This window comes from Ruegeria sp. H8, assembly GCF_056532905.1.
Genome location: NZ_JBQFNY010000003.1, coordinates 1 through 110,475 on the forward strand (window position 1 = coordinate 1; position 110,475 = coordinate 110,475).

120 protein-coding genes and 1 pseudogene (1 of these 121 only partly in view) are annotated in these 110,475 nt (G+C 59.7%); 52 read left to right on the forward strand and 69 right to left on the reverse strand.

All coding sequences use genetic code 11. From position 1 onward, the window contains the following. Positions 1-379 precede the first annotated feature (379 nt). Positions 380-1,567 carry a Zn-dependent hydrolase gene (locus ACR0A2_RS09480; RefSeq protein WP_480834849.1) on the reverse strand — a complete coding sequence of 396 codons (1,188 nt, stop codon included), beginning with the start codon at positions 1,565-1,567 and terminating at the stop codon, positions 380-382. 136 nt (positions 1,568-1,703) lie between these two features. Between ACR0A2_RS09480 and ACR0A2_RS09485 the strand changes: the two genes are divergently transcribed. The 4 genes from ACR0A2_RS09485 to ACR0A2_RS09500 are packed head-to-tail and all read left to right on the forward strand — an operon-like array spanning position 1,704 to position 5,203. After that, complete coding sequence (locus ACR0A2_RS09485) at positions 1,704-2,354, forward strand: histidine phosphatase family protein (RefSeq protein WP_224858379.1); 651 nt, start codon at positions 1,704-1,706, stop codon at positions 2,352-2,354. A gap of 18 nt (positions 2,355-2,372) precedes the next feature. After that, a complete protein-coding gene (locus ACR0A2_RS09490) occupies positions 2,373-2,987 on the forward strand; it encodes a glutathione S-transferase family protein (RefSeq protein ID WP_480834850.1) in 615 nt (204 codons plus the stop codon). Positions 2,988-3,001: 14 nt separating this feature from the next. Continuing rightward, positions 3,002-4,057 carry a saccharopine dehydrogenase gene (locus tag ACR0A2_RS09495; RefSeq protein ID WP_480834851.1) on the forward strand — a complete coding sequence of 352 codons (1,056 nt, stop codon included), beginning with the start codon at positions 3,002-3,004 and terminating at the stop codon, positions 4,055-4,057. Positions 4,058-4,060: 3 nt separating this feature from the next. Continuing rightward, positions 4,061-5,203: a saccharopine dehydrogenase family protein gene (locus ACR0A2_RS09500; protein ID WP_480834852.1), complete on the forward strand. Its 1,143-nt coding sequence runs from the start codon at positions 4,061-4,063 to the stop codon at positions 5,201-5,203. Between the two features lie 90 nt (positions 5,204-5,293). Here ACR0A2_RS09500 and ACR0A2_RS09505 read toward each other — a convergent pair whose 3' ends face one another. The 4 genes from ACR0A2_RS09505 to ACR0A2_RS09520 form a co-directional block, all read right to left on the reverse strand. Next, positions 5,294-5,497 (reverse strand): DUF1127 domain-containing protein, encoded by a 204-nt coding sequence (locus ACR0A2_RS09505; RefSeq protein ID WP_152459347.1) that lies wholly within the window; start codon positions 5,495-5,497, stop codon positions 5,294-5,296. A gap of 59 nt (positions 5,498-5,556) precedes the next feature. Next, positions 5,557-5,784 carry a YjiS-like domain-containing protein gene (locus ACR0A2_RS09510; protein ID WP_480834853.1) on the reverse strand — a complete coding sequence of 76 codons (228 nt, stop codon included), beginning with the start codon at positions 5,782-5,784 and terminating at the stop codon, positions 5,557-5,559. 238 nt (positions 5,785-6,022) lie between these two features. Beyond that, on the reverse strand, positions 6,023-6,340 hold the full coding sequence (locus ACR0A2_RS09515) for a DUF3775 domain-containing protein (RefSeq protein WP_152459349.1): 318 nt from the start codon (positions 6,338-6,340) through the stop codon (positions 6,023-6,025). Between the two features lie 85 nt (positions 6,341-6,425). Continuing rightward, positions 6,426-7,199 (reverse strand): DUF1365 domain-containing protein, encoded by a 774-nt coding sequence (locus ACR0A2_RS09520; RefSeq protein ID WP_480834854.1) that lies wholly within the window; start codon positions 7,197-7,199, stop codon positions 6,426-6,428. A gap of 146 nt (positions 7,200-7,345) precedes the next feature. On the opposite strand from ACR0A2_RS09520, the gene ACR0A2_RS09525 reads away from it, so the two are divergent. From ACR0A2_RS09525 to ACR0A2_RS09535, 3 genes are read left to right on the forward strand one after another with little or no spacing between them, the layout of a single operon-like run. Beyond that, positions 7,346-8,002 (forward strand): sigma-70 family RNA polymerase sigma factor, encoded by a 657-nt coding sequence (locus ACR0A2_RS09525; protein WP_480834855.1) that lies wholly within the window; start codon positions 7,346-7,348, stop codon positions 8,000-8,002. Positions 8,003-8,012: 10 nt separating this feature from the next. Continuing rightward, positions 8,013-8,663, forward strand: a complete 651-nt coding sequence (locus ACR0A2_RS09530) for a ChrR family anti-sigma-E factor (protein ID WP_480834856.1) — start codon at positions 8,013-8,015, stop codon at positions 8,661-8,663. A gap of 46 nt (positions 8,664-8,709) precedes the next feature. After that, positions 8,710-9,114: a hypothetical protein gene (locus ACR0A2_RS09535; protein ID WP_480834857.1), complete on the forward strand. Its 405-nt coding sequence runs from the start codon at positions 8,710-8,712 to the stop codon at positions 9,112-9,114. A gap of 3 nt (positions 9,115-9,117) precedes the next feature. Here the strand turns inward: ACR0A2_RS09535 and ACR0A2_RS09540 are convergent, their stop codons facing one another. From ACR0A2_RS09540 to ACR0A2_RS09565, 6 genes are all read right to left on the reverse strand, one after another. Continuing rightward, positions 9,118-10,347, reverse strand: coding sequence for a DNA recombination protein RmuC (locus tag ACR0A2_RS09540; RefSeq protein ID WP_480834858.1), 1,230 nt, complete (start codon positions 10,345-10,347; stop codon positions 9,118-9,120). 52 nt (positions 10,348-10,399) lie between these two features. Continuing rightward, positions 10,400-12,265, reverse strand: a complete 1,866-nt coding sequence (gene mutL, locus ACR0A2_RS09545; protein WP_480834859.1) for a DNA mismatch repair endonuclease MutL — start codon at positions 12,263-12,265, stop codon at positions 10,400-10,402. 262 nt (positions 12,266-12,527) lie between these two features. Beyond that, positions 12,528-13,457, reverse strand: coding sequence for a metal ABC transporter permease (locus ACR0A2_RS09550; RefSeq protein WP_480834860.1), 930 nt, complete (start codon positions 13,455-13,457; stop codon positions 12,528-12,530). After that, entirely contained in the window at positions 13,454-14,659 is a 1,206-nt protein-coding gene (locus tag ACR0A2_RS09555) for a metal ABC transporter permease (RefSeq protein WP_480834861.1), read from the reverse strand. The genes ACR0A2_RS09550 and ACR0A2_RS09555 overlap by 4 nt, the downstream gene beginning before the upstream one ends. Positions 14,660-14,662: 3 nt before the next feature. Then, positions 14,663-15,466 (reverse strand): metal ABC transporter ATP-binding protein, encoded by an 804-nt coding sequence (locus ACR0A2_RS09560; protein WP_480834862.1) that lies wholly within the window; start codon positions 15,464-15,466, stop codon positions 14,663-14,665. A 3-nt stretch (positions 15,467-15,469) separates the two neighbouring features. Continuing rightward, positions 15,470-16,423 carry a metal ABC transporter solute-binding protein, Zn/Mn family gene (locus ACR0A2_RS09565; protein WP_480834863.1) on the reverse strand — a complete coding sequence of 318 codons (954 nt, stop codon included), beginning with the start codon at positions 16,421-16,423 and terminating at the stop codon, positions 15,470-15,472. Positions 16,424-16,624: 201 nt separating this feature from the next. On the opposite strand from ACR0A2_RS09565, the gene deoC reads away from it, so the two are divergent. The 3 genes from deoC to ACR0A2_RS09580 are packed head-to-tail and all read left to right on the forward strand — an operon-like array spanning position 16,625 to position 20,802. Beyond that, the gene (gene deoC / locus ACR0A2_RS09570; protein ID WP_480834864.1) at positions 16,625-17,623 is read left to right on the forward strand and encodes a deoxyribose-phosphate aldolase; all 999 of its coding nucleotides are present in this window, start codon (positions 16,625-16,627) and stop codon (positions 17,621-17,623) included. An 11-nt stretch (positions 17,624-17,634) separates the two neighbouring features. Further along, positions 17,635-19,968 (forward strand): aldehyde dehydrogenase family protein, encoded by a 2,334-nt coding sequence (locus tag ACR0A2_RS09575; RefSeq protein WP_480834865.1) that lies wholly within the window; start codon positions 17,635-17,637, stop codon positions 19,966-19,968. 24 nt (positions 19,969-19,992) lie between these two features. Further along, positions 19,993-20,802, forward strand: a complete 810-nt coding sequence (locus tag ACR0A2_RS09580) for an SDR family oxidoreductase (protein WP_171637275.1) — start codon at positions 19,993-19,995, stop codon at positions 20,800-20,802. A gap of 22 nt (positions 20,803-20,824) precedes the next feature. Here the strand turns inward: ACR0A2_RS09580 and ACR0A2_RS09585 are convergent, their stop codons facing one another. The 7 genes from ACR0A2_RS09585 to ACR0A2_RS09615 all read right to left on the reverse strand — a co-directional run bounded on the left by ACR0A2_RS09585 (position 20,825) and on the right by ACR0A2_RS09615 (position 29,297). Beyond that, positions 20,825-22,135, reverse strand: a complete 1,311-nt coding sequence (locus ACR0A2_RS09585) for a M16 family metallopeptidase (protein WP_480834866.1) — start codon at positions 22,133-22,135, stop codon at positions 20,825-20,827. Further along, positions 22,132-23,472, reverse strand: a complete 1,341-nt coding sequence (locus tag ACR0A2_RS09590; protein WP_480834867.1) for a M16 family metallopeptidase — start codon at positions 23,470-23,472, stop codon at positions 22,132-22,134. The genes ACR0A2_RS09585 and ACR0A2_RS09590 overlap by 4 nt, the downstream gene beginning before the upstream one ends. Positions 23,473-23,553: 81 nt before the next feature. Then, positions 23,554-24,069 (reverse strand): DUF3035 domain-containing protein, encoded by a 516-nt coding sequence (locus ACR0A2_RS09595; protein ID WP_480834868.1) that lies wholly within the window; start codon positions 24,067-24,069, stop codon positions 23,554-23,556. Positions 24,070-24,119: 50 nt separating this feature from the next. Then, a complete protein-coding gene (lspA, locus tag ACR0A2_RS09600) occupies positions 24,120-24,596 on the reverse strand; it encodes a signal peptidase II (protein WP_480834869.1) in 477 nt (158 codons plus the stop codon). Then, positions 24,596-26,185 (reverse strand): bifunctional phosphoribosylaminoimidazolecarboxamide formyltransferase/IMP cyclohydrolase, encoded by a 1,590-nt coding sequence (purH, locus tag ACR0A2_RS09605; protein WP_480834870.1) that lies wholly within the window; start codon positions 26,183-26,185, stop codon positions 24,596-24,598. The genes lspA and purH overlap by 1 nt, the downstream gene beginning before the upstream one ends. 22 nt (positions 26,186-26,207) lie before the next feature. Next, on the reverse strand, positions 26,208-27,947 hold the full coding sequence (locus ACR0A2_RS09610) for a heparinase II/III family protein (protein ID WP_480834871.1): 1,740 nt from the start codon (positions 27,945-27,947) through the stop codon (positions 26,208-26,210). A 90-nt stretch (positions 27,948-28,037) separates the two neighbouring features. Then, positions 28,038-29,297, reverse strand: coding sequence for an RsmB/NOP family class I SAM-dependent RNA methyltransferase (locus ACR0A2_RS09615; RefSeq protein ID WP_480834872.1), 1,260 nt, complete (start codon positions 29,295-29,297; stop codon positions 28,038-28,040). An 88-nt stretch (positions 29,298-29,385) separates the two neighbouring features. Between ACR0A2_RS09615 and ACR0A2_RS09620 the strand changes: the two genes are divergently transcribed. Then, positions 29,386-29,568: a DUF1674 domain-containing protein gene (locus ACR0A2_RS09620; protein ID WP_152459369.1), complete on the forward strand. Its 183-nt coding sequence runs from the start codon at positions 29,386-29,388 to the stop codon at positions 29,566-29,568. Positions 29,569-29,572: 4 nt separating this feature from the next. On the opposite strand, the gene ACR0A2_RS09625 is transcribed toward ACR0A2_RS09620, so the two are convergent. Next, entirely contained in the window at positions 29,573-30,427 is an 855-nt protein-coding gene (locus ACR0A2_RS09625; protein ID WP_480834873.1) for a LysR family transcriptional regulator, read from the reverse strand. A gap of 99 nt (positions 30,428-30,526) precedes the next feature. Between ACR0A2_RS09625 and tmpA the strand changes: the two genes are divergently transcribed. Genes tmpA through ACR0A2_RS09640 form a run of 3 tightly spaced genes read left to right on the forward strand, consistent with a single transcriptional unit; the run spans position 30,527 to position 32,915 of the window. After that, positions 30,527-31,663 (forward strand): 2-trimethylaminoethylphosphonate dioxygenase, encoded by a 1,137-nt coding sequence (tmpA, locus tag ACR0A2_RS09630; protein WP_480834874.1) that lies wholly within the window; start codon positions 30,527-30,529, stop codon positions 31,661-31,663. Then, the gene (gene tmpB, locus ACR0A2_RS09635) at positions 31,660-32,250 is read left to right on the forward strand and encodes a (R)-1-hydroxy-2-trimethylaminoethylphosphonate oxygenase (RefSeq protein ID WP_171233459.1); all 591 of its coding nucleotides are present in this window, start codon (positions 31,660-31,662) and stop codon (positions 32,248-32,250) included. The genes tmpA and tmpB overlap by 4 nt, the downstream gene beginning before the upstream one ends. Continuing rightward, complete coding sequence (locus ACR0A2_RS09640; protein WP_480834875.1) at positions 32,247-32,915, forward strand: ureidoglycolate lyase; 669 nt, start codon at positions 32,247-32,249, stop codon at positions 32,913-32,915. The genes tmpB and ACR0A2_RS09640 overlap by 4 nt, the downstream gene beginning before the upstream one ends. On the opposite strand, the gene ACR0A2_RS09645 is transcribed toward ACR0A2_RS09640, so the two are convergent. Both ACR0A2_RS09645 and dapB read right to left on the reverse strand, forming a co-directional pair. Then, positions 32,902-33,585, reverse strand: a complete 684-nt coding sequence (locus tag ACR0A2_RS09645) for a DUF2306 domain-containing protein (RefSeq protein WP_480834876.1) — start codon at positions 33,583-33,585, stop codon at positions 32,902-32,904. The two genes, ACR0A2_RS09640 and ACR0A2_RS09645, sit on opposite strands and share 14 nt — an antisense overlap. 39 nt (positions 33,586-33,624) lie before the next feature. Further along, complete coding sequence (gene dapB, locus ACR0A2_RS09650; protein WP_171640079.1) at positions 33,625-34,434, reverse strand: 4-hydroxy-tetrahydrodipicolinate reductase; 810 nt, start codon at positions 34,432-34,434, stop codon at positions 33,625-33,627. 91 nt (positions 34,435-34,525) lie between these two features. Here dapB and rbfA point away from each other — a divergent pair, with 91 nt between their 5' ends. The 6 genes from rbfA to rpsO all read left to right on the forward strand — a co-directional run bounded on the left by rbfA (position 34,526) and on the right by rpsO (position 38,667). Next, entirely contained in the window at positions 34,526-34,921 is a 396-nt protein-coding gene (gene rbfA, locus ACR0A2_RS09655; RefSeq protein ID WP_171640081.1) for a 30S ribosome-binding factor RbfA, read from the forward strand. Beyond that, on the forward strand, positions 34,918-35,655 hold the full coding sequence (locus tag ACR0A2_RS09660; RefSeq protein WP_480834877.1) for a phosphodiester glycosidase family protein: 738 nt from the start codon (positions 34,918-34,920) through the stop codon (positions 35,653-35,655). The genes rbfA and ACR0A2_RS09660 overlap by 4 nt, the downstream gene beginning before the upstream one ends. A 60-nt stretch (positions 35,656-35,715) precedes the next feature. Then, on the forward strand, positions 35,716-36,621 hold the full coding sequence (truB, locus tag ACR0A2_RS09665; RefSeq protein ID WP_480834878.1) for a tRNA pseudouridine(55) synthase TruB: 906 nt from the start codon (positions 35,716-35,718) through the stop codon (positions 36,619-36,621). A gap of 21 nt (positions 36,622-36,642) precedes the next feature. Further along, positions 36,643-37,146, forward strand: coding sequence for a DUF1643 domain-containing protein (locus ACR0A2_RS09670; RefSeq protein ID WP_152459379.1), 504 nt, complete (start codon positions 36,643-36,645; stop codon positions 37,144-37,146). 94 nt (positions 37,147-37,240) lie between these two features. Continuing rightward, positions 37,241-38,254, forward strand: coding sequence for a calcium-binding protein (locus ACR0A2_RS09675; RefSeq protein ID WP_480834879.1), 1,014 nt, complete (start codon positions 37,241-37,243; stop codon positions 38,252-38,254). A gap of 143 nt (positions 38,255-38,397) precedes the next feature. Beyond that, entirely contained in the window at positions 38,398-38,667 is a 270-nt protein-coding gene (gene rpsO / locus ACR0A2_RS09680; RefSeq protein WP_152459381.1) for a 30S ribosomal protein S15, read from the forward strand. Between the two features lie 163 nt (positions 38,668-38,830). Here rpsO and ACR0A2_RS09685 read toward each other — a convergent pair whose 3' ends face one another. Continuing rightward, complete coding sequence (locus tag ACR0A2_RS09685; RefSeq protein WP_480834880.1) at positions 38,831-39,583, reverse strand: class I SAM-dependent methyltransferase; 753 nt, start codon at positions 39,581-39,583, stop codon at positions 38,831-38,833. 343 nt (positions 39,584-39,926) lie between these two features. Then, complete coding sequence (locus ACR0A2_RS09690; protein WP_152459384.1) at positions 39,927-41,528, reverse strand: BCCT family transporter; 1,602 nt, start codon at positions 41,526-41,528, stop codon at positions 39,927-39,929. A 482-nt stretch (positions 41,529-42,010) separates the two neighbouring features. Here ACR0A2_RS09690 and pnp point away from each other — a divergent pair, with 482 nt between their 5' ends. Both pnp and ACR0A2_RS09700 read left to right on the forward strand, forming a co-directional pair. Beyond that, positions 42,011-44,161, forward strand: a complete 2,151-nt coding sequence (gene pnp / locus ACR0A2_RS09695) for a polyribonucleotide nucleotidyltransferase (RefSeq protein ID WP_480834881.1) — start codon at positions 42,011-42,013, stop codon at positions 44,159-44,161. Positions 44,162-44,705: 544 nt separating this feature from the next. Beyond that, positions 44,706-45,137, forward strand: a pseudogene (locus tag ACR0A2_RS09700) (Hint domain-containing protein); the annotation flags it as partial. 214 nt (positions 45,138-45,351) lie between these two features. On the opposite strand, the gene ACR0A2_RS09705 reads toward ACR0A2_RS09700, so the two are convergent. Further along, positions 45,352-45,987, reverse strand: coding sequence for a DUF1326 domain-containing protein (locus ACR0A2_RS09705; RefSeq protein ID WP_171616995.1), 636 nt, complete (start codon positions 45,985-45,987; stop codon positions 45,352-45,354). Positions 45,988-46,222: 235 nt separating this feature from the next. Here ACR0A2_RS09705 and ACR0A2_RS09710 point away from each other — a divergent pair, with 235 nt between their 5' ends. The 3 genes from ACR0A2_RS09710 to ACR0A2_RS09720 all read left to right on the forward strand — a co-directional run bounded on the left by ACR0A2_RS09710 (position 46,223) and on the right by ACR0A2_RS09720 (position 47,848). Next, complete coding sequence (locus ACR0A2_RS09710; RefSeq protein WP_171233448.1) at positions 46,223-46,495, forward strand: PepSY domain-containing protein; 273 nt, start codon at positions 46,223-46,225, stop codon at positions 46,493-46,495. 23 nt (positions 46,496-46,518) lie between these two features. Then, on the forward strand, positions 46,519-47,019 hold the full coding sequence (locus ACR0A2_RS09715; protein ID WP_480834882.1) for a helix-turn-helix transcriptional regulator: 501 nt from the start codon (positions 46,519-46,521) through the stop codon (positions 47,017-47,019). Between the two features lie 139 nt (positions 47,020-47,158). Next, complete coding sequence (locus ACR0A2_RS09720; protein ID WP_171640104.1) at positions 47,159-47,848, forward strand: outer membrane protein; 690 nt, start codon at positions 47,159-47,161, stop codon at positions 47,846-47,848. Between the two features lie 226 nt (positions 47,849-48,074). Here the strand turns inward: ACR0A2_RS09720 and ACR0A2_RS09725 are convergent, their stop codons facing one another. Next, positions 48,075-48,725 (reverse strand): peroxiredoxin, encoded by a 651-nt coding sequence (locus ACR0A2_RS09725; RefSeq protein ID WP_152459391.1) that lies wholly within the window; start codon positions 48,723-48,725, stop codon positions 48,075-48,077. A 213-nt stretch (positions 48,726-48,938) separates the two neighbouring features. Between ACR0A2_RS09725 and ACR0A2_RS09730 the strand changes: the two genes are divergently transcribed. Continuing rightward, entirely contained in the window at positions 48,939-50,378 is a 1,440-nt protein-coding gene (locus ACR0A2_RS09730) for an aldehyde dehydrogenase family protein (protein WP_480834883.1), read from the forward strand. Between the two features lie 60 nt (positions 50,379-50,438). Here ACR0A2_RS09730 and ACR0A2_RS09735 read toward each other — a convergent pair whose 3' ends face one another. Then, positions 50,439-50,873, reverse strand: a complete 435-nt coding sequence (locus ACR0A2_RS09735) for a glyoxalase superfamily protein (RefSeq protein ID WP_480834884.1) — start codon at positions 50,871-50,873, stop codon at positions 50,439-50,441. Between the two features lie 177 nt (positions 50,874-51,050). Then, complete coding sequence (locus tag ACR0A2_RS09740) at positions 51,051-51,902, reverse strand: bifunctional helix-turn-helix domain-containing protein/methylated-DNA--[protein]-cysteine S-methyltransferase (protein WP_480834885.1); 852 nt, start codon at positions 51,900-51,902, stop codon at positions 51,051-51,053. Positions 51,903-52,018: 116 nt separating this feature from the next. Between ACR0A2_RS09740 and nth the strand changes: the two genes are divergently transcribed. From nth to ACR0A2_RS09755, 3 genes are all read left to right on the forward strand, one after another. Continuing rightward, positions 52,019-52,663, forward strand: a complete 645-nt coding sequence (gene nth / locus ACR0A2_RS09745; RefSeq protein ID WP_171117154.1) for an endonuclease III — start codon at positions 52,019-52,021, stop codon at positions 52,661-52,663. After that, positions 52,660-53,649: an adenosine kinase gene (locus ACR0A2_RS09750; protein ID WP_480834886.1), complete on the forward strand. Its 990-nt coding sequence runs from the start codon at positions 52,660-52,662 to the stop codon at positions 53,647-53,649. Before nth ends, ACR0A2_RS09750 begins: the two co-directional genes overlap by 4 nt. A gap of 149 nt (positions 53,650-53,798) precedes the next feature. Beyond that, a complete protein-coding gene (locus ACR0A2_RS09755) occupies positions 53,799-54,509 on the forward strand; it encodes a glutathione S-transferase family protein (RefSeq protein ID WP_480620131.1) in 711 nt (236 codons plus the stop codon). On the opposite strand, the gene ACR0A2_RS09760 is transcribed toward ACR0A2_RS09755, so the two are convergent. Continuing rightward, positions 54,479-55,744 carry a SulP family inorganic anion transporter gene (locus ACR0A2_RS09760; RefSeq protein WP_480834887.1) on the reverse strand — a complete coding sequence of 422 codons (1,266 nt, stop codon included), beginning with the start codon at positions 55,742-55,744 and terminating at the stop codon, positions 54,479-54,481. The two genes, ACR0A2_RS09755 and ACR0A2_RS09760, sit on opposite strands and share 31 nt — an antisense overlap. An 80-nt stretch (positions 55,745-55,824) precedes the next feature. After that, entirely contained in the window at positions 55,825-56,316 is a 492-nt protein-coding gene (locus tag ACR0A2_RS09765) for an RNA pyrophosphohydrolase (protein ID WP_480446677.1), read from the reverse strand. A 137-nt stretch (positions 56,317-56,453) separates the two neighbouring features. On the opposite strand from ACR0A2_RS09765, the gene ACR0A2_RS09770 reads away from it, so the two are divergent. Next, positions 56,454-58,481, forward strand: a complete 2,028-nt coding sequence (locus ACR0A2_RS09770; protein WP_480834888.1) for an FAD-dependent oxidoreductase — start codon at positions 56,454-56,456, stop codon at positions 58,479-58,481. A 21-nt stretch (positions 58,482-58,502) separates the two neighbouring features. Here ACR0A2_RS09770 and ACR0A2_RS09775 read toward each other — a convergent pair whose 3' ends face one another. Together ACR0A2_RS09775 and ACR0A2_RS09780 are read right to left on the reverse strand one after the other, a co-directional pair. Continuing rightward, positions 58,503-59,111, reverse strand: a complete 609-nt coding sequence (locus ACR0A2_RS09775) for a LysE family translocator (protein ID WP_480834889.1) — start codon at positions 59,109-59,111, stop codon at positions 58,503-58,505. A 99-nt stretch (positions 59,112-59,210) separates the two neighbouring features. Next, the gene (locus ACR0A2_RS09780) at positions 59,211-59,651 is read right to left on the reverse strand and encodes a DUF4399 domain-containing protein (protein ID WP_480834890.1); all 441 of its coding nucleotides are present in this window, start codon (positions 59,649-59,651) and stop codon (positions 59,211-59,213) included. A 227-nt stretch (positions 59,652-59,878) separates the two neighbouring features. Here ACR0A2_RS09780 and ACR0A2_RS09785 point away from each other — a divergent pair, with 227 nt between their 5' ends. After that, positions 59,879-60,784, forward strand: coding sequence for a LysR family transcriptional regulator (locus ACR0A2_RS09785; RefSeq protein ID WP_152459401.1), 906 nt, complete (start codon positions 59,879-59,881; stop codon positions 60,782-60,784). A 52-nt stretch (positions 60,785-60,836) separates the two neighbouring features. Here the strand turns inward: ACR0A2_RS09785 and ACR0A2_RS09790 are convergent, their stop codons facing one another. Continuing rightward, positions 60,837-61,754: a hydrogen peroxide-inducible genes activator gene (locus tag ACR0A2_RS09790; RefSeq protein WP_480834891.1), complete on the reverse strand. Its 918-nt coding sequence runs from the start codon at positions 61,752-61,754 to the stop codon at positions 60,837-60,839. Positions 61,755-61,852: 98 nt separating this feature from the next. Here ACR0A2_RS09790 and ACR0A2_RS09795 point away from each other — a divergent pair, with 98 nt between their 5' ends. Then, positions 61,853-62,815 carry a sodium-dependent bicarbonate transport family permease gene (locus ACR0A2_RS09795; protein WP_171117141.1) on the forward strand — a complete coding sequence of 321 codons (963 nt, stop codon included), beginning with the start codon at positions 61,853-61,855 and terminating at the stop codon, positions 62,813-62,815. Here ACR0A2_RS09795 and ACR0A2_RS09800 read toward each other — a convergent pair. Genes ACR0A2_RS09800 through ACR0A2_RS09815 form a run of 4 tightly spaced genes read right to left on the reverse strand, consistent with a single transcriptional unit; the run spans position 62,808 to position 65,724 of the window. Further along, positions 62,808-63,710 (reverse strand): OmpA family protein, encoded by a 903-nt coding sequence (locus ACR0A2_RS09800; RefSeq protein ID WP_480834892.1) that lies wholly within the window; start codon positions 63,708-63,710, stop codon positions 62,808-62,810. The two genes, ACR0A2_RS09795 and ACR0A2_RS09800, sit on opposite strands and share 8 nt — an antisense overlap. Then, positions 63,707-64,264, reverse strand: coding sequence for a peroxidase-related enzyme (locus tag ACR0A2_RS09805; RefSeq protein WP_152459932.1), 558 nt, complete (start codon positions 64,262-64,264; stop codon positions 63,707-63,709). Before ACR0A2_RS09805 ends, ACR0A2_RS09800 begins: the two co-directional genes overlap by 4 nt. 30 nt (positions 64,265-64,294) lie before the next feature. Next, positions 64,295-65,005 carry a GNAT family N-acetyltransferase gene (locus ACR0A2_RS09810; RefSeq protein WP_171726068.1) on the reverse strand — a complete coding sequence of 237 codons (711 nt, stop codon included), beginning with the start codon at positions 65,003-65,005 and terminating at the stop codon, positions 64,295-64,297. Further along, positions 65,002-65,724 (reverse strand): competence/damage-inducible protein A, encoded by a 723-nt coding sequence (locus tag ACR0A2_RS09815; protein WP_171640129.1) that lies wholly within the window; start codon positions 65,722-65,724, stop codon positions 65,002-65,004. Before ACR0A2_RS09815 ends, ACR0A2_RS09810 begins: the two co-directional genes overlap by 4 nt. Before the next feature lie 50 nt (positions 65,725-65,774). Between ACR0A2_RS09815 and sfsA the strand changes: the two genes are divergently transcribed. Next, complete coding sequence (gene sfsA, locus ACR0A2_RS09820) at positions 65,775-66,482, forward strand: DNA/RNA nuclease SfsA (protein ID WP_480834893.1); 708 nt, start codon at positions 65,775-65,777, stop codon at positions 66,480-66,482. Position 66,483: 1 nt separating this feature from the next. Here sfsA and ACR0A2_RS09825 read toward each other — a convergent pair whose 3' ends face one another. After that, on the reverse strand, positions 66,484-66,879 hold the full coding sequence (locus tag ACR0A2_RS09825) for a RidA family protein (protein WP_480834894.1): 396 nt from the start codon (positions 66,877-66,879) through the stop codon (positions 66,484-66,486). A gap of 269 nt (positions 66,880-67,148) precedes the next feature. Here ACR0A2_RS09825 and map point away from each other — a divergent pair, with 269 nt between their 5' ends. Then, positions 67,149-67,961 carry a type I methionyl aminopeptidase gene (gene map, locus ACR0A2_RS09830; protein ID WP_152459408.1) on the forward strand — a complete coding sequence of 271 codons (813 nt, stop codon included), beginning with the start codon at positions 67,149-67,151 and terminating at the stop codon, positions 67,959-67,961. Here map and ACR0A2_RS09835 read toward each other — a convergent pair. The 4 genes from ACR0A2_RS09835 to ACR0A2_RS09850 form a co-directional block, all read right to left on the reverse strand. Beyond that, complete coding sequence (locus ACR0A2_RS09835) at positions 67,949-68,128, reverse strand: hypothetical protein (protein WP_171640133.1); 180 nt, start codon at positions 68,126-68,128, stop codon at positions 67,949-67,951. The genes map and ACR0A2_RS09835 overlap by 13 nt on opposite strands. A 25-nt stretch (positions 68,129-68,153) precedes the next feature. Then, a complete protein-coding gene (locus tag ACR0A2_RS09840; RefSeq protein ID WP_171640135.1) occupies positions 68,154-68,789 on the reverse strand; it encodes an HAD family hydrolase in 636 nt (211 codons plus the stop codon). A gap of 89 nt (positions 68,790-68,878) precedes the next feature. Continuing rightward, the gene (rsmD, locus tag ACR0A2_RS09845) at positions 68,879-69,436 is read right to left on the reverse strand and encodes a 16S rRNA (guanine(966)-N(2))-methyltransferase RsmD (protein WP_480834895.1); all 558 of its coding nucleotides are present in this window, start codon (positions 69,434-69,436) and stop codon (positions 68,879-68,881) included. Beyond that, entirely contained in the window at positions 69,433-70,644 is a 1,212-nt protein-coding gene (locus ACR0A2_RS09850) for an NAD(P)/FAD-dependent oxidoreductase (RefSeq protein ID WP_224858242.1), read from the reverse strand. Before ACR0A2_RS09850 ends, rsmD begins: the two co-directional genes overlap by 4 nt. Positions 70,645-70,743: 99 nt before the next feature. Here ACR0A2_RS09850 and ACR0A2_RS09855 point away from each other — a divergent pair, with 99 nt between their 5' ends. The 4 genes from ACR0A2_RS09855 (at position 70,744) to ACR0A2_RS09870 (ending at position 72,266) form a co-directional block, all read left to right on the forward strand. Next, entirely contained in the window at positions 70,744-71,229 is a 486-nt protein-coding gene (locus ACR0A2_RS09855; RefSeq protein ID WP_152459413.1) for a peroxiredoxin, read from the forward strand. A 102-nt stretch (positions 71,230-71,331) separates the two neighbouring features. Continuing rightward, entirely contained in the window at positions 71,332-71,577 is a 246-nt protein-coding gene (locus ACR0A2_RS09860; RefSeq protein WP_152459414.1) for a glycine zipper 2TM domain-containing protein, read from the forward strand. Positions 71,578-71,588: 11 nt separating this feature from the next. Then, positions 71,589-71,936 carry an EF-hand domain-containing protein gene (locus ACR0A2_RS09865; RefSeq protein WP_170346724.1) on the forward strand — a complete coding sequence of 116 codons (348 nt, stop codon included), beginning with the start codon at positions 71,589-71,591 and terminating at the stop codon, positions 71,934-71,936. Positions 71,937-71,957: 21 nt separating this feature from the next. Beyond that, positions 71,958-72,266: a hypothetical protein gene (locus ACR0A2_RS09870; RefSeq protein ID WP_171117123.1), complete on the forward strand. Its 309-nt coding sequence runs from the start codon at positions 71,958-71,960 to the stop codon at positions 72,264-72,266. Here ACR0A2_RS09870 and ACR0A2_RS09875 read toward each other — a convergent pair. The 4 genes from ACR0A2_RS09875 to ACR0A2_RS09890 are packed head-to-tail and all read right to left on the reverse strand — an operon-like array spanning position 72,263 to position 75,005. After that, positions 72,263-72,556: a 4a-hydroxytetrahydrobiopterin dehydratase gene (locus ACR0A2_RS09875; protein WP_152459417.1), complete on the reverse strand. Its 294-nt coding sequence runs from the start codon at positions 72,554-72,556 to the stop codon at positions 72,263-72,265. The genes ACR0A2_RS09870 and ACR0A2_RS09875 overlap by 4 nt on opposite strands. Further along, positions 72,553-73,740, reverse strand: coding sequence for a GNAT family N-acetyltransferase (locus tag ACR0A2_RS09880; RefSeq protein ID WP_480834896.1), 1,188 nt, complete (start codon positions 73,738-73,740; stop codon positions 72,553-72,555). Before ACR0A2_RS09880 ends, ACR0A2_RS09875 begins: the two co-directional genes overlap by 4 nt. Before the next feature lie 45 nt (positions 73,741-73,785). Continuing rightward, positions 73,786-74,553: a glycerophosphodiester phosphodiesterase family protein gene (locus ACR0A2_RS09885; RefSeq protein ID WP_171117120.1), complete on the reverse strand. Its 768-nt coding sequence runs from the start codon at positions 74,551-74,553 to the stop codon at positions 73,786-73,788. Then, positions 74,550-75,005: a RidA family protein gene (locus tag ACR0A2_RS09890; RefSeq protein ID WP_171117119.1), complete on the reverse strand. Its 456-nt coding sequence runs from the start codon at positions 75,003-75,005 to the stop codon at positions 74,550-74,552. The genes ACR0A2_RS09885 and ACR0A2_RS09890 overlap by 4 nt, the downstream gene beginning before the upstream one ends. Positions 75,006-75,350: 345 nt before the next feature. Here ACR0A2_RS09890 and ACR0A2_RS09895 point away from each other — a divergent pair, with 345 nt between their 5' ends. Together ACR0A2_RS09895 and ACR0A2_RS09900 are read left to right on the forward strand one after the other, a co-directional pair. After that, positions 75,351-76,121, forward strand: a complete 771-nt coding sequence (locus ACR0A2_RS09895) for an MlaA family lipoprotein (protein WP_171637476.1) — start codon at positions 75,351-75,353, stop codon at positions 76,119-76,121. Continuing rightward, the gene (locus ACR0A2_RS09900; RefSeq protein ID WP_480834897.1) at positions 76,111-76,710 is read left to right on the forward strand and encodes an MlaC/ttg2D family ABC transporter substrate-binding protein; all 600 of its coding nucleotides are present in this window, start codon (positions 76,111-76,113) and stop codon (positions 76,708-76,710) included. Before ACR0A2_RS09895 ends, ACR0A2_RS09900 begins: the two co-directional genes overlap by 11 nt. 103 nt (positions 76,711-76,813) lie before the next feature. Here ACR0A2_RS09900 and fliP read toward each other — a convergent pair whose 3' ends face one another. From fliP to fliF, 4 genes are read right to left on the reverse strand one after another with little or no spacing between them, the layout of a single operon-like run. After that, positions 76,814-77,542: a flagellar type III secretion system pore protein FliP gene (gene fliP, locus ACR0A2_RS09905; protein WP_480834898.1), complete on the reverse strand. Its 729-nt coding sequence runs from the start codon at positions 77,540-77,542 to the stop codon at positions 76,814-76,816. Further along, entirely contained in the window at positions 77,542-77,829 is a 288-nt protein-coding gene (locus ACR0A2_RS09910; RefSeq protein ID WP_480834899.1) for a FliM/FliN family flagellar motor switch protein, read from the reverse strand. Before ACR0A2_RS09910 ends, fliP begins: the two co-directional genes overlap by 1 nt. Continuing rightward, entirely contained in the window at positions 77,822-78,418 is a 597-nt protein-coding gene (locus ACR0A2_RS09915; protein WP_480834900.1) for a FliH/SctL family protein, read from the reverse strand. The genes ACR0A2_RS09910 and ACR0A2_RS09915 overlap by 8 nt, the downstream gene beginning before the upstream one ends. Next, positions 78,418-80,001, reverse strand: a complete 1,584-nt coding sequence (gene fliF / locus ACR0A2_RS09920; RefSeq protein WP_480834901.1) for a flagellar basal-body MS-ring/collar protein FliF — start codon at positions 79,999-80,001, stop codon at positions 78,418-78,420. The genes ACR0A2_RS09915 and fliF overlap by 1 nt, the downstream gene beginning before the upstream one ends. Positions 80,002-80,120: 119 nt before the next feature. Here fliF and ACR0A2_RS09925 point away from each other — a divergent pair, with 119 nt between their 5' ends. From ACR0A2_RS09925 to ACR0A2_RS09945, 5 genes are read left to right on the forward strand one after another with little or no spacing between them, the layout of a single operon-like run. Then, a complete protein-coding gene (locus ACR0A2_RS09925) occupies positions 80,121-80,618 on the forward strand; it encodes a flagellar basal body-associated FliL family protein (protein WP_171117108.1) in 498 nt (165 codons plus the stop codon). Positions 80,619-80,627: 9 nt separating this feature from the next. Further along, a complete protein-coding gene (locus tag ACR0A2_RS09930; protein WP_171617047.1) occupies positions 80,628-81,104 on the forward strand; it encodes a hypothetical protein in 477 nt (158 codons plus the stop codon). Continuing rightward, positions 81,101-81,685 carry a MotE family protein gene (locus tag ACR0A2_RS09935; RefSeq protein ID WP_171617049.1) on the forward strand — a complete coding sequence of 195 codons (585 nt, stop codon included), beginning with the start codon at positions 81,101-81,103 and terminating at the stop codon, positions 81,683-81,685. The genes ACR0A2_RS09930 and ACR0A2_RS09935 overlap by 4 nt, the downstream gene beginning before the upstream one ends. Positions 81,686-81,732: 47 nt before the next feature. Continuing rightward, positions 81,733-82,602, forward strand: a complete 870-nt coding sequence (gene motA / locus ACR0A2_RS09940; protein ID WP_152459429.1) for a flagellar motor stator protein MotA — start codon at positions 81,733-81,735, stop codon at positions 82,600-82,602. Next, positions 82,599-84,734, forward strand: a complete 2,136-nt coding sequence (locus ACR0A2_RS09945) for a hypothetical protein (protein ID WP_480834902.1) — start codon at positions 82,599-82,601, stop codon at positions 84,732-84,734. The genes motA and ACR0A2_RS09945 overlap by 4 nt, the downstream gene beginning before the upstream one ends. A gap of 584 nt (positions 84,735-85,318) precedes the next feature. Here ACR0A2_RS09945 and betB read toward each other — a convergent pair. Then, the gene (betB, locus tag ACR0A2_RS09950; RefSeq protein ID WP_480834903.1) at positions 85,319-86,773 is read right to left on the reverse strand and encodes a betaine-aldehyde dehydrogenase; all 1,455 of its coding nucleotides are present in this window, start codon (positions 86,771-86,773) and stop codon (positions 85,319-85,321) included. A gap of 187 nt (positions 86,774-86,960) precedes the next feature. On the opposite strand from betB, the gene ACR0A2_RS09955 reads away from it, so the two are divergent. Beyond that, positions 86,961-87,290 (forward strand): hypothetical protein, encoded by a 330-nt coding sequence (locus ACR0A2_RS09955; RefSeq protein WP_171117096.1) that lies wholly within the window; start codon positions 86,961-86,963, stop codon positions 87,288-87,290. Positions 87,291-87,297: 7 nt separating this feature from the next. Here the strand turns inward: ACR0A2_RS09955 and ACR0A2_RS09960 are convergent, their stop codons facing one another. Then, the gene (locus ACR0A2_RS09960) at positions 87,298-87,807 is read right to left on the reverse strand and encodes a potassium channel family protein (RefSeq protein ID WP_480834904.1); all 510 of its coding nucleotides are present in this window, start codon (positions 87,805-87,807) and stop codon (positions 87,298-87,300) included. Positions 87,808-87,872: 65 nt separating this feature from the next. Beyond that, entirely contained in the window at positions 87,873-88,778 is a 906-nt protein-coding gene (trhO, locus tag ACR0A2_RS09965) for an oxygen-dependent tRNA uridine(34) hydroxylase TrhO (protein WP_480834905.1), read from the reverse strand. A 96-nt stretch (positions 88,779-88,874) separates the two neighbouring features. On the opposite strand from trhO, the gene pncA reads away from it, so the two are divergent. Beyond that, positions 88,875-89,468, forward strand: a complete 594-nt coding sequence (gene pncA / locus ACR0A2_RS09970; RefSeq protein ID WP_480834906.1) for a bifunctional nicotinamidase/pyrazinamidase — start codon at positions 88,875-88,877, stop codon at positions 89,466-89,468. On the opposite strand, the gene ACR0A2_RS09975 is transcribed toward pncA, so the two are convergent. Beyond that, positions 89,465-89,995, reverse strand: a complete 531-nt coding sequence (locus ACR0A2_RS09975; protein ID WP_480834907.1) for a hypothetical protein — start codon at positions 89,993-89,995, stop codon at positions 89,465-89,467. The genes pncA and ACR0A2_RS09975 overlap by 4 nt on opposite strands. 164 nt (positions 89,996-90,159) lie before the next feature. Here ACR0A2_RS09975 and pncB point away from each other — a divergent pair, with 164 nt between their 5' ends. Further along, the gene (pncB, locus tag ACR0A2_RS09980; RefSeq protein WP_480834908.1) at positions 90,160-91,452 is read left to right on the forward strand and encodes a nicotinate phosphoribosyltransferase; all 1,293 of its coding nucleotides are present in this window, start codon (positions 90,160-90,162) and stop codon (positions 91,450-91,452) included. 216 nt (positions 91,453-91,668) lie between these two features. Then, positions 91,669-92,670: a hypothetical protein gene (locus ACR0A2_RS09985; RefSeq protein ID WP_480834909.1), complete on the forward strand. Its 1,002-nt coding sequence runs from the start codon at positions 91,669-91,671 to the stop codon at positions 92,668-92,670. Positions 92,671-92,684: 14 nt separating this feature from the next. On the opposite strand, the gene ACR0A2_RS09990 is transcribed toward ACR0A2_RS09985, so the two are convergent. The 6 genes from ACR0A2_RS09990 to ACR0A2_RS10015 all read right to left on the reverse strand — a co-directional run bounded on the left by ACR0A2_RS09990 (position 92,685) and on the right by ACR0A2_RS10015 (position 100,186). Beyond that, a complete protein-coding gene (locus ACR0A2_RS09990; protein WP_480834910.1) occupies positions 92,685-94,136 on the reverse strand; it encodes an aldehyde dehydrogenase family protein in 1,452 nt (483 codons plus the stop codon). A 34-nt stretch (positions 94,137-94,170) separates the two neighbouring features. Beyond that, positions 94,171-95,769: an ABC transporter ATP-binding protein gene (locus ACR0A2_RS09995; protein ID WP_480834911.1), complete on the reverse strand. Its 1,599-nt coding sequence runs from the start codon at positions 95,767-95,769 to the stop codon at positions 94,171-94,173. After that, complete coding sequence (locus ACR0A2_RS10000; protein ID WP_480834912.1) at positions 95,766-96,581, reverse strand: ABC transporter permease; 816 nt, start codon at positions 96,579-96,581, stop codon at positions 95,766-95,768. Before ACR0A2_RS10000 ends, ACR0A2_RS09995 begins: the two co-directional genes overlap by 4 nt. Next, positions 96,578-97,525, reverse strand: a complete 948-nt coding sequence (locus tag ACR0A2_RS10005; protein ID WP_480620082.1) for an ABC transporter permease — start codon at positions 97,523-97,525, stop codon at positions 96,578-96,580. Before ACR0A2_RS10005 ends, ACR0A2_RS10000 begins: the two co-directional genes overlap by 4 nt. Before the next feature lie 40 nt (positions 97,526-97,565). Beyond that, positions 97,566-98,588: a ligand-gated ion channel gene (locus ACR0A2_RS10010; protein WP_480834913.1), complete on the reverse strand. Its 1,023-nt coding sequence runs from the start codon at positions 98,586-98,588 to the stop codon at positions 97,566-97,568. A 110-nt stretch (positions 98,589-98,698) separates the two neighbouring features. Beyond that, positions 98,699-100,186, reverse strand: a complete 1,488-nt coding sequence (locus ACR0A2_RS10015) for an ABC transporter substrate-binding protein (RefSeq protein WP_480834914.1) — start codon at positions 100,184-100,186, stop codon at positions 98,699-98,701. A gap of 169 nt (positions 100,187-100,355) precedes the next feature. On the opposite strand from ACR0A2_RS10015, the gene panB reads away from it, so the two are divergent. The 3 genes from panB to glpK all read left to right on the forward strand — a co-directional run bounded on the left by panB (position 100,356) and on the right by glpK (position 103,591). After that, positions 100,356-101,195 (forward strand): 3-methyl-2-oxobutanoate hydroxymethyltransferase, encoded by an 840-nt coding sequence (gene panB / locus ACR0A2_RS10020; protein ID WP_480834915.1) that lies wholly within the window; start codon positions 100,356-100,358, stop codon positions 101,193-101,195. Beyond that, the gene (gene panC, locus ACR0A2_RS10025; RefSeq protein WP_480834916.1) at positions 101,192-102,043 is read left to right on the forward strand and encodes a pantoate--beta-alanine ligase; all 852 of its coding nucleotides are present in this window, start codon (positions 101,192-101,194) and stop codon (positions 102,041-102,043) included. Before panB ends, panC begins: the two co-directional genes overlap by 4 nt. 69 nt (positions 102,044-102,112) lie before the next feature. After that, positions 102,113-103,591 carry a glycerol kinase GlpK gene (gene glpK, locus ACR0A2_RS10030; RefSeq protein ID WP_480834917.1) on the forward strand — a complete coding sequence of 493 codons (1,479 nt, stop codon included), beginning with the start codon at positions 102,113-102,115 and terminating at the stop codon, positions 103,589-103,591. On the opposite strand, the gene smpB is transcribed toward glpK, so the two are convergent. The 10 genes from smpB to ACR0A2_RS10080 form a co-directional block, all read right to left on the reverse strand. After that, the gene (gene smpB / locus ACR0A2_RS10035; RefSeq protein WP_152459447.1) at positions 103,588-104,064 is read right to left on the reverse strand and encodes an SsrA-binding protein SmpB; all 477 of its coding nucleotides are present in this window, start codon (positions 104,062-104,064) and stop codon (positions 103,588-103,590) included. The two genes, glpK and smpB, sit on opposite strands and share 4 nt — an antisense overlap. A gap of 58 nt (positions 104,065-104,122) precedes the next feature. Next, complete coding sequence (gene idi / locus ACR0A2_RS10040; protein WP_152459448.1) at positions 104,123-104,665, reverse strand: isopentenyl-diphosphate Delta-isomerase; 543 nt, start codon at positions 104,663-104,665, stop codon at positions 104,123-104,125. Positions 104,666-104,866: 201 nt separating this feature from the next. Further along, positions 104,867-105,280, reverse strand: a complete 414-nt coding sequence (locus ACR0A2_RS10045) for a c-type cytochrome (RefSeq protein ID WP_171172089.1) — start codon at positions 105,278-105,280, stop codon at positions 104,867-104,869. A 113-nt stretch (positions 105,281-105,393) separates the two neighbouring features. After that, positions 105,394-106,410, reverse strand: a complete 1,017-nt coding sequence (locus tag ACR0A2_RS10050) for a P1 family peptidase (RefSeq protein WP_480834918.1) — start codon at positions 106,408-106,410, stop codon at positions 105,394-105,396. An 82-nt stretch (positions 106,411-106,492) separates the two neighbouring features. Next, positions 106,493-107,239: an SDR family oxidoreductase gene (locus tag ACR0A2_RS10055; RefSeq protein WP_480834919.1), complete on the reverse strand. Its 747-nt coding sequence runs from the start codon at positions 107,237-107,239 to the stop codon at positions 106,493-106,495. 60 nt (positions 107,240-107,299) lie between these two features. Continuing rightward, the gene (gene arfB, locus ACR0A2_RS10060; RefSeq protein WP_171229972.1) at positions 107,300-107,719 is read right to left on the reverse strand and encodes an alternative ribosome rescue aminoacyl-tRNA hydrolase ArfB; all 420 of its coding nucleotides are present in this window, start codon (positions 107,717-107,719) and stop codon (positions 107,300-107,302) included. Between the two features lie 263 nt (positions 107,720-107,982). Then, entirely contained in the window at positions 107,983-108,630 is a 648-nt protein-coding gene (locus tag ACR0A2_RS10065; RefSeq protein ID WP_171640194.1) for a queuosine precursor transporter, read from the reverse strand. Between the two features lie 91 nt (positions 108,631-108,721). Continuing rightward, positions 108,722-109,606, reverse strand: a complete 885-nt coding sequence (locus ACR0A2_RS10070; RefSeq protein ID WP_480834920.1) for an esterase-like activity of phytase family protein — start codon at positions 109,604-109,606, stop codon at positions 108,722-108,724. Further along, positions 109,579-110,442, reverse strand: coding sequence for a penicillin-insensitive murein endopeptidase (mepA, locus tag ACR0A2_RS10075; protein WP_171117055.1), 864 nt, complete (start codon positions 110,440-110,442; stop codon positions 109,579-109,581). Before mepA ends, ACR0A2_RS10070 begins: the two co-directional genes overlap by 28 nt. After that, positions 110,439-110,475, reverse strand: the end of a protein-coding gene (locus tag ACR0A2_RS10080; protein ID WP_480834921.1) for an MFS transporter. 1,331 nt of this gene lie beyond the right edge of the window; only the last 37 of its 1,368 coding nucleotides appear in the window; its start codon lies off the right edge, out of view — the gene reads right to left on this strand; its stop codon occupies positions 110,439-110,441. The genes mepA and ACR0A2_RS10080 overlap by 4 nt, the downstream gene beginning before the upstream one ends.

Consider the following 110,475-nt stretch of genomic DNA (forward strand, 5'->3'; position numbering starts at 1 on the left):
GAACAGGCATCTCCCAACCAGCAAAATCAACCATCTTGCCGCCAAGCTCGACGTGAAGGTCATACAACGGCGTGCGCTTCGGTGTGGTCATGATCCGGTCAACTTCCGATTATCCAAAGGTCAAAATGCATAACCGTCAGTCTGCCCCAAGCCGCATAGAATGCAATGATTCCACCCGGTTTCTAGTGAAACACCGATCCGAAGAAGAGGCGGTATACAGACGCATGCATCACGAATGTTCCTATAGGAAACTTTTTTCCGTTAGGCAACAACCCTCATTTCCATCGCGTGAAATCCCCGGCGCCCGGCCGGGTGCCGGGGGGAGGGTTTCACCGTCGATGCAACACCTTCTTCGGGATTTTTCGTTGCAAAATAGCGTTTAGACAGAGAGGGACCGTACGGCACGCACCAGAACTTCGAGCCCCGCAATCAAATCGACCTCTGCCGTATCTTCTGCAAAATCATGGCTGATTCCGTCGATCGAGGGCGTGAACAACATCGCGACCGGCATCAGGCGAGACACGTTGGTGGCATCGTGCAAGGCCCCCGAGGGCATTCTGCGCCACCGACCCGGCGCGACCTGTTCCGCACCGCGTTCAAGAGCGCGGCGCAAGGTCGGATCCATGGCAACGGGATCCAGCCCCAGCATGGGGCCGTAATCCAAGCTCATCCCCAGTTGCTCAGCGGTTTCTTGTGCTGTCGCCCGAATGATCTCCTCCATCCGGGCCAAACGGTCTGCATCAGCATCGCGCCATTGCATCGAGAACCGAACCCGTCCCGGCACGATGGACGAAGCGTTTGGATGCAGGTTGACCCGCCCGACGGTCCAGACCGTCTGCGGCGTGACGACATTGCGAAACCTCTCATTGAGCCGGGTGTTGAACAGGGACAGGGCCTGAAATGCGTCGCGGCGCAGGTGCATGGGGGTGGTGCCGGCGTGGTTCTGCTGACCTTCGAAGGTGATCGACATATCGCGGATGCCAACGATATCCGTGACAACTCCGATCTGATCTCCGGACGCGTCCAGAGAGGGGCCCTGTTCGATATGCATCTCTATGAAGCCATCGAAACGGGACGGGTCCACGAAGCCCTGGGACAAGTCTGCCATGGAGGATCGGGCCTGGCCAAAGCTGACGCCCGCCCCATCGGTCAACACATCGGCTTTTTCCAGAGACAACCCGCCCGACCAGACAGCAGAACCTGTGGTCACGCCAAAACGCCCCTCTTCGTCCTGAAAGCTGACAACTGAAATGGGACGGTCGACGGAACGTGCGACTTCCAGCGCGGCGATGACGCCAAGGGCGCCGTCCAGCCAGCCGCCTTCGGGCTGACTGTCGGAATGTGATCCCATCAGCAGCGAAGGACCGGACGCCAATCCGAACAGGTTTCCCACCGGGTCAAACTGCGGGGTCAGGCCCGCTTCGCACATACGTCCGGCAAGCCACTGGCGCGCAGCGATATCCGCGTCGGAATAGGCAGGGCGGACAACCCCCTTGCCCACTCCCGCGGCACCGAATTCACGCAACTTATGCAGGTCGGTCAGAAAACGCGTGTGATCGACGGTCATAAACCCCTCCGAAGGTTTGTTCGAGGCGAACCATAGCCAGAAACAGTAAAGGAGCGAGGTTTTTTTCGACAGGCGTGAAACCCCTCTGGCACCGGAGGGGAACCTGCCCTAAGACTTCGGCGCAAGAGGGACCGACATGTCACATATCACATTGGTGCGCCACGGGCAGGCAAACACGACGGCGCGGGACGAGGCAAGCTATGACAGGCTCAGCGACTTGGGGCATCAGCAGGCGCGCTGGCTGGGGGCGCATCTGCGTGACACCCGCAGCCACTATGCCCGGGTCTATTGCGGCACCCTGACCCGCCACGCCGAGACAGCGGACAGCATGGGATTGCACGAGCCAATCCGTGACGCGCGACTGAACGAGATCGAGTATTTCACGCTGGCGCAACTGTTCGAGGACCAACACGGCGTCGCGATCCCCACCGACCGCGAAGGTTTCGTCGAACACCTGCCCAGAACATTTGCGGCCTGGGCCAATGGCGAAATCAAGAACGCACCGGAAACCTTCGAAGAATTCGAGACGCGCGTGCGCGACGCGCTGCACGAGATCGGGACCGAGGGCGGACCGGCAATCGTCGTGACCTCGGGCGGGTTGATTTCGATGGTGGTGCGGCAGGCGATGGGGTTGGATATCCCGTCAATGGCACGGGTGGCCCTTGCCATCATGAACACGTCCATGCATCGTCTGCATCCGATTGGCGCTCAGCTGAGCCCGGTTCTTTTCAATGCCGTTCCGCATCTGGAAGCCCCTGATCGGCAGTTCGCGCAGACCCACCTGTAACCAGATCGGAGACGCCTGATGCAGCTCTACTATGCACCCCGTACCATCTCGGTCGCTGTTGCGATCGCACTGGAAGAGGCCGGGCTGGAATACGAAGCGGTCAAACTCGACTTCGCCGGGGGCGAACAGACGAAACCAGCTTACAAGCAGATAAACCCCAAAGGCCGCGTTCCGGCGCTGGTGGTGGATGGCGGCATCCTGACTGAAACCGGAGCCCTGCTGGAATTCATTGCAGCCAAGGCCCCCGAGGCCGGGCTGGTGCCGGCTGATCCGGTGATGGCTGCCCGGATGCGCGAAGTGATGTTCTACCTTGCCTCGACCATGCATGTGAACCACGCGCACAAAATGCGCGGGCACCGCTGGGCCGACAAGAAATCCAGCTGGAAAGACATGAAAGACAAGGTCGCGCAGACGATGACCGCGTCCTGCGATTATATCTCGTCGAACGGCCTGCGTGGTCCATTTGTGCTGGGCGAGGCGTTTTCGCTGGCTGATGCCTATCTGTACGTGGTGTGCAGCTGGCTGGAAGGCGATGGCGTGGACGTTTCGGCCTTTCCCAAAATCGTCGCCTTCCGTGAGGCGATGGAGGCACGCCCTTCGGTTCTGGCAGTGCGTGCTGCCGGAATGCTCTGACAAAAGGAAATAAGATGACACATCTCTGGGTCCGGGCAGAACAGCGCCCGAACGAAGAACGGGTTGGGCTGACACCGGAAGGTACCGCAGCGCTGATCGCGGCCGGCATCCGCGTGACGGTCGAGGAAAGCCATGCCCGTGCCATTCCACTGGACGGCTACAAGGACGCAGGCTGCGAGATCGCGCCCGAGAATTCCTGGCCCGAGGCCCCGCTGGACGCGATCATCTTCGGCCTCAAGGAACTGCCCGAAGACGGTACACCCCTGCCCCACCGCCACATCATGTTCGGCCATGCCTTCAAGGGTCAGCATTCGGGCCGGGCTCTGCTGGAACGGTTCAAGGCGGGCGGCGGCACGCTTTATGATCTGGAATACCTCGTGGATGAGGATGGTCGCCGGGTCGCCGCATTCGGCTATTGGGCAGGCTACGCGGGCGCGGCGGTGACGCTCAAGACCTGGGCAGCGCAGCAACGGGGCGGGATCTGCGGCCCCGTCGGCGTCTATCCCGGCAAGGACGCGCTGAACGCCGAACTTCTGGCAGAATTGGACGCCACCGGCGCGCCCCGCCCCCGCGCCATCGTCATCGGAGCTTTGGGCCGTGTAGGCACCGGCGCCGCAGACCTGTGTGAGGCGATGGGCGTCGCGGTCACCAAGTGGGACATGGCAGAAACCGCCAGCGGTGGGCCTTTCCCGGAAATCCTCGACCATGATCTGTTCCTGAACTGCATCTTTGCGCGCCCCGGAACGCCTGTCTTCGTCCCGCGCGAGGCGCTGACCGCCCCGCGCAAGCTGACCGCCATCGGTGACGTGGCCTGCGACCCTGACAGCGACTACAACCCGGTGCCCGTCTATGACCGCGCCACCACGTGGCAAGAACCCGCACTGCGCGTGGCCACCGACCCGGTGATGGACGTGATGGCGATCGACAACCTGCCGTCGATGCTGCCAGTCGAAAGCTCGGAAGACTATGCCGCGCAACTGCTGCCGTCCTTGCTGACTCTGGCCGATCTGGACAGCGGTGTCTGGGGTCGGGCAGAAGCAACTTACAAAACGCATATTGAAGGACTCTGAACGATGACCATTCATTGGTGTGGCAGCGGCCTCTCGGCCATTCCCGGCCTGCGTCGCCTGATCGAAGGCGGCCACAAAGTCACCGTGTGGAACCGGACCGTCGACAAGGCCAGGGCCGAGGTCGGAGACCTGACCGACGACATCCGCGCCTTCGACATTGACGCGCTTGGCGCCGTACTGGAGAAGGGCGATGTGATCGTCTCGATGCTGCCGGGCGACTGGCATGTGCCGCTTGCGGACCTGGCGATTTCAAAACAGGCCAATTTCGTCTCGTCCTCGTATATCGCGCCCGAGATGCGCGCGCTGGATGACAAGGCGCGCGAGGCCGGTGTCGCACTGGTCAACGAGGTCGGGCTGGACCCGGGCATCGATCACCTGATGGCACATGCCCTGATCGACGACTACCGCGGCTCCGATGCGTTCGACCCGGAAAACCACCTGAGCTTCATTTCCTATTGCGGCGGCATTCCCAAGAACCCCAACCCGTTCCGCTATAAATTCAGCTGGTCGCCGCTGGGCGTGTTGAAAGCGCTGCGGTCGCCGTCGAAATCGATCCGCGATTACGCGCCGCTGGACGTTGCCCGCCCCTGGGATGCGATCAGCAGCTACATCGCCCCGCTGCCGACACCGGAAAGCTTCGAGGTCTACCCGAACCGCGATTCAATCCCCTTCATGGCGCAGTATCATTTCGAGGATCACTGGCCGGTCAAGGAATTCGTCCGCGGCACTTTGCGTCTGAACGGCTGGGCCGATGCGTGGTCGGACGTGTTCACCGAGATCGAAACCCTGTCCGGCCCGGAAGGGGATGCGCGTCTGAAAGAGATGTCGGACCAGTTCTGGGAGGAAAACGCCTATGACGAAGGCGAGCCTGATCGTGTTGTGTTGTGCGTGGGATTGAAGGCCGAGAAAGACGGCGTCGAAGTCTGGCACAAGACCTATGTCATGGATGCCTGGGGCGACGAGCGTGGCACGGCGATGGCGCGTCTGGTGTCGATTCCGGTCTCACTTGCCGTCGAGGCCGTATTGAACCGCGCCATCCCGGCCGGTGTTCACGCGGCCCCCAGTGATCCCAAGCTGGTGCAGGGATGGATGGGTGAAATCGACAAGCTGGCCCAGCATCTGCAAATCGTCGATCACACGGCCTGAATGAAAAAAGCCATTCCAGACTGTCTGGAATGGCTTTCATTTTTGTACTTTACGCATGTTGTCCTCGTTCGGGTTTCCATCACCCGGCCTTCAGATATACCGCTGGATGGTATCTTCGATATCACTGCGGTTGATGCCCAGCTCGGACAACTGATGATCGGTCAAAGCATTCAGATGCTGGGCTGCGCGGACAATATCAGGGCTGATCGAACGGATCCGCATGGCACGATCGAACAGCAAAAGCGCGCTGGCGGCCGGAGCCGGTTGATTGGTGGGCGGTACGACGTCGAACATTCTGGTAACCTCACTGACAGGCTTTTGGGGATGGGTTTCAGTGCACGCTGAATACTTGATCACTGCCGGTATGGCTTGTTGTGATACACACTTTCATATGCGCGCCTTTTGATCTGATCCCGCTGGATGCCGATGTCGGCCAGTTGTACGTCATCAAGCCTTTCCAGATCCCGCACGGTTTTCGAAAAAATCCGGCGGCGGAAATGCTCGACCTTTGCTTCTGCATAGTTTGAAAACAGACCGTCAAGCAGGCCACCCCGGCCTTCGAATGTTTGTGCATGTGACATGTCTTTCTCCTCCTGAACTCAATGTCTTTGTCTTCCTGACATCAGATTTGGGAAGGCTGCCTTAACGTTACCAAACCGGTTCATTAAGGTTTGTTAAGACTCGTATGGAGGGAAAGTTTGGGCTGGACCGAGGCGTTGATTGCAAACTTCGATCCAGGCCCGCGACATGTCTTTTCAGTGGCGGATCAAGATAACGCGAATATCGATCCGTCGCAGAAAACGCCCCTTTGCACGCAGGTCACATCAGATCGTTTTCAACGTCCTCGGCTGATATCCCCAGCGCGTCCAGACCGTTCTCAAGGTGGTCTGACATGTGCGGAGTGCCGATCAGGTAGTCGGCGCAGGGGGTCGAGGCCTCGGCCTTGGCAGTGGCAATCGCTTCGGCCAGATCCTCGGGGAAAAAGCTTTCGCGGCCGATCCACATGATGGCAACCAGTTCGGCTTGCTCGTCTTCGCTCATACGTTCGATGAAGGCGCGCATTTCACCTTCTGCCCGGTTCAGCTCGCGCCCCATCATGGCAATCTGAGCGACCTTTCTTGCCGATATTTCCAACATGCATCAGCTCCTCGTGTTCGCGGTTGTCGTGCCATCACAATCACCGAACAAGGGCCGAGTCTTTGATCTTACGCAAACAACGGCCCTAGTTCCGCGCACGCGAAATCGGCTGGTCCGGTACCGGTTGCCTGCGAAACGGGCGAAAGGTGGCTTTTTTCAGCCACAGCCGGAAAGCCTGCCAGACGATCAGTGCAAAGGTTCGCCGGGCGCCGAATGGCCGCCGCAGCAAGGACCAAAGGATCACCCGGTTGGTCAGGGGTTGCCGCGGACCGGTCAGCGTCGCGATCAGCCCACCATCAGCGCGGCCGTAATCAATCCAGACACCGACCCGATCCGCGCGATAGTCAAAGCGGAACGTATAGCTGCCTTCGATTTTCTGAAACGGTGAAACATGCATCAGCTTGTCCGCCACCACCCTTTCAGTCGGTTCGATGACCGAGAAATCGGGTTTGTGACACAGGTAACTGTGACGGGTGCCATAGGTATTGGTGACCTCGGCCACCACGGCATAAAGGTGATCGCTGTCGTCAAAACAGAACCAAAAACTGACGGGATTGAAAACGTGACCCAAAACGCGCGGTTGCGTCAGCAACTTGAAACGCGCCGGTTGTTGCACCGACATTTCATCAAATCGCGCGCGGAGCCATTGGGCCCCTTCCCCGTGACCCGGCTCTCCCCCATGATCGCTGGTGCGCCAGTTCGTGACATTCGCGCGATCAACCGAAAACAGCAAAGGGGTGTCCAGCTCTGCTTCGGGATCCAGCAGGATGTAATCGACCGAGTATCGGAATGCGTTTTCAATCGCACCCTTGCGCCCGTGATAAGTATGACCCGCGATATGGTCTATTTTCTGCGTCATCCGCTGCTTTCTGGCCTTCCCGTAAATGCCTTGAACTACACTGATTTCCTTCAGATGCTGGTAATTCCGATACGGCAATTTGCACAATTTGGATCATAATGTCCCGATAAAGTGATCCGGCTTGGGGAACGCGCCGTAATGAGGTTATGTTTACCGAGATCGATACCGTGACCTTGGACGAACCTGCGGCTGAACCGGCCGCCCTTCAGCCTCGGCGCGAAAAGAAACGCATCAAGGGTAGACGGGTGAACGGAAGTAACGGCAGGCGCGAAACCAGAACCGAATGGGTGGATCACGTCAGGCGCATCCGCGACGTGCAGGATCAGGCGGCATTTGCCGAACTGTTCCAGCACTTCGCGCCACGGATCAAGGCGTTCCTGATGAAGTCAGGATCAGACGCCACAATGGCCGAGGAGTGTGCGCAGGAGGTGATGGCGACCTTGTGGCACAAAGCCCATCTGTTCGACCCGACGCGGGCAACAGTGGCTACTTGGGTATTCACGATTGCTCGGAACAAGCGCATTGACGTTCTGCGAAAGCAACGCCGCCCCGAACCCGAAGAATTGTGGTGGGGTCCCGAGGCCGAGCCCGAGCAGGACGATGTCATCGCGCTGCAACAAGAAACCGCGCAGCTTCGCACCGCTTTGACAGCGTTGCCAGACGCGCAGAGAGAGCTGATCGAAAAGGCGTATTTCGGTGATCTGAGTCATCGGGAAATCGCGTCTCAGACCGGGTTGCCCCTGGGAACGATCAAATCACGAATCAGGCTGGCGCTGGACCGCTTGCGCCATGCGATGAACTGAGATGAGTACGATGAGTAAATCGATCAAACATCACCTGACAGATGACCTGCTGATGGCATATGCCGCAGGCAGTCTGCCCGAGGCATTCGACCTGATGGTCGCGACGCATCTGTCGCTGTGTGACCATTGCCGTGCGCGGGCGGAAAGTTACGACGCCGTGGGTGGGCATGTTCTGGAGGAACAGACTGAAACCATCGCCATGAGTGACAAATCTCTGGCCGCGACTATGGCATTGATCTCCAAAGGTGCGCCAGCAGCTAAACCGGCGCGTCCGAACTGCTCGGTATTGCCGGCCCCGTTGCAGGATTATGTCGGCGGTACGGTTTCAGATATCCGATGGAAACCGATCGGCATGGGTGTGAAACAGGCCATTCTTCCAACCACAAGCGAGGCCTCGGCCCGGTTGCTGTTAATTCCAGCCGGAACGGCTGTACCAGATCATAGCCACAACGGTATAGAATTGACGATGGTGCTTCAGGGCGCATTCTCGGACGAAGTGGATCGCTTCGCCCGTGGCGACGTCGAGATCGCGGACGAGGATTTGGAACACACGCCTGTGGCGGACATTTCGGAAGATTGCATCTGTCTGGCGGTTACGGATGCACCGTTGAAATTCACCAAGTTGATGCCACGCCTGTTCCAACCCTTCCTGCGCATCTAATGTTGCCCGCGAGGGCCGCGTACGGCGTGTTTTGAAAGGAATGATTATGTTCGCAAGACTTGCTGTGTGCGCCCTTCTCGTTGCAATCGCGCCCGTCGCATCGGCCCAAATGTCGGCCGAGGTTCAGTTTCAGCCCGGCAATTTTGGCACCATGGTCGGCGGGACCATCTCAGGAGATGAGTACTTCGACTATTCGCTGGGCGCCAAAGCCGGACAGGAGATGTTTGCCGATCTTCAGGTCAGCGACACCAATGGTAATGGTGTGATCTATTTCAACATCCTGCCGCCGGGCAGCGACGGTGTGGCGATCTATAACGGATCGATTGACGGCAATACGGCTCGGATCACCCTGCCCGACGATGGAGACTATACGATCCGCGTCTATCTGATGGGCAATGACAGGGATACCGGAAAAACCGTGGGGTACAAACTGGACCTGTCCATCCAGTAGATTTCAACCTTCGTGCCGAGCAAGGGGCACAACGCCGTTTTCGGCCTTGGTCTCGATTTCTTCAAAGTCGAAATTGTCCAAACGCTGTGCACGTCGGCCAGCCTTTTCGGCACTGATCTTGATTTCCGAGATATCCTTGGCCGCCTGCCCGAAATGACGATCCAGGTTCGAGACGCGATCACCCAGGCGGTCCACATCCTTGTGCAGCAACCCCAACTCTTTGCGGATCGCTCCGGCCTGTTCGCGCATACGCGCGTCTTTCAGGATAGCCCGCATGGTATTCAACGTGGCCATGCATGTCGTCGGGGACACGATCCAGACCCGCGCGGCGAACCCTTCACGCACGACGTCGGGCAGACGCGCGTGCAGCTCGGCATAAATCGCCTCAGAAGGTACGAACATCAAGGCGCCGTCCGCAGTTTCCCCGTCCAGGATGTACTTTTCGGAAATCGCCTTGATATGCACTTTCACCGCAGCGCCGAAGGCCCGCAGGCATCTCTCGACATCCGCCTTCGTCTGCGCAGCGGCCAGCGCCTCGAAATCCTCCAACGGGAACTTTGCGTCGATCACGATCGGTCCCGGCGGGTTCGGCAAGTGAATCAGGCAATCCGCCCGCCTGCCGTTCGACAAAGTGGCCTGCAACGAATAACTGTCAGCGGGCAGCGCCTTGGACACGATATCGTTCAGCTGGATTTCTCCGAACATCCCGCGCCTTTGCTTGTTTGACAGGATATCCTGCAAAGACAGCACATCGCCTGACAGTTTGGTGATATTATCCTGTGCTTTGTCGATGGCGGCCAGACGTTCCTGCAATTGGGTCAGCGAGGTCGCCGTCTGTTTCGACGAGCCATGCAACGTCTCTTTCATCCGTTCCTGCATCTCGGCCAGCGCACGCGCCGATTTCATCGCATTATCCGCCAGCCGGTCATTCATCTGTTGCTGGACCGAAGCCAAACGCGCCTCGACCGTCTGAATCACCTGCATCTGCGCGTTGGCCTGAGTGTCCGAGACATGCTGAAGACCGCCGCGCAACTGTTCCTGCCCGTGGCCCAGTTGCTGAACATGCTGACCCAGATGCGCCATCTGCCGCGCCAAAGGTTCCGCCATCCGGGCCGAGCGGTTGGCCGCCCGCAACGACAGAAACAGCAGCAGCAGAATCAACGCCACCACGCCACCCCCGACCAGTAAGACAGGGTCATTCAATGCATATTGGGTGCCTGCAATCTCGATCATCACAACTCGCGTGTTCTTGTTTTATTCTTCATAGCCCCGCCGGGCCGCAGGATCAACTGCGCCCGAACAGGCGTTCGATGTCGCTGAGTTTCAGTTCCACATAGGTGGGCCGCCCATGGTTGCACTGGCCGGAATGCGGCGTCGCCTCCATCTCGCGCAGCAGGGCATTCATCTCTTCGGCGCGCATCCGACGACCGGATCGGATCGACCCATGGCAGGCCACCCGGCTGAGGATCGCCTCGATCCTTGCCTGCACCATCTGGCTTTCACCCTGATCGGCAAGTTCATCCAGGATATCGAGGATCATCGCGCGTGCATCGACTTCACCCAGAATGGCGGGGGTTTCGCGTACGGCAACGGCGCTTCCGCCGAAGGGCTCGATGGTCAGGCCAAGGCGCGTCAAGTCATCTGCGACGGCCATCAGGCGGGCGCAATCCCCGTCGGACAATTCCACGATTTCCGGAATCAGCAGGGCCTGCGCCGCGACGCCATTCTCGGCCATCTGCGTTTTCAGCTTCTCATAAACCAGCCGTTCATGTGCAGCATGTTGATCTACGATCACCATGCCATCGGCGGTCTGGGCAATGATGTAATTCTCGTGCACCTGTCCGCGGGCTGCACCCAGCGGCAGATCCTGCGCCTGAGGCTGCTCCTGCACCTCGGCGACCTGCGCAACCGGAGTCGGCTCGACAATGCTGCCGCTGTAGTCATTGGCCAGCTCGGCAAAACCCGGAGCCTGCGCGCGATACGCCGCCGTGCACGCGGCAGGTGACGGGCGATCCATCTGGTAAACCCGCGCCGGAGCAGGCTGTGCGGGTTCCGGCCGCATCGCGCCCAGCGTCGCATTCGCCACGGTCGAGGATGCCCTGTGCCCGGCTTCCGCCAATGCATGGCGCAGACTGGACACGATCAGCCCCCGCGCGACACCGGGATCCCGGAACCGAACCTCGGATTTCGCGGGGTGGACGTTCACGTCAACCAGCGTGGGGTCGCAGTCGATGAACAACGCCGCAGCCGGGTGGCGGTCGCGGCTCAGGAAATCGAAATAGGCCGCCCGCAGCGCGCCGGTCAGCATCTTGTCGCGCACGGGGCGTCCATTGACGAAAAGATACTGTGTTACGGCAGCCCCCCGCGAGTAGGTCGGCAGGGCGGCATAGCCGTACAGCCGGATGCCATCACGCGAGGCATCAATCTGCAAAGCGTTTTCTGCGAATTCGCGCCCGATCACGCGGGCCAGTCGGGCGTGGAGCGCATCAAACAGATTTCCGTTTTCGCGATCCGCGCGGAAGGTCACGCGCCCCTCTCCGCCGCCGGATACATCCCGCAGGGCGAATGTCACGGAAGGTTCGGCCATGGCCAGCCGTTTCACAATATCGGTGATCGCCTGCCCCTCGGCCCGGTCCGTGCGCATGAATTTCAGGCGGGCCGGTGTGGCGTAGAACAGATCGCGCAGCTCGACCACAGTCCCCGCGCGCAGGGCGGCGGGTTTGACCGCATCCATCTTGCCACCCGCGACGTGCACCTGCGCCGCATCCGCGCCGGGAACGCGGCTGGTTATGGTCAGACGCCCAACAGCACCCAAGGACGGCAGCGCCTCGCCCCGAAAGCCGAAAGTGTGAATGTTCAGCAGGTCCGAACCGTCAATCTTTGACGTGGCATGGCGGGACAGGGCCAGCGGCAGATCTTCCGCCGCGATACCGCAGCCATCATCCGTGACCCGGATCAGGGTCTTGCCGCCATCCGCGATATCGATGGCGATCCGCGTGGCCCCGGCATCGATTGCATTCTCGACCAATTCCTTGACCGCCGAGGCCGGTCGTTCCACCACCTCACCCGCCGCGATACGGTTGATTGCGGCATCGTCGAGCTGCCTAATTACGGGGCGTTTTTCGCCGATATTGGGGTTTGCCTGCGCCATACCCCTACACCTAGCATAGTCGCGCACGATTCTGCCACCGGTTTGAACCGCAGATTTCAAAGAGAGGGGGCGCCCGGGTGTCCGCGAATAAGAACTCATTCCGGATCACCCGGGCGTGCCAAGTGAGTGGTGTGTTTCAGCTAACCAATGGGGCAGGATGTATCATGCACGTGTCGGAAAATCTGCTTAAGATTCTCCCGCTCAGTTTCTTGGCAGAGATTGGCCGATGACGTGCGGGCAAGTGTGGCGGGAAAATGCCTGATCAGCCAGATGTGCGCATGCCGATTCTGGCCCGGCAGGGTCCGAACATCGCTGCCGCCGCAAGAATCAGGCCTGACATCGTGGCGATCATACCCGCCGCGCTGACGGCATCCGCGCCGCCCAGCCACAGCGGGCCATAACCTGCCAGCACATAGCCCGACACTGCCGCGGCTATGGCGAACACAACGCTCCAAGCTATCTGCGCTTCCAGCCGGTTGGTCAACATTCGCGCCGCGGCGGGCGGGCAGATGAACATGGCGATCACGATGATCGAGCCCACCGCGTCAAAAGCCGCCACCGCCGCAATTGCCGCGGTGATGACCAGTGCCATGCCCAGAACGCCGGTGCGAATGCCAACGGTCCGGGCAAAGCCCTCGTCGAAGGTAGAGATCTTCAGCGGCCGCCAGAACAGCCAGGTGAACAAAGACACACCGACCAGTGTCAGCGCAATGCGGGGTAGTTCCGGGGGCAACCCGGACAGCGCCTCTGTGTCCAGCAAGGACGACCATCCGGTGGCGTCCAGCCAGATCAGGCTTTCGAGATTGCCGTAAAGCGCATGTTCCACATCCAGATGCACCGTCGACGTATCCGTCTGCTCAAGCAGCAGGACCCCCGCGGCGAACATGGTGGTAAAGACCACGCCCATGGCGGCCCCGGGTTCGATCTGACCCAATCGGCGAATGGCTTCGATCAGCACCACGGCCACAACGGCAGCGCCCGCCGCGCCCAGCATCATCGGCCAGGTCGATATCGCCCCTGTGATCAGAAACGCCACGACGATTCCCGGCAGCACCACATGGCTGATCGCGTCTCCGATCAATGCCTGTTTGCGCAACACCAGAAAATTGCCGGGCAACGCGCAGGCAATGGCCGCGAACGTACCGATCAACAACGGTGTCAGAGACAGGGGGACAAATTCTTCACCACTCATACCGGCACCCCCATTGGCCCGCCGATGCGGCGGTCTATCTCGGCGATCTGGTCGCGGGTCAGGACGGTTTCGATGTCCCGCAACCCGTCGTAAAGCGCGGCTGTTGCCTCATGCGCCTGATCCGCGCGCACGATTTCCCAGCGCTTTTCGTCCCGCAACGCCTTGGCCGCGCGGGCTTTGCCGATGTCGGTCGCAACGCCGTCCGCGCGCACCAGCCCAGCGCGGCGCAGCAAGCGCAGGGTCAGGGGCTCGTAGATCTTTTGCCCCTGCGCCAAGGCCAAAAGACCCTGACGAATATGCACCCGACGCTGAAAGCGCAAATGGCGCAGCACCGCCGCCAGAACGCCACGTATCGGCGCCAGAAACAAAGACACGACAAAGAAGGCAAAGCTGACCAGAACGATGATCGGCCCCGTCGGAAGGTTTGGCGCCGAGGCCGAAATGGCCGCGCCAATGTACCCCGCCAACCCGCCGGCCAATCCCGCAAGCAGAACCACGTGGTCCGAGCGTTCGGACCAGAACCGCGCGGTCACGGCGGGAATGATCAGCAAAGCCACGATCAGAATCAGACCCACGATTTTCAGGCCGACCACGGTCACGGCCATGACCAAACCCATCATGGCCAGATCGATCCTGTACACCGGCAACCCGCGGGCTGCGGCATATTCAGGATCGAAGGCCACAAGAATCATCGGGCGACGAATGATCATGACCAGCAGCAGCGTCGCAGCGCCGCCGACCGCAATGATCATCGCATCAGCCCAGAGCATCCCGGCAGTGGACCCCAAAAGGAAGCCTTCCAGCCCGGCCTGACGGCCTACGCCCATCGTCTGTATGACCGTTAGCAACACGATGCCAAAGCCGAAGAAGACTGACAGGACCGCTCCGATGGCGGCGTCTTCGGCCAAACGCGTGTGACGCGTCAGCCAGTTCATGCAGAGAAGGCCGATCCAGGCCGAGATGGCCGATCCTGCCAACAGGCCCAGCAGGTTGCGCCCGTCTCCTCCCAGCGCGACCAACACCATGAAAGCCAGACAGACGCCCGGCAGGGTTGCGTGGCTGATTGCGTCACTGACCAAGGCACGCTTGCGCAGAAACAGAAACGTCCCCGTCACACCGGCAGACACACCCAGCAAGGTTGCACCGATGGCGACCAGCTTGGCGTTGTAGCCAAGTTGCAGGGTCAGAGCATCCCAGAGCATGCGTTACCCCAGCGCGCGCGATATCTGGTCGATCTGCGCGGTTGCCAGTCGACCGCCATATGCTGATTGCAACGTTTCCGCCGTGAAGGCCTCGGCCACTGGTCCCTCGGCCACCTTGCGGGTGTTGATCAGGAAGGCATGGTCGAAATAATCGGTCACGGTCGCAAGGTCGTGATGCACTACGACAACCGTCTTGCCCGCCTCTTTCAGGGATTTCAGCACCGAGATGATGGCTTTCTCGGTGGCGGCATCGACGCCTGCAAAAGGTTCGTCCAGAAGATACAGATCCGCGCCCTGCGCCAGCGCGCGCGCCAGAAAGACACGTTGTTGCTGCCCGCCGGACAGCTGCCCGATCTGGCGATCCGCGAAATCCCGCATTCCCACTCGGTGCAAACAATCCATCGCGCACGCCTTGTGGCGGGCACGCACACGGCCCAGCAAGCCAAGTTCGCGCGACAGGCCCATCAGAACCACGTCGATGACACGCGTTGGAAAATCCCAATCCACGCTGGCACGCTGAGGAACATAGGCAATGCGCGCGCGCTGCGTGTCCAATGGCTGGCCAAACACGGTCACTTGACCTGACAAAGGGGAAACGATGCCAAGCGCCGCCTTGAGCAATGTGGATTTCCCGGCCCCGTTCGGCCCGATGATCGCGGTCATCGCTCCGGGCTGTACGGTCATGTCGACTGAAAACACCGCAGGTTTCTGCCCGTATGAAACCGTCAGGCCGCGCAGGGCCAGGGGGCTGTCGGCCAACCCCGTGTCACCGACGGTCACGCCTTCATTGCTGATCAGGCCCAGCATCGATCAAAACCCCGCCGACAGTTTTCCGTCCATGCCACGATCTGGCACATCGCCACCCAAAGCACTGGCAATGACCGTGATGTTATGGTCCAGCATACCAAGATAGGTACCTTCATAGGTTCCTTCTTCACCCATGGCGTCCGAGAACAACTCGCCCCCCACGTGCACCTCATGACCCTTTGCGGCCGCGCCCTCGATCAGCGCGCGGATCGAACGATCCGAGACCGAGCTTTCGACGAAAACAGCCGTGATCTTGCGGTCAACCAGCAGATCGACCAATTCGCCTATCCGGTTCAGTCCCGCCTCGGACTGGGTCGAGATGCCCTGAATTCCCAGAACCTCGAACCCGAAACTTTCACCAAAGTAACCAAAAGCATCATGGGCGGTCACAAGAACCTTGTTGTTGTCTGGAACAGACGCCAGAACTTGATCTGCATAGGCTGTCAGACGATCGATATCTGCCAGGTGGGCCTGCGCATTCGCTGCAAAAACTTCGGCCGCTTCAGGACGTACCTCGGTGAGGGCCGCCTGCACTTCAAGCACCACGTCCCGCCACAATTCGGGCGTCATCCAAACATGCGGGTCATATTTGTCGGCGTAATCGTCATGCGCGCGCAGCTTCGACATGTCGATACCTTCGGCAACTGCAACCACGGTCCGCTTGCGTTCAAGGTCATGGAAGAAATCTTCCATCTGCGCTTCGAGGTACAAACCATGCCACAGGATCAGGTCGGCGCGCGTCATCGCCACGATATCGCTGCGGGTCTGACGATAGGCATGCGGGTCGACGCCCGGCCCCATCAGCCCCTTGACGTCTACCTGATCACCACCAACCTGACGGGCCGCGTCAGCAATCATGCCCGTCGTGGCCACAACCTTGAGGGGTGCATCGGCCCAGGCCGTGACCGGCAGGGAAAAGGCCAGCGCCAATACCGCAAGAAAATTCCGGCGAATCATCTTCTACCTCAGTTTTTGCATCTCATTCGAACTGAATATGAGAACCATTCGCAAGTAAGTCAACGCTAATGCGAATTATTCGCAAGAAAGCGGTTACATTTTGTCCATTTGGTCAAAAATTTTCCAAACATTGCCCGCCTGCATCTTCCATTCCCCGGTCTCCCGTGCGATTTTGTCGCAAACCTCCCAAAGGACGTGACAATGGATACGCAGAGCTCAGAAAGCCCCGTGCGCACCGCGCATCTGCCGCAAGTGACCGAAGCCCGAAACCCCGGCATGGATCTGGACCTGGACTGGGTACGCGCCGTGCAGGCCAACACCTCGGCCATCGAACGCCGGGCCGCGACCCTGCCCGGGCGCCGGTCGGTGAAAAAGGAACATCAGGCCGCCTGGCTGCTGAAGGCGATCACCATGATCGACCTGACCACGCTGTCGGGCGATGACACCGAGGGCCGCGTGCGCCGCCTGTGCTCCAAGGCCCGCCAGCCCGTGTCGCCCGACCTGCTGAAAGCGCTGGACATGCCGCCGATCACCACCGGCGCGGTCTGCGTCTATCACGACATGATCGAAACGGCGGTGGATGCGCTGACAGGAACCGGCATTCCGGTCGCGGCCGTGTCCACCGGCTTTCCGGCGGGCCTGTCGCCCTTTCACCTGCGTGTGGCCGAGATCGAGGAAAGCGTGAAGGCCGGGGCCGAGGAAATCGACATCGTGATCTCGCGCCGCCATGTGCTGAAAGGTGACTGGCAGGCGCTGTATGACGAGATGAAGGCGTTCCGCGCAGCCTGCGGCGAGGCGCATGTGAAGGCCATTCTGGCCACGGGTGAGCTGGGCAGCCTGCGCAACGTGGCGCGTGCCTCGCTGGTCTGCATGATGGCGGGGGCGGATTTCATCAAGACCTCGACCGGCAAGGAAAGCGTCAACGCCACCCTGCCCGTGTCGCTGGTGATGATCCGCGCCATCCGTGACTTTTATGACCGCACCGGCCATCGCGTGGGCTACAAGCCCGCCGGCGGGATTTCCAAGGCCAAGGATGCGCTGGTCTACCTGTCGCTGATCAAGGACGAACTGGGCGACCGCTGGCTGCAACCCGACCTGTTCCGCTTTGGCGCTTCGTCCCTGCTGGGCGATATCGAGCGGCAGTTGGAACATTTCGTCACCGGGGCATACTCGGCCGGCTACCGGCACCCGATGGGCTGAGGACAGGAACAATGACAGTCAAAGAGATTTTCGAGACCATGGAATACGGACCCGCCCCGGAAAGTGCCGCCGAGGCCTTGGCATGGCTGGTCGATCAGGGCGACACGTTCGGCCATTTCATCGACGGCGCCTTCACCAAGCCCGGCAAAGGGTTTGAAAGCCGCAACCCGGCCACGGGCGAGGTTCTGGCCAAGCTGACCCAGGCCACACAGGCCGATGTGGACGCCGCCGTTGCCGCCGCCCGCAAGGCCCAACCCAAATGGGAAAAGCTGGGTGGCCCCGTCCGCGCCCGATACCTCTATGCCATCGCGCGGCTGATCCAGAAACACGCCCGCCTGTTCGCGGTGCTGGAAACGCTGGACAACGGCAAGCCGATCCGGGAATCGCGCGATATCGACATTCCGCTGGTGCAGCGGCATTTCTACTATCACGCGGGCATGGCCCAGCTGATGGAAACCGAGCTGCCCGACGCACAGGCGCTGGGGGTCTGCGGCCAGATCATCCCATGGAACTTCCCGCTGCTGATGCTGGCGTGGAAGGTGGCCCCGGCGCTGGCCATGGGCAACACGGTGGTTCTGAAGCCCGCCGAATACACCTCGCTGACGGCGCTGCTGTTTGCCGATATCTGCATGCAGGCCGGTCTGCCCAAGGGCGTGGTCAACATCGTCACCGGCGACGGTGCAGTGGGTGAGATGATCGTGGCCGCAGACGTAGACAAGATCGCCTTTACCGGCTCGACCGTAGTGGGCCGCCGCATCCGCGAGGCCACCGCCGGGTCTGGCAAGGCCCTGACGCTCGAGCTGGGCGGCAAGTCGCCCTATATCGTCTTTGATGACGCCGACATCGATTCAGCCATTGAAGGTCTGGTCGATGCGATCTGGTTCAACCAGGGCCAGGTCTGCTGCGCGGGCTCGCGCCTGTTGGTGCAGGAAGGCATCGCCGAACGGTTCTATGCCAAGCTGCGCGCCCGCATGGACACGCTGCGCATCGGCAACCCGCTGGACAAATGCATCGACGTGGGTGCCGTGGTGGATCCGGTTCAGTTGCAGACGATCACCTCCATGGTCGACAGCAATACGGTGGGTCATGTGCATCAGGCTGCCTGCGAATTGCCCGCGAATGGCTGCTACTACCCCCCGACGCTGATCACCGGGCTCGAAACCTCGGACCCGTTGATGCAAGAGGAGATATTCGGCCCGGTTCTGGTCTCGTCGACCTTCCGCACCCCGGCCGAGGCGATCGAGCTGGCCAACAACACCCGCTATGGGCTGGCGGCCACGGTCTGGACCGAGAACGTCAACCTTGCGCTGGACATCGCGCCCAAGCTGGTCGCGGGCGTGGTCTGGGTCAACGCCACCAACCTGTTCGACGCGGCCGCGGGCTTTGGCGGCGTGCGCGAAAGCGGTTTTGGCCGCGAAGGCGGCTGGGAAGGGCTGAGCGCCTATACAAAGCCCAAGGGCAAGGCCAAGCCGCTGGCGAAAATCGAACCTGTCGCGGGCGAAGGTGGCCCGGTCGACCCGATCGACCGCACCGCCAAGCTGTACATCGGCGGCAAGCAGGCGCGGCCCGATGGCGGCTATTCCCGCGCGGTCTGGGGCAAGGCGGGGCTGCTGGGCCTTGTAGGTCAGGCCAACCGCAAGGATGTGCGCAACGCGGTCGAGGCTGCGGCGGGGGCCAAGGGCTGGTCCAAGACCACCGGCCATCTGCGGGCGCAGATCCTGTACTATATCGGCGAGAACCTCTCGGCCCGTTCCAACGAGTTCGCGCATCGCATCGACGCGATGACCGGCCGCAAGGACGGCGCGAAAGAGGTCGACGCCGCAATCCAGCGCCTGTTCACCGCCGCCGCCTGGGCCGACAAGTATGACGGCCAGGTGCATGGCGTTCCGATCCGGGGCGTGGCGATTGCGATGAAGGAACCGGTGGGCGTGATCGGCGCGCTCTGTGCGGACGAGGCACCGCTGCTGGGTCTGGTCTCGGCCATGGCGCCGGCGATCGCGATGGGCAACCGGACAGTTCTGGTGGCGTCCGAGCCCTATCCGCTGGCGGCCACCGATTTCTATCAGGTGCTGGACACCTCGGACGTGCCCGCAGGCGTGGTCAACATCCTGACCGGCAGCCACGCGGAACTGGCCAAACCGCTGGCCTCGCACCTGAACGTGGACGCGGTGTGGTCGTTCTCATCGACGGACCTGTCGGCGCAGATCGAGGTCGTCTCGGCCGGGAACCTGAAACGGACCTGGGTGAATAACGCGACGGCATTCGATTGGGGCATGGACCATTCCCGCCGCTTCCTTCAGGCTTCGACCGAAGTGAAAAACACCTGGGTGCCCTACGGCGAGTAGGGCTCCCCTTCAAGGGAGGCCTACATGGATTTTTCGGGAAAAACCGTCATCGTCATCGGTGGCACCAGTGGCATCAACCGGGGCATCGCCGAGGCCTTCGCGGCCTCGGGCGCGAAACTGGCCGTGGCCAGCCGCTCGCAGGACAAGGTGGATGACACCGTCGCCGCGCTGAAGGCGGCAGGCGCGGCCGAGGCGATCGGCGCGGCCTTTGACGTGCGCGACGCCGAGGCGGTCGCCGAGGGGCTGAAACAGTTCCACGCGGCGCTCGGCGATTTCGACGTGCTGGTTTCGGGGGCGGCGGGCAACTTCCCGGCGCTGATGGCGGAGATGTCGGCCAACGCCTTCCGCACCGTGGTCGAGATCGACCTGATGGGCACCGTGCATGTTCTGAAAGGCGCCTATCCCTATCTGAAACGGCCCGGCGGCAACATCATCAACATCTCGGCCCCACAATCCTACCTGCCCTACGAGGGCCAGGCCCATGTCTGCGCCGCCAAGGCGGGCGTCGATCAGATCACCCGTACCCTGTCGATGGAATGGGGTGTGGAAGGCATCCGGGTGAACTCGGTGGTGCCGGGCTTCATCGAGGGCACCGAAGGCGCGAAACGGCTGGCCCCCACCCCCGACGCGGGCGAGCAGCTGCGCCGGGACGTGCCGCTGGGCCGCTGGGGTACGCCGCAAGACGTGGCCAATGCCTGCCTGTTTCTGGCCTCGGACATGGCCAGCTATATCAGCGGTACGGTTCTGGCAGTGGACGGGGCGTTGTATCAGCGCGGCTCGGGCCAGTTCGGCCAGATGATGGGAGACATGCTGCGCAGCATGAAAAAGGGGTAAGCCGCAGCTTACCCCAAAAGGTTCAGTTCGTTGTTTCCAGGCCCACCGGCTTGCCAACGACGACAAAGTGCAGACCGTCCGGGTCAAGCAGTTCGGCAGCAACGCGGTTCACATCTTCCAATGTCACCGCGTTCACCTTGTCATTGCGGGTGGCGATATAGTCAATCGGCAGGCCTTCCATCTGCATTCCGACCATGATCGAGGCAATCTGACCATTGCCATCGAACCGCAGCGGATAGGCGCCGGTCAGATAGGTCTTGGCGTCGTCAAGTTCCTCTTGCGTCACACCCTCGGTGGCCGCGCGCGCCCATTCATCGCGAATTACGTCGATGGCTTCGGCGATACGGTCGTTGGCCGAGGACACGGACCCAAGATAGACCGAAGCCAGATCCTTGGGCACCAAATAGGTCCCGACCCCATAGGTCAGGCCACGCTTTTCGCGCACCTCCTGCATCAGCCGGCTCTCAAACCCGCCGCCGCCAAGAATATGGTTCAGAACAAAGGCCGCAAAGAAATCCGGGTCATCCCGATCAATCCCGGCCTGACCGAACAAGGCCACGGACTGAGGTGTGTCGAATTCGACAACACTGACGCCGCCGGGAATGTTCACCTCGGCCTTGCCCGGGATGGGCTTGCCGGTGTCCGGCAAGTCGCCAAGCAGGGTATCAAGCAGGATACCCAGCTCCTCTGCCGTGATATCGCCGACGGCCCCCACGTACAGACGATCCTTGGCGAACACGCCTTCGTAAGCCGCGACCACGTCATCGCGGGTCAGGGCCGAGACACTTTCGATGGTGCCTTTCCCTTCGGATCCATAGGGGTGATCGCCGTAGGCCATCCGCGCAAAGGTGAGGCCTGCGATTTCGTTCGGGTCAGTCTGGTCCGAGCGCAGGCCCGACAGAACCTGCGCGCGCACCCGGTCAACCGCATCCTGATCAAAACGCGGTTCGTGGATCGTCGTGCGCAGCAAATCGACCACTTCATCCCGGTTTTCAGACAGGAAACGCGCGGAAATCGAGACTGAATCGTCGCCGGCATTGTATCGGAACGAAGCCGCCAGAGCCTCCAACTCGCGGGCATAGGTCCGCGCATCCAGGTCGCCCGCGCCTTCTTCGATCAGCCCGCTCATCAAGTTGACCGCGCCGCGTTTGTCAGGGTCGTCCAGCGACGTACCACCACGGAACCGCAACTCCAGCGCGGTGAATGGGATGGAATGATCCTCGACCAGCCAGGCTTTGATGCCACCGGGCGAGGTCACTTCTTCGATCTGAATCTCGGCCAAAGCCGGCAGGGCGACCAGGCAGGCAATCAGCGTTGCAACAAACCGTTTCATTGCGTCACCTCGTCATCGCGCATCAGCCAGCCGGTGACCGACGCCTCGGGTTGCAGAACTTCGCGGGCCGCGGCGATGATCTCATCCCCGGTCACAGCCTGAAGGATCTCGGGCCAGGCCTGAACATCTTCGACCGTCAGGCCGCTGGTCAGGGCCCGGCCATAGCGGTTGCCGATGCCGTCCACGTTGTCGCGCGCATAGGTTTGGGCGGCGCGCAGCTGCATTTTGATGCGCTCAAGATCCTCTTCGTTCACACCTTCAGCGATGAAGTCGGCCACGGCCTGGTCCATGGCGTCTTCGGCCTCTTGCAGGGAAACCCCCTCGGCCGGAACGACGATCAGATCAAAGGTCGTGTCATCCAGTGAAACACCGCGATAGAACGCACCGGCATAGACGGCCTTTCGCTGATCAAACTGCAACTTTTCGTTCAGGTAAGACGTCGTGCTGCCGCCCAGCAACTCGGCCAGCAGAAACAGAGCCGCCGCTTTTTCCTGTTCGCCCGGATCGCGTTCCGGGGCCAGATAGCTGCGCTGAACGTAAGGCTGGGCGACGCGCGGGTCCTTGAAGGTCAGGCGACGTTCGGCCGTTTGCGGCGGTTCTTGGGACCGAACCCGCTCGGGCAGGTCCGGGTTGGCGGGAATCACACCGTAATACTGATCGGCAAGCGCGCGGACTTCGTCGGGATCGACGTCACCTGTGACCACCAGAATGGCATTGTTGGGCGCATAATGGGTCTGGTAAAACGACAGCGCGTCCTCCATGTCCAGATCCTCCATCTCGTGCATCCAGCCGATGATCGGCACGCCGTAGCGGTGGTTCAAATACTGGGCCGCACTCATCTGTTCGCCGAACAGGGCGCGCGGGTTGTTTTCGGTGCGCTGGTTGCGTTCCTCGAGAATCACGTCCCGTTCGGTCAGAATGTCCTCTTCGCTCAGCCGAAGGTTCCGCATCCGGTCGGATTCCATCCGCATCATCAGCTCTAGCCTGTCGGCGGCGACACGCTGAAAATAGGCGGTGTAGTCATACGAGGTGAAGGCGTTGTCGTTGCCGCCATTGGCAGCGACGATGGCAGAGAACTCTCCCGGGGCCAGCGTGTCGGTGCCTTTGAACAGCAGGTGCTCCAGGAAATGCGCCACGCCGGATGATCCGATCGGCTCATCAGCGGATCCGGCCCGGTACCAGACCATATGCTGCACGACCGGGGCACGGTGGTCTTCGACCACGACGACATCCATGCCGTTGTCCAATGTGAATGTGGTAACCGCTTCTTTCCCATCCTCGGCAAATACCGGGGCGGCAGCGATCAGGGCAGCCGACAAGGCCAGGGCCCGAACCATAGGGCATCCTCCGTTTCGTTTCTGGTATTCAAACTACGGTGACGCGGCCCGGGTTCAAGCCCGATGACGGAAAGTTAAGAATTATTCACCCGGTGGCGAAGAAGGAGTTTCGATGCCGGCCCGGCGGGCGGCTTCTGTTTCCGCGAACGGATCGATCGATTGTTTTTCGTAAACCTGACCATAGCGGTCGACCGGGAACAGACGCAGGCCGGTCCAGCGCCCCCGGCGTTTGCGAAACGCGGCGTCATCAGCCTCGACCACCTGCCGCGCATCGGGAGAAACACCATAGCGACTGGAGGCCGTGACAAGCGCTGCATCCGAGGATGGCACAGCCGCGTTCGGATTCAGCGCAGCAGCATTGCCGCCCAGCGCAGCCACCGCATCGGCATTTGGGTTCGGATCCGTCAGATTCGCGCCACCCGGCGTGGGTGCAGGCAAGAACGCATAGTCCTGAGGTTGGGTCAGCGGCTTGACCGGCAGCACCGAAAACTCATCCGGCCCCGGGCCCGGAGCCTCCAGATCCCGCAGACCGGGATTCGAACACGCCGCAACCGCAGCGGCAACAGTCAAAGCAAATAGGGCGCGCGGCATCCGCATTGGTGTCTCCAGCCTGTTTCAGGCGCTTTTATCGCATATCATTCCGCGCGTCACGAGGCCTTTTTGCCGTCAAACAGCACCAGCCCGATGGCTCCTGCAAATATGAAGACATCTGCGAGGTTGAAAACAAACGGATTGTTGATGCCGCAACAGGACATGTTCAGGAAATCCAGAACAAAGCCGTAAAGAACCCGATCCACCACATTCGCCAGCGCACCGCCGATCAGCAGGCCGCCACAAAACTGCATCAGCCCCGAATGGGCTGCACGGCCCAGCCAAACAAGCACGCCGACACAGATCGCCACGGAAATACCGATCAGAATCCAGCGCGCAGCCTCTGAATTTCCTTGGAACAGGCCGAAATTGATGCCCCGGTTCTCGCCGTATTTGAACACCAGCAGCGGCGGCACAACATCAATGCCGCCGGGCTGATCGGCCACGCGCATGACATGAACGACCAGATATTTGCTGATCTGGTCGATCGCAAAGGCGGCCAGCGCCGCCCAGAGAAGCAGGCGTGACCGCATCAGTGACGGAAATGGCGCATGCCGGTGAAGACCATGGCCAGGCCGGCCTCATCCGCAGCGGCGATGACTTCGTCATCCCGCATGGACCCACCTGGTTGGATCACACAGGTTGCGCCTGCCGCGGCCGCTTCCATCAGGCCGTCAGGGAAGGGGAAAAACGCGTCCGACGCAACGGCCGAACCGATGGTCAGCGGTTGGGCCAAGCCCAGCGCATCGGCCATGCGTTCGGCTTTCTTGGCGGCGATCAGGGCCGAGTCCACACGGCTCATCTGACCCGCGCCGACGCCCACCGTAGCGCCGTCATTGACATAGACGATGGCGTTGGACTTGACGTGCTTTGCCACTTTCCGGGCAAACAAAAGGTCACGCATCTGTTCGTCGGTCGGGGCCTTCTTGGTCACAACTTTCAGATCATCCATGCCGACAAAGCCGTTATCCTTGTCCTGCACCAGCAACCCACCGGCCACCTGACGCACGGTTTTCCCACCGGCGGTCACATCCGGCAGCGCTTCGGTCGTCAGCAGGCGCAGGTTTTTCTTGGCGGCAAAGATTGCCTTGGCCTCATCCGATGCGCCCGGAGCGATCACGACTTCGGTGAAAATCCCGGTGATCTCCTGCGCGGTCTCAGCGTCCAGAGGCTGATTCAACGCCACGATACCGCCGAAGGCAGAGGTGCGGTCGCAGTCGAAGGCAGCCTTGTAGGCCTCAAGCAGGGTTGCACCCCTGGCCACGCCACAGGGGTTGGCGTGCTTGATGATGGCACAGGCGGCGCCCTCAGTGGGGTCAAACTCGGCCACCAGTTCAAAAGCCGCATCCGTGTCATTGATGTTGTTGTAGCTCAGTTCCTTGCCCTGATGCTGGATCGCGGTCGCCACACCGGGCCGATTGGTGCCGTCGGTGTAGAACGCAGCCTGCTGATGGCTGTTCTCGCCATAGCGCAAGGTTTGTTTCAATTCACCGGCAAAGGCGCGGCGCTTGGGGGCTTCCAGCTCCAGCGCATCGGCCAGCCAGTTGGATACTGCCGTGTCATAGGCCGCGGTGCGGGCATAGGCTTTCTGCGCCAGCTTGCGGCGGAATTTCGGACAGGTCGCGCCGTCGTGCTGATCCATATCGCCCAGCAGTTTTTCGTAGTCTTCAACGTCCACGACCACGTTTACGAACGCATGGTTCTTGGCCGCCGCGCGGATCATCGCCGGACCGCCGATGTCGATATTCTCGACGCACTCATCGTAACCTGCGCCTTTGGCCACGGTTGCTTCAAACGGATACAGGTTCACAACCAACAGATCGATTGCACCGATGCCGTGTTCGTTCATGGCTGCAACATGGGTGTCGTTGTCGCGCAGGGCCAGCAGCCCGCCATGCACCATCGGGTGCAGGGTCTTGACCCGGCCATCCATCATCTCGGGGAAACCGGTGATCTCGCTGACATCCTTCACCACAAGCCCTGCATCGCGCAGCGCCTTGGCCGTGCCGCCGGTCGACAGCAGTTCGACCCCGCGCTCGGCCAGCGCCTTGCCCAGCTCGATCAGCCCGGTTTTGTCGGATACGGAAAGCAACGCGCGGCGCACGGGGTGAAGATCGGTCATGGGTCCAAAGGTCCTTTTGGCGTCAGTCTAACTCGGGCTCGTCCCGATGCGTATCGCGCACGGCATAGGCTGTGTCCTGTGCCTTGCTCAGAGTCCACCGGGTGCGCGTCGCATACTCCATTGCGCGCCCGGATAGAACGATCTGTTTTGTCGCGCGTGGCTTCAAACGCCCTTTTTCAAGGTAAACGCTTGGCTCGACGGACAATTTTCCAACGCCGTCATGGCGGAAAACCCAGATTTCACCGCTTTTGAGCGCCATCGACACCGCCGCACCGCCCAAATCCAGCGCCGCATCGACATCCGGATGCAGGTGAAACCGGATGTCATAGCCAATGCCTTTGAGGCCCGAAGCGTCCATCGCCTTGTCAAATTGACGCTTTGCCTTGTCGGTCGCCGTCAGCAGAATATCCTCGACCGTCAGCTCGCGCCCGTCAAATCGCAACTCAAAGGTCCTCGCATGGGTCAGACCAAAGACCTTTGCGTATCCATCGTGCCCCGCCATAAAGCGGATCCCCTCGAACGCATCCTCGAAATCAACGGGCACCTCCTGTGGCGCGTCCACCAGCGCCTGCGCTTCACGCCCCGGCACCGGGTTGGCCAGCCGGGCGCTTGAGAATCCATCCAGGCAAAGCGTCGAGTGCGACGGCGTCGCCCGTCCTGCGCGGCGCCATTCCAGCCCGAAACTGGCCCCCGACCCGCAATTCACGATCAGCGGCCGCCGCCCCGAGGTCAACTCGAACGCCAGAGTAGAGGCATGCGCATTGTAAGAGGCCGCCCCCGACGGCGGTATGCTGGCATCCACGATCACCGTGGTGCGTGCAGCCGACAGACGGGCATAGCCCATCGGCAATTCGGTGGCCGCCTTGTGTTTGACGCCGCTTTGGGCAAGGGCCTGTTCCAGTCGCCCCTCGACACCGCGCCCGCCACCATGGAATCGCGCCAAGGCCCCATCCGCATGTCGCAGGCTGCGCAGGGTCGGCGCGATCCGTTTGATCGCATTGGCCTGGGCGGCAGGCGTCCCGCGACCAAGATCATTCAGCGCCGCCGAAGTCCAGCTGAGCAGCGTGAACACCTCGAGCAATTCTTCCGGATTGCGGGTTGGTATTCCGCCCTGCGCATCCACCTGACGGTCGCATTCCCCGGCCAGGGCGCGCAGGGCCGGGTCGGCCATCCGCTCCAGCCCCTCCAGCACCAGCCCGGCCTGCACCAGTCCGGCCAGCGCCTCGAACCGGGGCCGTCCCGGGGTCGCGGCATGCCAGCGCTTGGACAGGAACCATGTTTGCTGGGCCAACGAGCGGAAAAACAGTTTGCTTTGTTTTTCATCCACCCCTCGCAGCAGAAAAAGCGCATGGTTGATCCAGCGCATCACCCGACGTCCGGTCAGATCAGGCGCCCAGCCGGGCCCTTGCCCGCGGCCATGAGATTCTATCCATCCCCAGACCCAGCGCTGCGCCTTTTCCCGCGCACGCATGTCTCCGACCGCGGCCAGATCATCCAGCCACGCAAAGCCGTGACGTTCTTCGTCAAAGCCGGCACTGGGGGCGGTGACATCCCAAAGCCCGGTATCTTCGGCCTCGACCAGATAGCCGGCGAACAACAGATTTCCGGCAACCAGTTGCCGGCCACGTGCGAACGAACCCACCGAGCGCGGATCCGGTTGCGCAACAAACCCTGTGACCGCCTTTTGCCGCTGGCTCAGGCGCGCGTAGAAACGGTTCTGAAACCGCATCCACCGACTGGCCATGGTGTCTGATTTCGACATGACGCGTGTTACTCTGCCCCTTGCGCTCTGCTGGCGCTTGAGACCCAACGATAGACCGCGCCGATCGTCAAGTCATCGAAAAGCGTGCGTTCAGACGGATTTGGTCAGACACGCGATATAGAACCCGTCCATACCACCCCGATCCGGCCAATAATCCGGTCGCAACCGCAAGCCGCCTTCTTCGGTGATCCAATCCGTTTCGACACCGGGTACGTTCAGCGCGTCGCGATCCACGCTCATGTCCGAATACATGTCCAGCGCCTCTTCCACCTGAACTTCCCCCTCGTCCGGCAGCAGGGAACACGTGCAATAGACCAGACGCCCACCGGGTTTGAGCAAGCCCCACGCATGGGCCAACATGCGCGACTGGAGCTCGATCAGGCCGCCGAATTCCGAACCGTCCTTGGCAAACGGCAAGTCAGGATGCCTGCGAATCGTACCCGTGGCCGAGCACGGCGCGTCCAGCAGGATCGCGTCGTACCGGTCTTCGTGTTCCAGCGCATCGCCCACGATGACCTTCGCCCTAAGGCCGGTCCTTGCAAGGTTCTCGCGCACCCGTTCCATCCGTGATTCCGACACGTCTAGTGCCGTGACATCAGCCCCTGCGGCCGCAAGCTGCATCGTTTTCCCACCCGGCGCCGCACACAGATCCAGAACTTTCTGGCCCGCCTTCGGGGCCAGAATGCGAACCGGCAATGCGGCTGCCGCATCCTGCACCCACCAGTCTCCGGCCTTGTACCCCGGCAGGGTCGAGACCTGACCCACATCGTGCAACCGCACCGACCCGGTCGGAAGGATCTCGCCTGAAGGGCCTTCCGCCCCGGGTTTCAAGGTAAGGTCCAGTGGCGCACCCGCGAAATGTGCCTGCTCGATTCCGGTTACGGCATCCGTGCCCCACGCTGCGATCAGCGGTTCACGCAACCAGTCCGGCAAACGCGGAACGCGCATCTTCGGCCACGCCTCGGGGCCTTCTACCGCAACCTTGCGCAGAACGGCATTCACCAACCCCTTGAGGCGACCATGCTTGCGCGAACGGCTGACGATCTCGACCATGGAATTGACGACGCCATGGGCGGCTTCGCCGTTGCAAAGCTCGACCGCACCCAGTCTCAGCGCGTTGTGGACCGTCAGAGCGGGTGTTCGGTTCAGGTGGTTGGCCAGCAGGCGGTCGGCCCGTTCCAGCCCACGCAGTGTTTCCAACGCCAGTCGCTGGGCACGCGCGCGATCCTCGGGTTCCAACCGATCCACTGCGCCCGCCGCCAGACACTCGGCCAGCAGGCGACCTTCGCCCAGAACCTGATCCAGAAGATAGATTGCGCTGCGCCGTGCTGCTGTCGCGCTGTTAGACATGGTACCGCCTTCATGTGACCTGCGTCCGCATTGCCAATGGCGGACGCGGGCGTATATCAAGACTGCGCAAGGAAAGGAACCCGATGTCATGAGTGACGACCGCAAAGACTTGCCCCCCGCCGCCCAGCGCGCCCTGGCCGAAGCGGAAGAACGCCGCCGCAAAGCCAAAGCCGAGGCCCGGGAATTGCCGAAAGAGCTGGGTGGCCGAGACGGACCGGATCCGGCCCGCTATGGTGACTGGGAAAAGAAGGGCATCGCCATCGATTTCTGAACGGTCAACCACGCAGCGCATTCAGGAAATCCTCGATCAGGGCACGCTGTTTTCTGGACTTCGCCCGGTCTTCAGGCCAGGTCAGCCAGTACCCGTCTTTGGTAAGCAATTCGGGTAAGTCCAGCCGCCGCAACCGCCCCTCTTGCAGGTCGGCAAGGGCCAAGGGAACAGATCCCAAAACCACACCCATGCCGCGCCGCGCAGCCGAAATCGCATGTTCCATCGAATCAAAGCTGATTTTTGATTGCGGCAGGTCCAGCTGGCCGTTTTTCTGGCTCCATTCTCTCCAGCCGGGGCGTTCTCCGCGCAGGTCAATCAATGGAGCGCCCCAGTCGACACCCGGCGGCGCCATGGGGACAAGGACCTCAGGCGCGATCAGGTCGGCATCACGCCCGGCCCAGATGCCCCGACCATATCGGATTTGCAGCCAGGTTCGTTCTTCGTCCAAAGACGACCGGCGCGCGACCGAGTCGGTCATCACCCGAACCTCTGGCTGCATCTCGTGAAACCGGGTCAGCGCAGGCAGAACCAGTGCGTGGATGTTCGACGACAAGCCGGCCACGCGCAGCTCACGCGGGGATTTGCCAAACAGGTCCTCGGTATTGCGCTCCAGCGCGCGAAGGCTGTCCTGCACCAAGGGCAGATAGCTTTCACCTTCGACCGTCAGTGACACGCCCCGCGCCTCGCGCACGAACAAGGATCGGCCCAGCCAGGCTTCGAGGTTGCCGATCCGCTGGCTGACAGCGGCCTGCGTCAGCCCGAACTCCTTGGCTGCTGCCGAGAACCCACCAAGACGCCCGGCGGCCTCGAACACGCGCAGCCAGTCCAGTGGCGGTAGCCCGATCCTTTTCTTAGCCATTAGATTTTCCAAGCCTCAGCCGAAATAAGGATTAATTGTCGTAATGCCATGAAAAGCGTATCTGCTCAACCGAAGCTCGCGCCGAACAGGAGACCCCAAATGCTGCGCACCGCCACCCATGACACTTCGGTCGTCACCGTCGCGTTCGACACAGGAACGCAAGCCCGCTTTCACGCCGTCTGGTTGCGCGACAACGCGCTGGACCCGGAAACCCGGGCCCCGGGCAACGGCCAGCGGCTGATCACCATCGGCGATATCCCTGCTGACATCTCGGTCAGTTCAGCCGAGGTTGTCGCGGGCGGCCTTCAGGTTACGTTCCAGCCCGAAGACAAAACCGTTACTTTCCCGGCCGAATGGCTGGCCGAACACAACTATGATTGCGAACGGGACGACACGCTGGGCCGCACCGGCCCCGGCATCATCACCTGGGAAGGCGGGATCGCCGCACCCTCTGGCGACTGGAACGAGGTTCATGCCAGCCCTGCGGCCAAACGCAGCTGGCTGGCGTCTGTGGCGAGTTACGGCTTTGCCAAGCTGACGGGCGGGCCAACCGAACCAGAGTCGCTTTTGAAAGTGGCCGACCTGTTCGGCTATGTCCGCGAAACCAACTATGGCCCTTATTTCGAGGTTCGGACGGAAGTGAACCCGACCAACCTCGCCTATACCGGGCTTGGCTTGCAGGCCCACACCGACAACCCCTATCGCGACCCTGTGCCGACGCTGCAAATCCTCTATTGTCTGGAAAACAGCGCCGAAGGGGGCGACTCGATCGTGGTCGACGGCTTTCGCGCTGCCGAAAAGCTGCGTGCGCAGAACCCCGAAGGTTTTGCGCTGCTGGCAGGCTACCCGGCACGGTTTGAATACAAAGGGTCTGACGGTGTCTGCCTGCGGTCCCGCCGTCCGATGATCGAATTGTCGCCGGATGGCGAACTGGTTGGCATTCGCTTCAACAACCGTTCCTCAGCGCCTTTCGTGGACGTGCCTTTCGACAGGATGGAAGCCTATTACGCGGCTTATCGCCAACTGGGCGAGATCATCGACGACCCGGCCATGGGCGTGTCGTTCAAACTGGAGCCGGGCGAAAGCTTCATCGTCGACAACACCCGTGTCCTGCATGCACGGCTGGGCTATTCCGGTGCCGGTTCGCGCTGGTTGCAGGGATGCTATGCCGACAAGGACGGGTTGCTGTCCACACTGGCGGCGATGGAGATGATGCAGCCGGAGGCAGCGGAATGAAGCCCGATTTCTCGACCCTGAACCGGGACAATATCGTCGCCTTCATCGGAGATATCTTCGAACGCCGCGGCGGTGAGGAATATCTTGGAGAACCCGTCACCATGGCCCAGCACATGCTGCAAGGCGCCACCATCGCCGAACAGAACGGCCAGCCTGAAGAGATCATCGTCGGCGCCTTGTTGCATGATATCGGCCATTTCACATCCGAGTTCGGGACCTACCACCCCGATGATACCGAAGATCGCCACCACGAAGATGCGGGTGCTGAGGTGCTGGAACAGTTCTTCCCTTCGGTCATCACCGATTGCTGCCGCTATCACGTGGCCGCCAAACGGTATCTCTGCGCCACCAAGCCCGAATATTTCAACCGCCTCTCTGCCGCCTCGGTCCATACCTTGAAACTGCAAGGCGGCCCGATGAGCGCCGAAGAAGTCGCCGCCTTCGAATCCAATCCTAACCTGAAAGAGATCATTCAGGTCCGGTATCTGGATGAGGCCGGCAAACGGGCGGATATGGAGACGCCGGATTTCGCCCATTTCGCACCGATGGTGCAGCGCATGGTCGACAAACACCTGGGGGCATCATGACCGCACCCGAGTACATCTTCGAGGCCAGTTCCAAGCCATCCCTGCCGTGGCACGAGGTTCCCCTGATCCGGGCGACGGACAGCACGGTCAAGGGGTACGGCTGTTTGGTCGACGACCCCGAAACCTTTGAAATCGAGATCGTACGCTGGCCGCAGCAGGGCTGGCGACCGATTGACGACGGCACGGGTGACGAAGGCGGCTGGGTTGAAGGCACGTTCAAATGCGATTGGCAGGGTGACGTGCTTTACGGTGAGAACGAGGCGGTCAAAGGCCACTATGTGCTGGGTTGGTCCGCCGACCCCCAACAGGCGCAAACCGACCGACAAACGGCCCCGCGGGATCAAGTGTTGCTGTGGCATATGAACTATCACCCCGATGGCGGGCAGATGTTCTGGCCGCTGGACAACAAGCCCTTCATCGTGCCCGCGGCCCTGCCCGGCGACAATCTGACCCTCGAAAAGGTGGTGGCATTCTGGTGCGACGGGTCAAAGGGGCTCTATATCCATCCCGGCATCTGGCACGAGGGGATTTTCCCGGTTGAAGACAACCAGCGTTTCCTTGACCGGCAAGGGGCCGTTCACGCGCGCATCAGCGCGGATATCGGCAACGAGTTCGGCGTCTACCTCGCCTGCCCCTTGCGGGCCGACAAGATCAGGAACCTGTGACTAGGGCATTTTGATGAGCGGAACGGCTGCGGGCGATCCAGATCTGCACGGCCAGCAGATAAGGCACAAAGAACGCGAAATTCTGCACCAGATCAAAAGGGCCCGAGAAATCGGGCTCTGACCCCACCCCTCCGGTCAGCAGATACCACAGTGTGTAATGCACGCGGTAAAGCCACGACCCCAACGCCAGCCAGAAGAGCCGCAATCCCCATGCCCAATGGCCTGCGCGATCCCCTTCCAAAGCCCTGCGCGCCACCATCAGCGCAGCCGTGAAAAGACACAGCCCGTACAGAAAAAAGGAGGCAGACATCAGCGGCCCTCCGATGGTTCCGCGCAGGGGAATATAGATCATGCCCGCCAGCCCGGTGATCCATGCCAGCGCCACCAGACAGGCTCCCATCATGCGGTGAAATCGATTGTACCTGAGCCGCAGCCCCTTCAACAGTTGAAGCGGGACGAGTGCGACCAAAAAAGTTCCTGCCAGAATGTGCACCAACATCGCGGCATTGCCGACATTCTCACCATCAGCGAACAAATAGCTGTTCCGGGCGGCGTCCTGCGACAGGCCTTTGCCAATCATTCCAACGCCATGCGCAACGAATGGCAACAGTGTCAGGTAAAACACCGCAAGCAGAATGCCGGTTGCCAGTCCAGAGCGCCGAATCCTCATGAATCAAAGCTTAGCGTCGGCGACCGCTTCGTCTATGGCTCACAGACCCAGCACATCCACCATGTCATATTGGCCGGGTGCCTTCCCCTGCCCCCACAGCGCCGCCTTCAGCGCGCCGCGGGCAAAAATCGCGCGGTCGCTGGCCAGATGGCGCAGAACGATGCGCTCGCCGGGCGCGGCGAACAGGACGTCATGTTCACCAACGATGTCGCCGCCGCGAATGGCGTGGAAGCCAATGTCACCACGCTTGCGCGCACCGGTGATGCCATCCCGCCCCCGGTCGGCCACATCCGACAGTTTGACGCCGCGCCCCTCGGCGGCGGCCTCGCCCAACATCAGCGCGGTGCCGGATGGCGCGTCCACCTTGTGATGGTGATGCCCTTCGATGATTTCGATATCAAAATCCTCATCCAGTGCAGCCGCGACTTTCTTGGTCAGTTGCACCAGCAGATTGACGCCAAGGCTCATGTTCCCTGCCCGCACGATCACCGCGTGGCGCGAGGCCGGTTCCAGCGCGGCGATCTGCTCATCCGTCATGCCGGTCGTACCGATCACATGCACGCAACGCGCCTGTGCGGCCAAAGCGGCAAAGTCCAGCGTCGCCTCGGGCGCGGTAAAGTCGATCACCGCCTGTGCCTGCGCAAAAGCTTCCAGCGGGTCATCGGTAACTTTGACGCCCAGCGCCTGGCCACCCATCGCTTCGCCCACATCCTGACCGACCCAGTCATGCCCTTTGCGCTCGACCACGCCGACCAGACGCGCCTGATCACTGTCGGTTACGGTCTTGATCAGCATCTGCCCCATGCGGCCCGAAGCCCCTGTGATGACGATACCCGGAATATGGGTCATGGCGGTATTCCCTTGCTGCAAACTGCTCAAAGCCTCCTACCCCGTTCGCGCCCGCTTGGCAAAGCCCCGGTTTGCGCTTAGATCGGGGATTATGGCAAAGAACAAATTCCACGATGGCCCCGGCCCGTCCCAACGACAGCTGCGCGTCGGCGAACTGATCCGCCGCACCCTGTCCGAGGTTCTAGCGCGCGGAGATGTCCACGACCCCGACCTGAACCGCATGTCGATCACAGTGGGCGAGGTGCGCACCTCGCCCGATCTGAAAATCGCCACCGCCTATGTGCTGCCGCTGGGCGGCAAAGGGCGGGAGGACGTGATCGATCTGCTCGCCCGCAACAAAAGTGAACTGCGGCGCATGGTTGGCAAAAAGGTCGGCCTGAAATTCTCGCCCGATCTTCGGTTCCGCCTTGATGACACGTTTGACCGCCTGGACGACACCCGCCGCATGTTCGAACAGGACGCGGTGCGCCGCGATCTGGACGAGTGATCCGAGCATTCGTCACATTGGGCGCGGTTGTCTGGGCCGCGCAAGCCTCTGCGGTCACTTGCGAAAAGCTGACCCATGACGACAAGCGCTATACCGTCTGCGAAGTCGACGCGGAAAACGAAGACCTGCGCCTGTTTCTCAACGACGAAAACGGGGATCTGCTGGGGCATTTCTCGTCGGTGAACGAGGCGCTGGCCCCCGGCGGCAAGCGTCTGGCCTTTGCAATGAACGCGGGCATGTACCACGATGACCGTTCGCCCGTCGGCCACTATGTCGAGAACGGCAAAGAGGTCATGCGGGTGATCTCCAACCCCGGCCCCGGCAATTTCGGCCTGCTGCCCAACGGCGTGTTCTGCATCCGCGAGGGCCGCGCTGACGTGTTCGAGACGCTGGATTTCATCGACCGGGCCCCCGACTGCCGGTTCGCCAGCCAATCTGGCCCGATGCTGGTGATCGATGGTGAACTGCACCCCCGGTTCCTGCCCGATTCGACCTCGCTCTATGTGCGCAACGGGGTGGGCACCAGCGCCGATGGCACCCGTGCGGTGTTTGCGATTTCCGAAGATTACGTCACATTCCACGAATTCGGCCGTCTGTTCCGGGACGTGCTGGAAACTCCGAATGCGCTGTTCTTCGATGGCAATATCTCTCGCATGTATGACCGCGCGAACAATCGGTCCGATGTCGGGTTTTCGCTGGGGCCGATCGTGGGTGTGGTAGAAGACGCACCTTGAAATTGACAGGACGATGGCGATCCGCTAGGTCGCGCGCCTCAGCAAGATTGAAGGTGCTATATGGGACGCAAACGCAAGGGTCGCGACATTTCCGGCTGGCTGGTGGTGGACAAACCCGCGGGCATGACGTCGACCGCTGTGGTCAACAAGGTGCGCTGGGCGATGGATGCCAAAAAGGCGGGCCATGCGGGCACGCTTGACCCCGAAGCGACCGGCGTGCTGGCTGTGGCTCTGGGTGAGGCGACCAAAACCGTTCCCTACATCACGGATGCTCTGAAAGCCTACACCTTCACTGTCCGTCTGGGCCAGGCCACCAACACTGACGATGCCGAGGGCGAAGTGATCGCCGAAAGCGATGCCCGCCCGTCAGACGAAGACATCAAGCGGGCGTTGACCCCGTTTCTGGGCGACATCATGCAGGTTCCGCCCAAGTTTTCCGCCGTGAAAATCGACGGCCAGCGCGCCTATAAACTGGCCCGCGACGGCGAAGACGTGGAACTGACAGCCCGGCCTCTTTGGGTCGAAGAACTGATCCTTGTCGACCGCCCCGACCCGGATCACGTGGTGTTGGAGATGACCTGCGGCAAGGGCGGTTATGTCCGCTCGATCGCCCGCGATCTGGGTGAAGCGCTGGGATGCCACGGCCACGTCCGGGAACTGCGCCGGATCTGGTCCGGACCGTTCGACGCCGAAGACGGGTTGAGCATCGAACAGATCGACGAAATGGCAAAGACCACGGCGCTGGACGACTATCTGCACCCGCTGGAAGCCGGCCTGTCCGACCTGCCCGAGCTCAAATGCACCCCCGAAGGCGCAACCCGCCTGCGCAATGGCAACCCGGGCATGGTGTTGGCCTCGGATGTTGAATACGGCGACGAGGCATGGGCCTCGCTGGATGGCAAGGCCGTGGCCGTGGGGGTTTACAAATCGGGCGAATTGCATCCCAGCCGGGTGTTCGCCGCCTGAACCGCGTGTTAGGCGAAAGGCATGATCACCCGAACGCACACCAAGGGCGATGCGCCCTCGACCGCCATCTACTCCGACTGCGAGAAATACCGCTATAGCCTGACCCGCGTGTGGGACCCGGCAGGGCGCAAGGCGCTGTTTGTCATGTTGAACCCGTCTACCGCGACCGAAGTGCAGAACGACCCGACGGTTGAACGCTGCGAACGTCGTGCCCGGGCGCTGGGGTTCGGCGCGTTTCAGGTGACCAACATCTTTGCCTGGCGCGACACCGATCCGCGCAAGATGCGTGCCGCTGCCGATCCGGTAGGCCCGGAAAATGACGCCGCCATTCTTGAAGGTGTTCGGTGGGCCGATCAGGTCATCGCCGCCTGGGGCACCCATGGTGCGCATCTGGACCGGGGCCCGGCGGTGGAGACCCTGTTGCGCAACACCGGCCAGCCGCTGTTCCATCTGGGCTTGACCAAAGACGGCCACCCCAAGCACCCGCTTTATGTCGCCTACAGCCAACAGCCCGAGCAATGGTGATAAAGTATTAACCATTTCAATAACTTGACTTTGACCCGATCGCCAATTGCATGGGATGTTCACCCTCGGAGCATTCTGCGATCGGAGAGGTGTCATGTTTCTGGCCGGATTGATCGGACTCGCCGCCATCGGCGGTGCCGCATACGCGATGAGCGACATGCTGATCGAAGACGAGGACGTTTCAGAGGACGGGCCCAACGAGGACCCGGAAACGGAACCCGACACCGGAGAGTTTCTTGATATTGGCGAAAACGTCGAAGACCCGGTAAACCCCGACATCGAAACCCCATCCACTGGCACCGTAATCTCTGAATTCGAAGGAGATCTCGTGATTGCCGGCAGCGATGGCCCGGACCAGGTCACCGGTCAGGACGGTGTTGACCAGATCAACGGGTTTGGCGGCGATGATACCATCGACGGCGGCAAGGGCGATGACGTTCTGCACGGGGGCGAAGGTACGGACACGATTTCGGGCGGTCAGGGTGATGATGTTCTGCACGGAGAGGCGGATGACGACTTTCTGTTCGGCAATGAGGGGGACGACGCCCTGTTCGGCCATTTCGGGGACGACACCCTGGATGGCGGCGAAGGCGAAGACGAGCTCTATGGCGGTCAGGGCGACGATACTCTGACGGGCGGGGCCGATGATGACGCGTTGCAGGGCGGTTTCGGAGACGATGCCCTGAACGGTGGCGCAGGTGAAGATACGGTCTTTGGCGGCGACGGCGATGACTTTGTCTTTGGCCTCGAAGAAGGCGCAGCCGAAAAAGACTTCCTGAATGGGGGCGCAGGTGACGACACCATTTTGGCAGGCGGCGGGGATGTGGTTAACGGTGGGCAGGGCGCCGATGACATCGTGCTGAGCCCGGGTGACGAAGACGTGACCGTCATGGGATTCCAACCCGGTGAGGACAAGTTGCTTGTCACTTGGGAGGATGAGGCTGACCCGGAGATTGAGGTGGAACCTGACGCTGAAAACGCCAATCTGACCCGGGTCATGATCAACGGTCAGGAAGTGGCGCAGGTATACGGGGCCCAAGGCATGACGGTGGCCGACATTCAATTGATCACCGAAGCGCAACTGGCCCAGTACGGGCAGATGGTCTGAGCCCGCAAATTCCCTTTGCCATTTAGTGAAAATGCGCTTATACGCGCCCATCCGCATCGGAATCGGTGCGGTTTTCTCCATGGGCCTGTGCTGGACGACATCCCGGCCTGCGCCATCAACTCTAACCTTTGAAGGAGACCCCGATGTCGATCACTGCTGAAGAAAAAGCACGCGTCATGAAAGAATTCGCAACCAAAGAGGGCGACACCGGTTCGCCTGAAGTACAGGTTGCCATCCTGACCTCGCGCATCACCACTTTGACCGAGCACTTCAAGACCCACAAGAAAGACAACCACGGTCGTCGCGGTCTGCTGAAGATGGTTGCCCAGCGCCGCAAGCTGCTGGACTACCTGAAAGGCAAAGAAGAAGCACGTTACCAGGACCTGATCAAAAAGCTGGGCATCCGCCGCTAAGCGCTTTTTTGCAAATGACCTGAAACCGGGTTTTCCGGTTCAACGCCCGCCAACCGGCGGGCGTTTTCCGTTGGATCCGCCGCAAGCGATACATCCCTCTTAACTTGCCAGAGCAGCTGAGCATTCCGTGGCCGTCAGGGAATGTCCGTTGCGGCACTTGGTTCTAAGCTTTCTGCGTGTTTTCCCAGCGCGTGGCATAGTCACTTTGCGACACACTTGCACTTGTCTTGGTGCCGGCAACAGGTTTTCGAACCACATAATCCAGAAGAACAGGCAATCCCGGACCAAAAGTTCCCAGCGGTCGCGGACGTTTCTTTGTCTTGTTGGGATCCGTCATCTTCACCACGTCACGGGCGGCGTATGGCCTCAATGGCTGCCACACGCATTTCAGAGCCTCATAGTTCATGGCGTTGACCCAAAAGCCGTACACGATCTCTGGGCAAATCTGATAGAAGCCGTGATTGATCCAGTTGTTCGATGGCGAATGTGCGATGAACACACCCCCGGGCTTCAGCATCTTGTCGATGTTCCTGTAGGCGGTCGGCAAGTCGAACACGTGCTCGCATGTTCCACCGTCATAGACAACGTCAAACCGACCAACCAGGTTTTCAGGCAGGTCCCCCGCGAGATCCTGAACGATGCTCGCACCTTCGAAATCCGAAAAATCCAGCGAATCCACTTCCGAGAACCCAAGCTTTCGAAAGAACGTTTCCGAATATCCATCATCCGGGTTGCAAAGGTCAGCTTCGGCCACTCCGGGCAGGTATTTCTGCAAGGATTCCCTGAACAATGCGGCGGACGCAGACCGGCGCGCACCAATCCAATCCTGCCGCCCAAGCATCAGAAAGCTACCTGACAGGTCATTGGATTTGACATCTTCGATCAGTCGCGCAGCCAGGACATCAACAATTGACACTCATTCCTCCGAAGGGTGGTCCAAAGCGGTTTTCTTCGCGTGAACGTCCTATTCTGCGTATTCAATGTCAACGCAATAGCAACGTCCCGGAACATGCGGCAAAGCGGGCAAGTTTCCCGGCCAGCGTAAAGTTGGCAGCTTCCCTGCCTTGCTGACATCCTGCGCCCGGGTGTTCGGCATCCGGCATCAAGCGCAGCGCCCGGCCCTTGCGGTTTTCTTCGCGCTGACGGGTGTAAAATTCCGGTCAAGACTTCGCGCAGATCTCTTTACTTTATGCAGGCTCCACAAAACCGAAGACGCCCACCAATCGGCGGGCGTCTCGTTCATGGAAAAATCTTCGGCTCTACATTTTCGCCTTTTCTGATTTCAACGCCAGCCACAGGCAGTAGCACATTATCAGAACCACCAGCGTAAAGGGGATGCCGGTTGAAACCGCCGCGCCCTGCAATGCGGAAAGACCGCCTCCCAACAGCAATGCGATGGCAACCAGGCCTTCCAAAGTGCACCAGAACACGCGCTGAACCACGGGTGCGTCCATCTTGCCGCCTGCGGTGATCGTGTCGATCACCAAAGATCCGGAATCAGACGAAGTGACGAAGAAAATCACGATCAGGACAAGGGCGATCGGGGCCACGATGCCGTACAGCGGCAGCTCCTTCAGGAAACCGAACAACGCTCCCTCAGGGGCGTAGCTGTCGATCACGGTCGCGCGCACACCTTCTGCTCCGCCTGCGTTCAGCATGTCGATGGCTGCGCCACCGAAGGTCGACATCCACAGGGCACAGACGGCTGTTGGCGCCAGCAGCGCACAGATTACGAACTCGCGCACCGTACGGCCCTTTGAAATGCGGGCAATGAACATGCCAACAAACGGTGACCATGCAATCCACCACGCCCAGTAGAAGGTTGTCCAACCGTGGAAATAGCTGGTGTCTTCCCGTCCGAACGGGTTCGACAGCGCGGGCAGGTGCAGCACGTAATCAGTCATCACGTTAAAATACCGCGCGATGGCGGTGCCTATTCCTGTCACAGCGATGACGAAAAGGAACAGCCCCACGGCCATGATCATATTGATCTCACTCAGCCGTTTGACGCCCGCATCCATGCCCAGCAAAACCGAGCCCAGCGCGATCAACGTAATGCCAATGATTAGCAGAACTACGACGGTGGGGCTGGGTTCGATGCCAAAAACCTCGTAAAGGCCAGCGGCAACCTGCTGAGCACCCAGACCGAGCGATGTGGTCAATCCGAACAACGTGGCAAAAACCGCCAACGTGTCGATGATATGGCCCCACCAGCCCCAGACCCGTTCACCCAGAATTGGATAGAAGGCCGAACGCAAAGTCAGGGGCAGGTTCAGATTATAGCTGAAGATCGCCAGGCTCAGGCCGACTGCGGCGTAAACCGCCCAGCCTTCCAGCCCCCAATGGTGAATAGTACCAACAACGCCGATATACTCATTGCCCGGAACAGCGATATCGATACCCAGCGGGCGCGCATTCCCGTCTTCGGCAAAGTTGTAGTAGACCGGCTCCATCACACCGAAAAACAAAAGACCGATACCAATACCGGCGGCGAACATCATCGCAATCCATCCGGCGTAGGAATAATCAGGCTTGGCGTCCTTGCCGCCGATCCGCACACTGCCGACGGGCAGGATGATCAGAACGAGGCAAAACAGGGTGATTGCATCTACCGAAAGGACCAGAAACCAATCGAACGTGCTGGTCAGCCAAGGCCGGAGCCAGCCGAAAAACGTAGCTGCGGCCTCTTGGTTGGCCAATGCGATCAGAACGAACGCAAAGATCATGATACTCGAGATCAGAAAGACCGGGTTGTGAATGTCCAAGCCAAACGGCCGGACGTTATCCTGCCCCAGTTCATATTCCGTTTCGAAGTCGTAAATCCGGGGGTCCGGATCCAGCATCTTCTTTGTTTGTGCCATTCGATTGCCCTTCTGTTCGCTGTCTGCAAACGCCAAGGTATTCGGTCGGCGGACGGGAATGAGTTAGTTAACCCCCTTGGCGCGTTTCCGTCATTTCGACCGCAGGCTTAATGATAAGAGCTTATACTGCCTTCATATTTTTACAAAATGCATTCGATTGCGGATATGTTAGCGCTACATGCTGTTCCGGGTTCCCGTAACCCCGGACCTGAAGAACCAACAGCGACTTGATAAGTTGAACGTTGTTCGGGCTTGAAACTTTTGCACCCGGTGGCAGCATTAGCCAGTTCCGGCATGAAACGGCCATCCGATGCAGTTTCGCTTTCCTTCCAACGCATTCTCATGTATGCGCGCGGTATCTGAGACGTTGTGCCCTGACCCCGGCACTCGAATGGAAGATAAATTGGGGTCGGCGGCAATGGGGCCGCCACGCAAAACGGGAGACCCGCAGGGGCGGGAGTGCTCCCATCTAGGATACGCATATGTTTGATGTAACGAAGAAATCGATGCAGTGGGGCGAGGAAACGCTTACACTGGAAACCGGCAAGGTTGCCCGTCAGGCTGACGGCAGCGTGATTGCCACCCTGGGCGAAACCAGCGTCATGGCCAACGTGACCTTCGCCAAGGAACAGAAGCCCGGTCAGGACTTTTTCCCGCTGACCGTGCATTACCAAGAGAAATACTATGCCGCCGGCAAGGTTCCGGGTGGCTTCTTCAAGCGCGAAGCGCGCCCGACCGAGAAAGAGACGCTGACCGCGCGTCTGATCGACCGTCCGATCCGTCCGTTGTTTGTTGACGGCTTCAAAAACGAAGTCCTGGTGATGTGTACCGTGCTGAGCCACGATCTGGTCAACGATCCCGACATCGTTGCGATGATTGCTGCTTCGGCTGCTCTGACCATCTCGGGCGCACCGTTCATGGGCCCGATCGCGGGCTGCCGCGTGGGATACACCGACGGTGAATATGTCCTGAACCCAACCGTGGACGACATGCAGGACCTGCGCCTGAACCCCGAACAGCGTCTGGACCTGGTTGTGGCCGGCACCAAAGACGCCGTGATGATGGTGGAATCGGAAGCGTACGAACTGTCCGAAGCGGAAATGCTGGGTGCGGTGAACTTTGCGCATGAGCAGATCCAACCGGTCATCGACCTGATCATCTCGCTGGCGGAAGAAGCCGCGAAAGAGCCGTTTGACTTCCAGGCGCCGGATTACTCCGAGCTTTATGCCGCCGTTAAGGCCGCCGGTGAAGAACAGATGCGCGCCGCCTTCGCGATCACCGACAAGCAAGAGCGCACCGCCGCCGTTTCCGCCGCCCGCGAAGCGATCAAAGAGGCGCTGACCGAAGAGCAGCTGGAAGACGGCAACCTCGGTTCCGCGATGAAAAAGCTGGAAGCCGGCATTCTGCGCGGCGACGTCGTCAGGGGCGGCAAGCGGATCGACGGTCGTTCGACCACCGATGTCCGCTCGATCGTTGCGGAAACCTCGATTCTGCCCCGGACCCACGGTTCTGCCCTGTTCACCCGTGGTGAAACACAGGCGCTGGCCGTGACCACGCTGGGCACCGGTGACGATGAGCAGTTCATCGACGCGCTGCATGGCAACTTCAAATCGAACTTCCTGCTGCACTACAACTTCCCCCCGTATTCGGTGGGTGAAGTTGGCCGCGTTGGTTCGCCCGGCCGTCGCGAGATCGGCCACGGCAAACTGGCATGGCGCGCGCTTCAGGCGGTTCTGCCTGCGCCGACCGATTTCCCCTACACCATCCGCGTGGTGTCGGAGATCACAGAATCCAACGGCTCGTCCTCGATGGCCTCTGTCTGCGGCGGTTCGCTGTCGATGATGGATGCGGGTGTTCCGCTGAAAGCGCCGGTTGCCGGTGTGGCCATGGGTCTGATCCTGGAAGATGACGGTGAATACGCTGTTCTGACCGACATCCTGGGTGACGAAGACCACCTGGGCGACATGGACTTCAAGGTTGCGGGCACCGAAAACGGCATCACCTCGCTCCAGATGGACATCAAGGTTGCCGGCATCACGCCGCAGATCATGGAAACCGCCCTGGCACAGGCCAAGGAAGGCCGGATGCACATTCTGGGCGAGATGGGCAAAGCCCTGTCCGAGACCAACGATTTCTCGGTCCACGCCCCGCGCATCGAGACCATGAACATCCCGACCGACAAGATCCGCGAAGTGATCGGCTCGGGCGGCAAGGTCATCCGCGAGATCGTCGAGGTTTCGGGCGCCAAGGTCGACATCAACGACGATGGCGTGATCAAGATCGCCTCGCCCGATGGTGAGTCGATCAAGAAGGCCTATGACATGATCCATTCGATCGTGGCAGAACCTGAAGAAGGTCAGATCTATACCGGCAAAGTCGTCAAGATCGTCGATTTCGGCGCCTTCGTGAACTTCTTTGGCAAGCGTGACGGTCTGGTCCACGTGTCGCAGATCGAAAACCGCCGCCTGAACCATCCGTCGGATGTTCTGAAAGAAGGTCAGGAAGTCAAAGTCAAACTGCTGGGCTTTGACGATCGCGGCAAGGTGCGCCTGTCGATGAAAGTCGTCGATCAGGAAACCGGCGAAGAGATCGTTCCGGAAAAGAAAGAAAAGAAAGAGGAAAACGCAGAGTAATCTGCCCCTCTGACCCACAGCGGAAGGCCCCGGTTTCATCCGGGGCCTTTTTGTTTGCGCGGCAGCAGGACGGTTAACTGCGTCGCAACTTTGGTAAATCAATTATTAACACTTATTGCGTGTATTGGCTCAACCTTAAGGGGGATATTGCCGTTTTCAAGGAAGCTGTTCGACCGTGGCATCGATTACTGTTTACGAAATCAGCGCAGACCCGTTCAGCAACCGCAGTGTTGATATTACTGCTGCGTATTCGGTCGACGTCACGGATAATGACGCCCTGCTGCAAGATCCCGACCCGGATGGCAGCTCGCAACTTGACCTTGGGTCTCTTCCCGGCTTTTCCGGCTCGACCCAGAATTTCAGCACGTTCGAAAACTACACAGGCACGGTCGATGGCGCGCCGGTCACGTTCATCCTGATCCAGTTTTCAAACCCGCGTTACATCATAGTCACTTCGGGTCAGGCCGAACTGAATGACACGATTTCAGACACCAGTTTTGCCGGCACCGCGCCGCCATCCGCGTATGACACTTTGCCTTCTTTCGTGTGTTTCACCACAGGATCTCTGATCCAGACACCGACAGGACTGCGCCGGGTCGAGGCGCTGGAGCCCGGCGACCCGGTCATCACCGCCGGAGGCCATGCCCGACCGGTCCGCTGGATCGGCAAGCGCCGGTTGTCCGCGGCTGAGTTGCGGCGAAACACGCACCTGTCCCCTGTACGGATCAAGGCGGGCTGTTTCGGGCCGAACAGCCCAAGCCGCGATCTCGTCATTTCCCCACAGCACCGGATTGCCGTGACCTCGACCATGATGGAGCTTATGCATTGCGAAGCAGCGATGCTGGCCCCTGCAAAGGGGCTGATCAATGGGCATACCATCGTTCAGGAAACGCCCGCACATGGGGTAGAGTACATTCATATCCTCTTTGATCAGCATGAGTTGGTGAATGTCGAAGGACTCTGGTCCGAGTCCTTTTACCCCGGTGACACAAGCCTTGGGGCAATGGCGCCCGCCACCCGAAGCGAGCTGTTCGAACTGTTCCCGGAACTGGCCAATGGTGAAGGCAGCTACGGTTCGACCGCATTGCCGGTCCTCAAACCCTTCGAAGTCCGAGTGCTGTCGGCGGATCTGGCGGTTCCGGGCTGGAAGATCCGCCCCAGTGAATCCGCAAAAGCCGCCTGACCGCAGGTCAGTGCGCGACACCACCGGGGCCATGTTTCAACAGGTGCCACTGGCCGTAGCTGTCTTTCAGATCCAGTTTGATCGCCGCATCGGCTCGGGTCGAGGCGCTGCCGATCTCGGCAATGGTGAATTCGATCCCACCGGGAATATCGATACGTACACGGTGTTCGCCGCCACCATGCGGGGCCTGAATTGGGCGCCCGGTCGACTTTAGAACGTCGCCAACGGCAACGCTGGCCGTTCGTCCTTCGATATCCATCTCAAGCTCGATCGGCAGGTACAGCGTGTCGTGCACCGTCTCACACATGGCCCGGAACACGTACCAATGGGTTGCCATCTCTTCGGTTTCTTCGCCGTGAAAGACTTTTTCCAGCGCATCGCGCTGCGCCGGTGAGGCCGCGGGGTCGACGATCACCTGCATTTCGCCGCCACCCTCGAATATTGGCCCGGGCCATGCATAGATCAACGCAGCCTTGGTTCCACTCAGATCCGTTTCGCCAAAATATCCGGTGGATATTTCAAGCACCTCGAAGCCGCGGCAATCGCCATGCGTCGGCAATTCCTCGAACTGGCAGGGGCAGGCATAGCCGCAGTTGCAGTTTCCGAAGCTTTCTCCCTCGACGTACCAATCTGTAAAAGCCATGGTTTTCTCCTGTTCAGGACAGTCAGAAAGCCCGACATCGTTGGTCACATGCCCGTATGTTTCCGCAAAACAAACTATCACAACTTGATTGCAATCTGAACCTGACGCGCGCAAACGGCCGCAAATGGCATAAACCTTGGTTCCATTCGCCCTGTTTCAACCAAAAACCAATCGCAGGTGTCCGCTGCCATCCCCAGTTCGATCGCATCGCCACAACGCAAAAAGGAGATGCGATATGGAAACCTTGAAACTGCTGACACTGACGGGATTGATCGCAACCGCACCGGTTCTTGCTTTGGCCAATGTCGGACTGGGCGACAAACTGGGCACAAGCGAAGCCGATATCCGCGCGGCCCTTGAAGCCCAGGGGTACCAAATCGAAGAGATCGAATTCGAAGGTGGGAAGATCGAGGTTGAACTCACCAAGGATGGCGTGGAAACTGAACTGGTTCTGTCTGACACGGACGGGGTGGTGACGGCCATCGAGCTCGAAGAAGACGACGACTGAACCTGCAACGTCCAAGGGGCCGCATGAAAGTACCTCAAACGTCTTTGCTCTGGCTTCTTCTGGTGGTGCAGGCCCTCTGCGCCGCCTTTTTCATGACCGATGCGCTGCTGGATTGGACAGGCGGCGACGGCGCAGGGTTTCGTCACCTTCATTCGTTCGAGCTGTTTCTGTCGCTGGCGCTTGTCGGCGGCCTGAGCGCCACGATCGCCCTGATCCGTTCCCAGTCCAGACGGGTGCGCGACGTGCAGCGGCAACTGCAAGTGGCGCAAGGGGCTTTTGCCCAGGTCATCGAAACCCAGTTCAGCGCGTGGCAGCTCAGTGATGCTGAGCGTGACGTCGCCATGCTGACGATCAAGGGTCTTTCCATCGCGGAAATCGCCGGAATGCGACAGACGAAAGAAGGAACGATCAAGGCCCAAAGCGCCGCGGTCTATCGAAAGGCGGGCGTTTCCAGCAGGGTGCAGTTGCTCAGTTTCTTTGTCGACGAACTTCTTTCAGAACCCTTGGTCAGGGATGTGCCCTGAAACAGTGGCTGAACCTCGTGCCTATTCACTCATACATTCCTAAAAACCTGTGAAACGAAGTGAAGGCCCGGCGCCTTTCTTTTTGGGCCAGCCTCGTCCACATCCATGGCATGCGGACTTTGGAACACTGGAGATGGTTATGTTCACGCGCCTCATTCTCGCCTCTTCGGCACTGGCGATCAGCGCAACGGTGCTTGCCGCGCAAAGCCTGGGCGACGGCACCTATATTCACGGCTTCATCGGCTACAGCCAGCTACAGGACAGCGATTTCACCGGGACCATCGGTGGCGCGACGCAATCGGTCGATACCGAATTCGACGCAGGTTTCGGACTGGGCCTCGCGATAGGCAAGGAAATCCCGCAATGGTCCAACGACATCATCGGAACGCGGATCGAGCTGGAACTGTCTTATCGCGACAGTGACGTGGATGGTGTGAACTTTACCGGCAATGGTCCGGGGCCCGAGGGCAATATCTCGGGCGACGTCACGCAAACCTCGTTATTTGCCAATCTGCTGTTCGATTTCAAACAGGCCGGCGCGCTGACACCGTTTGCCGGGTTTGGTCTGGGGGCCACCTATTCGGATCTGGATTTTTCTTACGGGCCGGGTGTGGCGCTGAACGACACCGACACCACCTTGGCCGCCCAGCTGATCGCCGGTGTGGCATATGACATCAACGCGTCGACAGCGTTCACCGTTGATGCCCGTTACGCCCGTGCCTTTGATGTTTCGTCGCAGCGCCTGGCCCCCAACGGAGCTTTGACCGGCAACGTAGAGGACGATCTGGATACTTTCAGCATCAATTTCGGACTTCGCCATAATTTCTGATTGCTTCGGGTGTCAGGTTTCTCTCCGGTTTCCTGCCCCTCTTCGCCCTCGCGCCTCAGGCGCGGGGGCACCCGGAAAACCCCGAATAATGCAGCGCGCGCTGGATATGCCTGTGGTTGCCCGATCTGCAACAACCGCCTGCTTCATCTGGCTAAAATATCCTCGGGGGGGATCGTGCCTGCGGGCACGATGGGGGGCAGACAGCCCCCCTGACCCGGCAACCGGTTTACGACGGCGCTTTGGTCTTGCGCAGATAGGGGAAGATCGTTTCGAACTCGCCAAACTTGGCCTTGGCGTCTTCGTTCGACACGGTTGGCGGGATGATCACGTCTTCACCCGGCACCCAGTTGGCAGGTGTTGCAACGCCCTTGGCCGACATCTGCAAACCGTCAAGCGCGCGCAGAATTTCGGCAAAGTTCCGGCCCACTGTCATCGGGTAGGTCATCGACAGCTTCAGCTGCTTGTCCGGGCCGATGATAAAGACGGAACGCACCGTGGCACTGTCAGCCGGTGTACGGCCATCGGGCAGATAGGCTTCGGCAGGCAGCATGTCGAAAGCCTTGGACACAGCCAGACCGTCATCGGCGATGATCGGAAAGCCGGGGTTGGCCTTGCCGTATTCCTCGATGTCCTTCTTCCACTTCTTGTGGTCTTCGACGCCATCGACCGATACGCCGATCACCTTGGTGTTGCGCGCGGCCCATTCGTCATTCAACTGCGCAACGGCCGAAAACTCGGTGGTGCAAACAGGTGTGAAATCCTTTGGGTGCGAGAACAGAATGGCCCAGCTGTCGCCAATCCAGTCGTGAAACTGAATGGTGCCCTGATCCGTTTCTGCCGTGAAATTCGGAACGGTGTCGTTGATACGCAAACCCATGGGGCATCTCCTTCTCTGTGAAAAACCTGAATCGGTTGTTTGGAACCTAATCACTTTGTGTGCAGGTTAAACCGTCCATCACGCTTGGGGATACGGAATTCGTGGGCATTGTCAGAAAATAATTTGATCAAATTCACTATTGCTCAGCCTGTGCATGGGTGACAGAGTGGCCCCGAACAGCCGGTTTCAGGCAGACCTTCAGGAGGGCTCAGGATGATCGAAAAGCGGGATTTCTATATTAATGGTCAGTGGGTGGCCCCATCGCAGCCCAATGACTTCGAGGTCATCAACCCGTCAACCGAAGACCCCTGCGCCGTGATCTCGCTTGGCGCCGAAGCCGACACGAATGCGGCCGTTGCCGCGGCCAAGGCCGCCCTGCCGGGCTGGATGGCCACGCCAGTGGAAACCCGCGTCGCGCTGGTGGAAAAACTGGTCGAACTCTATGCAACCCGGGCAGAGGATCTGGCGCAGGCGATGTCGCTGGAAATGGGCGCCCCGATCGATCTGGCGCGCTCGGCGCAGGCGGGTGCCGGCACCTATCACCTGAAGAACTTCATCCGCGCCGCCAGGTCGTTCGAATTTGAACGCCCACTGGGGGATCATGCACCGAATGATCGCATCATTTACGAGGCGGTTGGCGTTGCCGCTTTGATCACGCCGTGGAACTGGCCGATGAACCAGATCACGCTCAAGGTTGGGGCTGCTGCGATTGCGGGCTGCACGATGGTGCTGAAACCGTCGGAACAAAGCCCGCTGAACGCGATGATCTTTGCCGAGATGATGGACGAGGCAGGTTTCCCGCCCGGTGTGTTCAATCTGGTCAACGGCGACGGCGCGGGTGTTGGTTCGCAACTTTCGGGCCATCCGGATGTGGACATGGTTAGCTTCACCGGCTCGACCCGCGCAGGCACCGCGATTTCCAAAAATGCGGCTGAAACCCTCAAGAAAGTACATCTTGAACTTGGAGGCAAAGGGGCCAACGTCATCTTTGAGGACGCGGACGAAAAAGCGGTCAAGCGTGGGGTGCTGCACATGATGCAAAACACCGGCCAGAGCTGCAACGCCCCCAGCCGGATGCTGGTGCAACGCCCGATCTATGACAAGGCTGTGGAAACCGCGGCCGAGGTCGCAAACATGGTCAAGGTTGGCCCTGCCTCAGAGGAAGGCCGCCATATCGGCCCGGTGGTGAATGAAGTTCAGTGGACCAAGATTCAGGACCTGATCCAGAAGGGCATCGATGAAGGGGCGCGGCTGGTCGCAGGTGGCACCGGACGGCCAGAGGGGCTGAACAAGGGCTACTATGTCCGCCCCACGGTCTTTGCCGATGCAAACAACCAGATGACCATCGCCCGCGAAGAAATCTTTGGCCCGGTTCTGACCATGATCCCCTTCGACACCGAAGAAGAGGCTGTCGAAATTGCCAATGATACACCCTATGGCCTGACCAACTATGTTCAGACGCAGGACGGCGCGCGTGCCAATCGCATGGCGCGGGCGCTGCGGTCGGGCATGGTCGAAATGAACGGACAATCGCGCAGCGCGGGCTCACCGTTCGGCGGCATGAAGCAATCCGGCAACGGGCGTGAAGGCGGCGTCTTTGGGCTTGAGGACTTCCTCGAGATCAAAGCTGTCGGTGGTTGGGCGGCAGAGTAACTATACCTGCAAAGCAGACAGATCGGGCGGGGCAACGCGGTTGGCCCCGCCCACAACCCCCTATAGGGGCCGTACCACAAGCTGGGGTACGCCATCGGACGTGCGGCGCCGGGATTGACCGTCCCACCCAATCTCTCCGGTGACGCGCTGTCGAAATGCAGAAAAGCTGTCAAAGCGCACCACATCTACCGGCGCATCGAAATGCAGGGTCACTCGGCGACGCGCGCCATCGCCAAGAATGGTCATACCGCGAATTTCGGCCGTGAACGCCTGACCCAGATAGCGCCCTTCGACCCGATCACCCACGCGCAGATGCATCCGGTTTCCGGCCATTGCGTGCAAGGTGTTCCAGTCTCGAACGCCATGCTGATGGGCCAGCAGTTCCAATGCCGCACTGTGCGACAGCGAAACGCCCTTCGTTTTCAAGTCTTCCCGCAGGCGTTTCGCCTGCGCTTTCAGCTCTTCAACCGGAGCAACGGTTCGGGATCGTGTCATCATGTGCCTCGTGTCCTTGAACGGGCGCGAAGTCAGGACGGGGCTCGCATTTCCATCCGCGCGCCGGGAAAGGGCAACAGATGCTTTTCAAACCGGGTTTCACCAAAGCCAATGGCCGCGAACGGCAGGGGACCCGAACCTGAGGTGCCTTTTGGCAGCGGCCGGGCCGTATGTCAATCAGGCGTCTGCCTGCGCCGCCTCATAGGCCAGCATGGCACGCTTTACAGGCAAGCCCCAGTGGTAGCCCCCCAGACCACCTGATTTGCGCAATGCCCGATGGCAGGGGATCAACCAACTGACCGGGTTGCGGCCAACTGCCGTTCCAACGGCGCGAACGGCTTGCGGCGAGCCGATTCGCTGGGCGATCTCGGAATAGGTCGTGACCTGCCCGGACGGGATATGCATCAGCGCTTCCCACACCTTGATTTGCAAAGGTGATCCGATCAGGAAAACCGGTGTCGGCTCCAACCGGTCGCTGGCAGCGCCAAAAGCACTCAGCGCCCAAGGACGCAGGCGCATCGGATCTTCGACAAACGTCGCCTTGGGCCAGCGCGAGATCATGTCGTCCATCGCGGCCTCTTCGCCAGTCTCGGCACCGAAGGCGATGCCGCAGATGCCCTTGTCGGTCCCCATGACCAGCGCAGGGCCAAAGGGGCATTCGAACCACCCCCAATAGATCGTCAGGCCTTCGCCCTTGCGGGCATATTCGCCGGGGCTCATCGATTCCCACTTCAGGAACAGATCATGCAGACGCCCGCTGCCGGACAGGCCCACATTGTGGGCCGTTTCCAATGTCGTAAACCGTTCACGCAACAATGCCTTCGCATGGCCCAGCGTCAGGTATTGTTGATACCGTTTCGGTGACACTCCGGTCCAACGCGAGAACAAACGCTGGAAATGGGCCGGGCTCATATCCATCTGGCGTGCCAGTTCATCAAGGCTCAGGCCTTCACCGTCCTGATCGATCAACTCGATTGCCCGGCGCATGACGTTGTAATGATAACCGCTTTCTGGGGTCTGGACGTTCATGGTTCCACCTCATCATCTGACAAAACCATAGCGCGACGGCCACGCTGCCGCGACCCGGAACTTGCGCATTGGCTTTGTGCTTGTGTCAGGGCGCGGTGGACGGCATTAAGGCCCGGATGGCAAAGCAACTCGACTATCATACGATCCGCGAGATTTTCACGCGCTTTCAAGAGGCCGACCCGGAACCCAAGGGCGAGCTGGAGCATGTGAACGTCTATACTCTGGTCGTCGCCGTGGCCCTTTCGGCGCAGGCCACGGATGCGGGCGTCAACAAGGCGACGCGCGAGTTGTTCAAGATCGCCGACACGCCGCAAAAGATGCTGGATCTGGGCGAGGACGGCCTGATCGAGCACATCAAGACCATTGGCTTGTTCCGCCAGAAGGCCAAGAACGTCATCAAGCTCAGCCGTATCCTGGTTGACGAATATGGTGGCGAGGTTCCCAATTCCCGGGCTGCCCTGCAATCCCTTCCGGGTGTGGGCCGCAAGACGGCCAACGTGGTTCTGAACATGTGGTGGCGGCAACCGGCGCAGGCGGTGGACACCCATATCTTTCGCGTCGGCAACCGCACCGGTATTTGCCCCGGCAAGGATGTGGACACGGTCGAACGCGCCATCGAAGACAATATTCCCGCTGACTTTCAACTTCATGCGCATCACTGGCTGATCCTGCATGGTCGGTACCACTGCAAGGCGCGCAAGCCGCAATGCCCGACCTGCATCATCCGTGATCTCTGCCAATTCGAGGACAAAACCCTATGAAGACTTATCAACTGACCGGCATCGGAAATGCCGTTGTGGACGTGATTTCCCAGGCCGATGACAGCTTTCTGGAGCTGATGGGCATCGAAAAAGGCATCATGCAGTTGATCGAACAGGAACGCGGCGAGGTGCTGTACGCCTCGATGGAAAGCCGCGTTCAAACGCCGGGTGGCTCGGTGGCCAATACCATTGCGGGCGCAGGCGCGCTTGGGCTGGATGCAGCGTTTATCGGCCGGGTACACGATGACGCTCTGGGCCGGTTCTATGCAGATGCGATGAACGAAGATGGCGTCGACTTCGTGAACCCGCCTGTTCCGGGTGGCGAATTGCCCACGTCACGCTCGATGATCTTTGTGTCGCCTGATGGCGAGCGGTCGATGAACACCTATCTGGGCATTTCCTCGGAACTGTCGTCTCAGGACGTTCCGGACGAGGTCGCAGGAAACAGCCAGATCATGTTTCTCGAGGGGTATCTGTTCGACAAGGAAAAAGGCAAGGCGGCATTCCTTGAGGCCGCACGTGCCTGTCACAAAGGTGGCGGCAAAGCCGGGATCGCCATTTCCGACCCGTTCTGCGTGGAACGGCATCGGGTGGATTTCCTGCTGCTGATTGAAAACGAGCTGGATTTCGTGATCGGCAACGAGGCCGAGATCAAATCCCTGTTCGAGACCGACGACCTGGAAGAGGCGCTGCGGCGCACGTCGGCGATCTGCCCGCTGGTGGTCTGCACCCGTTCGGGTGACGGGGTGACGGTTATGAACGGCGATGCTCGCATTGACGTACCGGTCGAGAAGGTCGTCCCCGTTGACGCAACAGGTGCCGGCGACCAGTTTGCCGCCGGGTTCCTGTTCGGCATGGCGACGGGACGCGATTACGAGACCTGCGCCCGCATCGGCAATGTCTGTGCCCGCGAAGTCATCAGCCATATCGGCCCCCGCCCCGAGGCGAACATGCTGGAGCTGCTGAGGGAAGAACGGTTGGTTTGAGGACGCGGGTTTCCCGCGCCTTTCTTCGGGAAAAAATTCGGCTCGACTCTGCGAGCGCGGCCTGAACACCGGGCCGCGGCGCCCCTTTTCTACTGGCAGGGCCGGCTCTGACAGCGTTATGCTTTTCGCATCAAAAAAGGGGGGCTGTCATGAGAGCACTGCTGTTCACGACGGGATCGCCATTTGCAAGGGCGGTCAGGATCGTTCTGGACGAACTTTCGCTAGATTACGAAAGGCGAGAGGAAATCACCACGCCCAGCGCCGAGCAACGCGCGCAGGCTACTCCAACATTGCAGGTGCCGACATTCTGGGACGGCGATCTTGTGCTGTGGGAAAGCGGCACCATCGTCGAATACCTGCTGTCGACCTATCCGGACAGGCCGCAGGCCGCGCCGAAACTGGCGCCCTTTGCCTTTCGGCCCGGGGACGCGCAGTGGCAGGACAAGCTGGTGTTCTCGACTATCCAGACCTTCGGCAACGCGGCCACGACCATCTCGCAAATGAAGTGGTCCGGCGTGAGCGTGGGCCAGAACACGCATCTTCAGCGGTCAGCCGAGAAGCTGGCCCATATCCTGGACTGGCTGGAGAACCGGCTGACCGGCGAGGACGGTTTCGTGCCGGGCTACCTGTCGATGCAGGATATCTTTCTGGCCGCCCATGTGCGTTTCGTGCAGGCAAGGCCGCTTGGGGTAGATCTGAAGCTGGACCGGTACCACAAGGTTTCGGCGCTGCTCGACCGGCTGGACGCGCGCGACAGTTTCAAGGCAAACCCGATTTGGTGGTGGGAACCGGGGGTCATCGGCTATGAGGCCGACGGCACGCCGGTTACTCACCGGTCGGGCGGGGTCCAGTCCGTCTGAACCGACTCACGTCGGCTGAGCCGCAAGGCCAGGCCGATGGCGACACCCACACCAATGGCAACGGTCAGGTCGATGAAAACGGTCAGCAGCATGGTCAGCAACAGCAGCGCCCGATCGCTGGGGCGCGCGCGGGCGTATTCGCCCCATTTGTGCGGCTCGCTCATGTTCCAGGCGGTGATCATCAGCAGTGCGGCCAATGCCGGCATGGCCAGATAGCCCGCCGCCGGGGCCGCGACCAGCATGATCAGCAGGATGGCCAGCGCGTGGATGATGCCGGCCACCGGCGTCTTGCCGCCAGCCTTGATGTTCGTCGCCGTGCGCGCGATGGCGCCGGTGGCCGGCAGCCCTCCGAACAGGGCCGAGGCGATGTTGGCCGCGCCCTGCGCCGTCAGTTCTGCGTTGGGCCGGTGCTGTCCGCCGATCATGCGATCAGCAACCATGGCCGACAGCAGCGATTCAACCCCCGCCAGAAAGGCGATGGTGACGGCCGAGGGGAACAGCTCGACAAAGCGCGACAGCGACAGATCGGGCAGCTGCGGCGCCGGCAGGGTCGAAGGCAGATCGCCGAACCGCGAATGGATCGTGTCGACCCCCAGCCCCATCAGCGGGACCAGCGCCGAGGCAACGCCGACCGCGATGATGAGCCCCGGAAAACGTGGCGCGATCTGGCGCAGGGCCACGATCAACACCGCCGCCAGCAGGGCGATTCCCGTGTCCGGCAGGTTCAGCGTGTCGCGCGCAGCCCACAGCGCGGGCACTTTTTCAAGGAATTCGGCGGGAAGATTCTGAATCGACAGGCCAAAGAAATCCTTGATCTGACTGGCGGCGATGATGACGGCGATGCCGATGGTAAAGCCGTTGACGACCGCTTCGGGCACGAACGAGATCAACCGCCCGGCCCGGAAATAACCCGCGATCAGCAGGATGAAGCCCGCCATGAAGGTGGCCATGACCAACCCGTCATAGCCGTGTTCGGCAATCACGCCGAACACCACCACGATGAAGGCGCCGGTCGGGCCTCCGATCTGGACCCGGCTGCCCCCCAGCGCCGAAATGACGAACCCGGCGACGATGGCCGTGACCAACCCTTGCGCCGGGTCGGCACCCGAGGCGATGGCAATCGCCAGACTCAGCGGCAGGGCCACCATGGTAACCGAGATCCCGGCGATCAGATCCGCCGTGAACTGGGTCATGTCATAGGTTTTGAGCGTCGTCAGGATCTTTGGCTGGCGCATGAAATCCACCACTCCATTTGGCCGCACACTGTCGGGCGGCCATAAAAGCGCATCAGACTTGTACCTAATTCAATACCACGTCAAGTGCGACGAATATGCGCGCCGAACGCCTTCAACACCTGCTCGTAAACCTCGCGCTTGAAGGGCACAATCTCGGCGATCAGGCGCTCGGGGTCCTGCCATTTCCAGCGGGTGAACTCGGGGTGGTCGGTTTCGATGTCGATCTGGTCGTCGGTTCCCAGAAACCGCATCAGGAACCATTTCTGCTCCTGCCCACGATATCGGCCCTTCCAGATCTTGGGCACGATATCATGCGGCAGGTCATAGGGCAGCCAGCCTTCGGTCTCGGCCACGATTTCCACAAGATCGCCGGTTACACCGGTTTCTTCCCACAGCTCTCGCAAGGCCGCATCACGAGGGTCTTCGCCCTTGTCCACGCCGCCTTGTGGCATCTGCCACGCGTCCTCGAACCGGTCGTTGCGCTGACCGACGAAGATCTGGCCCTGATCGTTCATCAGCATCAGCCCGACGCAGGGGCGATAGGGCAGTTTGGCAATTTCTTCGGGGGTCACGCGCGGCCTCATCGTGTTGTTTCACCCACCTCTAGCAATCACCGGCGCAACAGCAAAGAGGGTGACGTGGGGTTTCGCGTGACAAAGTTTACGCGCACGTCAATCTATCACGCAAATTCAGGAGGGAGAGTTTTGCCATGACTGTGTACCCAAACATGCTGGCACCACTGGATCTGGGCTTTACCACGTTGAAGAACCGGGTCCTGATGGGCTCGATGCATACCGGGCTGGAGGAAACCGGCGACTGGAACCGGGTGGCCGAGTTCTATGCCGCCCGCGCGCGCGGTGGCGTGGCGCTGATGGTCACGGGCGGCATCGGGCCGAACCTCGAAGGCTCGGTCCTGCCGGGGGCTGCAATGATGACCAGCGACAAGGACGTGGCCAATCATTCCGTCGTCACCGACCGTGTGCATCAGGCGGGCGGCAAGATCGCGATGCAGATCCTGCATGCGGGTCGCTATGCCTATGGGCCGAAATGCGTGGCGCCCAGCCCGGTGAAGTCGCCGATCTCGCCCTTCCCCCCCAACGAACTGGACGAGGACGGCATCGAGAAGCAGATCAGCGACATCGTGAACGCCGCCGTGCTGGCCCAAAAGGCGGGCTATGACGGGGTCGAGATCATGGGGTCCGAGGGGTATTTCATCAACCAGTTTCTGGTGACCCACACCAACAAGCGCACAGACCGCTGGGGCGGGTCCTATGAGAACCGGATGCGCCTGCCGCTGGAAATCGTGCGCCGCACCCGCGAGGCGGTGGGCACCGATTTCATCATCATCTACCGGCTGTCGATGATCGACCTTGTACCCAATGGTTCGACCTTCGAAGAAGTGGTGCAGCTGGCGCAAGCGGTCGAAAAGGCCGGGGCCACGATCATCAACACCGGCATCGGCTGGCACGAGGCGCGGATTCCGACCATCGCCACATCGGTGCCCCGCCGGGCCTTTGCCTGGGTGACGAAGAAGCTTATGGGCAAGGTGGGGATTCCGGTCATCACCTCGAACCGGATCAACACGCCCGAAGTGGCCGAGCAGGTGCTGACCGAGGGCTGTGCCGACATGGTCTCTCTGGCGCGGCCGATGCTGGCGGATGCGGATTTCGTAGCCAAGGCGATGGCAGGTGACTCGGCCAGGATCGCGCCCTGCATCGCCTGCAACCAGGCCTGTCTGGATCACACTTTCAGCGGCAAACTGACCTCCTGTCTGGTGAACCCGCGCGCCTGCCACGAGACGGAGCTGGTGATCGAAAAGGCCGCCACGCCCAAACGCGTGGCCATCGTGGGCGCGGGGCCGGCGGGCCTGTCCACGGCGATGACGGCGGCGGAGCGCGGCCATGACGTTACCGTGTTTGACAAAGCCGACGAGATCGGCGGCCAGCTGAACATGGCCAAGCAGGTGCCGGGCAAGGAAGAGTTCTGGGGTTTGGTGGACTGGTACCGCACCATGCTGAACGATCTGGGCGTCAAGGTCGAACTGGGCCGCAAAGTCGGCGCCGACGATCTGGTCGGGTTCGACGAGGTGGTGATCGCCACGGGCGTCAACCCGCGCGACCCGCAGATCCCGGGCGAGGACAGCGACAATGTCGTGAACTACATCGACGTGCTGCGCGACAAGGCCCCGGTGGGCAAATCGGTGGCCGTGATCGGCGCGGGCGGCATCGGCTTCGACGTGTCGGAATACCTGCTGGAGGAAGGCCATTCGCCCACCACCGACCTGCCCTTGTGGATGAAGGAATGGGGCGTCGCCGACCCCGAGCAGCACCGCGCAGGCCTTGCGCCCGAAGGCCCGCAGCCCGAGGCGCCCAAGCGGCAGGTCACGCTGTTGCAACGCAAGAAGCAGGCGCATGGCAAGGGGCTGGGCAAGACCACCGGCTGGATCCACCGCGCCACGCTGAAGATGAAGGATGTCAACTTCGTGGGCGGCGTGAACTATGAACGCATAGACGACGAGGGGCTGCATGTCTCGTTCGGAGAAGAGCGCGCCGATCCGACCGTCATCAAGGCGGATACGATCGTTCTGTGTGCAGGACAGGTGCCCGAGCGGTCGCTGGCCGACGCGCTGATCGAACGCGGGATCACCCCGCATGTGATCGGCGGCGCGGACGTGGCCGCGGAACTTGACGCCAAACGCGCGATCAATCAGGGCACACGCCTTGCCGCAGAGTTCTGAAGCCACTCGTTCAGAGTGTCTTCAGTCCGACAGCGCGAGCTTTGCACCCAAGGCACCAAAAGCGGTTGCGAAACACCGCTTTATCCACGCCATCACAGCAGGGCGTCGGATCACATAGTCCCGCGCCAGTGCGGCGCATGCGCCATACCCGACAAAAACAACAAATGTCATGGCCATGAAGGCCAGCGCCAGTTTGGCCAGTTCCATTCCTGCATTTGCTGCATTCGCCGGCAGGAATTGAGGCAGAAAGGCCAGGAAGAATAGCGACAACTTTGGGTTCAAAACGTTGATCAGCGTTCCTGTCACGGCAATTCTAAAGTCGCTTTTTGCGGATTTCTCCGCCGCGACGTCCATGGCACCGCCGTCCTTCAGGATTCCCCATGCCATGTAGAACAAGTACAAGACGCCAAGATATTTGATGAGTTGAAACGCGACGGCACTGGTGTGCAGCAAGGCTGCAAGTCCGATGATGCTGGCCAAGGCCGCCGGAACGATCCCAAGTGTGCATCCTAAGGCTGCGGCAAGGCTTGCGCGAAACCCGCGCCCAAGACCGACAGCCAAAGTATAGATGACGCCGGTACCCGGCAGCAAAACAACAATCAATGATGTGACGAAGAATTCCAGCGACATTATTACCCCCTGCAAACGCAGGCAGATTCACTAAGTGCGCCGAAAATGTAAATGCCTTTCCATCACATGAACCGAACGGACGGTTTCAACGACCTGCGGCTATTCCACGGTTATCGTGATCACCTCGGATACAATCGGCGGGGAATGCGGCACATGCCCGGCGTCGCCCAGAACCAATTGCAGGGTGTGTTGGCCCGGCGACAGATCCAATGTTACTTCGGTCTGACCGCCTCCGAAGTGCATGTGATTATCGTCGGCGGGCAGGCCATTGGCCAACTCATCCGCGCCATCCTCGCCTTCACCCAGCGGAGGACGGTCAAGCAACAGGTGGTGGTGCCCGGTGTTTTCTTTCTCGGTTCCGGCGGGCGCGACGCCCATGCCGCTTAGGCCAAAGACAACCGTGACCGGTGATTGCACGGTATCGCCATCCGACAAGTTGACGAAATAGACCTTTGCATCAGGATTCGATGGGGTCTCTCCTCCGGCATGCGCAAAGCCCACCGAAAGGCAAAGCGCAGCAATGGCGAAAAAGGTTCTCATGATCTCCTCCCTGGTCACAAAAATGCCATTCTCAATGTGAGATCTTAGCGCGATTGTCTGAAAAACACAGCATCACAATGCCTGAGGCGCGTTTGGAAACCACTGTTTCTACGTTTCCCATACGCAAACGATCCGATTCAAATCCCTGATATTATCCCATGTCTGCCCCGTTTCCGCCCAGATTCAGCGCCATAGTCAGGACGGAAATCAAGATCTGGGGAACGAGTATGGACCGACTGACCGAAATGGAAGCCTTCGCCAATGTGGTGGACCAGGGTGGCTTCACCGATGCGGCCAAAAAGATGGGCATCTCCAAATCAGCTGTGTCCAAACACGTATCAAGCCTTGAGGCGCGGTTGGGAGCGCGGCTGTTGAACCGCACCACGCGCCGGGTTTCACCAACGGAAATCGGGCTGGCCTATTATGACCGCGCGCGGCGCGTGTTGAATGATGCCGGAGAAGCGGATTCATTGGTCACGTCAATGCAATCGGCCCCGTCTGGTCTTTTGCGCATCAGCGTTGCCACGGATTTCGGCGTCAATCACCTGTCACCTGTTCTGTCCGAGTTCCTTGCAGCCTACCCCGACATCACTGTGAACATGGTTTTGAACAACCGCTATGTCGAGCTGATTTCCGAAGGATTTGACGTGGCAGTGCGTATTGGTGAGCTGGAAGACAGCACATTGCGCGCCCGCAAACTGACCGAGACGGTCAAACGCATGGTCGCCGCGCCCAGTTATGTCGAAAGGTTCGGCCGGCCGCAGAAGATCGATGATCTGAACGAACACAAGCTGCTGCATTATTCCAGCCAATCCTCGGGCAATGTCTGGAAACTGACCGCGCCATCCGGCGAAAAACGTCAGGTTCGTACCGCCGGGTGGTTGAGTGTCAATGATGGCCAATCCCTGTTGAACGCAGCGGTTTCCGGCCTGGGTATCGCCTATCTGCCCAGCTATCTTTACGCTGAAGCCCTGAAGGCCGGGCTGGTTGTCGATGCAATGCCGTCCCTGCCTGACGAAGTTCAAGGCGTTTACGCTGTCTACCCGCCGGGCCGCTTTACGCAACCCAAAGTGCGGGCCTTCATCGATTTCCTTGTTGATTCCTTCCACGGGAAGGGTCCGATGGACTGGTAATTTCTCCCTGAAGACCAACCTTTGGCCCGCATGTGAAAGTGCGGGCCTTTTTTTACGGGTCGATCACCGAAAGCCCCATGGACCGGGCGGAAGAGCGCAGGCTGTCGGTCAGCACATTCTGACCCGGCGGTGGGGTCTCGGAACTGCGAGCCAAAAGAGCGATATCGCGATTTGCATTGGCGATGGACAGCGGTCGCAAGCGCACTTCGTCGCGGTAGATCCCCTGTCTGCGAGCATAAAGATCAGGCAGTACCGCAACACCAACACCCGAAGCCGCCATCAGAACAATGGAATCAAGCGTCGTGCCTTCATATTCATCCGAAACAACCCCACCGCATTCCGCCGCCAATGCGTAGACGATGCGCGACAGGCGGTGGCTTTGATCCAGGGTGAGGAAGATCCGGTTCTGAAGATCGGTGGCGCTGACACCCTGCAAGTCCCGCGCCAGAACGTCATCAACGGCAACCGCGACCCAAAGAGGTTCGTTGAACAACCGGTGTTGCACGGTATTCGGATGGTCTTCGGGCGTGGACAATATCAGATCAAAGCGACCGGATTTCAGACCCTGTTCCAGATCCAGTGTGTTTTCCTCGCGCACCGCAATGCGCAATCCGGGGCGAATCCGGTGCACCTGTTTGATGGCTTGCGGCAACAGATAAGGCCCGATCGAAGGCAAAACCCCCAGTCGCAACCTTCCTCCGACGGGCATATCGTTCGACATGGCGTGGCGCAGGTCCTTGACCTCTGCCAGGATCTTCTGTGCGCGCAAGATGAACTCTTCTCCCTTCGCCGTCACCTGGATACCACCACGGTTACGCTCAAAGATCCGAACGCCAAGCTCTTGTTCTACAGTCGCAATTTGCGTCGACAGGCTGGGCTGGCTGACATTCAGCACCTCGGCAGCCAAACTGAATCGCCCGAGGCGACTGACCGTAACGATGTATTCCAACTGTCGCAATGTCGGGCGCATTTCATAGCCTGAAACTATTTATAACTTAGAAAGATAGTATTTGGCGAAATCAGTTCTGCAAGGCACCTAACCCGAAAACGAGGGATCAGGAGTCAATTATGCCCGGAGTGATCGAGACACTTTCCAGCAACCTGCTGGTGCCGACCATACTGTTTTTTGCCCTTGGGCTTCTGGCCGCCTTTGTACGCAGTGACCTGTCCATTCCTGCGGGCGCGGCCAAGTTCATGTCGCTTTACCTGCTGCTGGCCATCGGGTTCAAAGGCGGTGCCAGTCTGGCCGCGCATGGCATTCACCTGCAACTGTTCCTGACGCTGTTGGGCGGTGTCGCCTTGTCCTTTGCCATCCCCTTCGTGGCCTTTGGCCTGCTCAGGGTGATGACACGGCTGGATGCGCTGAACGCGGCGGCGGTGGCAGGGCACTATGGCTCGATCTCGATCGTCACCTTTGTCACCGCCACCAGCCTGCTGGATCTGGTGGGGCTGACCCATGACGGATTCATGGTGGCCGTTGCGGCTGCGATGGAGGTGCCAGCAATCCTGTCGGCGCTTTGGTTGGCGCACAAGACCGGAAGCAATGGCGTCAAGGATGACAAGCTGTGGCGCGATCTGCTGGCCAACGGCTCGATCGTTCTGCTTACCGGTGCCTTCCTGATCGGAGCCATCACCGGCGGTGAAGGCATGCAGATGATCGCGCCCTTCATCGTGACGCCTTTCACCGGAATTCTGTGCCTGTTTCTGCTGGATATGGGCCTGTCGGCAGGGCGCAGCCTGATCAGCAACCGAGACAAGCTGTCGGTTGGCCTGTTCGCCTTTGGTGTCTTGATGCCCCTGATCGGCGCATTTATGGCCTGGGCGGTAGGTGCCTTAATCGGCTTGCCACAGGGCAGCTTGTTCCTGTTCATGGTGCTGTCCGCCTCGGCTTCGTATATCGCGGTTCCCGCCGCGATGAAGATCGCCCTTCCAAAGGCCGAGGCCGGGATCTATCTGACCTTGTCGCTGGGGGTGTCGTTTCCGTTCAACATCACCGTCGGATTGCCGCTGTACCTGTGGTGGGTCAGTTGACCAGCAATACGGCTTCGACCCGACGGTTCAGATCGCGCCCTTCCGGGGTTGCATTCGATGTGAGCGGAGACAGATAGCCAACGCCCTGTGCTTCGATCCGGTCGGGTGCCACGCCATGCGCATCGATCAAGCGGGTTCGCACCGCCTCGGCCCGGTTTTTGCTGACCGCAATATTTGCCTGTAGGGCACCGGTATCGTCAGTGTGCCCCACCAACGCCAGGCGTGTGTTCGGGTTGTCGGTCAAGTATCCGGCCAGCAAGGTCAGCGAGTCAAACGGCCCTTCGCCCAGGGCAACCTCGCCCGTCGGAAAATGCAGGTCATCCAGGATCACGTGGCCTGTTGTCGCCAAGGCCTCCAGCAATCCGACCGAGCCTTCTACGGCTTGCTCGACCACCACAGGGTCCGGGTCCGGCGCGTCCTGGGGTGTGACCCGGATCATCTGCACATAGCCATCCGGGGGATTGCGGCTGACCAGCAGGCTAAGGGCAACCGGCCCCTTGGTGGCCGACAAAAAACGGTAATCCTGAATGGCGACATACATGTCCGGGGTTGGCACGACCTCGGTGCCAAAGCGAAAGTCGAAACCACCGCAAACCCGCGCGTCGCATTCGAACAGGATCTTGTAGCCCTGCGCCTCGATCTGATCCCGCAACGGTGCCAGCAGCTGCAATGTCGTGCTCGACCCCGCCTGAAGCCGCCACGTATAGCGCTCCACGCGCCCTTCGCGCGTTTCTGCGGGAACCGAGCCATTTGCATAAGACCCCGTCGGCAGGTCATAGCTGTCCAGTGGCGATGTTCGGTCGCTGATCTGTCGGGCACTGGCCGGCAGGGTCAGGTCCTGCGCGGCAACAGGTCCTGTCATCAGCAGGGCAACAAGGGCGGCGGCGCGGATCATCGAAACTGTGCGTGATATTCTTCGTTGGGCACCATCGCCGTCGCGCTGGCGACCCGGTTTGACATGTTGAAAAACCCGGCGACATTGGCGATGTCCCAGATGTCGCGGTCGGAAAAGCCTGCATCGCGCAGGCGCTGGCGGTCGGGCTCTTCGATCTCGGCGCTGGCGGTAGTCATCTTTGCGGCAAAGTCCAGCATCGCCCGTTGACGCGGCTCCAGCGGGGCGACGCGATAGTTCATCACCAGCATTTCGCCCAGTTGCGGATTGCCCGAAAGCTGACGCACAGCCGCCCCATGGGCGACCAGACAATAGAAGCATTTGTTGATCGACGAGACGACGACCGCGATCATCTCGCGTTCCAGTTTGGTCAGCCCGCTGTCAGCCAGCATCAGGTCGTTATACATCGCGGTGAAGGCGTTCAGCTTGTCGATATCGAATGCGTTGGCTTTCAGCACATTCGGCACCATGCCCAGTTTTTCGACACAGATATCAAAGTATTTCTGCGTTTCCGGCGGCAGCGGATCGACCATGGGCAGGTTCAGCGCGGTAGGCATGTCTTTTTGTGTCACGGCGGCCTCTTCGGTTCAGACAAGATGACGGTAATGGTATTCGCCCGCGATCTCCATCCCGAGGGCACGATAAAGACCGTTGGCGCCCTCATTGGCCTTGGTGCAGATCACGCTGAGGTTCTGCGCACCGTGATCACGCGCCCAGAATGCCGCCGCGCGCATGGTCCAGTGGCCCAACCCCTGACGACGGTGTTCGGGCAACACTTCCAGCGCGTGGACCATCGCAGTGTCTGCATGCATCGCCACAAAAGCCACGCCGCTGGGTTTGTCGTTGTGACGCAGCAAAAATCCTGTCTTGGGGCCCTTGGCACGTTCCATCACCGCGATCCGTTCGGGCCCGATCCCACCCGAGGCCCAGATTTCGCGCATGATCTCAAGCGGTTCCCAGATTGAAAACACCATGACCGGTGGGATCGGCTGATCGATCAGCCGAGAGACGGGGCAGACATATATGTTGACCGGGTCAAGAATGTCGTATCCCCGCTGGGCCAGCATTGCATCCAGAGCTTCATCCCCGGGCCGCAGGCAGAAGATGCGTTTTTGCCCCATGGCCAGCATCGCGGCCTCGGCGGCGTCGATATCGTCTTCATTGGCCGGACCCAATGCACTGGCCGCAGACACGCGCGACCCTCCGCCCTGCCCCTCACGCAGCAGAAACGGGCCAAGCCGCTGATAGCGTGCAGCGGGCCAGGTTCCGTCGACTATTTCCGCCCAGTTATCGCTCAAAGCTCAAGCTCTTTCGCCAGGCGGGTGGTGGCCGCGTCGATCCGGCCCCCGTCGGTGCCGCGTACAACCACATTGGCCCCGAAGGCACCGTTGATCTGAAACGGGTAGCACCCGATGGACAGGTCGCTGAAATCTTCGGCCAAGGCCGCCAGGGTTGCGGCGATATCGCCTTCTCCGCGGTCCACACGCAGAGTTTGCGACAGCAAAGGGCGGCCTCCGGTCAATGTTGGCAACACGCTCGCCACCATCGCCTGAAAAACCGACGGCACACCCGCCAGGACATGCACATTCGCAAGCGTGAACCCGGGCGCCGTCGAAACCGGATTTTCGATCAGCGTCGCACCGTCCGGAATACGCGCCATGCGCAGGCGGGCGGCATTCAGTTCCAGCCCGGATTTGTCGTAATGAGCCTGCAACAGCGCGCGCGCGTCATCGCGCACATCAATGGGTGTGTCAAAAGCGCGGGCAATGCAATCGGCCGTGATATCGTCATGGGTCGGGCCGATGCCACCGCTGGTGAAGACATTGTCATAAGCGTCGGACAGCGCTTTGACGGCCGCTTCAATGGCAGGGGCGTCATCGCTGACAATGCGGACCTCTTTCAGGTCGATGCCGTGTTTGGTCAGCTCCTGCGCCAGAAAATGCATATTCGCATCGCGGGTGCGACCCGACAAGATTTCATCCCCGATCACCAGCATCGCTGCGGTTGGATTGGCCATGGCACTGTCCCCTCTTGATCGTCCTCAGGGGCAGGTATAGGCCCTGAACCATGCGATTTGAAACCCCTCTTGTCCCCGCCCGGCTGATCCGCCGCTACAAACGCTTTCTGGCCGATTGCAGGCTTGAGGACGGGAGTGAGGTAACGGCCCATTGCGCCAATCCGGGATCGATGATGGGGCTGGCCGAGCCCGGCGAAAAGATTTGGCTGGAGCCCAACGACGATCCGAAGAAAAAGCTGAAATTCGGATGGCGGCTGGTGGACCACGAGAACGGGCATTTTACCGGCGTCGATACCTCGGTTCCGAACCGGGCGCTGCGGGCCGCTTTGGAAGCCGGTGAGATTCCCGAACTGGCCGCCTATGACACCGTCCGGCCCGAGGTGAAATACGGCGACAACAGCCGCATCGATTTCCTGCTGACGGGGCCGGGCCTGCCAGATGCCTATGTCGAGGTGAAAAGCGTGACACTGTCACGCCAGCCCGGACTGGCCGAGTTTCCCGACAGCGTCACAGCCCGTGGCACCAAGCATCTGGGCGAGTTGGCCGCAATGGCCGCGCAAGGGCATCGGGCGATCATGCTGTATTTGGTTCAGCGAACCGATTGCGACCGGTTTGCTTTGGCGGCCGATATCGACCCGGCCTATGCGGCGGCCTTTGAGGTCGCGCAGGCGCAGGGGGTGGAACGGATCGTTTGCGGGACGCGGATAACGCCGTCGGGGGTTCGGGTGCAGACTGAAATGAGGATTTTGGCCGGCTGAGTCAGTCCGCAACGACAGCATCAACCTCAATCTCGACCAGCCACTCGGGATTCACAAATCGTTCGATGGCCATGATAGTATCTACAGGGCGAGCATCCAGACAATACAGCTTTCGGGCTTCGATCGCCTGTTTCCAGTTTTCGATTTCGGTCAGGATGACACGCGTTCTGACAATATCGTGCAGCCCTGACCCGGCACGCTCAAGCGCATCTTTGATGATTTCGAAACACTGTCTGGTTTGCAGATAGACATCGCCGACACCCACTGTGTTGTCCTCAGCATCGACTGGTGCGGTTCCCCCGACCGCGATGAAGTTCCCGACCCGAACCGCTCGGCTGAACCCAACGATGCTTTCCATGGGGTTTCCGTTAGAGATCAATTCTCGTTTCTGTGACATGCATCCGGTTCCCTGATTTTCTCAAGAAAAAGTGCAATCATTAGATACTGATCCGCCTGCCGTGAAAAGTGTCCAAGCCAGTAGCCGTACGGATTGCAGTCGAGGCGGTGGGGCCCGAGATGCTGCAATGCAGCCCCTACTCTTGAATCCTGAGCCAACGGAACCAAGTTTCTCGCATGGTTTACGCAGTCTGAACGCGCGCCCTCTGGTACTTTCTGCACAAGCAGCGTAAAAGGAATGCTGCGCGCAACATTTGGAGCTTAGCGTCGATGAAAGAGCATCGTGGCCGCCTGACCAAGGACGGCATTCGCATCTATGAACAAGGTGACTTTGCCGGGATGCACGCGGCAGGGGCGCTGGCTGCGCGGATTCTGGATGATATTGCAGAACATGTGTTTCCCGGTCAAACCACCGGCGCACTTGACGGGCTGATCACGCAGATGGTCGAAGACGCCGGTGCGACCTCGGCCACCATCGGTTATAAAGGCTATCAGCACGCCAGCTGCATAAGCGTGAACCACGTGGTCTGCCACGGTATTCCCGGTGAGAAAAAGCTGAAGGACGGCGATATCCTGAATATCGACGTCACCGTCATCGTCGATGGCTGGTTTGGCGACACCTCACGCATGTATGTGGCGGGCAAGCTGCCGCGCAAGGCGGAACGGCTGATCCAGGTGACCCATGACGCGCTGTTCAAGGGCATCGAGATGGTCAAGCCGGGCAATACCTTTGGTGACATCGGCCATGCCATCCAGTCCTATGTCGAAGCACACCGGATGAGCGTCGTGCGTGATTTCTGCGGTCATGGTCTGGGTCGTGTGTTTCACGCGCCACCGAACGTGCTGCACTATGGCCGCCCGGGCACCGGTGCCGTTCTGGAAGAGGGTATGTTCTTTACCATCGAACCCATGGTCAATCTGGGTCGTCCCGAAACCAAGACCCTGGCCGATGACTGGACAGCCGTAACCCGCGACAAATCGCTGTCGGCACAGTTCGAACATTCGGTGGGCGTCACCTCGGATGGGGTCGATATCTTTACCCTGTCACCCGCTGGCAAGTTTCACCCGACTTATTCGTCCTGATCAGCGGCCTGCTCACGTAGAAGTTTCAGCAGCACCGTTTCAGCCCCCCACGGCGTGACCGCGTCGTGGATGAAGACCGGCGCGCGCATGGGTTTGCTCTCGGGGCCGGTTGAGGCTTCGCTGTCGCTTGAAAAGGTCCAGGCAAAAGGTGTCAGGGTGCGGTCCATGCGTGCACATTAGCACAACCGCGGGTCAAAGTCCCAACAACCCATGCGCCTGTGACATGTCCGTGATCACCTCGGCCCCCAGATCCGCCAGCTTTTCGCCGCCTCCATGAGGCGCATAAGCAAGGCAACGCATGCCGGCACGGATCGCCGCCGTGACACCACTGTGACTGTCTTCGATCACCACCGGATCCGTCGCGCCAAAGTGCTCGGCGGCCAGGCGGAACATCTTTGGGTCCGGCTTTCCGGTACCCAGCACATGGGCCGAGAACATCACGTCTTTGAAACGGTCCCAAAGCCCGTTCTGACCCAGAGTGATCTTCATCTTGTCCGGGCTGCCATTCGACGCGACGCAACAGGGGATACCCTTTTGATCCAGCCCCGCAAGCAGGTCTGCAATACCGGGGACCAATGGCACGCCTGCGCGCAGGCGGTCATAGGTTTCGGCATAGACCTGATCTATCCAGTCTTCGGGCAGAACGGCACCCATCGCGCGGGCCTTGTCCCGCACCCCCACCATGGTTCCTCCCACGAACAGGGACATGCATTCACGCAGTGCCAGATGCAGGCCATGATGCGCCAGATTGTCCACCAGCACCTGGTTCGAGATCACCTCGCTGTCCACCAGAACGCCGTCGCAATCGAAAATGACAAGATCGTGCATTTGGGATTCCTGCTGTGCCTCGCGCTTGGCCTATCCAAGCTGTCTGGTCATTGCAAACACAGGCCGCCGGCGAAACCGCGCGGAACGTCTCAGCCTGGCACACCTTTCCACATCAGGGAAATATGCGTGTCGCCATATTTGCGACTGTCTTGCAATGTGAACCCCGCCGGCGCCTGCATCGGGGCGTTTTCTTCCCAAACCAACAATGCATCATCCGCAATCCAGCCATTGGCCAAGGCGGCGACGGCCTTCTGCCCCATGGATTTCCCGTAAGGCGGGTCCAGAAAAACCAGATCATAAGGCGCGCCGGGATTGTCGCCCAACCGGGTCGCATCGCGGCGGACCAAGTCGGTTCGGTCGGCGCTGCGGGTCAGGTCGATATTCTTGCGTATCAACCCCTGAGCCACCCGCCCGTCATCGACGAAGGTGACATGCGACGCCCCCCGCGACAGCGCCTCGAGCCCCAGCGCCCCGGTTCCCGCGAACAGATCCAGCACCCGCAGACCGTCTAAATCGATCTGGTGGTTGAGCACATTGAACAGGCTTTCACGTACGCGGTCGGTGGTGGGGCGCAGATGCGCGCCCGCATCACCCTTGCCGACCGAGGCGAGGGCGCGGCCCCGGAATTCTCCGGCTATGATCCTCACGCCTTGAGCAGCGGTTTCAGGTCCGCGTTCGGGTCTGCCACGACTTCGGGATCAGCGGTCTTGCCCATTTCGATCAATCGCTTGCCGACCATGTATGCCCGCGGATCATTCATCGCATCCACAGCAATCAGCCTGTCGCCTTTGTAATACCAGAAGGACACGGTCTGACCCTCGCCCTTGCGGGTCACCACGCGGTCATATCCGGTGTTCAGGCCCGCAATCTGAAGCTTGACGTCGTACTGATCCGACCAGAACCATGGGGTTGCCACATAATCCTTGGCCGCGCCTAGCATGTTCTGCGCCACGATTTCGGCCTGGTCGATGGCGTTGGGGACGCTTTCCAGACGGATACGCCCTTCGCCATGCGGAAAAGAGGCGCAATCGCCCGCCGCCCAGATCGACGGATCAGACGTGCGACCATGGGCATCGGTTTTGATGCCGTTGTCCAGTTCGAGCCCTGCCATCTCGGCCAGTTGGGTGGAGGGGGTGATGCCCACACCAACCACGACGAAATCAACGTCCAGCGTCGTGCCGTCCGTCAACACGGCCCCCACAACCCTGCCATTTTCGCCGATCAGACGATCCAGCCCGACGCCTTCGCGGATGTCGGCACCGTATTCGCTGTGCAACGCGCGGAAATACGCGCTGGTTTCTGGCGCAGCGACCCGTTGCAGGATGCGGTCGGCCATCTCGACCAAGGTGACCTTGACGCCGCGTTTCGCGCAGACGGCGGCCGCCTCGAGCCCGATGTAACCGCCGCCCACGATCAATGCGCGGGCGCCTTCGGTCACTTTGGGTTCCATCTCGTCAATATGGGCCAGGTCGCGCACCACGTGCACGCCGTCCAGATCGCCTCCGATGGCGGCAGGCAGGCGGCGCGGATCTGACCCGGTGGTCAGCGCCAGTTCGTCATACGGGATGACTTCGTCCCCAACAGTGACCGTTTTGGCCTTGGGGTCGATGCCGGTCACGCGCTGGCCAAGCCGCAGAGTGATGTTGTTTTCGGCATAGAAGCTTTCGGGTCGCAGGAACAGGCGCTCCAGCTCCATCTCTCCCAAAAGATAGGCCTTGGACAAAGGCGGGCGCTGATACGGCAGATGCGGCTCGGCCCCGATCAGAGTAATCTTTCCGTCGAACCCGTCCTTGCGCAACCGCGCCACCAAGGACGCTCCTGCCTGACCCGCGCCAATCACGACAATATGGCTCATGCTTTGCCCACCCTGCAGTTTTCCCGTGGTCTCTCTGATTTGACCACCTATATTGCGGCTTAGCCCAATTCTGCAAATCCAAACGACAGGAGCTGAAAAATGATTTCAACAGGAGACACCCTGCCCGAAGCCACACTGATCCAGATGGGGGCCGACGGGCCGGAGGAAGTTCGGATTTCAGACAAGACCAAAGGGCGCAAGGTTGTCATCTTCGCTGTGCCCGGCGCCTATACCGGCACATGCACCACCGCACATGTGCCAAGCTTCATTCGCACCAAAAAGCAGTTCGACGACAAGGGCGTGGACGAGATCATGTGCCTGTCGGTCAACGACCCGTTCGTCATGCAGGCCTGGGGTGAATCCACCGGCGCGACCGCGGCCGGACTGACCATGGTTTCAGACGCAGCCTCAGAATTCACCAAAGCCATCGGCATGGATTTCGACGCCCCGCCCGTTGGCCTGTTCGCGCGCTCGAAACGGTATGCGATGCTGGTCGAGGACGGCAAGATCACGGCCCTGAACCTGGAAGAAAACCCCGGTGCCTGCGGGATCTCGGCGGGTGAAGGCCTGCTGGAGGTGATCTGAATTTGGCCGGCCCTGGTCTGTCCGGGGCCGCGTGAACCCAATTTAACTTGAAGCACTGCCTCAATGCGCGAATACTCGTAGCACAAAATTGGGGAGATTTTTATGAAACTTAAGGTATTTTCATCCATCCTGACCGGCGCAGCGCTTTTGGCAGCCTGCGGTCCGGCCCCAACCCCGCAACAGCAAGCCGCACGACAGCACGAGATTGCCTGCCTCAGCGGCACACTGGGCGGCGCCTTGATCGGCGGCGCAATCGGCAACCAGTTCGGCGGCGGATCGGGCAAGACGATCCTGACCGCAGCCGGCGCTGCCGCCGGTGGCATTGAAGGCCAAAGATTTGCATGCTGAGGAGATTGGACATGAAACGGGCGATTTTTGTATTCACAGCTGCATTCCTGGCCTCGGCCACCAATGCCGAAACCGTGGCCGAGCTGCATGAAAAAGAATTGAATGCCATCGACGCAAACAATGACGGGTTCCTGTCCAAAGATGAATTCGACGCTTTTTCGGACTATGCGTTTCAGGCCATGGACGAAGACAAGAACGGCACACTGGGTCAGGCCGAGGCCAAGCCGTTTCTGGACATAAAGCAGTTCCAGAATGTTGACCGCAACAAGGACAGCTTTATTTCAAGATCGGAATATGATGCACAGATGAATGAAGATTTCGGCGCGGCAGACCAGAACGGCAATGGTCAACTGGACTAAGCCCGCTTGAAGGAGCTTGCTATGAAGAAATGGATCGGAATGGGTGCTTTGGCACTGGCCGCGGCCTGTGACGTTCCGCAAGCTCCCGTGGTGACGGGGCCGGACGGACAGGTCCGCATCCAGATCAATTCGTCTGGCCTGACCTGCTATGAAAACCGGTGTCTGGATATCAACCCAGCGGCGCGCAGCGTGCGCCAGATCGGGAACAAGACCACTGGCATTCCACGGTCCATCGATGTCAGCGATGGCACCGTCACACCTGCGGAATTCAAGCAGATGGGCACGGCTGCGTCGCTTGCCGGTGGCCAGGGGTCAGGCAACGACCGCTAGCACAGGCTGTCCATCTTTCGGGCCAGCTTGGCGTCCAGTGACGACAGGCCACCTACGTCATGGGTGGACAGAACCACCTCAACCGTGCGGTAGACGTTGGACCATTCTGGATGATGGTTCCATTTCTCGGCCCAGATCGCCACTTGCGTCATCCAGCCAAATGCGTGCACGAAGTTGTCGAAAATGAAGGTCTTGGTGATCGCGTCGCGGCCTTCGACCATGGTCCAGCCGTTTTTGAACAGCGGATCCAGCAGCGGGCCACGGGTCTCGGCGGACAAAAGTTCAGTCATTGCTGTTCCTCCGGGTTCGATTTCCTGAACGGGCCGTAATCCGTCAGAATCTCGATCTCTTCTCCCACTGCGCGGCCTTCGGCGTCCAGATATTTTTTGACGGCATCGGCAAAACCCGGATCGCCGACCCAGTGCAAGCTATGCGTGCGCGTCGGCAAATAGCCCCGCGCCAGCTTGTGTTCGCCCTGAGCGCCCGCTTCCACCCGGGCCAGACCGTGGGCAATGGCAAAATCTATCGCCCTATAGTAGCACAGTTCGAAATGCAGGCAGGCATGATGTTCAATGCAGCCCCAATACCGCCCAAAAAGCGTTTCGCGGCCTATGAAGTTCAGCGCACCCGCAATGGCATGACCATCCCGTTCAGCCAAAACCACGGCCATGTCATTCGCCATCGTCTCTTGTGCGATGTCAAAAAACCGGCGCGTCAGATAGGGTGAGCCCCATTTTCGCGCCCCGGTGTCCTGATAGAACCGCCAAAACGCATCCCAGTGTTCCGGGCGCAGGTCATCGCCCGTCAATGTGCGGATTTCACCGCCAAAGCCATTGGCCTGCGCCCGTTCCTTGCGGATGTTCTTGCGCTTGCGTGAGGACAAGGCCGCAAGGAAGTCATCGAATTCGGCGTAGCCATCATTCAGCCAGTGAAACTGTTGCGAGCTGCGAAGCATTAGCCCCATCTGCTCACCCGCCAATGCCTCGGCTTCTGTACAGAAGGTCACGTGAACCGAAGAAACCTGATTGTCGGCCGCCAGTTGAACGGCACCCTGCACCAAAGCCGACATTCCGATCCTGTCATAGCCCGGGCGCACCAGAAACCGCCGCCCGGTGGCGGGTGTGAACGGCACCGCAATTTGCAGCTTGGGATAATACCGCCCGCCTGCGCTTTCATAGGCATGGGCCCAGCTGTGGTCAAAGATGTATTCGCCTTGGCTGTGCGATTTGGCATACATAGGGGCCGCTGCGATCAGGATCCCGTCAAGAAAGGCGGTCAGGTATTGCGGTTGCCAACCCGTACCGCGCCCGACCGAGCCGCTTTCCTCAAGCGCCAGCAAAAAGCGATGCGTGGTGAAGGGATCAAGGGGCCGTCCACCATCGGCGGTCTCGGGGCAGGCGCAGGCATCCCACTCGGCCGCTGAAATCCGCGACAGAGACCCAATGACCTGAACTTCGATTTGGGCCTGATCCATGTTTCCTCCGCACCAGCCCTTTATCTGTGACCGAAGCGGCAGGGTTCAAGCTGAATGCGCAGCCAGATACCCTTCGAAGGTCACATTGTCGGCAACAATGCGGGCCTCTGCCTCTTGTTCGGGCGTTCGGACGGTCCAGCACAGGATCGGCACGCCTTGCGCCTTCAGTTCGGCCACACGCGGGCGGGAAAGATCTTCCGCCTCGTGGCTGATGAAACCGGCCCCGACACGTTCAAAATCAGGAATGTCGCGCAGGGTGTCGCAGACGTCATGCGGCAGAAGCTCGACACTGGGCTCATAGGCGCAAGTCGTGATGCCGCGCGGCAGGTGCGGGGCCAGCCGCGCCAGTTCCGCAACCGAGTTTGGATTGAAGGACATCAGGGCCACCGGGCCGTCATAGCCCTGCAATGCGCGCACGGTGTCGTGCTCGAGGGCACCGATATTCATACCCATAACGCCGTCCTGATCCTTCAGCTCGATCAGCAGCGGCACTTGGCCTGCGACCATATCCAGCACCTCATCAAGCGTTGGAATGCCGTCATCACCATACAGAAGGGTCAATTCGGACGCCGCCGCCGCCGACACCTGCCGGATCGGCCCGGGCTGGCCGGTCAGACGCCCCATGTCGTAATCATGGAACACGACGGCACGATCATCAGATGTCAGCTGAAGGTCGATCTCGATCCCGTATCCGGCATCAATGGCGGCACGAATGGCCGCCCGGCTGTTTTCCGGGCGGTTGTTCGATACGTCATGCAGCGCCCGATGAGCAATCGGGGCCTGCAAAAACGCAGCTGGCAGGGGCGGTATCATTCGATCTCGAAAATGCCTTCGATCTCGACTGCCACGCCCAAAGGCAGCGACGCAGCACTTACGGCAGAGCGCGAGTGGCGACCGGCGTCGCCCAGCGCTTCGACCAGAAAGTCGGATGCACCGTTGATCACTTGCGGCTGCGCAGTGAAATCTGCGGTCGAGTTCACGAAACCGGTCAGCTTGATGGCACGCACCAGTTTGTCGATATCTCCGCCACAGGCCGCCTTGACCTGTGCCAGCAGATTGATCGCGCAGACCCGCGCCGCTGCGGCTCCGGCCGCGACATCCATGTCATCGCCCAGCTTGCCGGTGATCAGCTCGTCTGATTTCGATATCTGGCCGGACACGTACACGATATTGCCCACACGTACATACGGCACATAATTTGCCGCTGGCGCGGGTGCGTCGCCCAGCGTGACACCGAGGCTTTCCAATTTTGCAGCGATGCTCATTGAGAGGGTCCTTCCCTGATTGACTCTGCCGGACGCTAACCGGGAAGCACATCCGTGGAAAGACGGAATGCGGCAAATTCCGGCTTGCATGCGATCTGAGCATATCTTTACTTATTATGACTTGCAGATGCTCAATTGCTTTACCCGGACCTGACGAACAGGTTACACGCTAGGTGTTTCATTTGAGACCTGAAACGACTATGTGACAAGAACTTGTGCCTTACCGGCGTGTTAGTATTGGTGAATTGTGATTGTTGGCCCGACAGAACGGATGTCGGGCATTTGGGAGAAGCAAAGATCGTGTCGAGCAGATTTTGCCTGAAACACCTGGTTGTCCTGTCACTCATGGCCATTCTGTCCGCCTGTGCAACGACACCGCCCGAGGGCGCCTCACGCAGCGACGTGTTTGACCCTTACGAAAACGCGAACCGGGGAATTCACAAGTTCAATCTGGGCGTTGACCGGTTTCTGTTTCGACCTGCGTCGAAAGGGTACGTGAAGATCGTTCCTGATCCCATGGTCACCAGTTTCAGCACATTCGCCGAAAACATCTCGCTGCCCGGACAAGCGGTCGACTACCTGCTTCAGGGCAACCCGAAACAGATGGGCAATGCGCTGCTGCGCTTTGTGATCAACATGACCGTGGGCGGCTTTGGCCTGTCCGCGCCCGCAGATGAGCTGAACCTGCCGCCCGTCGATACTGATTTCGGTGAGACCCTGCACGTCTGGGGGGTCGGCGAAGGGGCTTATGTTGAACTGCCTTTCTATGGCCCGTCGACCCAAAGGGATGCCATCGGGGTCGTGATCAACCTGTTCTCGAATCCGATCAATTTTACCCCGGTCCGGCCCGCTGACAATCTGGGCGTCTATGCCGAAGTCGTTCGCCGCATGGGCGATCGTGGGCGGTTCTCAGATACCGTAGACTCGATTCTGTATGAAAGCGCAGACAGTTACGCGCAGGCCCGCCTGATCTATCTGCAAAACCGCCGCTTCGAACTGGCGAGAGATGACGAAGACGCCTATCTGGATTTGTATTCCGACCCCTATGCCGAAACCGGTACAGACCCGGTCAGGGACCCCTATTTAGACCCATACGAGGACCCCTATGCTGAATAACGAGTTGAACCGCCGTAGCTTTGTCGCAGCTGGTCTGGCCTTGGCGGTCCTGCCCAAATCCGCATTTGCCCAGACCGAGGCATCAGCCAAGGCACTGGTCAACAGTGTGGTCAACGACATCAACAGGGTTATCGCATCGGGCAAGTCAGAGAATGCGATGCTGCGTGATTTCGAGAAGATCTTTGTGCAATATGCCGACGTCCCGATCATGGCGCGTTATGCCCTCGGTGCCGATGCCCGTACGGCCACCCCATCCCAGCTAAGGCAATTCACCAAGGCTTTTCAGGGCTATATCTCCCGCAAATATGGTCGCCGCTTCCGCGAGTTCATTGGCGGTGAGGTCAACGTGCGCAATGCACGCAAGATCAAGGCCGGATATGAAGTGCGCACAATGGTCAAGCTGCGCGGCTCGGCGCCGTTTGATGTGACGTTCCTTGTTTCGGACAAGTCGGGGCGTGAAAAATTCTACAACATGTTCATCGAAGGCGTTAATTTGTTGCTGACCGAACGCACCGAAATCGGCGCGATGCTGGACGCCCGCAAAGGCAACCTGAACCAGTTGATCAAAGACCTGAAAAAGACGGGTTGATCCGGTTCACTTGCGGCCGGGCATTGAATTACGCCTTTGGCACCATTGGGACAGAGGCGTCTGACCGCCAGTTTTTTCAGCGCGCCGCGGCTACATGTCGAGGTCACGGCATGTAACTGCGCACCAAAGCGCCTGCAATCAAAGCCCACCCGTCGGCGATCACGAAAAACGCCAGCTTGAATGGCAAGGATACGATGGCCGGTGGCACCATCATCATGCCCATCGACATCAATACAGCGGCCACGACAAGATCGATGATCAGAAACGGCAGGAAAATCAGAAACCCGATCTGAAACGCCCGTGCGATTTCCGACAGCATGAAGGACGGCATCAAGACCGACAACGGCGCTTGTGCGGACAACTCCATAGCCTCACCACCGGGGCGCAAAGCCGCCATGGCATAGAACGTGTCCGCATCCAGTCGGGCCGCCATGAAGGCACGGAACGGCTCCAACGCGCGCTCCAACGCTGGTTCCACTTCCATCGTTTCTTCCATCATCGGTCGTATCCCTGTCTCCCATGCCTCTGAAAACACCGGGTCCATGATGAAATAGGTCAGGAACAACGCCAGGCTGACCAACAGCATATTGGGCGGCGATTGTTGCAGGCCGATCCCTTGCCGCAGGATCGACAGAACGGTGATCAGGAAGGGAAAGCAGGTGATCATGATCGCCAGCCCCGGAGCGATGCTCAGCACTGTGATCAGCAGAATCAGCTGGATCGTCCGGGCGGAAATCGACCCGCCCTCGCCCAGGGACAAGGTCAAATCCTGGGCAGCGGCCAGTGAGGGCGTCAACACGGCCACCAAAGCCAGGCAGATTACATAGCGCATCAACCGATTCCGTTGTGCAAATCCGCAATCTCGGTCAAGCGCACTGCAAGTTGCCCTGCCTGATCGCCTTCCATTTCCTCCAACAGCCCGCGTGCCACCAACTGATCCCCAACATAGAGGTCAACCGGATCTTCGATCCGTTTGTCCAGGGTCAGCACGGCATTCTCTCCCATCTTCAACAGGTCCTTGATCAATGGGCGCGCACGACCAACAGAAACGGTCACTTCAATCGGGACCGAGTCGAAGGGGTTGGGTTTTTCAGATTTCGGGATCTGGGTGTCATTCATTGGACAAAGCCTCTCTTGTCTCAAAGACATAAGCGTCAAAGATCTGTTCGATGGCGGCGAGCAAAGCGGTGCAATCAACCTCACGCCGGCTCGTACCGACCTGAATGCGGGCCTGACCCGGCTCCAGGTCCGAGTGTTCGATCACCTGAGGAGTGGAATGCAGATCTTGCGGCAACAGCGCTGCGACACTCTCGGCACAACCCGGCGGCACCAAAATCTGCATCGGCTGCTCTATCCGCGAACGCGCCATTTCACAGAGTTGCTCCACGATGCGGGCTGCAAGGCCGCGCTCGGCCATCTCAGGCAGTACGGTCTGAACCAGGCTGGTGAACATGGGCTCCAACGACAGGGTCATGCGGGCGATGGCTTCGTGATAGGTGAAAGACATATCCTCAAGCGACCTTGCCAATTCAGCCGAAATCTGGCCGCGGCTTTGCTCCTGCGCCCGCGAGGCATCTTCCCAACCGGCCCCATACCCGTCTTCGAAGGCAGCGAGCCGTTGTTCTTCCAGCGTGTCCTCATTCAAGATCAGAACAGGCCCCGTACCGGTCTGGGTGGTGAAATCCTCAAGAAGATGGGCAATCGACATCACACCCGCTCCTCACCTTCTTCAAGCCAACTGCGCAGGATCTCGACAGTTTCTTCCTGCTTGTCACCGATCATGGCGCGCAGCCGGTCGACAGGATCCTCCGTGGCGTTCGAGCCGAGAGCCGGAACACCACGCTCTGCCGGCAGGGTCGAGAGCTCTGCCGGTTCCTCCGGCGCGATTTCACCTGTCAGCGCCAAGGTATCCGAATCCGCCCCTCCTGACGCCGCCAGCAGCGCCGGTGTCGGTGTTGCATTCGTCAGGATCGGGCGGATCACGAACAGGGCCAGCACGAGCGAAACCAAAGCCAGCACAGCCATCTGTATCAAGGACATGACGTCCAGATGGATGTTCTGCCAGAGCGACGACGATACTAGGGTGCCCTGTGGTTCGACCGACGGCAAATCCATGGATTTCAGTGTGATAACGTCCCCGCGCGCCGCATCGTACCCGACTGCCGACGCCACGAGCTCTTCCAGAGCGGTAAGCTCTTCCTGGGGCAAGGGCGTGAAGACTTCGGCACCGGAGGCGTCCACCGATCTTTTCCCATTAACCAGAACTGCAACCGTCAGGCGCTTGATCGCGCCGGCAGCCTTATGAACTTCCAACTCAGTCTCGGAGACTTCGTAGTTCACCCGCTCACGAGTTTGGGTAGCCGTCGAGTTCGATTCGTCCCCGCCCGCCGCATCGCCATCCGGCAGGTTCGACGCCACGGTGACATCCGATGACTGGTTTCGGGCGCTGTCCGAACGTTCTTCGACATCCGTGCTGATCGCCACGCGGCCTTTGGGGTCAAAGCGCCGCTCGCGAATGGATTCCGTCTTGGTTTCGGTGTCCACACTGACCTCGACCACGGCATTGCCTGTACCGACACGCGCCTCGACCAGACGCAGAACACGTTCCCGCAACTGGCGCGACTTGTCGTCCGCAGTGTCCGCAGGCGCTGCGGTATCCTGCCCGCCAATCACGGCCCCGTGCGAATCAACCACCGTAACGTTCTCGGGCGTCAGGCCGCTGACGGCCGAGGCAACAAGGAACCGGATGGCCTTGGCCTGATCCCCGGTAATTTCGGTCCCGGATGGCACCAGGTAGACCGAAGCCGTTGGTGACACGCTGCGCTGAAACGGGTTTGCCGTCCCGTTGGCAATATGGACGCGCGCCTGACTTATATGCGGGCTTCCGACAATCGTCCGCGCCAGTTCACCCTCTTTCGCGCGCCAATAGGCAGCATCGAACATCTGAGAGGTGGTGCCAAACCCGCTTAGCGAATCAAGCAGTTCGTACCCTTTGTTGCCGTTTGCGGGCAGGCCTTCGCTGGCCAGGGTCATTCGCAGCTCGTCGCGCTGCGCGCCGGATACGTAGATCGATCCGCCCCGGATTTCATATGTGACGCCGCGCTGGTCCAGCGCGCGTACTATTTCCCCGGCGGCACCGCTTTCCAGACCCGCATAAAGCAGCGTCATGGACGGAGCCGTCACGAGGCGCGACATGCCAAGGATTCCCAGAAACACCAGCGCAACCGCACCGGCGACGATGATTTGTTTACGCCTGTCCAAATTAGCCCAGACAGTTCCGATCTGCTGCACGCTCACCTCCGACTCGCCGGCATTCTGCCCGACGCACTCTCTGTTTGGACGATTGCTCTTAACAATCGGTTAGTCCCTGCGCGGTTATGACGGGGTCGGAACTGATGAATGAGGACGTCATGACCGACGCAACCGACGAACTGGCGGAACCCACCGGGAAAAAAGGGAAAAAGGGAATGCTGATCGGGATGCTTCTTGCCATCGCCGGCGCTGCGGGCGGGTATTTCCTGACGTCATCCGGATTGATTCCGCTGGGTGGCAAGGCCGCGGTTGAGGCCGGCAAGGACGAGGCGAAAGAGGAACCTGCCAAAGCGCTGGCGGATGTCGGTTTCATTGATCTGCCGCCGGTTGTTGTATCGGTGAATTCCGGCAATTCGCGACATTTGAAGTTCCACGCTCAGCTCGAAGTTAACGCGCCGTACATAGCTGATGTGAAAAAAATGCAGCCACGAATCATGGATGTCCTGAACGGATACCTGCGAGCTGTTGAATTGAAGGACCTTGAGGATTCGCTGGCATTGACGCGCATCCGAGGTCACCTGCTGCGACGCATTGGAATTGTTGTTGGCGAAGGGCGCGTTCGCGATGTGCTGGTGATGGAATTTGTACTGAATTAGGAGGCGGAATTGGAGCTGATTGCGGATATTTTGCTGGTCGCCGGTGCGTTGGGCGCGGGTCTTTATTGTTTTGTGCTGTCGCGCCGCCTCAGGCGGTTCACCGATCTTGAAAAAGGCGTCGGTGGCGCGGTGGCCGTGTTGTCGACCCAGGCGGAAGAGCTGAAGAAATCCCTGGACAGCGCGCGAAATGCCTCGGATCAATCGGGGGATCAGCTGAAGGCGCTGACGCAAAGGGCTGAGACCGTGGCTCAGCACCTAGAGCTGATGATGGCATCTCTGCATGATGTCATACCCGAAGAAGAAACTGCTGCCCCGGAAACGGCAAAGCCTGTCCAAGACGATCCCCAGCCTGAAGAGGAACAGGGCACCAAGCACGAGAAAGCAGCGGAACCGGCCGAAACTGGTGCGCGTGAAGAGCAACCCAAGGCGCCAGAGGGCCTGATGTTCTTCCGCCATGACCGCAAGCAGAACGGGGCGCAGGCATGAGCCTTGCGCGCAACGCCAAACACGATACACGCCCGCGCGGCGGTGTGCTTGCTGTCATCTCATTGCTGATGATCGGCTCGGCAGCCATTCGCGTTGGCTTGGAGGCAGGACCCGCGCTCGCCAAACCGGCGACACCCGAAGTCGTGGAAAACAAGCCTGCCGCATCCGAAACACGCGATGTTCAGGTTGTGCTGGCAGAGCTTTTGCGCCGGGAGGAACGCGTCAAACAGCGAGAGGCTGAATTGCGCGATCAGGAAAAAGCACTGGAGATCGCAACCCAGGCCGTTGAAACGCGTCTGACGGCCCTGAAGGAAGCAGAAGATGCCCTGCGTGCCACGTTGGCGGTTGCGGACAAGGCGGCAGAGAACGATCTGGCGCGCCTGACGGATGTTTACCAGAACATGAAACCCAAGGACGCAGCCGCGTTGTTTGAAACTATGGACCCGACCTTTGCCGCAGGGTTCCTGTCCCGCATGCCGGCGGACGCAGCGGCTGGCGTACTGGCGGGCCTGAGCCCCGAAGCGGCCTATACGATCAGCGTTGTCATGGCCGGACGCAACGCCTCTGCCCCACAGGAGTAGTCGCCCGTGTTGCCCGGTAACGCACAGAACTCATCTGGAGATCTCAAATGATTGGAATTGTTGGAATTGTTGTCATCTTCGTAATGGTCTTCGGCGGCTATCTCGCGGCAGGTGGCAAGATGACCATCATCATGAAATCTCTTCCCTTCGAAATGATGATGATCGGTGGCGCCGCCGTAGGAGCCTTTCTGATCAGCAATGACATGGGCGGCGTGAAACATACGATCAAAGACATGGCCAAGGTTTTCAAGGGCCCGAAATGGAAGCCCGAAGACTATCGTGACCTTCTGTGCCTTCTGTTTTCGTTGATCCGCATTGCCCGCGCCAACCCTGTTGAGGTCGAGCAGCATATAGAAGACCCCGAAAACTCCAGCTTGTTTTCCGCATACCCCAAGATCCAATCAGACAAGGAGGCCGTCGACCTGATTTGTGACACCATGCGGTCGGCGGCGATGAATTATGACGATCCGCATCAGGTTGAAGAGGTTCTGGAGAAGCGCATGGAGGCGAATTTTCATCACGCCATGCACTCAAGCCATGCGCTTCAAACAGTAGCAGACGGCCTGCCCGCGCTGGGGATCGTTGCTGCGGTTCTGGGCGTGATCAAGACGATGGGATCAATCGATCAGCCGCCCGAAGTGCTGGGGAAGCTGATTGGGGGTGCCCTGGTAGGCACGTTCCTGGGCGTTTTTCTGGCCTATGGTCTGGTCGGCCCCTTCGCAGGCAAACTGAAAGCCGTGGTTGAAGAAGACAACCACTTTTATCAGCTGATCAAAGAAGTACTGGTGGCCAACCTGCACAACCACAATGCCGCCATGTGCATTGAAGTCGGACGCCAGAACACCCCAACCCATAACCGCCCGGGCTTTTCCGAGCTGGAAGACGCATTGAAAGAGCTTAAGCAGGCCGCGGCATGAAGCGCTTCGGGTTTCTGATTGCGATTTTGGTCACGGCTGCATCTGCCGTGACCGCACAGGACGTGGTGGTGCGATCCGGTGAGCATGACGGATTCACACGTCTGGTTTTCGACGTGCCACCGGATACCCGCTGGGTGCTGGCGCAACGGAAGAACGGCGCCAGCCTTACCATTGCCCTGGACGACGTGACATTCAAAACCAGCTCGGTTTTTGGGCGTTTGACCACGAACCGCCTGGCCTCATTGTCGCAGGAAAACCCCGGCAGCGCTTTGGAGCTGGAGTTCGGGTGCGACTGCGTGGCGTCGGCGTTTCTGTACAGAAACTCGATGATCGTACTGGACATCGCGCCAGGGGAATTGTTGCCGCCGCTTCTTGAGAATGTACCGCCACCCTTGATCGGAAAAACGGCCGAAGGCAAACCGCCATCGGTTGAGACAGGGTTGCATCTTCCGCTCCTCACCATGACTGAGCAGGGGATAAAAAACCAGCTGTCCACTCGTCTTCTGCAAGGGACCGATCGCAAGTTGCTGGACTTGAAGCTTGCTCCTGTCGGGCCTCGCACTACCGCCCCGTCGGGTACAAGCGTTGTGCCTTCCCAATTGCGTTCGAACGTACGTCTCACCACGGTTCTGGACGATTTGCAGAATGTTTTGAACGCAGAACTGCAACCAATTGACCAAAGACCGGCCTGCATCTCGACTGCTGAGCTGAATTTTGCGGCCTGGTCAGGGGACACGCCTTTTCCGGATCAGGTATCAGCTCTCCGCTCTGGGCTGTACAAAGAGTTTGACAAACTTGACGGCGAAAAGGCCATGAACTTGGCCAGGCTCTACGCCTCTTTCGGTTTCGGAGCCGAAGCGTTGAGTGTCTTGAGGCTGTTGGAGGCGCCGCCAAAGGGCTTCGAGCCCGTTGCGGCAATTGCGCGGGTTGTAGAAAACCGGCCGCCGCTGCCCAGGAATCCATTCAACTACCTGCAACGATGTGACAGCGATGCCGCACTTTGGGCTGTGTTGTCCGATGGGGAACTGGCACCTGACGCAAACGTGGAAGCAATCGAAAACGCGTATTCAAGACTGCCGGATCATCTTCGCCGCCAGCTGGGGCCGCGGTTATCAGAAATACTGGTGAGCGCACAACAACTGGAGGCTGCCCGCAGAATCCTTCGTTCGGTTGACCGGATTGAACCGGAAACGACATCCCGTTTCGCTCAGGCCAAAGCCAGCGTTGCCAAGGCGGAAGGGGACAGTGACCGTGAAGAAGAGTTGTTGACCGAGGTTATAACCTCTACCGACGCCGCCACTGAGTCTCCGCTGGCTTTGGCGCGCCTGGTGGAAAAACGTTGGTCTGAACGCAAAGCTGTTTCTTCTCAGGAGCTTGATCTGGCGGCATCTTATGCGGTCGAGTTCAGACGATCGGAGCTGGGCGCGATGATGAACCGCACCTATGCGATCGCTCTGAGCCTGAGCCAGGAATTCGACCGCGCATTTGACGTGATCAAAGCGCAGCCACCCGGACCCGATAGTGACGGCGCGATCAATCGGCATCTGCAATTGCTTGCCGAGAGATCGGACGACGCAACCTTTCTACGCCAGACGATGGAGGTAATGCAGCTAGACATGACGGCAGTGCTGACAACCGATACTGCAATTGCATTGGCAAGCCGTCTTGCTGATCTGGGCTTTGCTCAGCAGACATTCGCGCTGGCGAACAAACCGGAAGATCAGTCTCGGCGCTCGGATCGGGCTCGGTTGCGGGCTCGGGCCGCTTTGCTGTCGGGGCGCCCTCATCAAGCCCTGCTGGAACTGGCTGATGACAATTCCGAAGAGGCGATCGCCTTGCGCGCGCAGGCGATGGTTTCAACAGAAGATTTTGCAGCCGCCGGCGATATGCTCCGAGATCTCGAACAAAACGAAGCGGCAAACCGGTACTTCTGGCTGGCCGGAGTATCGGATAAAAGGTTGGAACCTGCGGGCGGGAAATACGCGGCATTGAATCAAATGACCCAAGCCTTGTCTGACCTGCCGGAACGGTTGGCGGAAAAGCCGCTGGCGGATGCGGAAAACCTGTTGAAGGACAGCCGGTCGGCCCGCCAGCGGATCGATGAGATGTTGAACGCAGTTGGGGTAAAATGACGTATATCGCGACTGTTCCGGCCGCACCCGGCAAAGTGAACGCCGGTCCCTAAACCGGTATCCCCTGCGATGCGTTTCAACCGCTGGCAACCCGGCGCCGTTGCTTCAAAGCGGGTCCAATCAGAACGCCCGATCAGGCGGGATGCAAAAAAGCTCCAACTTCTTTCAAGGATGTTGTGTTCCAGACATGACACAGAAGAACAGGCCGCCGAACTTCAGGCCGCGTTCCTCAACCACAAAGGTCACGACGGCTGACCGCCCGTGAAGCAACCGGTGCCGTGGCACTGACGGCAGATGCGTGAAAACGAGACGCCACATCCGAAATTCGGCGGTAAGAGTTCCGCGCCTTCAATGAGTTCAGTGGTCAGAGAAATCGCGGACGTGTCTCCTCATCAAACCTGGCCAACCGGCTTGGGATGGCAACGTCTTTGGACACAAATTCTGCAAGCCCGCCTTTTCCGACACGCTGACAGGCATCGGTATTGCCAGTGCAGTATTGCACGCCACTGGCTGGCGTTTCCTCAGCTCCCGGCGTCACACACCGGGAGCTGAGACGTCAAAAACAGCGGACAACCGTCCTTGCTTCAGTACGGAGCCTCAACATCATTCATCGAGACATAGACGGTTTTCATTTCCGAGAAGTGATTGATCGCCAGTTTCGAGTTCTCGCGCCCGACACCGGACATCTTCGATCCACCAAACGGCGCTTCGACCGGGGCAAGGTTGTAGGTGTTGATATAGCAAGTGCCAGCTTCGAATCCGGCCACGATTCGATGCGCCCTGGTCAGATCATTCGTGAAGACACCTGCGGCCAGACCGAACTCGGTGTCATTGGCGCGGGCCATCACCTCTTCCTCTGTCTCGAAATCCAGCACCGACATGACGGGGCCAAAGATTTCCTCGCGCGCGATGGTCATGTTGTCCGTGACGTCAGCAAAAACCGTAGGCTGCACAAAATAACCGTCTCTTTCGATCCGTTCACCGCCATAAACCAATCTTGCGCCTTCGGCTTTGCCCTTTTCGATATAGCCCAGGGTGATGTTCATCTGGTTCTCGCTGACCATCGGGCCAAAGCTGACGTCCTCGTCCATTGGATCGCCGATTTTCGCGTGCGCTAGACGTTCCGACAGGCGTTTCAGGAATGCCTCTTTGATACCTTTCTGAACGAAGACGCGGGTGCCGTTGGAACAAACCTGGCCCGAAGAGTAGAAATTGCCCAGGATCGCACCTGAAACAGCGTTTTCGATGTCGGCGTCGTCAAAGACGATCATCGGGGATTTGCCGCCAAGTTCCATGGTCACATGCTTCATGCCATCCGCCGCAGCAGCATAGACCTTGCGGCCCGTCGGCACAGAACCTGTCAAAGAGACCTTGGCCACGCGCGGATCAGAGACCAGCGAAGCACCGACATCACCGTACCCCTGGATCACGTTGTAGACGCCCTTGGGCGCGCCGGCCTCGACAAGAATTTCGGCGACTTTCAATGCCGAAAGGGGCGTGGTTTCCGAAGGTTTGAATACCATCGTGTTACCGCAGGCAAGTGCAGGGGCACCTTTCCAGCAGGCGATCTGCGTGGGGTAATTCCAGGCGCCGATCCCGACGCAAACGCCCAGCGCCTCGCGGATGGTATAGACGAAATCACCCCCGCCCAGCGGAATATGCTCGCCAGTCAGAGAGGCGGCCAATCCACCAAAATACTCCAGCGCATCGGCCCCCGAGGTGGCATCGGCCACGGTGGTTTCCTGAATCGGTTTGCCGGTATCATGGGTTTCCAGAACGGACAGGTCGTAATTGCGTTCGCGCATGATATCAGAGGCGCGGCGCAGGATGCGGCCACGTTCCGTCCCGGACAGGGCCGCCCATGCTGCCTGAGCGTTTTTTGCACTGTTTAGAGCCTGTTCTACGATCGCCGGCGTCGCCGAATGCAACCGTGCAATCACTTCGCCTGTAGCGGGATAGATCACTTCGATGGCCGCGCCGTTTGTATCTCCGACATATTCGCCGTCAATGAAATGGCTGGCCCGGGGCTGAAACTTCATACCGTGTCCTTTTCTTTCGCACCCGTCAGGACGGGACAAATGGTCAGTCGAAAATCGGCCTATCGGTTATTGATTGACCAGTCAATAAAATCATCAAAGGGGCGGTTTCACGCCTGCCAAACCCCGCAAACCTTGAAATTTTTGGTTAATGTTCTATTTATGTTCTACACAGTCAGAGGACAAACCGATGGCCCAGCAAACACGCCCCACCGCCCTGAACGGGCCGAACAACGACTATCACCTGCTTCCGGTGACCGATCGGCAGATGCGGTATGCGCGTGCGATTGCCGAGAAGTCAGCCCTTGAGATTCCGGTTGAGGCACAGCGCGACCGGCGGCTTTTGTCTGACTGGATTTCTGCCCACAAACCACGCGGGACCTCGCAATTCGACAATTACCCGACGGGAAAACAAGTCGCGTTTGCCGAGCGGATTTCACGCAGCAAGCGCCGCCCGATCCCATCCGAGTGTTTCCGCGACAAGAAAATGATGTCGCGCTGGATCGATCACAACAAATAGCCCCGAATTAGGGTCTATCCGGATTGTGGTTGCGGGCATAAAGCGAAACTGCTGCGGCAACAAACATACCCAGCAGGATATAGCCTGTTACGGCCTCGGACACGGCGAGCCCACGGCACAGACCGGTCGGGGACATGTCGCCATATCCGACTGTGGTAAAGGTGACATAGGAAAAATACAGGATATCCCCCGGACCCTGCGCACCAATGACACAGTGGTCGTTATACCCAAAGGCCCCGTAAACTGCGGCGAACAGGAATGGAACAACCTGTATGAACGAAACACCCATCAGAAACAAAAGCCTGCGGGGCGATTTCACCTGTGTCATGTAGTACCAGGATTGTGACACCAGCCAGATCAATAGCCCGATCGAGGCGACTGTGCCAATCGTGTCACCCGCAGCCGCCTCGCTCAAGCGGGACAGGCCATACCAGGCCAGGAAGCTAGCAAGGACCAGCCCCAGTGCCGCAATCAGCGTCGATTTCCATTCGTCCAATGTCGTGGGTTTATGGTGCATGAACGCCCCTTCAATCCGGTCTTCGGGCAATCATCCGACCTAAAGGCATCGCCCGCAACCCGAATTCAATCCTGCCGCAGATGCGCCTCACCCCGTTCCCGCGCCAGCAGGATCTGTTTTTGCCGCTCGCGAAAGCGCATTTTGTCAGCATCGGACGTCTCATCGATGCATTGATGGCATGAAACGCCATGCTCGTATTCCGGGCGCTTCATATCCTCGGGCAGGATTGGACGCCGGCATCCATGACAAAGCTTGTGCGGCCCTTCAACAAGCCCGTGGCCAACCGAAACGCGATTGTCGAAAACAAAGCATTCACCCTGCCACGAACTGTCTTCGGCGGGGATTTCCTCAAGGTATCGCAGGATACCGCCTTTGAGGTGATAGACATCCTCGACCCCCTGCCCCAACAGGTAGTTGGTGGATTTCTCGCAACGGATACCGCCCGTGCAAAACATGGCGACCCGCTTGTTGTGAAAGCGGTCCTTGTTCTGTTCCCACCATGCCGGGAAATCGCGGAAACTGGCTGTTTCAGGGTCTATTGCGCCTTCAAACGTCCCGATTGCCACTTCGTAATCGTTTCGCGTGTCGATCAAAACCACATCGTCAGAACGGATCAGGTCATTCCACTCCTGCGGGTCAACATAGTTGCCGACACGGGCGCGCGGGTCCACGTCGGGCTGGCCCATGGTCACGATCTCTTTCTTCAACCGCACCTTCATCTTGCCGAAAGGCGGGTGGTCCGAGGTCGCTTCTTTCCACTCCAGATCGGCACAACCGGGCAAGGATCGGACATGTGACAGCACAGCGTCAATTCCGGCACGCGGGCCGGCGATCGTGCCGTTGATCCCTTCCTGGGCAAGCAGCAGCGTACCTGTGACAGACTGCGCGCGGCACAGGTCCAGCAAGGGGTCGCGCAACGCGGCCGGGTCCGCGAAACGTGTAAAGTGATAGAGGGCAGCGATTGTGTACATACGCGCGATCTACCTTTGCAGACCCAGAGTCGCAAGGGATTGCATTGACGCCCCGCGCGCCGCCGCCTACCGATAGAGCGGTAAAAGGAGACCGCCATGACCCATGCCCTGCTCGTGATCGATGTCCAGAACGACTTCTGCCCAGGTGGGGCACTGGCCGTGGCAGAAGGGGACGAGATCGTCGCACCGATAAACGCTATGATGGATGAATTCGATGCCGTGATCCTGACTCAGGACTGGCATCCGGCGGGGCATTCTTCGTTTGCCAGTTCTCACGATGGCAAAAACCCGTTCGACCTGGTCGAAATGCCCTATGGCCAGCAGGTTCTGTGGCCCGACCACTGCGTGCAGGGCACGCGCGGCGCCGGTTTTCATCCCGACTTGCGCACGGATGGCGACCTGATCCTTCGCAAGGGGTTCCGCAGTGCCATCGACAGCTATTCCGCATTCTTCGAGAATGACCACCAGACACCGACAGGCCTGAAAGGCTATTTGGATACACGCGGCATCGACCGTTTGACCCTTGTGGGATTGGCCACCGATTACTGCGTGCGTTATTCCGCGGTAGATGCCGCCAGGTTGGGTTTCGATGTCACGGTCCGCATGGGCGCGTGCCGCGCGATTGATATAGACGGTTCGCTGGCAGCCGCCGAACAGGCGATGCGGGATGCCGGAGTCGTATTGACCTAAGGTGTGGCGCCTGCGGCGGCCAGAAGCTTGATCATCACGAACAGAACAACCGCCAGACCCAGCGCGAACCCAATGCGCCCTGGTATCGTGCGACGTTCCGGGTTGGTCTGGTTTGACGGAGATGACGGAACGGGCATCGGTCGGCTGCGCACGATCCCAGCCATGGGATGCGCGGTTCGCACATAATGCAGGAAATCCCAAAGGTTGAAATCGCCGCAATATTCACCCTGAATTCCACGCGTCCTGATGTTGTCAAACAGCGACCGCAGAATTCGCACCCGATCCGCATGATCCTCGGCCGGAAAAACACCCGGCACGATGCCGCTGTTGCGCGACTCGAGGCTGAACCCGGCATCCATGAAAATCTTGCGGATTTTCGGCGATGTTCCACGCAACGCGTCCGCGGCTCTGATATCGCGGAATACCGCACATACCTGGCGTTCCGTATCAGAGGCAGACCCCAGCTTTTCGGGGTCCAGATCTTCCAGCGCTACGTTAACAATATCAAAATCGTACTCGATACCCATTCACAAACTCAGTTTCGACTTTCCATCCCCTCTTCTCACTAACCGGTAAAAACAATGCACAATATGCCGGTATTGTGACGTCAAACTGGCATTGTCACCAAATCAGTGACTCTTGCTATTTCCAGAGTCGATTGATCTAACTACGGAAATCGCAGGAGTTCCCCATGGTCGACATCGCGACCCGCGTCTACAATCACAAATGGAAGATTGACCCGATTGTACGGTCTTTGATCGATACTGATTTCTACAAACTGCTGATGTGCCAGTCAGTGTTTCGAAACAAGCCTCAAACAGATGTCGTTTTTTCGTTGATCAACCGGTCGAATCACGTACCTCTGGCGCATTTGATCGATGAGGGAGAGCTGCGGGAACAGCTGGATCACATCCGCTCTCTCAGCCTCAGCCGTGGGGAAAGCACCTGGCTGCGCGGCAACATGTTCTATGGAAAACGGCAGATGTTCCGCTCGGACTTCATGGAGTGGTTCGAGAATTTGCGCCTGCCGCCCTATCACCTTGAACGCAAAGGTGACCAATTTGAACTGACCTTTGAAGGCAAATGGCACGAGGTCATGCTGTGGGAGATCCCCGCGCTGGCGGTGTTGATGGAACTGCGCTCGCGTGCGGTGCTGAACGATATGCGCCGGTTCGAATTGCAGGTACTGTACGCCCGCGCGATGACCCGGGTTTGGGAAAAGATCGAAAAGTTGAGCTCGATAAACGGGCTTGGGATCGCGGATTTCGGCACCAGACGGCGGCATTCCTTCCTTTGGCAGGATTGGTGCGTGCAGGCGATGATCGAAGGGCTGGGCGCATCCTTTACCGGAACTTCAAACTGCCTGATCGCCATGCGACGCGAGGTCGAGGCGATCGGCACCAATGCGCATGAACTGCCCATGGTCTATTCCGCGCTGGCCGATACGGATGACGCGTTGGCGCAGGCGCCTTATGACGTGCTCAGCGACTGGCATGACGAACATGACGGCAACCTCCGCATCATCCTGCCCGACACCTATGGCACCAAGGGGTTTCTGGACAATGCTCCTGACTGGCTGGCGGGATGGACCGGCATTCGCATCGACAGCGGAGACCCGGCAGCAGCGGCCGAGGTCGCAATAGACTGGTGGAATGCACGCGGCGAAGACCCGACAGGGAAACGGATCATTTTCTCTGACGGTCTGGATGTCGAGAAAATTCAGGAATTGCACGCCCAGTTCGCGGGCCGCGCCAATATTTCCTTCGGTTGGGGAACCTTGCTTACCAACGATTTTCGCGGACTCGTCCCCAATGACGCGCTGGCACCGTTCTCATTGGTCTGCAAAGCGGTATCCGCCAATGGCCGCCCGACGGTGAAACTGTCGGACAACCCGGAAAAGGCGATGGGTCCGAAAGACCAGATCGAACGCTACAAGCGGGTGTTCGGTGTCGGTGCGCAAGAAGCCATAAAGGTTGTGGTTTAGCCCCTAAAACTCTTTAGCAAAAAAAAGTCTATCGTGTGCTAAAATACCCAAATAGCTACTAATATTTGGAGTACGAAGATGGCAGGCATTGAGAATCCCGTTTCACTTGAAACTGCATTGATCGAGCGTGACGAACTTGGGCTGCATACAGTTGCTGCGTACTTGATCAGCCGAGCGTCAGCACTGACTACCCCGAAGGATGCCTTCGAATAAACTTTGCCAGAAGAGGACACTGCTGAACTTGGCTTCAGAGATGTTGCAACCTTTCAACAATTGGACGGACGAGTGCCCCTGCCTTCTGTACCTGGTCCAGACGAGGATTCCGCCAATGAACAAGCCGTTTCCGCGCCAATCAGCTACTACGATCAGCTAGCGGAGTTTATCGAGCGCGCCGAAGAGTCAGGTACAGTTCCAGACGTTCTGACTGCAGTCAAATATGGTCTTTCTGCCCCAAGCGACATTGTCAGAGTGGCGGCACTCAGTTCAGGTATGAAATTATTTCAGCTGCCTTCGTTGACCCCGTTGACTCGGTTCGAGTGGTTTGCACAGAGGTTCGACAACCTGTCAGATTTGACACGCGAAGTTTACTCAACTCTCTTTCTAAGCCTCGGATCAGAGCCGTCCGCGCTGCCGATGAGGTTTCCGCAGCCGCCTGAGCCGGGCATCAGGGACGATATTGGACTCACACTGGTCCACGGTACTCATTTTGACATCAACTCAGATCCAGATTGGTATTATCCCGGAACCGGAGACCTTCACACGTATATTGCGCCACATCGCAGCGACATTTTCTCTGGAGCTGACTTCTTCGAATGGGAGGGGCGTTGGTCGGATCGTGGTCGTGATATTGCAGCAAAAAATTTTTCGACATGGGTACGGTACCAAGGTCTTGAAGGTTGCGATGTCGTCACTCACAGCCATGGGGGTAATGTCGTCATGAAAGCTGCAGAATCTGGCTTGAAACTGCGCCGGGTCCTGTTTCTGAGCTGCCCGGTGCATTGGGACAAGTACAACCTACTACATGGAAACATCACCCAAGCTTACGCGGCGCGAGTCAGGTTTGACTTCGTCGTATTAGCTGATTGGGGCGCGCAGAAGTTCCCGAGCTCTGCAAACTTGGTGGAACAACGGCGAGTCGGAAGCTTTTTTGGCAGCCACTCGGACACACGCAAGTCAGAAACCTGGCAAAGTGACCAGATTGAGAACATGCTGACTTGAAAGACCTTAAAATGTTATCCGTGAAACGCGGCAACTGTCTTCAACTGTGAAAAGCCGTACAAAGCTTCGAACCCTTTTTCGCGGCCATGGCCGGATTTTCCCACCCCGCCAAACGGCAGTTCAACACCGCCGCCTGCACCGTAGTTGTTGATGAAAACCTGACCCGAGTGCAGCGCTTTCGCCAACCGCATCTGCCGCGCGCCATCCCGCGTCCAGACGCTGGCGACCAGGCCGTACTCTGTACTATTCGCTATGGCCAGAGCCTGTTCTTCGGTGTCGAACGGGATCAGAACCTGAACCGGGCCGAAGATCTCGTCCTGTGCCAACTGATGATCTGGCGGCACGTCCGCGAACAAAGTGGGCCGGACATAGGCCCCGGTCTCTGGCGCGTCTTCGACAATCTGTCCCTGCGCAGCGATCGTCAGGTCCGTGGCGGTTTTCAGAAAACCCCCGACAATCTGTTTCTGCCGGTCCGAGATCAACGGCCCAACGCGCAGATCCTGCATCGCCGGGCCGACGGTCAGTTCTTCATAGGCCTGGGACATCCGCGATCTGACCTGCTCATAAACGCCACGCTGCACCAGGATTCGGGACGAGGCTGAACAGGTCTGGCCCGCATTTTGGATACCCGCATTCACCAGAAACGGCAGCGCCGCATCCAGATCGGCGTCGTCGAAAACCAATTGCGGGGATTTCCCGCCCAGTTCCAGCGTCACGGGCACCACGTTGCGACCCGCCGCCTGCTGCACAAGGGCCCCTGTAGCAACAGAACCGGTGAACGAGATGTGGTTTACACCCGAATGTCCGGACAGCGCCGCACCCGCCTCGGCCCCCAGACCGGGCACGACATTCAAAGCACCGGCCGGCAGCCCGGCCTGTTGCGCAAGATGGGCAAAGGCCAACGCGGTCAAACAGGCCTCTTCCGCCGGTTTCAGAACACAGGCGTTGCCCATGGCCAACGCCGCCCCGACGGAACGCCCGATAATCTGCATCGGATAGTTCCAGGGCACGATATGGCCCGCCACCCCATGCGGTTCGCGCAGGGTATAGACGGTGTAGCCATCGAGATAGGGAATGGTCTCGCCCATCACCTTGTCGGCCGCGCCGCCGTAGAACTCGCAATAGCGCGCCAGGGCGACCGCGTCTGCCCGGGCCTGTGTCAGCGGTTTGCCGACATCCATCGCCTCAAGCCGCGCCAGATCGTCCACCCGTTCCAGCACCAGCTGGCCCAGCCGGGTCAGGATGCGGCCGCGTTCCAACGCCGTCTTTCGCCCCCAATCACCATTCAACGCAGATCGGGCGGCTTGTACCGCCGCGTCGATGTCCGCCTCGGACCCTCGGGCGATCCGGCAGATCTCGGCCCCGTCCGAAGGGTTGATCAAGGGCAGGCTGTCGCCCGCAGCCGCCCGTATCCAGCGCCCGCCGATCAGGCACAAGGTGGGATCAAACCAAATGTTCTGGGTCATTTTGGGGCCTCCAATCAGGCTCTAACAAGGAACTTTATGCCGTCAGTGGCGTTATCTCGGGCAACCGGGGCGCAGCGGCAATCAGGGTTTGCGTATAGGAATGTTGCGGGTTTTCGAACACCTGCTTGGTCTTTCCCTGTTCGACGATCCGCCCGGACTGCATCACAAGCACACGGTCGGTGATCGTGCGGACAACGCTCAGGTCATGGCTGATGAACAGATAGGTCAGGTCATAGGCGTCGCACAGTTCAGCGAGCAGATCGAGGATCTGAGCACGGACAGAAACGTCAAGCGCCGAAACCGCCTCGTCGAACAGGATCAGATCGGGCCGGATGATCAGGGCGCGCGCGATGGCGATCCGTTGTCGTTGCCCGCCCGAGAATTCGTGGATGTACTTGCCCGCGTCGTCGGGGCTGAGGCCGACGGCCGTCAATATTTCCGAGATCCGATCCTGTCGCTCTGATCCGGTGGGCGGGGTGTCCAGCAAGTGGAAAGGCTCGGTGATCAGGCGCGCGACACGATGGCGGGGGTTGAAGCTGCCATATGGGTCCTGAAACACAACCTGCATCCTCCGACGCACGGCAAGGTTGGGTTTGTGACCGGTGAATACCGGCTGACCACCCAACCGGATTTGACCGGACTGAACCTCCTCCAAGCCCAAAATTGCCCGTGTCAGGGTCGATTTTCCACATCCGGATTCCCCGACCAGCCCCAACCGCTCGCCTCGGTTGAGGCAGAAGCTGACACCATCCACCGCCCGGTGATGGCGCGGCGCGTCCAACAGGCCTTTTCGGGGCAATCGGTAATCCCGGACAACCTGGGATACCTCCAGCAACGTTTGCGGTTGCGCGGGTTCCGGCAAAGTGACCTGATGGCCAGACGCCTCGAACAGCATTCGGGTATAAGGGTGTTGCATGTGACGCAGCAGGTGCTGTGTGGCCCCGCTTTCAACCACTTCTCCGTGGCGCATGACGATGATCTGGTCGGCCATATCAGAGACAACGGCCAGATCATGGGTGATCATCAGCAGCCCCATGTCGTATTCGCGCACCAGCCCCTTGAGCAGGTCGAGGATCTGCGCCTGTGTCGTGACGTCCAGCGCTGTCGTCGGCTCGTCCGCGATCAGCAGCCTGGGGCGCAGAGCGATGGCCATGGCAATGACCACGCGTTGCCGTTGCCCGCCGGACAGTTCGTGCGGATAGCGGGAAAGGGGGAACCGATCAGGCGGCAAGCCGACGCGGGTCAACACCTCTTTGGCGCGTGTTCGGGCCTGGGTCGGGGGCATCGCCTTGTGGATCAGGATCGTCTCCATCACCTGATCACCGATGGTTTTCACCGGATTGAGCGCTGTCATCGGTTCCTGAAACACCATCCCCACGGACGCGCCGCGCAAGGCGCACAAATCGGGCTCTGACCGTGTCAACAGATCCTGACCGTCCAGCCAGATCGCACCTTCCGTGCTGGCCCCATGCGGCAAAAGTTGCATCACCGCCAATGCGGTCATCGATTTGCCCGAGCCGCTTTCACCTGTCACCGCCACGATCTGGCCGGGAGCGATGGAGAGGCTGACCTGTTTCAGGATCGGTATCCCATGGATCGTCAGCGACAGGTTTTCAATCTGCAACAAGCTCATGCCCGCGCCACCCTGATCCGGGGATCCAGCCAGTCTCGCATTCCGTCGCCCAACAGGTTCAGACCCAGCACCGTGACGATGATCGACAGACCCGGAATCAGAGCCAAATGCGGGGCAAAACTGACCATCGTCTGCGCGTCTGCCAGCATCCGGCCCCAGCTGGGCGTTGGAGGTTGAGCGCCCAGACCGACATATGACAGGCCCGCTTCAGCCAGAATGCCAAGGCTGAACTGGATGGTGCCCTGCACGATCAGCAGGTTGGCCACGTTGGGCAGAATATGTTCAGCCGATATCCGCGCGGCCCCTTTGCCCGACACACGGGCGGCAAGGATGAACTCTCTCTCCCAAAGCGACAAAGCGGCCCCGCGGGTGATACGGGCAAAGACGGGGATGTTGAAAATGCCGATCGCAACAATGGCGTTGATTGCTCCGGCTCCATGGACGGCCGTGATCAGGATGGCGATCACCAGCGAAGGGAAAGCGAAGACCAGATCATTGCCACGCATGATGACCTCATCCAGCCATGAGCCTTTGCGCGCGGCCGCTGCCAGACCAAGAGGAACGCCAAGTGCCATGCCGATGCCGACGGCCACCAGCGCCACCGCAATCGACGTGCGCGCACCGACCATGATCATCGAGAACATGTCGCGGCCGAAATGATCGGTTCCAAACCAATGCTGCCCGTTTGGTGGCTGTAATTTATTGGGAATGTCCAGCGCGGCATGGTCGTAGGGGGTCCAGATGAACGACACCAACGCGGCCAGAACCACCAGCGACGACAACAAGGCCCCAAGGATCAGGTTCCGGTTCATGTCCTGCTCCTCAGTCGAGGGTCCACGGCCGCATAAGCAAGATCGACAAGGAAGTTGACCGTTATCACGGCAAAGACCAGCAGCATCACGACCGATTCCACGACGATGAGGTCTCGGGCAGAAATGGCCTGAAACACCAGCCGCCCGAGGCCCGGCAGATAGAACACCTGTTCGATGATGATCGATCCCGCCAGCAGAAAGGAAAACTGCAAGCCAATGATGGTCAGCACCGGAATCAGCGCATTTCGCACCCCATGCCGCCACAGGGCCTGACGACGGGACAGGCCCTTGGCCCGAGCCGTGCGCATGAAATCCTCACCCAGAATGTCCAGCAAGGCCGACCGCATGACCCGCGCCAGAATCGCCGCCTGTGGCAAGGCAAGAGCCACGGCAGGCAGGGTCAGGGAATGCAGGCCGGCCCACAGACCGTGGTTCCAACCGGCAAACCCGCCCGCATTGAACCAGCGCAGGTTGATGGCGAAGATCAGCACAAGCATCATCGCGAACCAGAAGTTCGGGACTGCGATGCCAAGCTGCGTCGCCCCCATCACTGCAAGGTCCCCCGGTTTGCCCCGACGCGCAGCGGCATAAATTCCGGCGGGAAAGGCGATCAACGTGGACAGCGTCAGCGCATAAAGTGCCAGGGGCAACGATACCCACAGCCGGTCAGCGATCATCTGCGACACCGGTGTGCGATAGGTGTATGACGTGCCGAAATCGCCCACCAGCATGCCGCCAACCCAGTGGAAATAGCGCTGTATCCTGGACCCATCCAAGCCCAACTCGGCCCGCAGCGCCGCCAGCGTGTCCTCCTGCGCATTGACGCCCAGCATGAACGAAGCCGGATCACCCGGGGCAACCTCGATCACGGCGAAGATGACCACCGAGGCGACGGCCAGGCTGACAAGCAAGGAAATCAGTCGTTTGAGGACGTAGCGGAGCATTGGCACCACGTTAGGGTCACATCAGGCACGGGTCCAGCGTCTAAGGCACCAGAAGGAAAGCGGAAACCGCATAGGCAACGATCGCAGCATAGCCCAGTGGATAGATCCACTTGATCGCATAATTGTCCAAAGTGCGCGCCGCCCCCTCCTTGCCGGACACTTTCAATCGTCGCAGCGCGACGTTGAACACGATCAGCGCCCCGGTCATCAGGAACATGCACTGTAGGACAAAATCCAGAAAAGTCAGATAACCCAGCTTGGGCAGATCTGCGGATATTGCCCAGTTGAACGCGACGAAGACCAGCAGGTTGCCGCCCGCAATCTCGATCCTCCGGCGGTATTCATCCAGAAAAAACAGCGCCCAGCCGACCGAGATCAAGACAAGCATCGGAAGGAAAACCCGAATGACGTAATAGGTCAGATGTCGATTGCCCTCAAAAACAAGCGCGACCTGATCGCTTTCTTTGCCGGATAGACCCAGGACCCTGGATGTTTCCAACCGTGCATTGTTCAGAATCCATTCTTCTTCGCCCAACTGATCTCCGAGGCCAGAGAATTCGTTCAACGGATGGTAATTTACGTATTCATAGGGAAAGACCGAAACGACCTCGAAATGAAACTCCTGCGTGTCGAACGGGTATTTTCGGAAATCGAAATGAGGCGCCTGGAGTGTAAGAGACGATTTTTCGACATACAGCACCCGCCCGTCGTAACGCAGGGATGCGGCGGATTCGTGGATCCACTTGTTGGACTGCTGATTGTGAATGACAAAAGCCGGCAGAACGGACCCGATACTTGCCGCATGATTGGCAAGGTCGGGCGGGTTGAAGACCCTGATATCCCTCCCCAGTTCCTCGGGATCAAACGCCAGCGCCGGATCGGTCCATTCCACCCGCAAGACCACAACCGCGCCATAGTTTTCAGCCTTTTGATCAACACCGGTGATCTGGTCGATGCGAATGCCAATCCCAACGTTCAACGGATTCTCGGGCGTTCCGGGCAGGGCATCCAGCCGGCCCCCCAACACATTCTGCGCCGTGGCCGCGACAGAAGAACCGAACACCAGGAAAAAACCTAAAACCAAGACGGGAATGGCACGGAGCAAGAACATACTTGAGAACACCCTGACACAATGGAAGGCCCGGGCCGCCCGGCGCGGCCCGGGCTGTAACATTACTCGGACCAGCTGATCTGAGTCAGATCGATTGCAGCGGTGGGCGCGTTCTCCCAAAGGCCCTGAACGCCGACTTTCGCAACGCCCAGTTTGGCCAACTGGAACAGGTAGCCATTGACATAGTCGCTTGCGATCAGGCGCTGCGCCTCACCCAGCAAACGGGTGCGTTCTTCGGGGTCGGTGGTGGTGTTCAGAGTGTCCATCAGCGCCTGAAAATCCGTGCTGTCATACTGAAAGTAATAATCAGGCCGCGCATAAATACCGATATCCATAGGCTCGGTATGGCTGACGATGGTCAGACCGAATTCCTTGCCCTTGAACACGGATTCCAGCCATTGGGCCCATTCCACATTGATGATCTCGGCCGTGATGCCGACCTCGGCCAGCTGCGCCGCTATGATTTCGCCCCCACGACGGGCGTAAGACGGCGGAGGCAAATGCAATGTCGTCTCGAACCCATTTTCGAATCCCGCCTCTGCCAGCAACTGTCTGGCTTTTTCGGGGTCGTAAGCGGATTGCGCGGTCAGATCGACGTAAGCCGGATTGTGCGGCGCAAAGTGGGTTCCGATCGGCGTGCCATAGCCAAACATTGCGCCGTCGATGATAGCCTGCCGGTCAATGGCATGGGCCAATGCCTGACGAACAAGGATATCATCAAACGGAGGCTGCTTGTTGTTGGTGGACAGGATCGTCTCACCTTCGGTCGACCCCACAAGGACCTGAAAGCGCGGGTCGGCCTCGAACTGGGGCAGGTTTTCCGGCGCCGGGAAGTTGTCAAACACGTCGACATCCTCTGCCATCATGGCGGCAAAAGCGGCGGTCGGGTCCGAGATGAACTTGAACGTAGCAGTCTCTAATGCGGGCTGTTCGCCCCAGTAATCGGGGTTTCGGTTCAGCGTGATACTGTCGCCCTGCACCCAGTTTCCAAAGGTATAGGCACCGGTACCAACTGGATTGGTCTTGATGTTTTCAATGCTCTCAGGCGCGACGATGACTGCGTCCCCCCAGGCCAGGTTGAACAGGAAATTTCCGTTCGGTTCTGACAGGGTGACTTTCACCGTCAGCGGGTCGACGACCTCGACGGTTTCGATACCGGCAAACAGGGCCTTCTGCGCGTTGGCGCTGTCTTCCGCGGTTGCGCGGTCAAGGCTGAATTTGACATCCTCGGCGTCCATGGTGGTGCCATCATGGAAGGTCACCCCGTCATGCAGGTTAAAGGTATAGACCGTCCCGTCTTCGGAAATCTCCCAGCTTTCCGCCAATCCGGGCACGACCGAGCCGTCGCCCATGAAACGTGTCAGGCCTTCGAAGATATTGGTGTAAACCACCGAGTCGATGGCTTGCGCCGCGGCGCTTGTCGGGTCCAGATGCGGAGGCTCAAGCTGCATCGCAATGGTGATGTCCGACTTGGCCAAAACCTGCGTGGCAAGCAGGCTGGCCCCTACGGCCAGGGTCGATGCAAATGTCCGGAACAGGAATTTTGTCATGTGAACTCTCCCTACTGAAACAGGTTGTGCCCTTGTTTTCAGGGCCATTTTACTGACAGTCTTCCTGTAAACCTCAGGTCAATCAAGGGAATGTTCGCGCAACCGGGGTTTCTTCGGCCCCTCCCGATCTGCTATGCCGCACTGCAACATAATACTGCAGGAGCGATCCATGAGCGCCACCGCCCGCAAGAAAGCCCCGAACGCCGAGGACATTCGCGCCCGAAAAGGCGGCGAACCTCTGGTCTCTTTGACCGCCTATACCACGCCAATGGCGCGCCTGATGGACGCCCATTGCGATTTCGTGCTGGTCGGTGACAGCGTCGGCATGGTGCTGCACGGGCTGGAATCCACGCTGGGGGTCACGATGGAGATGATGATCCTGCATGGTCAGGCCGTATCACGCGGCCTGGAAAGTGCGATGATAGTCATCGACATGCCTTTCGGAAGCTATGAGGAAAGCCCGGCACAGGCCTTTCGCAATGCCGCACGCCTGATGGCGCACACAAATGCAGGCGCGGTCAAACTGGAAGGCGGTGTGGAGATGGCTGAAACCATTCGCTTTCTGGTGAAACGAGGCATCCCGGTGATGGCTCATATCGGACTGACGCCGCAGTCGATCAACACGCTGGGCGGCTACAAGGTGCAGGGCCGTGACGAGCAGGCTGAAGCCGTCATGGCGGATGCCCGCGCCGTGACCGAGGCTGGCGCGTTCTCGGTCGTTCTGGAGAAAGTGCCCCAAGGTCTGGCGAACCAGATCACCGAAGAGATTGCAATCCCGACCATCGGCATCGGTGCATCTGCGGGCTGTGACGGGCAGATTTTGGTCGTGGACGACATGGTGGGCTTTTTCACCGCCTTCAAACCCAAATTCGTCAAACGCTATGCCGAGCTTGGTCCGTTGGCCGAAGCGGCCATCGCGGAATACGCGGCCGAAGTCCGCGCGCGGACCTTCCCGGCGGACGAACATGTCTTTGCCGATCAGGCTCCGGCCAAAGGACAAAATACATGACCGCACCGATTCTGCGCTCTCTGGCCGAGCTGCATGCCAACACCACTACATGGCGCCGAAACGGTGAGGTGATCGGCGTGGTTCCGACCATGGGTGCGCTGCACGAGGGGCATTTGTCACTGGCGCAGGCTGCGAAACAGGGCTGCGACCGGGTGATCGTGACGATTTTTGTGAATCCCAAGCAGTTCAACAATCCCGAAGACTTGGCAAATTACCCTCGCACCGAACATGAAGACTCCCAAAAGCTGGCCCCGTATGGCGTGGATGCGATCTATGTGCCGGACCCGCAGGAAATCTATCCGGAAGGTTTTTTGACGACGGTATCGGTTGCCGGTCTGACCGACGTGATGGAAGGACCTTTCCGCCCCGGACATTTCGAAGGCGTGGCCACGGTGGTCGCCAAACTGTTCCTGCAAACACAGGCGGATCGAGCCTATTTCGGGGAAAAAGACTATCAACAGCTGCTGGTTGTCCGCCGGATGGCGCGCGATCTGAACATCCCAATCGAGGTGATCGGCTGCCCGACCGTCCGAGAACCTTCGGGCCTGGCGATGTCGTCGCGCAATCTTCTTCTTTCCCCCCAAGGGTTGAAGATCGCAGAGCAAATGAACGGCGTCATGCGGCAGGTGGCGGACGATTTGGCCAAGGGCGCGGACTTTGCCATGCTGGCGCAGGATGCCAAGGAAACCCTGCTGAATATCGGGTTTTCCGAAGTCGAGTATGTCGACCTGCGCTGTGCCGAGACACTGGAAAGCCTGTCCAGCGCCACCCAGCCCGCCCGCCTTTTTGTCACGGCCTGGGCCGACGGCGTCCGCCTGATCGACAATATTCCTGTCAATCCGGCCTGATTTCTGCGCTGGCCCCTTCGCCATTGTTTGCGCTAAAGTCCGGCAAAACGATACCGGGGGAGAGCGGAAATGACCCATATTCTGGCAATCGATCAAGGCACCACATCCTCGCGCGCCATTCTGTTTGACGCGCAGATGCGGCCTGTTGGCACCGCCCAGCAGGAGTTTCCTCAGCACTTTCCGCAGGAAGGCTGGGTTGAACACGACCCCGAGGATATCTGGTCCAGCGTTCTGCACGTGTGCCGTGAGGTGATGGAAACCACCGGTGTTTCAGCGGATCAGATTGCCGGTATCGGCATCACCAACCAGCGCGAAACGACGGTCGTCTGGGACAAACAGACCGGCAAGGCCATCCACAATGCCATCGTCTGGCAAGACCGCCGCACCGCCGATATCTGCGCGCGCTACAAACAGGCCGGGTGCGAGGATGACGTCACAGCTCAGACCGGTCTGCTGCTAGATCCTTATTTCTCGGGCACCAAGGTCAAATGGCTGCTGGATACCGTTTCGGGCGCCCGCGAGCGCGCAGAAGCCGGAGACCTGCTGTTCGGCACGATCGACAGTTTCCTGATCTGGCGGCTGACCGAAGGCTGTGTTCATGCAACCGATGCCACCAACGCCGCCCGTACTCTGCTGTTCGATATTCACTCGGGCACGTGGAGCGCCGAGATTTGCGACCTGCTGGATGTGCCCCTGAACCTTTTGCCCGAAGTGAAGGATTGCGCCGCGGATTTCGGAACCACCACTTTGCTCGGGGGCGACATTCCCATTCTGGGCGTTGCAGGCGACCAGCAAGCCGCCACCATCGGGCAGGCCTGTTTCCAGCCCGGTATGATGAAATCAACCTATGGCACGGGCTGCTTTGCGCTGCTGAACACCGGCGCACAGCCGGTTCAGTCGAAAAACCGCCTGCTGACGACGATCGCGTATCAACTGGACGGCCGACGAACTTATGCGCTGGAGGGTTCGATCTTTATAGCGGGGGCCGCAGTGCAATGGCTGCGCGACGCGTTGCAGATCATTGATGCGGCGCCACAAAGCGGCGAACTGGCGGCTCAGGCCGATCCGAACCAGCATGTGGTGCTTGTGCCCGCCTTCACCGGCCTCGGGGCGCCTTATTGGAAACCTGACTGTCGCGGAGCGCTGTTCGGGCTGACGCGCAATTCCGGCCGGGCCGAGATTGCCCGCGCCACGCTGGAAAGCATCGCCTTCCAGACCCGCGACCTGTGGCATGCCATGCAGGGCGACTGGGGCGCCGATGCCGATGTCATCCTGCGCGTCGATGGCGGGATGGCCGCGTCTGACTGGACCATGCAAGGCCTGTCGAACTGTCTTGGCGCGCCTGTGGACCGCCCTGTCATGCAAGAGACGACAGCCCTGGGCGCCGCATGGCTGGCAGGCATGAAAGCCGGAATTTATTCGGATCAGGCCGGGTTTGCGGAAACATGGGCGCTGGACCGCCGATTCGAGCCAACGCAGGAACAAGTCGAACGCGATGCGGCTTATGAGCGTTGGCAACGTGCGGTACAGGCTGCGATGGCGTTCTAGCTGTGGTCTTTCAACAAACGCTGTTTCTGCCGTGACCAATCGCGCTTGGCCTGGGTTTCGCGCTTGTCATGGGTTTTCTTACCCTTGGCGATGCCGATCTTGATCTTGGCCAACCCCTTGTGGTTGAAATACAAAACCAGCGGCACCAGCGTCATGCCCTTGCGCTGGGTTGCATTCCACAAATCGGACATCTGTTTGCGGGACACCAGCAGCTTGCGACGGCGGCGTTCTTCGTGCTTGAACACTTTGGCCTGCTCGTATGGCGCGATATAGCTGTTGACCAGCCAGAGCTCGCCATCATCGACGGTGGCATAGCTTTCCGCGATGTTGGAGCCACCCGCGCGCAGGGATTTGACCTCGGATCCTTGCAGAACGATACCGCATTCGATGTCGTCCTCGATGGCATAATCGAAGCGGGCGCGCCGGTTTTCGGCGATCACTTTGTAATTCGGGTCTGTCTTCTGCTTGGCCATGACGCGTTGATTTAGGCGGCTTGCGCCGCCCTTGCAAGGCACGGATTTCCAGCCGCGGTCATGATTTGGCAGAAATGATCAGATCCGGGCCAAAAATCGTGTCCGCGTGGTTGTGAAGATATATCTTCAACCAGGGCGTAAAACGATCCGGGTGACGTTTCACTTCGGCCAACAGATCGTGATAGTCGATCCAACGGATATCCATGACTTCATCCGGGTTGGGCGCGATTTTCAGCGAGCCGCGGACATGGGCCAGAAAGACGTCGACAACCTCGTTTTCCACCATGCTGTTGCCCACATCGGCGTGATATTCCAGCCGGTGTCGGTATTCGGGATACAGGCCCGTGATCCCCAGCTCTTCACGCAGGCGGCGCACGGCACAGGTGGACGAGCTTTCGTCCCAATCGGGATGCGTACAGCAGGTGTTCGCCCAAAGGCCGGGCGTGTGGTACTTGCCCAATGCGCGACGCTGTAACAGGATCTCGGTCCCCCGTACGACAAAAACCGACACAGCCTTGTGCTTGAGCCCCTTCTCGTGAACTTCAAGCTTGTCTACAGGGGTCAACTCACCATCGACCCAAGCTGGGATCATGATACCCATCTGTCCTCTCCTGCTGCCAATCCGCCTGACGAGCCCTGATTTTGATTATAGCTGTTGCCGGATCGGCTTGGCTTTGCGGCGTTGCTTGGCAATCCGCCGTCTGACTTCAAAGTGTCGCTGTTCCACACTGTTATCAATCGCACCAAAGGCCGCAGGGGCTGCGGCCTTTGGTCCTTGTGCAGTGGTGCACAGTATCAGGTGTTATTCACCCGACACGCTTGCGATATAGGCATAGACGTCTTCGGCGCCCTTTTTCAGCTTGAAGGTCATTTTCGATTTGGCGGATGTATCATCCAGATAGGTTTTCAAAAATGCCTTGGGGTCCTGAGCATACTCGACAAAAGTAGTTTCGTCCCAGACCAGACCCTTCTCACCGGCGGCAACGATGCTGTCTCCGTATTTGAAACCCTCAACGGTACCGGCGGTGCGACCCGCGATTCCATAGAGGTTGGGGCCGGTCTTGCCGCCCTTGACGATCACTTCGCCTGCCGGGTCGGCGATCATGTGGCAGGACTTGCATTTGTTGAAGGTTTTCTTGCCCGCCTCAGCGTCGCCTTCAGCATAAGCAGGAAGGGCCAGAAGGCCGACGATTGCGGTAGCGAGGATGCGATTCATAGCTTTTGCTCCGATAGAAATTGGCTGCACCGAATGGACCGTCGGCGCAAAAAAGAGTCAACGCGCAGATTGCCGCGCGCGCTTACTGTGCCACTGCGACAAATAGGATGTCCTTAACTTTTGTCATGTACCTCGGACCAGCAAGGCAACAGATCGCCCGCGGCCGGAGTCGCCAGATAAACGGCGCGCGCAATGGCTCGCGCCAGGCACAGCGAGGCCGCATGCCCGATGACACCTGGTTCGGTGTCGGTTGCGACACCCCGCGCGCCCGTGCTGACCCCGAATACCAGATCACCATCCCCCGGCGTGTGGGCGGGTACAATAGCACGGGCAATACCGTCATGGGCGGAAACGGCCAGTCTCTGACATTGCGGTTTGGTCAGGGCCGCATCCGTCGCAACGATGGCAATCGTGGTATTGGCCTTGTCCGGGTTCGCGGACTGCATCACCTGCGCTTTGCGACTGACCGTTGATTGGCCAAGTCCGGCATTGGGATCAGGCCCCAACCCACCGAACTCGCCGCCCACTTCAAAGGGGGCTGCCCAGAAATGCCTGTCACCCGGCGTGGTGACACTGCCCAGCGGATTGACCGCAACCAATGCGCCAACGGTAACACCACTGTCCAAAACAACCGAGGCCGAACCCAACCCGCCTTTGTGCATCGCGGTCAAAGCCCCGGTTCCTGCACCTGCTGTTCCGAGTTCGAACCGGTCCGACGCGGACTCGAACGCCGCACGGCCCAATGCGCGATAGGGATTCTCGTGCCACGCCTTGTCGCCGCCATTCAGCAGGTCGAACAGGATCGCCCCGGGCACGATCGGCACCACGGCGGAACCCACCTGAAACCCGCGGCCTTGGGCATGCAGCGCGTCCATGACACCCGAACAGGCATCCAGCCCGAAGGCCGACCCGCCCGAAAGCACGATCGCATCCACCTTTTCAACGGTCTTGTCGGCGGCCAGCAAATCTGTCTCGCGTGTGCCGGGAGCGCCACCCATCACATGCACCGAGGCTCGGAGTGGTTGCGCGCCGGTCAGGACGGTGACGCCTGATTTCAAAGTTGCGTTCTGTGCGTTGCCGACCTTCAGGCCGGGGACATCCGTGATCAGGTTTCTGGGTCCGGGGATCATGCAAGCCTCGGCGGTTGAGCGGGAAAGCGCGCTGGCGCGCGCTGCCTCCGGCGGGGATATTTTTGGCCAGATGAAGAGCGGGTCAGATGCATCGGCCTCCGTCCACCTCGAGCGCGGCGCCGGTGATCATGCTGGCCTCGTCCGAACACAGGAAACAGGCGGCATTGGCCATATCTTCGGGGGTTGAGAAGCGGCCCAACGGGATGGTCGACAGGAATTTGGCACGGATTTCGGGCGTATCCTCGCCCATGAAGGATTTCAATAGCGGCGTTTCCCCGGCAACCGGGCAGATCGCGTTCACCCGCACGCCGGACGGGGCGAGCTCGACCGCCATCGTTTTGGTTGCGGTGATCATCCAGCCCTTGGAAGCGTTGTACCAGTTCAGGTTCGGGCGCGGTGACAGGCCCGCGGTTGAAGCAACGTTCAGTACAGAACCCGCCCCGCGCGCCTTCATAGGTGGAACCAATGCGCGGGCGGTCAGATAGACGGATTTCATGTTCACGTTGAAAACACGGTCGAAATCCGCTTCGCTTACCTCTTCCAGCGGCGCCGGCAAGTGGGTCACACCGGCGTTGTTCACAAGTATGTCCAGATGGCCGAAGGTTGAGAAAGCCGCATCCGCCATCTTCTGAACCGAAGCGCCCTCGCCTACATCGACCTGCTGGTCAACCGCCTCGGACCCAAGCCGGGTTGCGAGCTCATGCGCAGCATCGCCATTGATGTCAGCGATCATGACACGCGCGCCTTCGGCCAGGAACTTCCTTACGATCCCCGCACCAAACCCGGATGCACCGCCAGTGACGATTGCGGTTTTTCCCTCCAGCCTCATGGTGTTACTCTCCTGCACCTTTTGCAGGCCAGACTATCAACGCCCGGACGAGATGCCAGATCAATCTTCGGACACCTTGCCGCGCAGCGCCTTGACGTCGCCCCGCGCCTTTTTCGCCGCAAGCCTGCGTTTGACCGAACCATAGGTGGGTTTCGTCGCGATGCGCCGCTTGGGTTTGACCAGCGCCTTGCCGATCAGCTCGGCCAGCCTTGTTCGCGCAATTTCTCTGTTGCGGGCTTGGGAACGTGTTTCTTCGCATTGAATGATGATCGCGCCATCCTTGGTCCATCGGCGCCCGGCCAGCCGTTTCAGCCGCGCCTTGACCGGATCGGGCAGCGAGGGTGAGCGCGCGGCCTCGAACCTCAGCTCGACCGCGGTCGAGACCTTGTTCACATTCTGCCCGCCAGGCCCGGAGGAACGCATGAAGCTCTCGGTCATTTCCCAGTCTTGCAGAGTGATATCGTCAGAGATGCGCAACATGGGCAAGACCATAGCTGGAGCGGGTAAAAACAGAAAGGGCCGCCCCGATGGGACGGCCCTTCGAAAGTTCAGGAGGTCGGGTCGGTTAGATCAATCGACCAGCCGGAGCGTACGCTCGGCCAAGGGCTGCCCTAGCAGGCTTTCCCCCCGGTTGTTCCGACACCTCTCTCCAATCTCTTTCTCGACACTGGATCACCTCCTTTTCTATCTGTTGCGGTTGAAAAGTAGCGTGACACAAGATGCGCCATTCTCAAAGCACTTTTTTACGCAGGCTGTGCAGCGGTCAGTCGCGCAACGATCACCTTGAACGGGATCAGCGCGATCAGGGCCAGCGACAGTTTCACCAACCAGTCGGCAAAGGCCAGCGTCACCCACAGCGGCGCCTCGGGGCCCGACAGCATGAAGGGCACGGGCTCCCACGCCCAATTGATGGCCGCATCCGCATCGGCACCAAAGAAGGTGACCGAGGCCGAGAAGGCGATGGTGAAGAAGATCGCGGTATCCAGCGCTGAACCTACCAGGGTCGAGACCAGCGGCGCACGCCACCATTGACCGCCGCGCATGGCATTGAACACTGTGACGTCGGTCAGCTGTGCGATCAGGAACGCGGTGCCCGAGGCGACGGCGATGCGCAGCGGCACGGCGGCATAGGTGAACCCGTCGCCCTGAAGCATGATCTGGCTGCCGATCAGCGAGCAGATCACCCCGGTGACGAAGCCCGCGAAGACAACCTTGCGGGCCGGGCCCACACCGTAGACGCGGTTCATGATATCGGTGACCAGAAAGGCCAGCGGATAGGTGAAGGCACCCCAAGTCAACAGGCCATCAAAGATCAGGAACTGGACCAGGATGTTCGAGGCCACGACGATGGCGGCCATGGCAAGAATGCCGGGAATATAGTTGCGTTGCATTTTTTGATGCCCGTTTTGACAAGGTAGCGGCGACTTGGCCAAGGGACCGTCCCAAGGCAGGCTGTGCGTTTAGACCTTCATCTGCCGCGTGTCAATCGGGCAGCAGATACTCGACCAACTCGGTCCGTTGCAGTGCCAGAAAGTTGTCATCCGAGATCATCGTGGCCCGCAAACGTCCCTGATCATCCCGCCAGATCGACAAGCCTTCGAGGTTGTCATGGGCGCCGGTTCCGGTTTCGAACAGGGTTTCCTCGGCGTTTGGCACGTCGCCTGTCAGATCCCATCGCCGCAGGCGCGAGCGAAAGCCGATTGCCGAGAGGTTTCGCTCCAACACGTAGAACCGCCCATCAGGACCGAAATCAGCGGCAACCGGTTTGAACCAACCACGCTGGGGCAGAACAAATGGGGTCGACCAGGCTTGGCCATTCCAGCGATAGACGGGAATATCTCCGCCCGCAGTGCGGTTCGTTTCCGGCAGCGTATACAGCCGCCCGCGCCTGTCGATGGCCAGACCTTCAAAGGACCCGTTGTCGGCGAGATGCTGAAATGCCTGCGGGCGTGGCAATACACGGGCCTTCGTGCCCGGTGCGGGGTAATGGGCGACGCGGTGCACCCCTTCGAATGAGATATAGAACCCACCGTCAGGAGCCGCCGCAATCCCCTCGGAATCGCCAACGCCGCCGGACATGAGATGCCCGTTGCTGGACAGAACCGGCCATTGCCCCAGAATGCGAATGCCGGTGATCTCGCCATCAAGACGCTCAATGCGCGCCGTCACCAACCGTGACCGGTCGCTCAGCGCCATCATCTGCTGCCCATTGTCCGAAATGAGCAGCGCCGAGAATCCACCGAACCAATCCGCCTTGTCACGCCATGCAAAACTGCTTTGATGTGTGGCGGTTTTTACATCCACTCCAAGGGCCGCCGTGGCCAGAAACAGTGCCGCACCTACTTGGATTGCAAGACTGAGGCGCATTGCTTCGGCAAATCGGCCAGCACATATTCCCGGCGTTTCTTGGGCGGCGGCGCGTTCGGGTCGGGCGGCGGCGGGTTCAGGATGTTACGCACCCATTGTTGCGCCTCGGCACAGCCATCGCCCTTGGGTGGTGCATCCTGGTTGACGCATCCCTTTGATCCTCTTGGGCATTTCAGGCGCACGTGAAAGTGGTAGTGATGCCCCCACCAGGGCCTGATCTTGCGCAGGTAGGCCCGGTTGCCTTTTTCATCGTTGCACATCTGAACTTTCGCGCCGGGGAACACGAAGATACGCGCCACGCGCTTGTCCTTGGCGGCTTCGCGCAGCACCGCGTGGTGCTGTTTGGTCCAGTTGCTGTTGACGTAGGCACCGTTCGAGCGGCGCAGCGATATAGACGAAATATTCTCGCGCGCCTTGCGCGACAGGCGCATGTTGTCACCCGGAAGCATCCAGATATCGATATCCAGCCCCAGCTGGTGCGAGCGGTGGCCCGAAGTCATTGGCCCGCCCCGCGGTTGGCTGATATCCCCGATATAGAGACCGTTCCAACCCGGCTGTTTCGCTGCAAACCGGCTGAGGTCCTGCACGTAATCGATCGCTTCGGGGTGCCCCCAGTTGCGATTGCGCGACAGCCGCATTGCCTGCCACGTGGGCCCGGTCTCGGGCAATTGAACCGATCCGGCCGCACATCCGCGCGAATAACTGCCGAACGCCGCTGCTTTTTGTTGCGAGCTTACCTTCTGTGCCCCGAACAACTGCTTTGCCAAGGGCTGCGCTGATGCCGTATTCGCCAGCGCGGTTATTACCAGTAGTGCCAAAAAACGTAGTAAAATCATCTGCTCTGATCCCCTTCAGGTCTGACCCAGCGC

Coding starts and splice junctions, on each gene's coding strand:
- ACR0A2_RS09560 (WP_480834862.1), bottom strand. CDS start 15,466: ATGCTGGGCCTGATCAGCAATGAAGGCGTGACCGTCGGTGACACGGGG.
- ACR0A2_RS09565 (WP_480834863.1), bottom strand. CDS start 16,423: ATGATTCGCCGGAATTTTCTTGCGGTATTGGCGCTGGCCTTTTCCCTG.
- ACR0A2_RS09485 (WP_224858379.1), top strand. CDS start 1,704: ATGTCACATATCACATTGGTGCGCCACGGGCAGGCAAACACGACGGCG.
- arfB (WP_171229972.1), bottom strand. CDS start 107,719: ATGTTGCGCATCTCTGACGATATCACTCTGCAAGACTGGGAAATGACC.
- ACR0A2_RS09640 (WP_480834875.1), top strand. CDS start 32,247: ATGACCGCACCCGAGTACATCTTCGAGGCCAGTTCCAAGCCATCCCTG.
- ACR0A2_RS09935 (WP_171617049.1), top strand. CDS start 81,101: ATGAGCCTTGCGCGCAACGCCAAACACGATACACGCCCGCGCGGCGGT.
- ACR0A2_RS09550 (WP_480834860.1), bottom strand. CDS start 13,457: ATGAGTGGTGAAGAATTTGTCCCCCTGTCTCTGACACCGTTGTTGATC.
- ACR0A2_RS09855 (WP_152459413.1), top strand. CDS start 70,744: ATGATTTCAACAGGAGACACCCTGCCCGAAGCCACACTGATCCAGATG.
- dapB (WP_171640079.1), bottom strand. CDS start 34,434: ATGACCCATATTCCGGGTATCGTCATCACAGGGGCTTCGGGCCGCATG.
- ACR0A2_RS09840 (WP_171640135.1), bottom strand. CDS start 68,789: ATGCACGATCTTGTCATTTTCGATTGCGACGGCGTTCTGGTGGACAGC.
- ACR0A2_RS09805 (WP_152459932.1), bottom strand. CDS start 64,264: ATGCCTACCGCGCTGAACCTGCCCATGGTCGATCCGCTGCCGCCGGAA.
- rpsO (WP_152459381.1), top strand. CDS start 38,398: ATGTCGATCACTGCTGAAGAAAAAGCACGCGTCATGAAAGAATTCGCA.
- ACR0A2_RS09540 (WP_480834858.1), bottom strand. CDS start 10,347: ATGATCGAGATTGCAGGCACCCAATATGCATTGAATGACCCTGTCTTA.
- ACR0A2_RS09955 (WP_171117096.1), top strand. CDS start 86,961: ATGGCCCAGCAAACACGCCCCACCGCCCTGAACGGGCCGAACAACGAC.
- ACR0A2_RS09725 (WP_152459391.1), bottom strand. CDS start 48,725: ATGGGTTTGCGTATCAACGACACCGTTCCGAATTTCACGGCAGAAACG.
- ACR0A2_RS09945 (WP_480834902.1), top strand. CDS start 82,599: ATGAAGCGCTTCGGGTTTCTGATTGCGATTTTGGTCACGGCTGCATCT.
- motA (WP_152459429.1), top strand. CDS start 81,733: ATGATTGGAATTGTTGGAATTGTTGTCATCTTCGTAATGGTCTTCGGC.
- pncB (WP_480834908.1), top strand. CDS start 90,160: ATGGTCGACATCGCGACCCGCGTCTACAATCACAAATGGAAGATTGAC.
- ACR0A2_RS09715 (WP_480834882.1), top strand. CDS start 46,519: ATGAAAGTACCTCAAACGTCTTTGCTCTGGCTTCTTCTGGTGGTGCAG.
- ACR0A2_RS09995 (WP_480834911.1), bottom strand. CDS start 95,769: ATGAGCTTGTTGCAGATTGAAAACCTGTCGCTGACGATCCATGGGATA.
- tmpB (WP_171233459.1), top strand. CDS start 31,660: ATGAAGCCCGATTTCTCGACCCTGAACCGGGACAATATCGTCGCCTTC.
- ACR0A2_RS09915 (WP_480834900.1), bottom strand. CDS start 78,418: ATGTCGATTGCCCATCTTCTTGAGGATTTCACCACCCAGACCGGTACG.
- ACR0A2_RS09850 (WP_224858242.1), bottom strand. CDS start 70,644: ATGAGCCATATTGTCGTGATTGGCGCGGGTCAGGCAGGAGCGTCCTTG.
- ACR0A2_RS09775 (WP_480834889.1), bottom strand. CDS start 59,111: ATGTCGCTGGAATTCTTCGTCACATCATTGATTGTTGTTTTGCTGCCG.
- ACR0A2_RS09705 (WP_171616995.1), bottom strand. CDS start 45,987: ATGGCTTTTACAGATTGGTACGTCGAGGGAGAAAGCTTCGGAAACTGC.
- ACR0A2_RS09895 (WP_171637476.1), top strand. CDS start 75,351: ATGGCCATTCTGTCCGCCTGTGCAACGACACCGCCCGAGGGCGCCTCA.
- map (WP_152459408.1), top strand. CDS start 67,149: ATGAAAGAGCATCGTGGCCGCCTGACCAAGGACGGCATTCGCATCTAT.
- ACR0A2_RS10050 (WP_480834918.1), bottom strand. CDS start 106,410: ATGATCCCCGGACCCAGAAACCTGATCACGGATGTCCCCGGCCTGAAG.
- ACR0A2_RS09690 (WP_152459384.1), bottom strand. CDS start 41,528: ATGGCACAAACAAAGAAGATGCTGGATCCGGACCCCCGGATTTACGAC.
- ACR0A2_RS09610 (WP_480834871.1), bottom strand. CDS start 27,947: ATGTCGAAATCAGACACCATGGCCAGTCGGTGGATGCGGTTTCAGAAC.
- deoC (WP_480834864.1), top strand. CDS start 16,625: ATGGATACGCAGAGCTCAGAAAGCCCCGTGCGCACCGCGCATCTGCCG.
- mutL (WP_480834859.1), bottom strand. CDS start 12,265: ATGGCGCAGGCAAACCCCAATATCGGCGAAAAACGCCCCGTAATTAGG.
- idi (WP_152459448.1), bottom strand. CDS start 104,665: ATGGGTATCATGATCCCAGCTTGGGTCGATGGTGAGTTGACCCCTGTA.
- ACR0A2_RS09625 (WP_480834873.1), bottom strand. CDS start 30,427: ATGGCTAAGAAAAGGATCGGGCTACCGCCACTGGACTGGCTGCGCGTG.
- ACR0A2_RS09615 (WP_480834872.1), bottom strand. CDS start 29,297: ATGTCTAACAGCGCGACAGCAGCACGGCGCAGCGCAATCTATCTTCTG.
- smpB (WP_152459447.1), bottom strand. CDS start 104,064: ATGGCCAAGCAGAAGACAGACCCGAATTACAAAGTGATCGCCGAAAAC.
- ACR0A2_RS09495 (WP_480834851.1), top strand. CDS start 3,002: ATGACACATCTCTGGGTCCGGGCAGAACAGCGCCCGAACGAAGAACGG.
- ACR0A2_RS09795 (WP_171117141.1), top strand. CDS start 61,853: ATGCCCGGAGTGATCGAGACACTTTCCAGCAACCTGCTGGTGCCGACC.
- sfsA (WP_480834893.1), top strand. CDS start 65,775: ATGCGATTTGAAACCCCTCTTGTCCCCGCCCGGCTGATCCGCCGCTAC.
- ACR0A2_RS09480 (WP_480834849.1), bottom strand. CDS start 1,567: ATGACCGTCGATCACACGCGTTTTCTGACCGACCTGCATAAGTTGCGT.
- betB (WP_480834903.1), bottom strand. CDS start 86,773: ATGAAGTTTCAGCCCCGGGCCAGCCATTTCATTGACGGCGAATATGTC.
- ACR0A2_RS09525 (WP_480834855.1), top strand. CDS start 7,346: ATGTTTACCGAGATCGATACCGTGACCTTGGACGAACCTGCGGCTGAA.
- ACR0A2_RS09490 (WP_480834850.1), top strand. CDS start 2,373: ATGCAGCTCTACTATGCACCCCGTACCATCTCGGTCGCTGTTGCGATC.
- ACR0A2_RS09925 (WP_171117108.1), top strand. CDS start 80,121: ATGACCGACGCAACCGACGAACTGGCGGAACCCACCGGGAAAAAAGGG.
- ACR0A2_RS09890 (WP_171117119.1), bottom strand. CDS start 75,005: ATGAGCATCGCTGCAAAATTGGAAAGCCTCGGTGTCACGCTGGGCGAC.
- ACR0A2_RS10045 (WP_171172089.1), bottom strand. CDS start 105,280: ATGAATCGCATCCTCGCTACCGCAATCGTCGGCCTTCTGGCCCTTCCT.
- ACR0A2_RS09800 (WP_480834892.1), bottom strand. CDS start 63,710: ATGATCCGCGCCGCCGCCCTTGTTGCCCTGCTGATGACAGGACCTGTT.
- nth (WP_171117154.1), top strand. CDS start 52,019: ATGGCAAAGCAACTCGACTATCATACGATCCGCGAGATTTTCACGCGC.
- ACR0A2_RS09860 (WP_152459414.1), top strand. CDS start 71,332: ATGAAACTTAAGGTATTTTCATCCATCCTGACCGGCGCAGCGCTTTTG.
- ACR0A2_RS10015 (WP_480834914.1), bottom strand. CDS start 100,186: ATGACAAAATTCCTGTTCCGGACATTTGCATCGACCCTGGCCGTAGGG.
- ACR0A2_RS09530 (WP_480834856.1), top strand. CDS start 8,013: ATGAGTAAATCGATCAAACATCACCTGACAGATGACCTGCTGATGGCA.
- ACR0A2_RS09740 (WP_480834885.1), bottom strand. CDS start 51,902: ATGAACGTCCAGACCCCAGAAAGCGGTTATCATTACAACGTCATGCGC.
- ACR0A2_RS09505 (WP_152459347.1), bottom strand. CDS start 5,497: ATGTTCGACGTCGTACCGCCCACCAATCAACCGGCTCCGGCCGCCAGC.
- ACR0A2_RS09770 (WP_480834888.1), top strand. CDS start 56,454: ATGACTGTGTACCCAAACATGCTGGCACCACTGGATCTGGGCTTTACC.
- ACR0A2_RS09620 (WP_152459369.1), top strand. CDS start 29,386: ATGAGTGACGACCGCAAAGACTTGCCCCCCGCCGCCCAGCGCGCCCTG.
- rbfA (WP_171640081.1), top strand. CDS start 34,526: ATGGCAAAGAACAAATTCCACGATGGCCCCGGCCCGTCCCAACGACAG.
- ACR0A2_RS09575 (WP_480834865.1), top strand. CDS start 17,635: ATGACAGTCAAAGAGATTTTCGAGACCATGGAATACGGACCCGCCCCG.
- ACR0A2_RS09960 (WP_480834904.1), bottom strand. CDS start 87,807: ATGCACCATAAACCCACGACATTGGACGAATGGAAATCGACGCTGATT.
- glpK (WP_480834917.1), top strand. CDS start 102,113: ATGACCCATATTCTGGCAATCGATCAAGGCACCACATCCTCGCGCGCC.
- ACR0A2_RS09835 (WP_171640133.1), bottom strand. CDS start 68,128: ATGGACCGCACCCTGACACCTTTTGCCTGGACCTTTTCAAGCGACAGC.
- ACR0A2_RS09815 (WP_171640129.1), bottom strand. CDS start 65,724: ATGGCCAATCCAACCGCAGCGATGCTGGTGATCGGGGATGAAATCTTG.
- lspA (WP_480834869.1), bottom strand. CDS start 24,596: ATGCGGTCACGCCTGCTTCTCTGGGCGGCGCTGGCCGCCTTTGCGATC.
- ACR0A2_RS09590 (WP_480834867.1), bottom strand. CDS start 23,472: ATGGTTCGGGCCCTGGCCTTGTCGGCTGCCCTGATCGCTGCCGCCCCG.
- ACR0A2_RS09865 (WP_170346724.1), top strand. CDS start 71,589: ATGAAACGGGCGATTTTTGTATTCACAGCTGCATTCCTGGCCTCGGCC.
- truB (WP_480834878.1), top strand. CDS start 35,716: ATGGGACGCAAACGCAAGGGTCGCGACATTTCCGGCTGGCTGGTGGTG.
- ACR0A2_RS09730 (WP_480834883.1), top strand. CDS start 48,939: ATGATCGAAAAGCGGGATTTCTATATTAATGGTCAGTGGGTGGCCCCA.
- panC (WP_480834916.1), top strand. CDS start 101,192: ATGACCGCACCGATTCTGCGCTCTCTGGCCGAGCTGCATGCCAACACC.
- ACR0A2_RS09645 (WP_480834876.1), bottom strand. CDS start 33,585: ATGAGGATTCGGCGCTCTGGACTGGCAACCGGCATTCTGCTTGCGGTG.
- ACR0A2_RS09585 (WP_480834866.1), bottom strand. CDS start 22,135: ATGAAACGGTTTGTTGCAACGCTGATTGCCTGCCTGGTCGCCCTGCCG.
- ACR0A2_RS09790 (WP_480834891.1), bottom strand. CDS start 61,754: ATGCGCCCGACATTGCGACAGTTGGAATACATCGTTACGGTCAGTCGC.
- trhO (WP_480834905.1), bottom strand. CDS start 88,778: ATGTACACAATCGCTGCCCTCTATCACTTTACACGTTTCGCGGACCCG.
- ACR0A2_RS09900 (WP_480834897.1), top strand. CDS start 76,111: ATGCTGAATAACGAGTTGAACCGCCGTAGCTTTGTCGCAGCTGGTCTG.
- ACR0A2_RS09870 (WP_171117123.1), top strand. CDS start 71,958: ATGAAGAAATGGATCGGAATGGGTGCTTTGGCACTGGCCGCGGCCTGT.
- fliP (WP_480834898.1), bottom strand. CDS start 77,542: ATGCGCTATGTAATCTGCCTGGCTTTGGTGGCCGTGTTGACGCCCTCA.
- tmpA (WP_480834874.1), top strand. CDS start 30,527: ATGCTGCGCACCGCCACCCATGACACTTCGGTCGTCACCGTCGCGTTC.
- ACR0A2_RS10055 (WP_480834919.1), bottom strand. CDS start 107,239: ATGAGGCTGGAGGGAAAAACCGCAATCGTCACTGGCGGTGCATCCGGG.
- ACR0A2_RS09675 (WP_480834879.1), top strand. CDS start 37,241: ATGTTTCTGGCCGGATTGATCGGACTCGCCGCCATCGGCGGTGCCGCA.
- ACR0A2_RS09825 (WP_480834894.1), bottom strand. CDS start 66,879: ATGTCACAGAAACGAGAATTGATCTCTAACGGAAACCCCATGGAAAGC.
- ACR0A2_RS09500 (WP_480834852.1), top strand. CDS start 4,061: ATGACCATTCATTGGTGTGGCAGCGGCCTCTCGGCCATTCCCGGCCTG.
- ACR0A2_RS09750 (WP_480834886.1), top strand. CDS start 52,660: ATGAAGACTTATCAACTGACCGGCATCGGAAATGCCGTTGTGGACGTG.
- ACR0A2_RS10070 (WP_480834920.1), bottom strand. CDS start 109,606: ATGCGCCTCAGTCTTGCAATCCAAGTAGGTGCGGCACTGTTTCTGGCC.
- ACR0A2_RS09515 (WP_152459349.1), bottom strand. CDS start 6,340: ATGTTGGAAATATCGGCAAGAAAGGTCGCTCAGATTGCCATGATGGGG.
- ACR0A2_RS10065 (WP_171640194.1), bottom strand. CDS start 108,630: ATGCAACGCAACTATATTCCCGGCATTCTTGCCATGGCCGCCATCGTC.
- ACR0A2_RS09520 (WP_480834854.1), bottom strand. CDS start 7,199: ATGACGCAGAAAATAGACCATATCGCGGGTCATACTTATCACGGGCGC.
- ACR0A2_RS09880 (WP_480834896.1), bottom strand. CDS start 73,740: ATGGATCAGGCCCAAATCGAAGTTCAGGTCATTGGGTCTCTGTCGCGG.
- ACR0A2_RS10005 (WP_480620082.1), bottom strand. CDS start 97,525: ATGCTCCGCTACGTCCTCAAACGACTGATTTCCTTGCTTGTCAGCCTG.
- ACR0A2_RS09760 (WP_480834887.1), bottom strand. CDS start 55,744: ATGCGCCAGCCAAAGATCCTGACGACGCTCAAAACCTATGACATGACC.
- ACR0A2_RS10000 (WP_480834912.1), bottom strand. CDS start 96,581: ATGAACCGGAACCTGATCCTTGGGGCCTTGTTGTCGTCGCTGGTGGTT.
- pncA (WP_480834906.1), top strand. CDS start 88,875: ATGACCCATGCCCTGCTCGTGATCGATGTCCAGAACGACTTCTGCCCA.
- ACR0A2_RS09720 (WP_171640104.1), top strand. CDS start 47,159: ATGTTCACGCGCCTCATTCTCGCCTCTTCGGCACTGGCGATCAGCGCA.
- pnp (WP_480834881.1), top strand. CDS start 42,011: ATGTTTGATGTAACGAAGAAATCGATGCAGTGGGGCGAGGAAACGCTT.
- ACR0A2_RS09780 (WP_480834890.1), bottom strand. CDS start 59,651: ATGAGAACCTTTTTCGCCATTGCTGCGCTTTGCCTTTCGGTGGGCTTT.
- ACR0A2_RS09555 (WP_480834861.1), bottom strand. CDS start 14,659: ATGCTCTGGGATGCTCTGACCCTGCAACTTGGCTACAACGCCAAGCTG.
- purH (WP_480834870.1), bottom strand. CDS start 26,185: ATGACCGATCTTCACCCCGTGCGCCGCGCGTTGCTTTCCGTATCCGAC.
- ACR0A2_RS09510 (WP_480834853.1), bottom strand. CDS start 5,784: ATGTCACATGCACAAACATTCGAAGGCCGGGGTGGCCTGCTTGACGGT.
- ACR0A2_RS09885 (WP_171117120.1), bottom strand. CDS start 74,553: ATGATACCGCCCCTGCCAGCTGCGTTTTTGCAGGCCCCGATTGCTCAT.
- ACR0A2_RS09535 (WP_480834857.1), top strand. CDS start 8,710: ATGTTCGCAAGACTTGCTGTGTGCGCCCTTCTCGTTGCAATCGCGCCC.
- ACR0A2_RS09735 (WP_480834884.1), bottom strand. CDS start 50,873: ATGACACGATCCCGAACCGTTGCTCCGGTTGAAGAGCTGAAAGCGCAG.
- ACR0A2_RS09785 (WP_152459401.1), top strand. CDS start 59,879: ATGGACCGACTGACCGAAATGGAAGCCTTCGCCAATGTGGTGGACCAG.
- mepA (WP_171117055.1), bottom strand. CDS start 110,442: ATGATTTTACTACGTTTTTTGGCACTACTGGTAATAACCGCGCTGGCG.
- ACR0A2_RS09755 (WP_480620131.1), top strand. CDS start 53,799: ATGAGAGCACTGCTGTTCACGACGGGATCGCCATTTGCAAGGGCGGTC.
- panB (WP_480834915.1), top strand. CDS start 100,356: ATGAGCGCCACCGCCCGCAAGAAAGCCCCGAACGCCGAGGACATTCGC.
- ACR0A2_RS09670 (WP_152459379.1), top strand. CDS start 36,643: ATGATCACCCGAACGCACACCAAGGGCGATGCGCCCTCGACCGCCATC.
- ACR0A2_RS09990 (WP_480834910.1), bottom strand. CDS start 94,136: ATGACCCAGAACATTTGGTTTGATCCCACCTTGTGCCTGATCGGCGGG.
- ACR0A2_RS09580 (WP_171637275.1), top strand. CDS start 19,993: ATGGATTTTTCGGGAAAAACCGTCATCGTCATCGGTGGCACCAGTGGC.
- ACR0A2_RS09595 (WP_480834868.1), bottom strand. CDS start 24,069: ATGCGGATGCCGCGCGCCCTATTTGCTTTGACTGTTGCCGCTGCGGTT.
- ACR0A2_RS09975 (WP_480834907.1), bottom strand. CDS start 89,995: ATGGGTATCGAGTACGATTTTGATATTGTTAACGTAGCGCTGGAAGAT.
- ACR0A2_RS09910 (WP_480834899.1), bottom strand. CDS start 77,829: ATGAATGACACCCAGATCCCGAAATCTGAAAAACCCAACCCCTTCGAC.
- ACR0A2_RS09875 (WP_152459417.1), bottom strand. CDS start 72,556: ATGACTGAACTTTTGTCCGCCGAGACCCGTGGCCCGCTGCTGGATCCG.
- ACR0A2_RS09710 (WP_171233448.1), top strand. CDS start 46,223: ATGGAAACCTTGAAACTGCTGACACTGACGGGATTGATCGCAACCGCA.